The organism is Bradyrhizobium sp. AUGA SZCCT0177 (assembly GCF_018130125.1).
In the GTDB taxonomy this organism is placed as follows: domain Bacteria; phylum Pseudomonadota; class Alphaproteobacteria; order Rhizobiales; family Xanthobacteraceae; genus Bradyrhizobium.
The window spans coordinates 56138-171480 of sequence record NZ_JAFCMA010000006.1 but is presented as its reverse complement, the minus strand read 5'-3'; the positions used below and the strand labels follow the sequence as shown (position 1 = coordinate 171480).

The window sequence follows — 115343 nt, the reverse complement described above, 5'->3', positions numbered from 1 at the left end:
TTTGAATGCCGATTCCCTCGCGTTTAGCCAATGATGGCTGGTGGCTCTCTGAGCCACTCTCGGCGGCGCTGGTCTGCAATCTTTCCCTCCAGACAGGCAGCGCAACAATGGCTGAATTCTCCACGCCGGCACCCCATGCAGGCTCCATTCGGGAAAGCACTTTCCCAATCAAGCCGGCCATTGCCCTGGCCCTCGCGGCATTGGCCGACTGGCTGTTCTACGGCCAGCGAACCGGAATATCCGCTGTTATCTTCGCCATTGCACTAACCGGCGGCGCGCTGCTCGCCAATTTCACCAGGCTGAACAAAGCGAAGGTTCTAGTTGCCGGTCTCCTTGTGCTCGCCGCCCTCATCCCGGCCGTCGAGGAATTCAATGCCGCTTCACTCTTCTTCATTGTCGTGGCGCTCGGCGTTGGCCTCTCGCTAACGACAGATCGCAAACTGACCGGCGTTGGCGAACAAGCCGCCGCGCTCTGCGACCTTTATCTGGTCGGCCCGTTCAGATTGCTCCGGGACGCCATCAGCGCGTTCAATCTCCCGGCGCTGACGGCAGGTTTCACCGTGTGGTTCATTCCGGTAGTTCTCAGCGGCATCTTCGCTTTGCTGTTCGTATCGGCCAATCCGCTGCTTGAGAAATGGATCAGCCTGATGAACCCCGGCAGCGCCACCTCCTATATCAGCCTGGCACGGGTGCTGTTTTGGGCAGCCGCTTTGTCACTCGTTTGGCCCTTTATCCACGTCCGGTGGCGCCGCAAGTCCGAGGTGCCGGCCGACTTGGTCGTATCGGTAACGGAGGAGCAGGAGAAGCCAGTTCATGACGTCGACTTCTTCGGTGTGGCGACCATCCTGCGTTCGCTGATCCTGTTCAATTTGCTGTTTGCGGTTCAAACCGCCCTGGACGTGTTCTTTCTCTGGGGCAACGCGACGCTGCCGGCCGACATCAGCTACGCGGCCTATGCGCACCGGGGCGCCTATCCCCTGATCCTCACCGCGTTGCTGGCTGCCGGATTCGTACTCATCGCAATGAGACCCGGCGGCCCGGCCGAGCAATCGAAGGTGATCCGGCCGCTCGTCTATCTCTGGGTCGCGCAGAACGTCCTGCTGGTTGCGTCATCCATCCTGCGGCTCGATCTCTATGTGCAGATCTACCTGCTGACCTGGTGGCGCGTCGCAGCCTTTATCTGGATGCTGCTTGTCGCGTTCGGACTGCTGCTTATCGTTGCCCGTATCAGGCTCAATCGTTCGAACGATTGGCTGATCCGCGCGAACCTCATCACTTTGATCGCAACGCTCTATGTTTGTTCGCTGGTCAATTTTCCTGCTGTTATCGCCGACTACAATGTCGGTCATAGCCGCGAAGCCACGGGAAAGGGTGTCCCGGTCGACATCAACTATCTGTTTCATCTCGGTCCTCAGGCCTTGCCCGCCATCGACAGGGCGATTGCCCTCCGCAGCTTCGATCCAAACCTTGTTCTCCGCCGCAACTACCTTGTAGAACAGCATCTCAATGATTTGGCATCCTGGCGCGCCTGGGGTTTTCGGAGCTGGCGGCTCCAGCGTACTCTGGACGCCTCAAAGAGTTCGACCGCGAGTTGACGACGACCTTTGTCCGGAGAGACGTTTGACACACCGTATCCTCATCGTCGATGACGACCTGCATATTCGCGAAGTCATCCGGGTCGCGCTCCGGAAGGCCGGGATGACCGTCTTCGAGGCGCGGGACGGCAAGGAAGCTTTGACCCGCTTCGCCGCCGACAGGCCGGACCTCATGATTCTCGATATCGGCATGCCGGAATTCGATGGATTGGATGTCTGCCGGGAGGTCCGGAAGTCATCGGACGTTCCGATCCTGTTTCTTTCGGCACGCGACGAAGAGATCGACCGCGTGCTGGGCCTCGAGATCGGCGGTGACGATTACGTCACCAAGCCTTTCAGCCCGCGCGAGCTCGTCGCGCGGGTAAATGTCATCCTGCGCCGCACCTCCCTGCGCGGGTCGGACCCAAAGGCAAATGCGGCACTTTCCCAGGGCGGGCTGCTGGTTGATCCGGAACAGCATGTTGCGGCGTTCGCCGGTACGCCGCTTCGCCTGACCGCCATCGAATTCGGAATCCTCAGGGCTTTTCTAACCCGGCCATCGGTGGTCTTCAGCCGCGAGCAGATCATGAATGCCGCCTATCAGCTCAACATCCAGGTGTCGGACCGCACCATCGACAGCCATATTCGCAATATTCGCGCCAAGCTTGCCGCGGTGAATTGCGACAATGTCATCGAGACCATCCACGGCGTTGGCTTCAAGCTCGGCCGATGCGAGCCGCACGCATGACATCGCGGGCCGGCGAGAAATGGCGGCCGTCGGTCGGCATGATCATTTTTGCCGCGTTGGCTGCTGTGGCCGCATTGCCTCTGGTCGGACTGTTCTTCTTTCGGCTCTATGACAACCAGCTCATTCACCAGACGCAGGCCGAGCTGATTGCCCAAAGCCGGGTATTGGCCGCGGTCTATGCGCGAGACGTGGAAGCCCGCCTCAATGCCGGGGTCGTCCTCGGCGCTGAAATCCCGCCCGAAGCGCGCCCTGTTTCGGATGACAAGATGACGCCAATCCGGCCGGCACTCGACCTTGCCGCCGGCGCAGACCTGCTGAGGCGGCGGCCCGACGCACTTCCGGCCGGTGCTCCCGCATCTCAGGCCTATGTCGAGATCGGTGCCCGGCTGATGCCGATCATCCTGGAAACGCAGAAGGTCACGCTGGCGGGATTCCGGATCCTCGATCCCCGCGGCGTGGTGATCGCCGGCCGCAACGAAGTCGGCCAATCGCTGGCGCATATCGAGGAGGTGGCGACGGCGCTGCAGGGCCAGTATCGCGCCGCGTTGCGGATCAGGGTCCCCGACAAGCCCCCGCCGCCGATCTACTCGATCAGCCGCGGCGTCGGCGTTCACGTATTTTCGGCCATGCCCGTCGTCGTCAACAACCGCGTTGCCGGCGTCATCTACTTGTCGAGGACGCCGAGCAACATCTTCGACCATCTCTATCAGGAGCGCGGCAAGTTCATTCTTGCAGGCTTCGCCGTCATCTTCGCCACGGTCATCATTGGCCTGGTCTTCTCCCGCACCATCACCCGGCCGATGCGCGAACTGGTCGATCGCGCCGCCCGTATCAGCCGCGGCGACCGCGACGCCTTTCAGCCGCTGGCGCATTACGGCACCCGCGAGTTTTCCCAGCTGTCGCACAGCTTTCTCGATATGGCCGAGCAATTGTCGCGCCGATCGGATTACATCGCGACCTTCTCGTCGCATCTCACCCACGAGCTGAAGTCGCCGCTGACCTCGATCAAGGGCGCCGCAGAACTCTTGCTGGATTCACTGCAGAGCGAGACCGACAATCTCACGCGGATGGAGCAGAAGAGTTTCGTATCGAATATTCTGGGCGACACCGAGCGCCTGGAAGCGATGACGCAGCGGCTGCGCGAACTGGCGCGCGCCGAGACCACGCCGCAGAACGAGCACACCGAATTAAGCCAGGTCGTCAGTGGACTGAGGAGCCGTTTTCCCACCCGCGCGATCGACGCCACCGGCTGTCTCGAACGTTCGATCGGCATGTCCAATGAGAAGGCGCTCATCGTCCTTTCGCATCTGACCGACAACGCCATTCGTCACAACGCTGGGAATGTGCGGCTGGCAGCGGTCGATGAAGGTACCACGGTCAAGATGACCGTGAGCAACGACGGGGATCCGATATCGGAAGCCAACCGGGAGAAGATATTCGACGCGTTTTTCACCACCCGCCGCGACACCGGCGGCACCGGAATGGGACTCGCGATCGTCCAGGCCGTGATGGCGAGTCACGGCGGATCGATCCGGCTGTTGCCATCAGACAAGGACGTGGCGTTCGAACTGCAGTTTCCCGCCGCTTGATTTTGATCGCGTTTTCTTCGCCCGAGAACGCTTCAGACTCGCTCGATGATGATCGCAGGCGCCATGCCACCGGCGGCGCACATCGTCACCAGGCCACGCCTGAGGTCGCGCCGCTCCAGTTCGTCGAGAACGGTACCGATCAGGATCGAGCCGGTCGCGCCGATGGGGTGACCGAGCGCGATTGAGCCGCCATTGACGTTGACCTTGTCGCGGTCGAGCTTGAGGTCGCGAATGAATTTTTCGGCGACGACGGCGAAGGCCTCATTGATTTCGAACAGGTCGATATCATCGAGCGTGAGGCCCGCCTTGGCCAACACCTTGCGCGCCGCCGGCACCGGCGCATTCAACATCAGGGTTGGGGAGTCTCCCATGTTCGCCATCGCGACCACGCGCGCCCGCGGCTTCAGGCCATGCGCCTTGGCATAATTCGGCGAAGCCAATAAAATGGCCGCCGAGCCGTCAACGACGCCAGAGGAATTGCCGGCGTGATGCATGAAGTTGATGTCGAGATCGGGATATTTGTCGAGGATAAGATTGCGGTAGGTCGTGCCCTTGTCGTCGAGCGGATAGTCCGCGACCGCGGTAAAGGCGGGCTTCAACCCGGCAAGGCCTTCCAGCGTGGTCTGCGGACGCGGATATTCCTCGCGGTCCAGCGCAAGGCCGCCGTCCTCGCGGTGAACCGGCACGAGGCTCTTGTCGAAATGACCGCCCTTGATGGCGGCGGCCGCCCGCTTCTGGCTCTCGACGCCGAGGGCGTCGACGTCCTGACGCGAAATACCCTCCAGCGTCGCCACCGCATCGGCACAGACGCCCTGATGCGATTGCGGGTGCCGGGCGCGCAGACGAAGGTTGCCGTTGTCCATCATGAACGGCCCCTCGCCGCGGCGACCCTCCATCGACATCATCTCGGTGCCGCCGGCGATCACGAGATCCTCGGAGCCCGACATGATGGCGTTGGCCGCCATGTTGACACTGGTGATGCCGGAACCACAGAACCGGTCCAGCGTGACGCCGCTGGCGCGCACATCATAGCCGGCGTCCAGCGCCGACATCCGGCCGAGGTCGCCGCTCTGCGCTCCGCGTTGGGAACTGGTGCCCCAGATGATGTCGTCGACGTCAGCGGTATTAATCCCGGTGCGATCTGCCAGCGCACGCAACACCGTGGCGCCGAGTTGCTGCGGATGGATGCCGGCGAGCGCACCCTTGCCGGCCTTGCCAATGCCACGCGGTGTCCTGCAGGCGTCGATGATCAGCGCGTCAGCCATGGTGTTTTCCTCAGGGTTTGTTAGTTGGGCGCATTTGCCGCCGGTCAAGCCGCAAAGTCAATTCACGCCGCGCGTCTGGGGCCATGCACTTCGGGCAGAGGCGGTCCACTATAGCACTCATGCTCTCTGCTCGTCGTCCCGGCCTTGAGCCGGGACCCATACCGCGTGATGCTCATTGTTGCAGAAGGTATTTGACACTTGCGTTCTCACCGATGGGCCGCGGCGTATGGGTCCCGGCTCAAGGCCGGGACGACGGCGGTGTTTGTTGTTACACCGTCATCCAAACGCAGTTTCGCATTCTCGCGACGCATTGCGCCCGAGCTTTGCCAGAAACTTCCCGCCCTAAATACAGAGGGCGCAGGGAAGACCGGGTGCGCGCTGCACCCGCGGTCTCGTGTGCGGTTAGCACAACAAATGCTGCACACGAGCATACAGGGCAGCGGAGAACACCCGGCCTTCCCTGCGCAATGGCTTTACGGCTTATATCGTGCTCTCCCCGGAGACGAGTTCTTGGTTGACTCCGTCACCGCCGGTTCAGCTCACGCCTACCCGACAGCTTGGCACCTGCAACGGGTGCCAGGACCACACGTCCACGCCGTCGTCGAGGCGTAAACCAGCGTCCACCGCAACCCGCCCAACGTCCGTGACGACGGCCGACGCCCTTCTGAGTAGGACGGGATGGCGATATGTGTGCTCCTGATTTGCCCTTCTGTAAAAGCGAAACTTTGCCCGACGGGCTAATTTGTCGCATCTCTCACCGTCATTCCGGGGCTCGCGAAGCGAGAGCCCGGAATCCATCGAGCGACAGAGCATGCGGCCTGATGGATTCCGGGTTCGCGCTACGCGCGCCCTCAGATGCGCAATTGCGCATCGGGGAATGACGAGGCAGGAGCGTAGCGATATCCGGGATTCTTCGCAAAGTTACCCGGATATCGCTGCGCTCATCCGGGCTACGGGGCGCGCTACCGGGATCGCAGCGCCAGAATCTTCTCCGCGGCGCGCAGATGCGGCTTGTCGATCATCTTGCCGTCGATCTTGACGACGCCGGAGGCCGGATTGTCATTGAAGGCTTTGACGATCTTCTCCGACCAGGCGATCTCTTCGTCCGTCGGCAGGAAGGCGGCGTTGACGACATCGACGTGCTTGGGATGGATCACCGCCTTGGCCAGGAACCCGTCCTGACGCGCGGCGATCGATTCTTCCCGTAAGCCTTCGAGATCATTGATGTCAGTGGCAATGGTATCGATCGCGACGACGCCGGCAGCCGCGGCGCTGATCAGGCAGAGGTCGCGTGCCAGCACGAACGGTCCATGATATCGGCCGGCGGTCCGGTTGCGCGAGGCGCCGAGCGACGCCGCAAGATCCTCGGCGCCCCACATCATGCCCCACAACCGCGGGCTCATATTCTCGAAGTCGAGCAGCTTGAGCACCGCCCGCGCCGTCTCCGTCGCCACCGTCACGATCCGGGTGGTTCCGTGTTCGATGTCAGATGCAGTTTCGAACGCATCGAGATACAGGGACAGTTTATTGACGTCGGCAGCGCCGGCGCATTTCGGCAGCACGACACCGTCGGGCCGGCCCGGGATCACGGCGGCGAGATCGCCCAGCGTCATGCCGGTATCGAGCGCGTTGACGCGGATATAGATCTTCTGGCCCGGGTTCCGCGCATCGAGCATTTCGCGCACGGTCCGCCGCGCCCCGACCTTCTCGTCCGGCGCGATCGAATCCTCGAGATCGAGGATCAGCGCATCAGCCGCGGTCTTTTTGGCGTTTTCGAACTTGCGCAGGCTGTCGCCGGGAACGAACAGGAACGATCGCATCAATTCACGCCTTTGGTTTGCAATGCATCAGCCCGGTGCGGCGGCAACTCGCGACTACTTCGCCGCGCTGATTGGTCATGGTGTGCTCGAACTCGACGATCCCCTGCGTCGGCCGCGATTTGCTGGCGCGTTTGGAGATAATCTTCGTATGAGATTTCAGCGTATCGCCGTGAAACACCGGTTTAGGGAATTTGACGTCGGTCATGCCCAGATTACCGACCGTCGTGCCCAGCGTCGTATCGTAGACGCTCATGCCGATCATGATGCCGAGCGTATAGAGGCTGTTGAACAGCCGTTGGCCGAACTCGGTATTTTCGGAGAAATGCGCATCGATATGCAGCGGCTGCGGATTCATCGTCAGCAGGCTGAACATCGTATTGTCCATCTCGGTGACGGTCCGGCTGAACTCATGATGAAATTCCCGGCCGACCTCGAACTCCTCGAAATACAATCCGGCCATCAGCGCCCCTTGTAGTTTGGCGTCCGTTTCTCGACGAATGCGTTCAACCCTTCCTGACAATCTTCCGTCGTCGCCACAAGCGCAAAGCTCTCGGCCGTGTTCTCGACCGAACGACGGAAATCGGCATCGACCGCGCGCATGAAGGCATCGCGGCCGATCTTCATCACGATCGGCGACTTGGCGGCGAGCTTCCGCGCAATATCCCGGGCGCGGTCGAGCGCGGTCTCCTTCGGCACCACTTCACTCAAAAGACCCATACGGAATGCAGTCGCGGCATCAAAGGGCTCGCCCAGAAACAGCGGGCCAAACGCCTGGTGCTTTCCGACCAGCCGCGGCAGCTGCACGAAGTGGATCGCCGGGATCAATCCGACATCGATCTCCGGATAGCCGAAGGTCGAGGCATCGCCGGCGATGATCATGTCGCAGGAGATCGCAATCGTCATGCCGCCGGCCCGCACCGCGCCGTCGACCGCGGCAATGGTCGGCTTGCCCATGCGATACTGGGTATCGTTGAGCGCGAAATACAGCCGCTCGAGGAATTTCTTGGTTTCGATCCCGGGCTTGCCCCTGACGATGTCGAGATCGAGCCCGGCACAGAACACCTTGTGCAGGCTGCCGATGATGACGGCAGATACCGACGGATCGTCCTTCGCTTTCTGCAGCGCTGCCAGCAGCGCATCGATCAGCGGCATGCTCAGCGCGTTGACTGGCGGCCGGTCCAGCATGATTTCCGCGATCTTGTCCGAGACGGTGTAGCGAACGAGTTCAGCGCTCATGATGCCGCTTCCTTATTGTCTGGCCTGACGCACCGCGCCGGCTGCGATCAAATCATCGATGGTGCTGCGATCGAGTCCGGCCTCGGTCAGGACCGCAACGCTATCCTGTCCGATATCCGGCGCGGGGCAAAGTGCGTCTTCGGAAAGGCTGGCAATACCCGGCGTGCGCGGCGTGTAGACCGGGCCGACGCCGCGGGTATCCTGGCACACCGACGCGTTGGTCGCTTCGACGTGAGGATTGCGCAGCCACTCCCCGGGATTGAGGATGCGTTCGGCGATGATATCAGCCGCATGCAACCGTGACAGCCAGGCCTCGGTCGGTCGCGCCAGAAACACCTCGCGCAGCTGCGAGATCAGCGTGTCGGCCGCGTCAGCCCGGCTGGCGAAGTCCGCAAAGCGCGGATCGCTGGCGAGATCGTCACGCTCGATGGCGGCACACAGGCGCTTGTATTGCGGCTCGTTGACCAGCGTGACCATCATCCAGCCATCGCTGGTCTGATAGGAACCCGCCGGCACGTTAAGCGCCCGCGGCGCGCCGCCCTCCAGAATATGCTCGGCGACCTTGTGGCCGAGCAGCGCCGCCGTCGACTGGCAGAGATTGACGTCGATCCAGCGGCCGGTGCCGGTGGTGGCGCGCGCGAACAGCGTGGTGGCAATCGCCTGGAAGGCGTAGACACCGGTCACGACGTCGGAGACCGTGGTGCCGACCCGGTGTGGGGTCTTGTCATTGCCGACGTTGATCGACACCAGGCCGGAAAACGCTTGCGCAACGGAATCCGAGCCCGGCCGCTTTGAGTAAGGTCCGCTCTGCCCGAATGCGCTCACCGAGAGATAGATCAGGCCGGGATTGTCGCGCGAGAGTTCCTCGTAGCCAATTCCAAGCCTGGCTGCGACACCGGGACGAAAGCCTTCGATCAGGACGTCGCAGTCTTTGGCCAGTTTCCGGGCGATTGCGATCGCGTCCTTGTGCTTCAAATCGAGGCAGAGGCTGCGCTTGCCGCGGTTATAGACCGCCGACAGCGTCGTATGGTTTCCATAGGTCGTACCCAGGAAACGCGACCAATCCCCCTCCGGTGGCTCGACCTTGATGATTTCGGCACCGTAAACGCCGAGCAGCATCGCGCAATAGGGCGAGGCGATGCCCTGCCCGAAATCGAGCACCCGCAAGCCGCGATACGGCGCCTCATGCGTCGGCGATAGCGTACGCTGGATAGCCATTTATCCTCCCACAGGAGCGCAATCGGTTCTGATGAAATCAGAACCGAAGCTCTTGATTCTTTTTTTGACGCGTTTTCTTCACGCGAACCGGTATCCACTTCGCTTGAAAACGCTATGGCCGGGCCGAAAGCTACAGCGCGAGATAGCGCTGACGAATGTTTTCGTTGGCTTTCAGCTCTTCGATACCGGATGTGTAGACGATCTGGCCCTTATCGATAACCGTCGCGTGGCTCGCAAGGCCAAGGCAAAAATGCATGTTCTGCTCGGCGATCAACACCGTGGCGCCGGTGCCGCGCAGTTGTCGCAGCAATTCGCCGATCCTTTGCACGATGATCGGCGCCAGCCCCTCGCTCGGCTCGTCCAGCAGCAGCAGCGCCGGATTGCCCATCAGGGTGCGTGCGATCGCCAGCATCTGCTGTTCGCCGCCCGAGAGACGTCCCGCGATCCGGTGCCGCAAGGGCTCCAGCAGCGGAAATACATCGTAGATGCGCCGGATCGACCATTCGTCCTGGCCATCGGGGCCCTTCTTGGCGCCGATCTCCAGATTGTCTTCCACCGTATGCTCGGGGAAAATCTGGCGATCCTCCGGCACGAAGCCGAGGCCGGCGCGGGCGATGTGATGCGGCTTCAGCCCGGATACGGTCCTGCCCCGCAGGGTGACCTTGCCGCGGCGCGCCGGCGCCAGGCCCATGATCGCCTTCATCGTGGTCGACTTGCCGGCGCCGTTGCGGCCGAGCAGCGCCATGGTCTCGCCCTGCCGCACCGACAGGCCGACGCCAAACAGGATCTGACTGCTGCCGTAGAAAACGTCGAGGTCCTCGACCTGCACCACCGGCTGCGCGCTCATATCGCAGCCTCCGCGTGATGTTCGGTACCGAGATAGGCCTCGATGACGGCCTCGTTGCGGCGGACCGCATCGGGCTTGCCAGTGGCGAGAATCCGGCCGTAGCACAGCACCACGATCTCGGGCGCGATCTTGAACACGATATCCATGTCGTGCTCGATGAAGACGACCGTGATCTTCTGTTTCTCCCAGAGCTCCCTGACCTTGTCGATCATGCGCCAGCGCTCTTCGGTGCCCATGCCGGCGGTGGGCTCGTCGAGCAGCAGGACCTTGGGATCGAGCACCAGCGCCAGCGCGATATCGAGCAGCTTCTGGTCGCCATGCGACAGTGTCGCCGCCGTCCGGTTACGCTTGCTGGCAAGCCCCAGCAATTCCATCGCGTGTTCGGCGCGGTCGCGGGTTTCAGCCAGCGGAAACCGTCGATGCATAACACCGGCGCGGCGCTGATCGGCGCCGACGGCGGCCAGCATCGTTTCCTGCACCGTGAGCGAGGGAAAAATACTTGCGACCTGGAACGCGCGTCCGATGCCATGGCGCACGATCTCGGGCGGCGAGCGCCCGGCAAGATCAACGCCATTGAGCAGGATCTGGCCGGAATCCGGCTTCAGCGCCCCGGTGATCAGGTTGAAGAATGTGCTCTTGCCGGCACCATTGGGGCCGATGACAGCGGTCAACGAACCGTCAGCAAAGTCCAGCGTCACGTTGTCGGTCGCCTTGACGCCGCCGAAAGATTTCGAGAGTGCGCGAATTTCCAGCATGGCTAGCCATTCGCCTCCCGAAGTCCGCCATAGGTGCTCCACGATGTCCCGGCCAACCAGCCGCAATCGACCGGCAAATTGGCGCCCGTGATCGCGGACGCGGCATCGGAGGCGAGAAAGGCGACCACACGACCGATTTCGGAAGGATCGACCAGACGGCGCAGCGCGGCATTGGCCGTTAGCGCGGAGACATCCCGCTCGCCACGATCAATCGCGTTCTTCAGCGCCGGCGTCAGCGTATAGCCCGGAGAAACGGCATTCACCCGCACGCCGGAGGGGCCCCACTCCGCGGCGAGGCATTCGGTGATCGCAATCACGGCCGCCTTGGCCGGGGCGTAGGCATGTAACGGCATCGAGCGCATGCCGGCGATCGAGGCGATGTTGACGATGCTGCCGCGTTTGCGCGCGATCATGCGCCGGGCAAAGGCGAGACAGGCGACATAGGTGCCGCGCTGGTCGACACGAACGACGTCGTCCCAGGCCGACATCGGCAAATCGTGCGGCCGCACCGGCACCTGGATGATCCCGGCACTGTTGACGAGCACATCGACCGGCCCGCATTCGCGCTCAATCGCTTCCGCGCAGGCCTCGACGCTGGTCTCGTCCCCGACATCGACGACGTAGGCCTTGCCGCCAAATTCCGCGGCGACATCCCCTGCCTTCGCCAAATCGCGATCGACGACCATCACGAGATCGCCGCTCGCGGCCAACTCCCGCGCGCAAGCCGCGCCAATCCCGCTGGCACCGCCCGTTACCACGCTGATCCGCGCTTTCGCCGCCGGGCTCATGATGCGCGCTCCCCGGAACGCTCGCGGCGCTGCACGTACCATTCGATCACGAAATCCATCAGGCCTTTCCGCAAGCCGATGGCGAAGAACAGGATCACGATGCCGAGAACGATGCCGTGATACTCGGTCACACGGGTGACGGTATCGTTGAGGATCAGGAACAGCGCGGTGCCGACCATCGGCCCCAGGAAGGTGGTTACGCCGCCGAGCATGTTGATGAAGATGCCCTCGCCCGAAATCGTCCAATAGGCGAATTCCGGATAAGCGCCGGAGACGAACAGCGCCATGATGATGCCGCCGGTCGAGGCGAACAGCGCGGCGAGCACGAAGATCGTCAGTTTGGCGCGCCAGACGTCGATGCCGATGAAGCTCGCCCGCGTGGCGTTGTCGCGGATCATACGCAGCGTGTAGCCGAACGGCGACTGTGCGATCTGATGCATCAGGAACAATCCGATCACCAGCAGCGCGCAGCTGACAATGTACAAATGCAGATGGTTCGACAGGTCAATGCCCAAAAATGGCGGCCGGGGAATGCCGCCGCGCAATCCCTGATCGCCGCCGGTCAGCGACACCCAGGACAGGATGGTCGAATGGATCAGCATCTGGAACGCCAGTGTCACGAAGGCGAAATAGATCTCCTTCAGCCGTACGCAAATCGCACCAATGACGAGGGCGACGACAAGCGTGATCGCCAGCGTCGCGACGAAAGCCACCGGGACGGCAACACCGGTCTTCTGCATCATCAGCCCGAAGCCGTAGGCGCCAAGGCCAAAGAACATGCCGTGGCCGAACGACGTCAGGCCGGTGTAGCCGACCAGAAGGTTGAGCGACGTCGCGAACAGCCCATAGGCTGCGCAACGGATCACGAAGTCGAGCAGGAATTTACTGCTGGTGAGCATCGGCAGCAGGGCGAGCACGACAAAGACCGCAAGCGCAATCAGGGCATCCCGGTTGGGGCGCGGCTTTGCCTGGGTAACGGAATTGTCGAGCACCTTGCTCGCCTGTTCGGCCTGCAATTCGGTCACGCGACCTCCTTGCCGAACAGGCCGGTCGGGCGGGAGACCAGCACGATCACCATGAACAGGTACATCAGGCCTTCTGTAAACAGGGGAAAGCCGAGCGAACCGAACGAGCGGATCATGCCGATCAGGAGCGCGCCGATCAGTGCACCCAGGATCGAGCCCATGCCACCGATGACAGTCACGATGAAGGATTCGATCAGCACCGAAAATCCCATCCCCGGTGTCAGTGACCGCACGGGTGCCGCGAGCGCGCCGGCCAGTCCCGCCAGCATGCCGCCGAGCGCGAACACGCCGCCATAGATCAGGCCGGTGTTGATGCCGAGCGCGGACACCATGCCCGGATTATGCGCCGCGGCCCGGATCACCTTGCCGATCCGCGTGCGCGAAAGACCGAGGCCGAGAATGATCGCGGCCACCAGCGCGACGCTGATCAGCAGCAAATAATAGGGCGGCACCACGCCGCCGGCGATGAACAGCGGCGGCACCTGGAACGCCGCCGGCATGCCCATCGACTTGAATTCCGGTCCCCAGATCATCCGTACGACATCGTCAAATATCAGCACGAAGGCGTAGCAGACGAGGACCTGCATCAACACGTCGCGGCCGTAGACCCGGCTCATGAAGACGCGCTCGAAGATCAAGCCAAGCAGCGCGGTGCCGGCCGCACCGCACAGCATCGCCAGCGCAAAGCTGCCTGACAGCTGATAGGCCGTCATCGCGAAATAGGCGCCGAACATATAGAAGGCGCCGTGGCTGAAATTCACCACCTTGAGCACGCCGAAAATCAGCGTCAGCCCGACGGCGACGAGAAACAGCAACATGCCGATGATGAAGCCGCTGGTGGTTTGCGTCACCAGACAGGCGGAGCTGGCGAGACAGCCGGTGAGTGTATCGAGATCCAAGGAAAATATCCGTTACGGCGTGCCGGAAGATCGGCGCGCGAAAGAACCATGGGGCGGTGAACGGAGGCGGCCTGCGCCGCCTCCGTTTCGCAGGTAGATCAGGTGTAACCCTTGCTCTTCTTCCACTCGGCTTCGAGTTCGAGAATGGTCTTCCAGTCGCCCGGCTTGACCTCCGGCACGTAGGGCTCTTGCGGGATCGTCGTGCCCCACCCGATTGCATAGCCGATCAGGGTCTGGTCCTCGGCCCGCATCGTCACGGTGCCGTCGGCGCCGAACGGCGATTTGATCTTGAGGCCACGCAATGCCTCCGCAAGCTTCTTGCCGTCGGCGGAATTCGCCTTCTTCGAGGCCTCGGCGAGCAACATGATCGCGGTTGCGTTCTCCCACGACCAGTTGGTCGGGTACTCATTGTATTTCGCCTTGTAGGCATCGCCCCAGGCCGCGTTCTCCGCGGTCGCAGGATAGGTCTTGATGTAGCGGTTACCGGAATGAATGCCCTTGGGCAGGTTCTTCACCACGGTCAGCGCGGTGTAGTCGGCCATGTTGACGGCGAACACCTCCATCTGGGTGAACAGCGCATAGATATTGGCCTGATCGATGTAGGAGGTCAGATCACCGCCCCACAGGCAGGAATACAGCGCTTGTGGTTTGGCCTGCAGGATTTTCGTCACCACCTCGGTGTAGTCGGGCTGGAATAGCTTTGGCCAGGACTCGCTGATGATCTCGACATCAGGCGCAAAGCGCTTCAGGTACGTCACATATTCGCCCGTGGTGTCGCGGCCGTAGGCGTAGTCGGGCGAGCAGGTCGCCCATCTCTTCAGGCCCTTGGCCTTGGCGATCGCCGCCGCATAGCTGCCGCCGACGATGGAATCATGCACGCCCTGGCGCGCGGTGCGGAACGCGTTGGGAATGTGCTGCTTGGGATCGGCGGTCAGCGCCGAGGTTTCCGAATTGGTGTGAATGCAGAGCACGCCGAGATCGCGCGCGACTTCGTGCACGGCGAACGCTCCGGATGAGGCCTCGGCATCGATCAGGAGTTCGCAGCCATCGGTGTTGACCAGTTCGCGCGCCACGCGGGCGGCTTCCTGCGGCTGCCCCTTGGAATCGCGGATCACCATCTCGATCTGCCGTCCGGCGAGGCCGCCGGCGGCGTTGACCTTCTCGACTTCCAGCATCACGCCGTTGCGCGATGAGGTTCCGAGTTGCGCCACGCGGCCGGAGAGAATGGTCGGCATGCCGACCTTGATGGTCTTGGCCTGCGCCCGCGCCACCCATGGTGCCGCGAAAGTCACGGCACCGGCGCCCATCAGCGCCAGGGTTGAACGGCGGCTGATGCCCGGTTTGCGGGTTCTCGTCATTATTCCCTCCCTCTCGGGTTTGCGTTCCCAGTTTCCTGCCCAAATCCCAGCCGGGGATCGTGTTGCCCCCGTACTCACAAGATTTCAGAGCAAAGGGGGAGACGTCAAGCCAAATATGAATTACGAGTCATAATTCATCTAACGGGAGATCGGGCCGGAATCCGGCCTTTTGAGCCGAGAAATGATCAACCTTTCGAGCTTCATCGCGTTTCACGCCAGGCGGACGCCGGGCCGCTGTGCGCTGAAATACCGCGGCGAGGAGATCTACTACGCCGACTTCCACCGCCGCATCGGCCACGTGGGCGGCTGGCTGGCCTCGCGCGGCATCGGCGCCGGCGATGTCGTCGCGGTGCTGATGAAGAACAGCACCGCGTTTCTCGAACTGGTGTTTGCAACCAGCCACATCGGCGCGGTGTTTCTGCCGATCAATTATCGGCTGTCGGCCGACGAGGTCGGTTACATCGTTGGCAATTCCGGCGCGCGCATTTTAATTGCTGACGAAGAGCTGGCCGGCATCGCCGCAGGTAACGTTCCCGTGGTGCTGCTCGATGAGGCCGAGCAATCCGGCATCTCGCGGCTCGCGCCTGACATCGCCCCTGCCCCGATGCATCCAAGACAACCGCGCGACCTGATGCGGCTGATGTACACGTCGGGCACCACCGACCGCCCCAAGGGCGTGATGCTCACCTATGAGAACATCTACTGGAAGTCAGCCGACCAGACGCTGGCGCTGGGACTGAACGCGGAGACGCGGTTGCTGGTGGTCGGCCCGCTCTACCATGTCGGCGCGCTCGATCTGCCTGGTATAGCCGTGCTGTGGCATGGCGGCATGCTTTCCATCCACCGCAACTTCGAACCCGAGCAGGCGCTGGCGGCGATCGAAGCCGAAAAGCTGAACGCGGCGTGGTTCGCGCCCGTGATGACCACGGCGATCCTCACCTGCCCGACCCGCGATCGCTACGACGTCTCGAGCCTGCGATGGGCGATCGGCGGCGGCGAGAAGACACCGGAAGCGCGCATCCGCAGCTTCTCCGAATATTTTGCGAACGCCCGCTACATCGACGCCTATGGCCTGACGGAAACCTGCGGCGGCGACACCTTTATGGAGCCCGGCCTTGAGATCGAAAAGATCGGATCGACCGGCCGCGCCATCGCCCATGTCGAGATTGAGATCCGCGACGATGCGGGCAGCCGCCTGGCGCCCGGCGAAAACGGCGAAATCTGTCTGCGTGGACCGAAGGTCACCCAAGGTTACTGGAAAGATCCCGAGAAAACCGCAGCCGCTTTCTTCGGCGATTGGTTCCGCAGCGGCGACGTCGGCTATCTCGATGAAGACGGCTTCCTCTACCTCACCGACCGCAAGAAGGACATGATCATTTCAGGTGGCGAGAATATCGCGTCGTCCGAAGTCGAACGCGTGATCTATGAATTGCCGCAGGTGCGCGAATGCGCCGTCATCGGCATGCCGGACGCTCGCTGGGGCGAAAAGCCCGTCGCGATCGTGGTGCTGGGAGAAGGCGCCGCGCTGGAACTGCCTGCCCTGACCGATCATTGCCGCGCGCGGCTCGCCGGCTTCAAGGTGCCTAAGCAATTGATCATTCGCGACAGCCTGCCGCGCAATCCGTCGGGCAAGGTGCTCAAGCGCGTGCTGCGCGCCGAACTGGAGGCTTCATGACGCAGTCAACGCGAGCCAATTCCGGCAAGGTCACAAAACTCAACCGCGTCGAGCGCAACGCCTGGACCAAGCGCAAGATTTTCGATGCCGCGACCAAGATCGTCGGCAAATACGGCTATGCCGAAGCCTCCGTCGCCCGCATCACCGAGGAAGCCGGCGTCGCGCAAGGCACGTTCTACAATCATTTCGAAAACCGCCAGGAACTGCTGGATCAATTGCTGCCGAAAATCGGCATCGACATGGTGCGCTTCATCCGTGCGCGCACCGGCACGGCGCAGACCGCGCAGCAGGAAGTCGAACGCTTCAGCGCCTTCTTCGACTTCATCCGCGAGGTGCCGGAATTCCTGCGCATCCTCAACGAGGCCGAGTTCTTTGCGCCGATCGGCTACCAGAAGCATTTCGAGAACATCTCGACGGCCTATGTCCGTATCCTGAAGCGCGCGCGGCTTGCCGGCACGGTCGACAGTTACAGCGACGAGGAATTCGAGGCGATCGTCCAAATATTGATGGGCGCGCGCGGCTATCTGAGCCGGCGGTATTCCTATTCGGACGGTGCGGTCACGGCCGTGCCCGACCATGTCATCTCCGCCTACCAGAAGCTGATGACGCGCGGACTCTTCAATTCAGCCGGCAAAGGCAACGACCATGAACGCTGAGGGTATCGTTCTCGTCACCGGCGGAAGCCGCGGCATTGGCGCCGCAACCGCGACGCTTCTGGCCGAACAGGGCCAGCGTGTTGTGATCACCGACATTGCGCCGGAACCACTGGCCGGCACAAAGACGATCCTGTGGCCTGCCCCTTTCGATGTCGCCAGCGAGAGCGCCGTCGTCAGCGGCATCGCGGATATCGAGGCGGCGCACGGCCCGATCACGGGCCTCGTCAATGCGGCCGGTGTGTTCGGCAAGATGCATCCAATCGAGCGCGTGCGGATGGATCAGTGGGACCGCGAGGTCAATATCGACCTGCGCGGGACATTTCTGGTCGCGCGCAGCGTTGGCGTCAAAATGGCCGAGCGCCGGCATGGCGCCATCGTCAATGTCGCCTCGGTCGCCGGCATGACCTCCGGGCCGATCCACGCCTATACCGCCGCCAAAGCCGGCGTCATTCAGATCACGCAGACGCTTGCCGCCGAATGGGGCCGCACCGGCGTGCGCGTCAATGCCGTCTCTCCCGGGTTCACCCGCACCGCGGCGCTCGAAGCCGGCATTGCCTCCGGCGCGCTCAACAAGCGCCTGCTCGAAAACCCGACCGCGATGAACCGGCTGGTCGAGCCGATCGAGGTCGCGCAGGCGATTGCGTGGTTGCTGTCACCGATGAGCAGCGGTGTCACCGGCATCAACCTGCCGGTCGACGCCGGATACATCGCCGGCACCACCTGGGCCGCCTATGGCGGCCTGCGCGAAGCGCCTGGCACGTAACAAGGATACGAGCATGAACATCGAGATGCCCCGCAAGAAGCTCGATCTCGCATCGGCCATCGCCGAAGGCGATATCCGCGTGCTGCTGATGGTGCTGGTCCACATGACCGGCGATGAACGCTGGCTGGAGCCACCGTACAAGCCGAGGCGCGACGTTCGCCTGATCCCCGACCCCGAGGCCGGCCTGCCCCGCGAAGTGCAGGACGAAATCCGCGCTGCTGTCGTGAAGCTGTTCGCCAATGGCGAGCCCAAGCCTGTGATATCAGATCCCGGCGACGAATTGATGCTGAAGATGATGCGCGCGACGCTCGGCGAAAACGTCACGCCGGAGTATGCGCCGCTGATGCGCGAGGAAATGGGCTTTATCCCCCGCGACATCAGCTGGACCAAACCTCCGGCCGACGACAAACTGGCGCAGCAGCATGTGCTGATTGTCGGCGCCGGCGTCTGCGCAATCGCGCTTGGCGTCGCGCTGGGCCGCCTCGGCATTCCCTACACCATCGTCGAGAAGAACGCCGAACTCGGCGGTACCTGGTATGTCAATCGCTACCCCGGTTGCGGCGTCGATACGCCGAACCACTCCTACTCCTTCTCGTTCGGCGCCCGTAATCCATGGACGCGTTACTTCGCCCAGCGCCAGGAACTGCTCGACTATCTCAAGAAGGTCGCGCTCGAATACGACATTCGACAGCACCTCCGCCTCAACACCGAACTGACATCTGCGCGCTGGGATGAGAGCAAGCGGCGCTGGATTTCGACGCTCAAGACGGCAAATGGCGAAGAGATCGTTGAATCGACGACCCTTGTCAGCGCGATCGGTCAGCTCAACGACCCCTCGCCCGCGCATTTCAAGGGCGAAGAAAATTTCAAAGGGCAGACCCTGCATTCCGCATTGTGGTCGGACAACATCAAGCTCGACGGCAAGCATGTCGCTGTCATCGGCACCGGCGCCACCGCGATGCAGCTGGCGCCGGCGATCGCGGGCCAGGTGGCATCGCTGACCGTCTATCAACGGACCGCGCAATGGGCACGACCGGTCGCGGGCTATTCCGACCCGATCAGCGACGGTGCGCAATGGCTGCTCGCCCATCTGCCCTTCTATGTGCAGTGGTACCGCTTCAACATGTTCTGGCGCTACGGCGACGGCCTGCTGCCGTTCCTGCGCAAGGATCCGAACTGGCCGCATCCCGAGCGCGCCGTAAACAAGGGCAACGACCGCCACCGCGAGGAGTTGACGGATTTTATCCTGTCCGAACTCAAGGACCGTCCCGACCTGATTGAAAAATGCGTGCCGACTTATCCGCCTTACGGCAAGCGCATCCTGCTGGACAACAACTGGTTCAAGACGCTGACAAAACCGAATGTCGAACTGGTCACCGACAGCATCGACCATTTCACAGCTGACGGCATTGTCGCGTCAGACGGTAAATCGCGGCCGGCCGACATCATCGTGATCTCGACCGGCTTCAAGGTCACCGAGATGGCGGCGCGCCTCAACATCACCGGCCGTGACGGCAAGGACCTCAGGCAGGCCTGGGCCAACGATAACCCGACAGCCTATCTCGGGCTCACCGTGCCTGACTTCCCGAACTTCTTCGTCATGCTCGGCCCGAACTCCGGGCCCGCGCATGGCGGCAGCGTGATCTTTCAGTCGGAGTGCCAGAGCCGCTACATCAGTGCCTGCCTGGTCGAGATGATCGAGCGCGACATCGCCGCGATTGATGTTCGCCGGGACGCGCACGATCAATACATCGAGAAAGTCGATGCCGAGCATGAGCAGTTGATCTGGTCTCATCCGGGCATGACCACCTACTATCGCAACGGCCAGGGCCGGGTGTTCTCAGCGATGCCGTGGCGGTTCGTCGATTACTGGGCGATGACTCATGATCCGGATTTCAACCAGTATCGGCAGACCAAAGCATGAGTTCATCGCTTCAAAATGGCGCTCAAGAGCGGAACCCTCTTCCATCCGGCGGGCGTACGCACGGGAACCCAAGTGCGATTTTTCTCAGCATAAACTTGACACCTGACGATATCTGCCGCAGCATTTCAAACGCTGCACCTGTCGGCGTAGCGGAGCCTTCGGCTCCCTGCCTCGCGGGAATGGCGACCGATCATGTGATCGACCTGCAAGCAGCGGATGCGGACGTAAGTTCGTAGGGCCCACTCTTGGAGAGGAGCATGACGCCACCGGCTAAGCCAGTGACCTTGCTCAACCGCAAGGTCTCGACGCAAATTGGGTGAACAGCAGCTGCTAGCCCCGTTGCGCCGCCTAAAAATTCAAACATATGCGCAAGATCGGAGCGCAAAGGCCAAGCGCTTTTCGATTTTGAAGATGCACTGGTGTCTACCAGAAAACCCTTCGCCTATAACGAAGATGTAGGGCCCCGCGCTGCTTGAATGCACCGGGGCCCATTCGTTTGGCTCTCATTCGTTTGACTCCATGACAGCTTTCCGGCGATCGACGAGATCTCCTTAGATTGCTTCCGTCATTTGGATCGGAAACAATTACCCGATCGTGACAGGAAGCGGCGATGACAAAACCTCGCATACGAATCTATACCGACTACAAGAGCCCCTACGCGTTTGTCGCGAACAAGCGGCTGTTCGAACTCGAGGACGAATACGGCGTCGAGCTCGAATGGCTGCCCTATACGCTACGCGTCGCCGAGTTCATGGGCACGGTGGAAGAGCGTACACCGCATTTCTGGCGCAAGGTGCGTTACGCCTATATGGACGCGCGGCGCTATGCCAACGCGCAGGGCCTCACCATGAAGGGCCCGCGGCGCATCTATGATGCCTTCTATGCCAGCGCGGGCATGTTGTTCGCGCAGCGTCATGGCCTGTTTCGTTCCTACCACGACACGGTGTTCCGGCGCTTCTGGAGCCATGATCTCGAAATCGACGAACTGTCGGATATTGCCGGCGTGATTGCATCGCTTGGCGGTTCGGCCGAGGAATTCAAAGCCTATGTCCACGGTCCGGCTCGGGCCGAACATGACCGCATCATCGACGAGGCAGAGGATCTCGGCGTATTCGGCGTGCCGACCATGGTCTTCAACGGCGAATTGTTCTGGGGCGGCGACCGCATTGACCTGTTGATCGAGCGCATCAAGAACCCTGACTCGATTGCGGCCGCGCTGGGCAGCCGGCACCGGAAGTAATCGCGCACTGTTCCCGTTTTCAATCTGATTACCAGGTTTGGCTAACCTGTCTGGTGGTTGAAACGCCGGAACCGGGGCATGTTCAGAGAAAGCCTCCCGATTGCCTATGACGCGCCTGCCGACCTGAAAAAGTGGCCCTCGCTCAGGAATGAGCGGGTCACCAGCAAGACGCCGTATCTCGTTTACAACGGAACATTGGCTGATTGCATCCGGCAATTGATGGCGAAGCCCATCAAGCAGATCTCGCTCTACGACATCGTGACCGAACGTCAGCCGGCATTCGACGGCAATGTGCTGTCGCCCGGTGACGCCGCCGAAATCGCGATGCGCAAGGATTTCCCGAAGGATTGAGCTTCTCAGGAAATCAACTCGCTTCTCGTCATGGCCGGGCTTGTCCCGGCCATCCACGTCTTCCTTGCTGTCAAACTGAAAAGACGTGGATGCCCGGGACAAGCCCGGGCATGACGACTTTCGCGGTAATCAGGCTCTCAAGAAGCCATTAAATGAGACCAGCATCCGGTGCGCTCCAGCACCGGTCGTAATGCGGCGCGATCTACCGCATCCAAGGCTGCGAATTTTTCGCAAAGCTGTTGCAGGCACTTCACCTGATATTTGAACGGTGCCAGCGCATAGGGCAGACCCCAGACGTTGATCTCCAGCCGGTCGAGGCCTTTCGCAAAGGCTTCCGCGTTTGCGACCAGGAACGGCAAATAGAGTTCGCCCGTAATTCTCAAGAGCTCCTCAGCCATTCCGCCGAGTGCCTGCGCGCGCGGATACCATTCGCCCTCGACGCCCGAAGCGTCGTCCAGGCGCCGTACCCAGTGATCCGTGAACGGCGCCTTCTCACGCATGATCCGCATCGGCGTAGGGTCCGTTGCCATCTCGCTGAGCTGGCCGAACCAGGCACAGTCGGCGAGCGACGGCCGGCTGCCGAACAGATAGCTGGTCATGCCGACATGCGGCTCGAACGCCGCAAGCATTCGCAAGTAACTTTCCTCGAGCAGCGGCTTGTTCTCCGCGGTCGCACCGAGAATAACCATCCGTGAAATCTGCCGCTGGCGGAATTGCTCGATCTCCGCATGGCTGCCGGTCGCAGCCTCCGACACCGACCACTCTTCGCCGGCCCAGCGTGAGACATAGGCCTGATCCTCCGGATCCCACCATCGATACAGAAACAACGGCTTGACCGCCCATTCGTCGGCGAGATCTTCCAGCAGGTCGCACACGAATGCGACCGCCTTGTCGTCGGGGATGACGGATCGCGCCTGATGACGCCGCTCCAGGTCGTAAGCCAATGTCGTGCTGTCACCACGAAACGTGCCGTCGGGATATTGCAGCACCGGGATCAGGTTCGGCCGCAGATGTTCGGTCGCCTTCCGGAGCGCCTTGGTCATGATGACCCAGTCGAAAGGAATCCTGCGATAGCGCATCAGTGCGCGCAGCTTGATGGCGTAAGGCGACGCGGTCGATCCGATCAGCCGATAGCGGCCTTCAGTCATGGTACTCCCTCGATCGTCCCAAATCTGAAACGCCGGCCACGCTTGCCCTGATACTGGCATCGAAGCGGGTTTGCGCCAACCGGTGCATTCGGATTTCGCCCGTCAGCCCTGCAATAATCCGGCATGGCTTGCCTTGCGGCGCAGCGAATTCTGCAGCTATCCTCCATACCAAATGATCGGGCCCCGCTTGGCCCAATGAATCCCGCCTAGTGGAGAAACGCCATGAATCCCCCAGTCAGTTCGCCTGCCATCAAGGTCGTGAGATCAGTTCGCGAGCAGGTCAGTGCGGAGGAATGGCAGGCACGAGTGGATCTGGCGGCCTGCTACCGCCTCACGGCGCTGTATGGCATGACCGAAATGATCGCCAATCATATCTCCTGCCGGGTGCCGGGAACGACAGATCAGTTCCTGATCAATCCTTACGGGATGCTCTACGAAGAGATCGACGCATCGTGCCTGATCAAGGTCGACGTCGACGGCAACACGCTGCTCAACGCGACCGACTACAACGTCAATCTCGCCGGCTTCGTCATTCACAGCGCCATTCACATGGCCAAGCACGACATGGATTGCGTCGCGCATACGCACACGCCGGCCGGCATGGCGGTCTCGGCGATGGAATGCGGGCTGCTTCCGCTGGCCCAGACCTCGATGCGGTTCCTGCATGTCGCTTACCACGATTTTGAAGGCATCGCCGACGACGTCGACGAGCGTGCGCGGCTGGTCAGGGACCTTGGCGACCACGAAGCCATGATCCTGCGCAACCACGGGCTGCTCGTCGTCGGTAGAACCGTGCCATCGGCGTTCAACGTGCTGTGGCGCCTGGAACGCGCCTGCCAGGTGCAGATCATGGCACTGTCCTGCAACACCAAATTGATTTATCCGTCGCAAAGCATTCTCGAAGCGACCTACGACAAGATGCGGCCGCGGGTTGACCGGCCGGCCCGAAATGGCGACCTCGCCTGGCCCGCTTATCTACGTAAACTCGATCGCATCGATCCGTCCTATCGGAATTGAGGTTCCGTCCTGCCCGTTGACGCACTTCGCACGAAGTTTGGGCGGCGCTTGCCTGTAATTTGATCGTACATACCGTCGCTAAATCGCGGATGCTGGTCGTCGATGAGGCGATAGGTGCGTCCCGATGAAGACGTTCATTCGAGTGGTTGAACTGTGGGTACCGGACCGGACCCGCACGCGTCTGGAATTCGGCGGTAGTCTTTGCAGCGAGGAGTATTCGGAGTTCAAGGCGGTCAGCGAAAATGCGCTGTTTGCCTACGATGAAGGGTTGCCCGGCAAGGCCTGGGCCTCCGGCCATCCGGTCATTCTCACCAAATTTGCCAACTCCTACTTCAAGCGCACCGACGAGGCGATCGAAGCCGGGTTGACCTGTGGCGTGGCGCTGCCGGTGTTCGCCGGCGAATTCCTGATGGCTGTCATGGTGCTGTTCTGCGGTGACGACGAGAAGCACGTCGGCGCCATCGAACTCTGGCACAATGATGCCGGCGTCAGCCACGAAATGGGGCTTGTCGACGGCTATTACGGCACGGCCGACATGTTCGAGTTCAACTCGCGGCACACCAAGTTTCCGCGGGGCTTTGGCCTGCCCGGGCGGACCTGGAAAGCCGGCATGCCGCTGATCATCAAGGACCTGCACAATTCCAAGCGCTTCCTGCGCTGGGAAGAAGCTTCCGAAATCGGCATCAATTGCGGTGTCGGCATTCCCTACACGACGTCACCTGAAAAAACCTGGGTGATGACGTTCCTGTCGGCGCAGGCGACCCCGATCGCCAAGCGTTTTGAAATCTGGGTACCGAATCCATCACGATCGGCACTGGTCTTTCATTCCGGCGATTGCAGCAAGAATATCGAGCTTGAATCGATTTACGCGTCAAAGAGCATCGGCAAGGGCGAAGGCAGCATCGGTGGGGCCTGGGCGACGGGCATGCCCGCGATTAACGAGCATCTGAAGGTCGATGAGTCAGTGGCATCACAGGCAGCGCGTGCGGCCGGGATGAATCAGATCGTCGTGCTGCCGGTGATCGAGAGCGCCCAGCTCAAGGCCGTGCTCGCCTGGTATCTCTGAACGATCGGATCAACGCGCCACAGGCCGGCGCAAAACCCCAAAGAAGTCCCGCACCTCGCGCACAAACAGCTCAGGCTGCTCGAAGGCCGCGAAGTGACCGCCCTTCGGCAATTCGCGCCACTGCCGGATGTCGGTGTAGCTTCCTTCCATCCACCGCCGCACCGGTGTGACGATCTCCTTGGGAAACACGGCAACCCCGCTCGGGATCGTGACCTTGTGGGGCGTCCGGCGCTTCGGCCCAAAACTCTCCCAATAGAGACGCGCCGATGAGGCGGCGGTCGCGGTCACCCAATACAGCATGACATTGTCGAGCAGTTCGTCGCGGCCGAGAATATTCTCGGGGTGCCCGTCGCAATCGGTCCAGGCCCAGAATTTCTCGAGAATCCACGCCGCCTGGCCGCTCGGCGAATCCGTCAGCCCATAGCCCAGGGTTTGCGGCCGGGTCGATTGCTGCTTGGAATAGCCGGAATCCCAGTCGGCATAGTATTTGATGCCCTGCAGCGCCCGCGCTTCCTCCGGCGTCGGCTGCCCGTCCACGTTGGGACGCGCCGACATCGCCAGCGTGATGTGAATGCCGGCGCAGTGTTCGCCATCCTGCGCGCCCAGCGCGGTCGTCACCGCCGAGCCCCAGTCACCGCCTTGCGCGCCATAGCGCGCATAGCCAAGACGGTTCATCAGCACCGCCCAGGCGGCGGCAATTCGATCGACGCCCCAACCTGTCGTGGTGGGTTTGGCCGAAAAGCCGAAGCCGGGCAACGACGGACAAACAACGTGAAAGGCATCGGCGGCGCTGCCGCCATAAGCGGTCGGGTTGGTGAGCGGCTCGATCACCTTGTGGAATTCGACGACTGAACCCGGCCAGCCATGGGTGATGATCAGCGGCATGGCCTGCGGATGCGGCGAGCGGACATGCAGGAAGTGAATATCGAGGCCGTCGATTTCGGTCGTAAATTGCGTAAAGCGATTGAGGCGTGCCTCGCGGGCGCGCCAGTCATATTCGTCGGCCCAGTACCGGCAAATATCCTTGATCCATTTCAATGGCGCACCCTGGCTCCAGTCGTCGACCAGTTCGGCCTCCGGCCAGCGCGTATTCCGCAACCGCGACTTCAGATCGTCGAGCACATCGTCGCCGACCGAGATGCGATAGGGTTTGATTTCAGCGCTCATGGAGAATTCTCACAATGCCTGATGGCAAGCTGCAATTGCATCCCGCCCATTTTATGTGCGTGACATTACGCAGACGCGTCAGCTTGATGCAAATTGACGGGCTGGTCGAGACGTTCCGGAGTCCTGTTGCTGGATCCTCCCTTGACCTCGCCGCAGTTGTGCGGCGCCTGACGCGTCAAGGCGCCAGGCGCTGCTTGAAAAACCCCAAAATCTCGTCGCGGGCTGCGATGGTCGGCTGGCCGGCTTCGTCGATCAGGTGGGCGGTCACGACACTATGCGGCGTCGTGACGTAGCGCTCGAAGAACTCGGGAATATCGGTGTTCGCCGCGTTGTCGGGAAGCACCCGGCCGATGAAGCGGTCGCCAAGCGCCTCCTGATAGGCCGCAAAGCGCTGCGCCATGCAAAACTTGTCGCCCTCGAAGCGATAGGCCAGCACGGTCAGACCTTCCCGATCGAGCCGTTCGCGCACGGCCTTGACTTCGTCCGGCGCGATTTCGATGCCGGCCGGATCGTTCAGCGGCAATGACGGCTGCGAGAGAACCGGCGCCAGCATCGACGGCTCCAGCATCATCGTCAGCGCAAAATTTCCGGTAAAACACATCCCGATGGCGCCGACGCCGGGACCGCCGCACTCCCCGTGCGCAAATCTCGCCAGCGACCGCAGCCACTGCGTCACCGGGCTTGATTGATTGGCGGCCAATGCCCGGAACTCGGCGCTGACGCAGGCGCGTTGAAAGACGGCGGTGCCCTCTTCCACATTGGGAACAGCGCCATCGCGGCCGAACAGCGAAGGCATGTAGACCGTGAACCCGGCGTCGCGCACCCAGCGGGCGAAACGCGCGACATAGGGGCTGATGCCGGGCATCTCGGTCATCACGATGACCGCAGGTCCACTGCCTGCGACATGCACCGCCTTGCTGACGCCGTCGAGCGCAATCTCGCGGCGCGTGAAATCCTCGAGCGGGTCATCGTGCTTCATGGATCGTTTTGGCATCTGGCGTCACTCCCCGCGCGCGCAACGATCGGCGCCTCCGGAATTAGCGACGCCGCATCAGCCTTCGTGCCGATCATTGCGATTCCGCGCCGGATCGCCTAGTGTCAAAAATGACATTGATCGGGGATTTTTGGACATGACCAGGGTGACGGTCATTGAAATCGAGGGCTGCCTGGCTTCCGGCGCCGCCATCACCCATGACGTGATGGCGACTGCCAACCAGATCAGCAAGACGGCCAAACGTACCTTACCGTTCGACGTCACGACGGTGCGCTTGGGCCCGCGCCGAAAACGAGAAAGGCTGCGTGGCGCCGACCTCGTCATTGTCCCGGGTCTTGGCCTCGGAGTTGCGTCAGCGGACGAACTCGACGCGAAACTGAAGAGCCCGGCCTGCCGCCGTGCGTGCGACATGCTCGCTCAATCGTTCGAAGCAGGCGCCGCGCTCGCCGCGGCGTGCGCAAGTACTTTCCTGCTCGCGGAAACCGGATTGCTGGACGGCCGGCGGGCGACCACGACATGGTGGCTCGGCCCGCTGTTCCGCGAGCGCTATCCGATGGTCGAACTGGCGAGCGACCGGATTGTCGTGCCTGATTGGCCAATTGCGACCGGCGGCGCGGCGATGGCGCAGATGGACTTGATGCTGGCGATTGTGGGCAAGTTTGCCGGACCGAAGCTGGCCAACGCCTGCGCCAATTATCTGCTGCTGGATGAACGGCGCTCCCAGGTGCCGTTCATGGCGATCAATTATCTGGCGAGCCAGGACCCGAAAATCGCAAAGGCGGAAAAATGGGTGCGGGAAAATATCGCGCGCGATTTTGCGATGGAGGAACTCGCCGAGGCCGTCGCGCTCGCGCCGCGCACATTTGCCCGGCGCATCGCGGCGACCTGCGGCGTCTCGCCTATTCAGTTCGTTCAACGCATCCGGCTTGAGACCGCCAGATACCTGCTTGAGACCACGCGCCTGTCGGTCGATCAAATTTCCCGGCAAGTGGGTTACGCGGAGCCCTCTACCCTTCGCCGCCTGATCCGGCGCGATACCAAGCATTCCCCCGCGCATTTCCGTCCTGCGGCCTGAATCATCGCCCGCGGAGATTCCTTGCGATCGTCTTGCCGATAAGTTCGGCACCGGCATCGATTTCGGTTTCATTCCAGGCGGCGAATCCAAGAAACAGCCCGTGCTCGGCGGCCTTGCCGGTAAAGTGACGGGAAAGCGGCCGTGCCGTGACTCCAATCCTCGCCAGATCGGCCACGAGACGGCAGTCATCCGATCCCGGTTCCAGCCGGGCGAGAAGTTGCATGCCGCCGGCCGGCGGTGTGATCGCGAGCTTGCTTCCGGCCGCTGAACCCAGCGCATGTGTCAGCCGGTCACGGCGGCCGCGATAGATGCGGGTCATCCGGCGAATATGGGCTGCGAAATCGCCGTCGCCGATAAACTCCGCCAGCGCGAGCTGCATCGCACCCATCACCATTTGGCCGGTATGCCGCTGCATCCTCTCGAATGTCTCAACGAGGCCGTCGGGCACGATCGCGTAGCCCACGCGGATATCCGGCAACATCGGTTTCGAGAAGGTCCCGACATAGAAGACGTTGCTGGCCGTATCGATGCCCTGCAACGCGACCACCGGCCGGCCGTCGAAATGAAACTCGCTGTCGTAGTCATCCTCGATGATCGCCGCGCCCGCTTCCGCGGCGAATGCCAACAGTTCCTGCCGGCGCTTGATCGGCATCAGCCTGCCCGTCGGGTATTGATGCGAGGGTGTGCAGAAAATCAGCCGCGGACGATCAGTCCGCCCCGCCAGGCGCAACCCGCTCCGATCCAGCGTCATTCCCTTGACCCGTGCACCGGTCGCCTCAAGCGCCACGCGCGCGCCGCCATATCCCGGGCTTTCGATCCACGCCAGATCGCCCTCATTGAGCAGGACCCGCGATATCAATTCGATGGCCGCCTGGGCCGACGATGTAATGATCAGCCTTCGCGCGTCGGCCTTGACGCCGCGATGCTCCACGAGATGGCTGAGCAACGCCGATCGAAGAGCCGGATGGTTGGCCCTTATTCCCGCCGCATGCCTGCTGCGGGCCGCACGACGCAGACAGCGCGCCCACACCTCGTGTGGAAACTCGCGGGCATCGGCGAGCCCCGGAGCAAATGGCCGCGGACTCCCTCCTTCGTTCGTGAAGTGCCAGTCCGACCGGCTGACCTGCCTCGCCCAACGGGAGACCCGCATGAAGCCGGAACGCTCATGATCCGGAGATTGATCACCGGAGACCAGCTGCATTTTCTCGACCGCCGCGACCACCGGCCGGCGTCCGCGTGCGACGACGATGTAACCTTCCACCGCCAGCTGATCGATGACAGTTGAGACCGTGTTTCGCGAGACCCCGAAATCTTCCGCCAGCCCCCGGCTGGACGGCAGCCGGTATCCCCGCGGCAAGGCGCCCGACAGGATTGCGGTGCGCAGGCGGTCGTAGATCTGGCGCGCCAGGCGACCGCCATCCTGCGGGACGAACCTCAGATCGATCGTTCCGGAGAGGAGATTGGACAAAACTGGCTCCATGATTTTTATGAAAATGGACCTATCAATCATGCCAGTCAAGGTTATGGTTTGTGCAGCCCAGCCAACAGGGATCATCATGCAGACCCATCTGTCGCGCCGCGGCGCATTCCTGCTGTTCGCGGTGATCGTGATCGCCTGGGGCCTGAACTGGACGATTACCAAGATCCTCGTGCAGAGCGCTTCGCCGCTGTGGATCACGGCGATTCGTTGCGCCATCGCCACCGTGGCCCTCGCCATGCTTCTGTTCGCGCGGGGCGAGATGATCGTGCCACGTCGCGGCGATCTGCCTGTGATCTTCGTCAACTCGATATTTCACATGGTGGCATTTTCAGCGCTGGTCGCATTCGGGCTGCAATTCGCCGCGGTCGGCCGTTCAATCGTCCTTGGCTACACGACCCCGCTTTGGGTGATGCCTGCCGCCTGGCTGTTCCTCGGCGAGAAAATGACGCCATCGCGTTCACTGGGAATGGCCGTTGGCCTCGCCGGCCTCGCCCTCATGTTCAATCCCCTCGCCTACAATTGGGCCGACGCCAACACCCTGGCCGGCAGCGGCTGCATCCTGCTGGCTGCCCTGTGCTGGGCGGTCAGCATCGTATACGTGCGCGCGCACCGCTGGATTTCCACGCCCTTCCAGCTGGGGTTCTGGCAAACACTGCTCGCCACATTGGTGGTCTCCGTGCTGGCGTTTTTAAAGGACGGTGTTCCGCATCTGGAATGGAATGCGCAGCTGGTTGGACTGTTTCTCTTCAGCGGAGTTATCGGAACGGCATTGGCCTATTGGGCTATGGCGACGGTCAATCGCAGCTTGCCCGCCGTCGTCACATCGCTCGGGCTGCTCGCGACACCCGTCGTCGGGGTCGCAAGTTCAGCGATCATTCTTGGTGAAGTGGTCACGGCCGACCTGGTGGTCGCGATGCTTCTGATCCTGGGAGGCATCGCAATCGGAACGATCCCCCGCAGGGAAAAGGCTCCGGCGCAAAAGCACGCACCCCTAGTCGTGGAGTCGTAGATCCCGCCATTCGGGCGGCAAGGCCGCGCGAACACATTCGGCCGGCGCAACTACACTGACGGGGCGAGCCGCCTGAGCGATTGCACTGGACCCATTCCGGGGCAAACGTTCGGCGGCAGTTGCGATGACAAGCAACGCCAGAATGGCGGCAACACCGCCCAGCACTGGATTGAGCCACGCCAGCAGATCATTCAACCGAACGAGCCAATATGGAGCCATGTTCGTCAGCCCGACAATCGTGAAACGACGATGTCATCGTCGTCCCTCGCCTCCGCGAATGCAATCTGGGAAGTCCGAACCGTGCCTTCGGCGAGTTCGAAGGCTGTTGGCAATACGGTGCAGGACAACGCATGGTTGACATTCATGCTGATCCTGTAATTCTCCATCAGCGACCAATAAGATCTTGCGAAAGCAAGACTGATGCAAGGGATGAGGAATCGCAGGATGGGGCCATTCAGTCGTCGCGCTATTCTTGTCGCCTTCAGCGCCTTCCTGTTCGGCGGCACCGCCACGGCGCAGGATTATCCATCCCGCCCCGTCAAGATCGTCGTACCGTTTCCAGCCGGCGGCTCCAACGACATCATCGCCCGCATCGTGGCGCAAAAACTTGGCGAGAGGACCGGCCAGACATTCCTGATCGAAAATCGCGCCGGCGCCGGCGGAAATATCGGCGCGGATGCGGTCGCGACTTCGGAGCCGGACGGTCACACGCTGCTGCTGACGGCGCCGCCGCCGCTTACGATCAACGCAGCGCTCTACAAGAACCTGCCTTACGATCCGGCAAAGGCGTTCGCTCCGGTGGCGCTGGTCGCCGCGGTGCCGATCGTGCTTGCGGTGCATCCGTCGGTCGAAGCCAGCAACGTCAGGGAACTCATCGCGCTCGCCAAGGCAAAACCGGGCACCATCAACTTCGGATCGTCGGGCAACGGCTCAACCAATCATCTCGCGGGCGAATTGCTGAAGACCATGACCGGCATCAATATCGTTCACCTGCCCTACAGGGGCGCGGCACCCGCCATGAACGATCTCATCGCGGGGCACATCCCCATGATGTTCGACAATATCCCCGCGGTGCTGCCGCAGGTTCAGGCCAAGACCATCAAGGCGATTGCGGTGGCGGGCGCCAAACGCGCGAACGCCCTTTCCGATGTGCCGACGGTCGCAGAATCCGGCGTGCCCGGTTTCGAAGCCTCCGCCTGGTTCGCCCTGGTGGCGCCGGCGAAAACGCCAGCGCCGGTGCTTGCAAAGCTGGAGAGCGAGGTTGACGCGATCCTGAAAATGCCTGACGTGCAGAAGCGGTTCACCGAACTCGGCGCCGAGCCCGGCAACATTTCCGGTACCGCTTTCGCACAATTCCTCAGCGAGGAAACCGCGAAATGGACGAAGATCATCCAGTCGTCCGGCGCGACGGTGAACTAGGGCGTGAACCCATAGATTTCGGTGATGTCCGCTTTACTGCTAAAGCGACGTGGTGGCTGCAAGCGCGAGATGAACCTCGCCGGGATCTCCAGGCAGGGAGAGCATCAAGGGAAGTTAACGTCGGGTCGGCGACGTCCGATCGTCCCCCGACAACGGACATCGAAGCAATCGGCAGAGGACACCTACTTCCTGGTGGCTTTTAAGAGTTCTTCCGCCCTCCTGACACCGCTCTTTGCCTTGAGTGTCAGAGCTGTTGGTTGTGGGCTCCATTCGGAAACCAGTTTTTCTGCCTTCTCAAGTTCTGGTTTGGACAACATAGCAGCCATCTCATTCACATTTTTTTGGGGCGCCAGTTTTGAGAGTTTAAAATAGGCATACGATAACGACAAATCTCTTGGCGCTCCTTTTCCCGCAGAATACGAAATGGATAAACTATAGAGAGACTGGGGATGTCCCTGGTCGCCTGCCATCTTCCACCACTTCAGCGCCTCTTCTGAATTTCCTTGTCTGTCATACAGAATAGCAACATCGTGCTGGGCAAGCGCATAACCGGCTTTGGCAGAAACAAGTTTGTATTTTAATGCTTCATTTGTGTCAGACGTTACAACGCCCGCGCCTTGCCCGTCATAATAACAACCAAGCTTATAGGCTCCCAGCGGGTCATTAGACCCAGCGGATTTTTGAAACCACTCAAATGCCTGCCTCCGATCTTTTTGGGTGCCGATGCCATTATTGTGCATCATGCCAACATGGTATTGCGCCTCTGCATCTCCTTTATTGGCCAATGCGACCATCGCATTAAAGGAGTCCGCTTCATTTGCATTGGCAGGCATTGAAAGAACTAAGAGGCATGAAAAAGCTAGGGCCATAAATTTCATGTAATTTTCCCTTTGGTGGGATTCAAACTGACTGTCCGGTTCTAACTCGCAAGCGCAATCTGGAAGCCGGGTCAAACTTGCTCATGGGACCACGCCAAGTGTCTTCAGCTGAGCGTTGGCGGCCTCCCACTCGTTGAAACTGCGCGGGCAATCGCTTGCCGCCAGACGGAACAGGCGAGTTGCCTCATCTTTCAACCCCTTCGTCAATGAGAGCTCACCACTGTAAAAATTCGCCTCGCAGACTTGGCCCTTCTTCCTGGTGACGTCAGGATCGGCGGCGGCGGCAAGGACAGCAGCAGGCGTCATCTGGCCCAAGAAAAGTCTGATGACAGGCGCCGGCCAGACCTTCATGTCGATCCGGGAGCTGGTTTGCGCCAGACGGCTCGGGAGATTGTTTCGCTGACTGGCGATCTCGACCCACAGGGCCAGATAGGCATTGTCCGGCGCATGCGCACTTGCCTGGTCAAGATCGGCCAGCGCCTTTTCGACCGAACCAGCAAAGAGATATGAGCGCCCGCGAGCAAAGTAAGCCAACGGGGATTTCGGATTGAGCCGGGTCGCCTCATCGTAGTCGGTGATCGCGCGGTCGAACTCGCCCTTGGCGTGATAAGTAACACCTCGGCCGACGAAAGCCTTGACTGACTTTGGATCGAGCCGGATCGCCGCGTCGTAGTCGGCAACGGCGCGGTCATGGTCGCCCCTGGCGCGATAAGCGGTACCTCGACTGTTGAAGACGGTGGCATCTTCGGGATCGATCCGGATCGCCTCACTGAAGTCGGCGATGGCACGGTCGAGGTCGCCCTGTTCGAGATAAACGTTGCCTCGCTTGTCGAAGGCCATGTCGGATTTGGGATCGAGTCGGATCGCCTCATTGAAGTCAGAGATGGCGCGGTCGTTGTCACCCTTGGCGCCGAAGGCGATACCTCGACCGAGAAAGGCCTTGGCGTGTTTGGGTTCGAGCCGGATCGCCTCATTGTAGTCGACGATGGCGCGGTCGTTATCGCCCTTGTCGTGGTAGGTGCTACCCCGATTTTGGAAGGCCCTGGCGAGTTTGGGGTCGAGCCGGATCGTCTCATTGAAGTCCGCGATGGCGCGGTCGTTGTCGCCCTTGGCGTTGTAGGCGTTACCTCGATTGTTGAAGGCCATGGTGAATTTTGGGTCGAGCCGGATCGCCTCATTCAAGTCGGCGATGGCGCGGTCGTTGTCGCCCTGTTCGTTGTGTGCGGCACCTCGATTGTTGAAGGCCATGGCCAATTTAGGATCGAGCCGGATCGCCTCATTCAAGTCGGCGATGGCGCGGTGGTTGTCGCCCCTGGCGCGATAAGCGACAGCTCGATTGTTGTAGTAAGCCGCCAGATCGCGCCCTTTCGATTTCCCCGACTTGATGCCCCGGGTACAGTCAGCGATCGCAGCCTCGGGGTCCTGCGCAGAATCACACTGGTCAGCGGCGGCTGAATAACCCAGGAATGCGGCTGAATAACCCAGGAATATCGTGGCGGCAAAAAGTGCGCTCCAGAATCTCCAATCCGTCGGACTCATGCAATTTCCCTGGGCGAACTTTGATATCCTGGGATTTGTATCGGAATTTGGCGTTCTGGTTCACATTCGACCAGACAAAGTCACTTACTATTGGGTCTATCGCGTCGATTCTGGCATGTCGGCGGCATATCCGGTTTGCCGCTAATCCCGGAAGTCAGCCGTCATCAAACCCGCTGTAGTCCTGCGCGCTAATGAAACCACGCCCTGTAGATACCCGAAACTGGGTCGCCTAAACGCCGAGATAGGCACGCTGGACGTAGTCACTTTTGGCGAGTTCCGCACCGGGCCCACTGAGCGCGATCCGGCCGTTCTCCAGCACGTATGCGTAGTGGCAGAGCCGGAGCGCAAGGTTCGCATTCTGCTCGACCAGCACGATCGACAGTCCCTGCTCCCGGTTGATTGTCTCGATCAAGCGGCCGATCTCCTGCACCATGATTGGCGCAAGCCCGAGCGACGGCTCGTCCAGCAACAGCACCTTCGGCGCCGCCATCAACGCGCGCGCAATCGCCAGCATCTGCTGCTCGCCGCCGGACAGCAGGCCTGCCATCTGGTCGCGGCGCTGCCTGAGTTTTGGAAAGAAGCCGAACATCCGTTCCACGGAAGCATGCAGGCTGCTGCCTTGCGGCTGCAAATACCCGCCCACGAGCAGATTGTCGTGGACGGTCATCCGCGGGAACACGCGGCGTCCCTCCGGCGACAACGCAATGCCTTGCGAGACGATATCCGGCGGTGACATCTTGTCGATCCGCACACCACCAAAACTGATCTCGCCCTGGCTCGGCGATCGCAATCCCATGATCGCCCGCAACGTGCTGGTCTTGCCGGCGCCGTTGCTGCCGACCAATGAGACGATCTGCGCCGGCGCGACATCGAGGCTGATGCCAGAGATGGCAACCCGATGGCCGTATTCGACGTGAATGTCACGTACCTGAAGCGCCTTGCTCATGCTGCTTCCTCGGCGCCGAGATAGGCCTGTATCACGCTGCGATTGGCGCGGATTTCCGAAGGTATACCCTCGGCAATCTTTTCGCCGTGGTCCAGCACGACAAGCCGGTCGCACAGCCCCATCACCAGCCGCATGTGGTGCTCGACGAGCAGCACCGAGATGTTCTCCGTCTTGTGCAGGTCCTTGATCAACCGGCCGAACTCGGCGGCTTCTTCCGGGTTCAATCCAGCCACCGGTTCATCGAGCATCAGCAGCTTGGGACGCGCGGCAAGCGCGATGGCAACACCGAGCCGACGCTGACCACCATATGACAGTTCTCCAGCGCGGCGCTGGCGGAACTGAAGCAAAGACAGGCGTTCGAGCAAAAGCTCGCACCGGCTTCGGGTCGCCGACAGCGCCGCACGTGCGGCGCGGGTGTTGAAAATCGAACCCAGCATCGAGACCGGCGTGGTCGCAAACGCGCCACGCATGACATTCTCGATGACCGTGGCATCCGGGAAAATCGTCGTGGCCTGGAACGTCCGCACCAATCCCTCGCTGACGATCGCGCTCGGCTTCTTGCCGACAATGCTGCGCTGCTCGAAGCGAATGGCGCCCGCCGACGGCGACATGACCCCGCTGACGACATTAAAGCAGGTCGTCTTTCCGGCGCCGTTGGGGCCGATCAACCCGACGATCTCACCTGACTTGATCGAGAACGAAACGTCCTTCAGCGCATTCAGGCCGCCGAACCGCCGGCTGATCGCATCCACTTCCAGCAATGCAGCGCTCATTTCGGCGTCTCCGTCTCCGAGCCCTTGCTGAAGAAGGATCGTCCGATCGAGACGAGACCGTTCGGGATGAACAGCAATACGCAAAGCAGTATCACGCCGTAGATAATGTGCTGCGCACCGACGAAGCCGCGCAACAGCTCCGGCAGAGGCGTCAGGAACAAAGCGCCAAGGACGCCGCCGATCATCGTGTGACGCCCGCCGACGACGAGCATGGTGATGTACGCGATCGAGTCGTTGAACGTGAAACTGTCCGGCGACAGAAAGCGGATGTAGTGGACCATCGCCGCACCGGCGGCCCCTGCGATGCCGCTGCCCAGCGCAAAGGCGACGATCTGGTAACGGCTCACATCGATGCCGCTCGATTCGGCGAGGCGCACATTCTCCGCGATGGAACGAAACGCCCGTCCGTATTGCGAGCGCATCAGGGCCCAGACGAACGTCACGACGATAATGAAGGCGGCGAGTGCGAAATAGTAGAAGCGCAGGCGCGTCGAGAGCGGAAGGCCGAAAATCGATATGGCGGGAATCCCGAGCAGCCCGTTGGCGCCGTGGGTGACACTCTCCCAGTTCAGCACGATCAGCGTGAAAACCTGTCCCGCCAGAAACGTGACCAGCACGAAATAGACGCCGCGCAGCCGAAGCAATACCTTGCCGAGCAGCACCGCCGCCAGCCCCGTCACAAGCCCGGCCAGAACAATGCCGAGGATCGGCGGAAGCTTGAAGCTCAGCGCGGCCAGAGCCGAGACGTAGGCGCCCGCGGCCACGAACGCCGCGTGTCCGAGCGATATCTGCCCGACCGACGCAATCAAGCCCAGGCTGACCGCGAAGATCGAATTGAGCAGCATCAGGTTCGCCAGATGGATGTAGAACTGGTTTGTCGTGAGCTGCGGCAGGACGAGAGCCGCCGCGAGCACCACGACCAGCGCGATACCTGGCAGCAAACGGCGACGTGGCGCGAGGCGTGGCCCATCGCGGCCGATGGCGGCGGTGGATGATCCCTCCAAGTCAGGCCTCCCTTTGTCCCAAAAGGCCGGCGGGCCGAACCAGCAAGATCAGAATGACCAGCAGAAGCTGCAGAATGTCCGAAACCAGCGACCCGAAGATCGTGGCGGTGAAGCTCTCGATCATGCCGAGCAGAAGGCCGCCGACCACCGCGCCCGGGACCGAGCCAAGACCGCCGAGAATGACGACCACGAAGGCCTTGAGCATCGGCGTGAGGCCGACAAAGGGCGAGACCGAGAACACCGGCCCCATCAGCGCCCCGGCCAGCGCCGCGAGCGCGACGCTCATGCCGAAGGCCAGCGGATAGATGTAGTTGACGCGGATGCCCTGGATCAGCGCGGTCTCGGTATCCTGGGCGACCGCCCGCATCGCCCGCCCCAGCCGCGTTCGCTGCATGAAAAGCCAGAACGCGGTAAAGATCAGCGCGGCTGCTGCGATGACGACAAGCCGCGACCAGGGAAAACTGAAGGGACCGATCGCCAGCGTGCCCGTCACGATATCGGGCATCGCGCGCGGCTGGGGTCCCCACAGCAGGACGGCGCCGTTCTGAATGATCACCGAGATCGCAAGCGTCGCGATCATCCCCGACATCTCATCCGAACGAAACGGCTGGATCAACGTGCGTTCGACCAGCATGCCGAGAATGCCGATCGTCAGCGCCGCGATCAAAAGGCAGACGACGAACGGGATCTCCCAATAGACGTAGGTGAAGAATCCCGTAAAGGCGCCGAGCATATAGAATTCGCCATGCGCGAAATTCACCACGCGCATGATCCCGAACACCAGCGTGAAACCGACCGCCATCAGCATGTACATAGCGCCGATGACGAGACCGTTCAGCACAGCCTGCGCAAGAAGTATCGAATAGTCCAAACCCATTCTCCCGCGTCAGGCGGCGTCCATTTTCCCGGAGATGCCTGCGACGTTCATTCACAGACCTTGGGCGTGCACTTGGCCACGACCTGCGCCGCGCCGCCCTTGAGCAGCGCCACGTAGAATGGCGCGTCGAGCTGCTGGTTCGATTTCCACTGCGCTTCGCCGATCCAGTTCACCTTGCCGAGCACGGTTTCGAAATCCTTCAGGCCAAGCAACGCTTCGCGTACCTTGTCGCTATCCGTCACCGTTCCCGACTTCTGCATCGCAGCGAACGCCATCTGCACGTTGGCGTAGAAGAACGGGCTGAAGGCGTTCAGCGGCGTCTTGTACTTTGTCTCGAAGCGCTTGGTGTATTCCTGGATCGCCGGGGAATCCGTATTGATCGGCTGATGGACGTAGACGTTCTCGGTGGCATCCTTGCCGGCAACCTTCAGGATATCAGCGGTGGCGTCGCCGCCGGTCCGGATGATCGGCCCCTTGAAGCCAAGTTCACGAAGCTGCTTGACCAGCAATCCCGCGGTCTGCGGCGCGTTGCCGTTGAGTTCAAAGGCATCGATGCCCTTCGCCAGCACGCGTGTCAGCAGCGGCACGAAATCGACGCGCTCGCGCTCGAAGAACTCCTTGGCAACGAATTTGGCACCGACCGCCTCATAGGCGGCTTCGTTGGCGGCTCCGACCTGCTGACCGGACTCGTCGTTCGGGAACAAGCCGCCGATCTTCCTGGCGCCCAACTTCTGCACCACCCACTTGATTTGCGGATCGGAGAACACGTCCGACGGGATCACCGGACGGAAGCTGTACTTGTATTCGGCCGACAGCGCCTTCGGGGTGAAGGCCATGGTCATGGTGATGACCTTGTTTTCCGTGCTGACGGGAAGAAGCGCCAGCGCCGGCGCCGATCCGAGCGGACCGACCACGAACTTGATGCTGTCGTCGAACACCATGCGGTTGAACGCGGTCAGCGCGTCCGCCGCCTTGTAGTGGTCGTCATAGGCGACGATCTCGACCTTGTACTTCTTGCCGCCGACCTCCAGTCCGCCCTTGCTGTTGACGTCTTCAGCGGCGAGTTCGGCCGCGCCCTGCATCGCCATCCCCCACGCGGTTCCGGCGCCGGAAAGCGTTGCCAGAACGCCGAGCTTCAACGTCTGCGCCGAAGCCGAGTATGAGGAAACAGCGCAAGCCGTCGAAAGAAGCGCGACCTTCAAAAATCCACGCATGGCTACCTCCCTGGTGTCGGGGAGCAGCTTGCTGCCAACCCCTCTCGATTTTTCTGTTGCTTTCGTCCGCGGCCCTGTCGGGCGACGGGATGGCGGAACCTATCTTAGGGAATTGACTAAAGTCAACTGTTGACAGTTTGAGGCCCATGCAGGAAACATTCCTGACCGCCCCCGTTCGGGCGACGACGCAAGCAGGCATGACGGATATGATCAGGAACGAAACAGACCAGGCGGGAGCCAAATGACATATCTCGTCGCCAACGACCTGCCGACGCTGGCCGCCGGCGAGCGCTTCCGGAAACTATTGCAGCGTCCCGGCATCCTGCAGATTCCCGGAGCCCATTGCGGCCTCGCCGCGTTGCAGGCCAAGGCCGCGCAGTTTGAAGCACTGTATCTGTCGGGAGCGGCGATGTCCGCGTCGATGGGGCTTCCGGACCTCGGCATCCTCACGATCGACGACGTCTGCTTCTTCGTCCGGCAGGTTTCCCGCGCGTCGCAACTTCCCGTGCTGGTTGATGGCGATACCGGCTTTGGCGAAGCACTGAACGTGATGAACATGGTGCGGGCGTTCGAAGACGCGGGCGCTGCGGCCGTCCAGATCGAGGATCAAATCCTGCCGAAGAAGTGCGGCCATCTCAACGACAAGAAGCTGATCGCGCCGGAGGATATGGCGGCCAAAATCGCGGCCGCCGCCAAGGCGCGGCGGCATCTCTACATCGTGGCCCGCACCGATGCGGCCGCGGATGAAGGGCTCGACAGCGCCATCAACCGCGCCCGGCTGTATGTCGAAGCCGGCGCTGACGCGATCTTCCCTGAGGCGCTGCATGACCCGGAAGCGTTCCGCAAATTTTCCGAAACCATCAAGGTGCCGCTGCTGGCCAATATGACCGAGTTTGGACGAACGCCGTTCATGACGGCGTCCGAGTTCGAGGCGCTCGGCTACAAGATGGTGATCTGGCCGGTCAGCGCGCTTCGCGTGGCCGCAAAGGCGCAGGCCGAACTTTATGACGGCATCCGCAAAGATGGCGGCACCCACCGCCTGATCGATCGCATGCAAACGCGGGCCGAACTATACGCGACCATCGGTTATCACGAATATGAGGCCCTCGATTCATCGATCATCACGTCGATCACGCCCGAAGGAATGCCGCAGAAGCAAACCGGTCGATGAAAGCGGCGGCTGGAGGCTATCTGCGCGACTGAACCGCGGCCTTGCTTTTGCCTGTCCACGCCGTACCTGCCTTCGGCTTCCGGACGGGCGGCGCGACTTCTTGCCGGGCGGCCGCTTCCCTCATCTGCTCCTCGACATACTGGCGGGCGTTGCTGATATGCAGCCGCATCTTGCGTTCGGCTTCCACGGAATCCCGCCGCATTAGCGCAGCGACGATGTCCTTGTGCTCACGCAGAGCCTGTTTGGCGCGCCCCGGTTTTGTACTCGATTTGTAGCGGTAGACCCGAAGCAGATAATAGAGGTCCTCGCACAGCATCTGGACCAGCCGTGCATTGCGGCTGCCCTTGACGATGCGAAAGTGGAAATCGAAGTCCTTCGACTCCTGATAATAGCCGGTGCCTTCCTGGACGCTTTTCTGCTGCTGGTGCTGGTCCAGCAGCTCGGAAAGCGCCTCCAGCTCATCATCCGTCATATGCTGGGCCGCGAGCCCGCATGCCATCCCTTCCAGCGCTTCGCGAACCTGCAGCACTTCATACAGATCGCTCGGCGACAGGCTTGCGACGCGGACGCCGATGTTGGGTGTCCGCTGCAGCAGCTTTCGGCCTTCGAGCCGGCGGATGGCTTCGCGCAATGGACCCCGGCTGACGCCGAGCGAGGCGGCAAGCGCCTGCTCGCTGATCTTGCTGCCCGGCTGCAGGTCTCCGCTCATGATCGCCGCCTCGATCCGCTCGGCGAGCGCATCCACCAGCGACTGGGCAGAGACCTTATTGCTCAAGATGCCGTTCATGAAAGCCTTTCGATACCGCTCCCGTGGGAGCCCGCACAGACGCCTGCCGGCTCGCTCTCAGCCAAGCCCTTGTACTTACTAGAGCCTTTTCCGTTCCGATGGAATCGGAACGGGGCTCTAATTCTTGTTTTGACGCGTTTTCTTGACGCGAACCGGTGTCCACTTCGCTGGAAAACGCTCTAGTATGTCCCTTCGTGAAGGACAATCAATCGTGGAAACCTGCGTTCCCGCAACTGTATACAACTAAGCGATGGCCGTTCGATAAACCACATTGCCTTCGAACAGGCGGCGGGCGCTGCGGTAGACCGCGCCATAGTCCGCCTTCACCGCGCCGGAGCCGGCAGGCGAAACGCCGGCGTCGACCAGCGTGACGCCCGACGGATGCGCGATACGAATGGGTCCGTTCGCCTTGCACAGTTCGGCCGGAATGCTGCTGGGAATGCGCGACGCCACCGCAAGGCAAATCGCTCCGGTAATCGGCGTGGCGCGATGCGGCAGCCCTACCGAGATCATCCGCACCCAGATGTCGGCATCCGCCGGCGCGAGTTCACGCCCCGACAGCGTTCGTCCGGCCCGCGGGCCCGTTACCATCGCGACCTTGGGAATACCGGTCATCCGCCGCGCCTGATCGAGATCCGGCGCAATCCCCATTTTGACCGATGCCGCGCAGCGGATCGCTTCCATGCGCTGCAGAAAGACAGAATCATTGTCGAGCACGTCAGGCAGTTCATCGCCGGATTTTCCGACCGCGCTTGCCGCAACAAAGACGCAGGGGTTGGCGGCATCGACGCAGGAGGCCTTCACGCTTTCCCCGCCGCCGATGTCGAGATCGTCAACCGCGTTTCCGGTCGGCAGCAGCTTGCCGGTCCGCGCGCCGCCGGGCTCGAGGAACTCCAGCCGGATCGGCGCCGCCTTCCCGGCGATGCCATCGATCTCGATATCGCCGGTGGCGGCCAGCGAACCATCCTCGACCGGAAAGCGCGCAACGATGATCTTCGAGGTATTGGTGTTGTGAATGCGGACCGTGGCTTCGCCATTGGCTGGCGCCGTCACCAGCCCTTCGTCGAGCGCGAACGGCCCGACCGCCGAGGACATGTTGCCGCAATTGGCGCCATAGTCGACAAAAGTGTCGCGCACACCGATCTGCGCGAAGGTGTAGTCGACATCCGCATCCGGCCGGCTCGGCGGGCCGATGATGCAAATCTTCGACAGCGACGAGATTCCACCGCCCATGCCGTCGAGTTGCCGGCCATTGGGGTCGGGCGAGCCCATGACCTCCAGAAAGATAGGGTCCCAAGCCTTCGGGTCGGCCGGCAGATCGTCCCTTCGGAACATCACCGCCTTGGAAGTGCCGCCCCGCATGAACACCGCACGAAGTCGAGCATTTGCCATGGCCGATCCCTGTCCTTATTTCAGCGGCTCGGCATCCAGGCGGATGATGTCTGCCGGACCGCCCGGCTGCGCCGGATAGCGTTGTAGCACGAGCGGGTCATGGCCGGGCACGATGTGCGCCAGCGACGACGCCTGCCGGCGCATCGCGTCATAACCTTCGAGCGTCTCGCTGACGTCGACCACGACCGGGAAAGGCCGGTACTGTTCGAAATTCGCATAATAGTGCGACGCGTCCGAGGCGAGTACGACCCATCCGCGCCGGGTTCGGACGCGCACAAACTGCAGACCGCGCGAATGACCGCCGACCAGATGCACCGTGACACCATCGGCAATCTCGCTCGCGCCATTATGAAACTTCACGCGGCCCTGGAACAGTTTGCCCACCATCGCGGTGACGTCGTCAGCCTCAAACGGATGCCGCAAACTGGAATGGCACATGCACCGGCCGGTGCAGTATTCCATTTCGCGCTCCTGGATGTGATAGCGCGCGTTCGGAAATATCTCGTGATTGCCGGCGTGGTCGTAATGCATATGAGTCAGTACGACGTCCTTGACACCGGCAAGATCGACGCCCGCAACCTTCAGGCCTTCCGCAACCGGGCGCGTTATCTTGCGCGCGCGGCGCTTGGCCATGTCAGCATCGAAGCCGGTATCGACGATGATGGTCTGGCCGTCGCCCTTCAGCACCCAGACGAAGAAATCCATCGGCATCGGCCCGTCATGCGCATCGCCACCGAGGAAATTTTCCGAAATGCGCCGTTCGGCATTATGGGCGTAACGAACCGCGAGAATCTCGTATTCCGACATGCGCTCCCCTTAGCTTGCTGGAGTGTCCTGCGCCTTGCGCCATTCCAGCAGCCGGCGGATGCCCTCCTCGATGGAAACCTCGGGCTTCCAGCCCAGCATCTTCTCGGCTTTGGCGATGCTGAAATCGAGCTGCTTGGTCACGCTCGATCGCACGCTCGAAGTAGCCGATTTGTAGACCGGCTTGAGGTCGCTGCCGGTGAACTTCAGCAACAGCGCCACCACCTGATTGAGATCGGTCGCAACACCCGATGCGACTGTAAAGCTCTCAGCCGTGATATCGCACGCCATCGCCATCACGTTGGCGCGGGCGACGTCGGCAACGTGAACATAGTCATGCACCTCGCTGCCGTCGTCCGGAATCACCGGCGGCTCACCGCGCATGATGCGGTCGTAATTCTCCATGATGTAGAGCGCATTGACGCCGCGATAGTGCTGTCGTTCGCCGTAAACCGTTGCGTATCGCAGCGCGATTCCCTGGATGCCGTGCTTGGCGCTGTACAGACGGCAGAGATTTTCGCCGATCAGCTTGGTGCACGCGTACAGCGCTGTGGCGGGCTGGAATGTGCCGAGCTGCGCCGGGGCGGACTCGTCGATCAGGCCCGGCGCCGGATCGCCGTAGACCGCGATCGACGACGAAAACACCACCTTCCTGACGTTGCGGTAGCGGCACGCCTCGAAGATGTTGACCTGTCCCTCGACATTGACGGCAAGCCCAAGGCTCGGATTCTGGCTGAGCGGCAACGTCAGGAAACCGGCGATCGCGAACACGCCGTCGCAGTCTTCGAAGGCGTCATAGAGTTCGTTGATGCGCAGGATATCGCCGCGCACGAGCTTTACTCTGGGGTCTCCCAATAGCGACCGGACGGTATCGGGACTACCGAGCGCGTAGTTGTCGAGCAGCACGACTTCCCGCGCACCCTGGCTCAGCAATTGTTCCGCGACATGCGATCCGATCAGGCTGGCGCCGCCGGTCACGACAAATTTTCCTTGGGCGATCTTCATGGATGCTCACACATCGCGGCAAACTGCACAGGCTGTCTCAAGTCTCGCTCCCATTGATCATCTGTTGGACCGATGCAGGCCGGTGGCCGCGAGCATCGCGGCGGTGCCCGACCGAATTGCACGGACGCTACCGCCCTCGCCCCAAACTGTCTACAGTTTTCATCATGCGGCACCGGTGCACGCCGTTGCACCGCCTGCGGGGCTGCGCCGTCGCCTTGGCACCGGCACCTCTGTATAGAGTCGAGCGATGAGTCTGCTTCAGCGACAGCTCGGCACGACCTCGCAACAAAAGAATCGGGAGAACGACATGTCTGAGAAGGTCGCGGTCATCGGAATGGGGCAGATGGGATCGGGGATGGCAGGACGACTGAGGGAGTCCAACCTCGACGTCGTCGGCTATGACGTCAACGCCGATCAGCGCGCGCGCCTCACGAAGGACGGCTTTCGGATGGCATCGAGCATCGCGGAAGCGCTCGAGGGCCGCAACATCGTGCTGACCAGCCTGCCCGATCCGAAAGCCGTGACGGAAGCTTGGCTCGGCGCCGACGGCATCGTCGCCCATGCGGCCAAGGGCACCCTTTGCATCGAGCTGAGCACCATCGATCCGCAGACGATGCGGCAGGCCGCCGAGGCAGCGGTCGCCAAGGGAATCGCAGTGGTCGATTGTCCGGTCAGCGGCAGCCCCAACGAGGCGCGCGCCGGCAAGCTGATCCTGATTGCCGGTGGCGAGCGGGCCGACGTGACCCGGGCCGAGCCGATCCTCAAGCTGCTTGGCAACGAATGGAAATACACCGGCCCGGTCGGAACCGCGAAGGTCGTCAAGATCGTCAACAACATGATGTCGATGGGCAATGTCTTGGTCGCGGCGGAAGCCTTTGCGCTCGGCGTCGCCGCAGGCGTCGAGCCGGACAAGCTTTATGACGTGCTGTCGGTCAGCGGCGGCCGCTCGCATCACTTCACCAAGCGCTTTCCGAACGCGATCAAGGGAGATTTCTCGCCGGGATTCAAGATGGAGCTGGGCGAGAAGGACCTCGCGCTTGCGGTCGAACTCGGGCGAATGACGCGGATGCCGACGCCGTCGGCCTCTGCGACGCGCGAACTCTATGCCGTCGCACTGGCCGAGGGCTTTCGCGGCCAGGATATCGTGGCGCTGCTGAAGATGTATCAGAACTGGGCCAAGCCGGCCTGATAGTCAGGTCGTTGGAAGCCTCGCTCAAGGCACCCAGGTCGTCTCCTGAGCCTCATGAGCACCTCGCGGCGCGAAGACGACCTTCTTCGCCGGCGCCTTGTGCAATTCGCTGACTTCGAGCAGGCGCGTGACCTGTGCGATCTCGGTGACTTTTTCGAGGGTTTCAAGCCGCTCGAACAGCGGCGCGATCTGCTCACGGGGAAGGCTGCGCGCCGCGCAATCGTTGAACTTGTCCCATAGTTCGCTGCTGCTCATCGGATTGTCACCGCCACGACCGACGAGATTGTCGACGCGCCGCGAGAGGCGGGTACCGTCCTCGAGCGTCACAATGACTTCCGCGCCCCACTGGTCCTCGGCATCGTCGGCCATATCGGGGTGCGGGCTTGCGGTCGTGAGATCCAGCAGCCGTGTGATCTCCGGATCGAGATGCGCGTCGCCCTCAAAATCCTTCAGCCGAAGCACGCCATAGCGAAGCGCGCGCGCGACGACATACTGGACGCTGAACTTGGCTTGCAGCGACGTCTGCGGATGCGGATTGTTGGTATGGCGCAGGCGCCGGCCATGCGGCAGCACTTCGATGCGGCTGACGTCCGCGGCTTTGACCTTGTCCTCGCGCCGCAACTGGAGCGCCATGGCAATCGCGGGATGCGTGCTGCCGCAACAAGGGAATTGCTTGAGCGCGATCGATTTCGCCTCGATCTCCCACGGCGCGCCCCAGTTCTGAAAGAGCTTATCGGGGTCGAACGTGCCGGGCCCGTTGAAGACGTTGAGGAAGCCTTGTTGATGCTCGAACACGTCGGTGGCGGCGTCAAACCCTCCCTCGGCCAGCAGGGCCGCAAGCAGGCCGTTGCGGCAGCACTGACCAATGTGGAGCGGCTTGGTCATGGTGCCGAAATTGGCCTTGAGGCCACCTGCGAGCGAGGCCGCAATGCACAGCGCCATCGTCGTCCTGGCATGATCGAGCTTCATGAGATGGCAGGCGGCCGCCGCGGTGCCAAAAATGCCGAGCGTCGCCGTCGGATGCCAGCCCTTGTCGTAGTGATGAAAATTGACTGCCCGCGCCAGCCTGATCTCGACCTCGACGCCGATCACGTAGGCGGCAACGAGGTCTTCGCCGGTCCCGCCGCGCTCCTCTGCCAGCGCAAACAGCGTCGACACCAGCAGCACCGAATGGTGGCCGCCCATGATGCCGCTGAAATCGTCGAAATCGAGCGCGTGCGATGCGGTGCCGTTGATCAGCGCAGCATCGAGTGCGCTGGTGCGCCGCGCCGAGCCGAATATCAGCGCGGGTCCGGGCGCCGTCGCGACGCCCGGGGTCTTGAGCAGGATCTGCGTGCAGGGTTCCGGATAGCCGGCCAGGGTCACGCCGATCGCATCGAGGATGCAGGCTCTTGCCGACGCGACCGCTCCCTTTGTGAGCTGACGCTTCTCAAAGGCCAACACCCGCTCGGCCAGATGCTGGAGCAGCGTGGTTCCGGACGAAGCGTGCTCCGCCGAACCTGCCTTCGACGATGCAACAGACGCGTCACTCATGTCGGTTCTCCCGTGCAGACTTCAGTCCGCCGCTGCCGCGCTGCGCCCTGCAATCCGCCCGAACGTCGCGCCCGATACCAGACCGGTGCCCGCCGGATAATTGTCGTAGAACAGGCCGCCGACCATTTCGCCGCAGCAGAACAGGCCCTTGATCGGCCGCCAATCGGTGCCGATCACCTGCGCCGTCTCATTCACCTTCAGTCCGCCGAAGGTGAAGGTGATGCCGCCGGTGGCGCTGTAGGCGTAGAACGGCGGTTTTGCGATTCGAAGCGCCCAGTTGGTTTTCTCCAGCGCCAGCCCCTTGCTGGAAAGACCATCCTTCTTGGTCGGATCGAAGCCATCGTCCATCTCGCAAGCGCAGGCATTGTATTCGTCGAGCGTCTTCAGCGCCTGATCCCTGTCGTCGAAGTCGAGTTTTTCAATGAGATCTTCCAGAGTGTTGGCTGTGATCGGCTTGCTGGTCTGGTAGCGCGGCTCCAGCAGGTGAACGACCCTGGAGTCAAATATCTGCCAGGCCTTGGCGCCGGGTTCGGCCAGGATCGCGCGCCCGAACTTGGCATAGGTAAAGAGCGCACCGTCTTCGCCTTCATCGACGAAGCGCCGTCCCTTGCGGTTCAGCATGACGCCATAGACATAGCTCAGCCGGTTGCTGCGATCTGTGAGTTCGCGTGGTGCAAACTCGCCCCAATCCGCGCTGATCGGCGTGGCGTGGCAGCCGCTCCACTGTCCCCACGGCATGGCACCGATGTTCATCGCCATCCGCAAACCGTCGCCCTGGTTGTGCGGCGTGCCCCGCACCTTCGCCGCACCGACCAGCGGACCGATATGCTGGGTGCGCATCTGTACGTTGGCTTCGAATCCACCGCAGCCGAGGATCACCGACCTGGCATTCAGGACCGAGACGCCGTCGTCATCACGCACCTTGACGCCGTTGATCCTGCCATCGTCGCCCACCAGCAGCTCGGTCGCCGCGGTTCCATAGCGAATTTCGATGCCGAGCCGCTCGGCGGTCGAGAACCAGCTCCGCGACAGGCCGACGCCTTCGTGTTCGGCGCGCACGACCAGGCCGCGCGCCCACACCATGACGTTGTCCTTCTTGACTGCGGAAAGCGTGATCGCCGGCTCCATCTTGATGCCGCCGACCTTCTTCATCCACTTCACGGTGTCGAACGAGTTATGGACGAGCAGCTTCGACAACACCGGATCGGTTCGTCCGCTGGTGACGCGCATCAGGTCGCCATGAAAATCCTCCTTCGAGTACGGCGATACGCCGTCATAGAAGTTCTCGTATTCATCCTCGACGTCGGGGAGCAGTTCGCCGATTTCCCGGGGATCGTCGAAGGCAAAGCGCAGCACGCCGCCGCTCCAATGCGTGTTGCCGCCGCGCATTTCCCGCGGCGCCTTCTCGATCACAACGACGCGCTCGGCACCATTCTCCTTGGCGGACACCGCGGCAGCCAGAGCGGCGTTGCCCGCACCAACGACGATGACGTCATACTTGTTCATTACTCAACTCCTGTGGGATTGACCTGGTGTGGATCGCAGCAAGGCGGCGATTGCGGCGCGTGCCTTTGCCGCGTCTTGTTCGGAATTATTTTTTGTCGGGCGTTTCTTTCCGGCTATCGATCCGATGTTGCGATCCGGCGCGGGCGGCCTCGGCCATCGCGCTGAGGCGCAGTTCGTAGCCGCGGCGGACGTGACGGCGGGCCAGCTCTTCGGCGGCAGCCTCGTCGCGCCGCGCGATGGCATTCGCGATCGCCTGGTGCTCTCCCAGCGCTTCCGCGATACGGCCGGGTGCCGCGAAGGTGGTGCGGCCCAGCAGCACGACAGAGTCATGCAGGTCCTGCAGACTCTTGATCAGGAACCGATTGTGAGCGGCGCGGTAGATCTGCTCGTGGAAGAGAGTGTTTTCCCGAGCGTGGACTTTCGGGTCATCAGGCAATTGACGATGCGAATCCAGCATCGCCTGCAGCATGTGGATTTCGGTCGCGTCGGCAAAGCGTGCAGCCAGTGCCGCGGCCGTACCTTCAAGCCGCTCGCGCACATCGTAGAGTTCGGCCACCGCGCGCAGGTCGTGTTGCGCGACCGACAGCCCGCCGCCCGGCGCATGGACCAGCATGCCGTCGGATTGCAGGCGGCGCATCGCCTCGCGAATGGGTGTGCGGCTGACCTTGAGCCATGCGCACAACTCCAGTTCGAGAACACGTTGGCCGGCTTCGAGTTGGCCTTCCTGGATCGCATTGCGGATGGCCCGATAGGCATGCTCGGCGAGCCCGCCGGCGGCCCGCGATGACGCGGGGCCCGGAAAGATCACAAGCGTGTCGTCCTCAGCAGTGTTGGAAATCGCGGCCTCCCAGAAAGCCAGATCGGGGCTTTCCGCTACGTATAACTGTGTATACAAAGATATGCAAAGAGAATCTTAGGGATGAAATGCCAACGGTTCAGCCAGGGGCTCGCCCCGCGGAGCGCAGTATTTTGGGCGTTGGCCCGCACGGGCCGCCAAGTCCGCACCCCGCCGGGCGGGCCGACATAACGGTGTCGCTGACGCGCCATTCCCCGGGCCTGTTGCCGGCATGGCCGGCGGATGAACCTGTCTCGCTGGATCGGTGCCGATATTGTTGCGGCTCGGCGGTCTTGCCGTTGCGACGGCTCGCGCCGGACAGCGCGGTCCCCGCCCCGATGGCGGCGCAAGCCAAATCGAATCTCCCATGCGGCCCGGCGACGGTGACCGGTCAGGGATTCAACACCGGCGTTGCCAACGCTGCGCGCGTCAACGGCATGGCGATGCACGTGCTGGATTCGGGATGATGCGGAATCCGCCGAACCACGCCCGCTCCCGGCGGCTGCGGGTTCTGCTCGCTGGCGGCAAAGCGCGGACTTCTCACGCAATAGCAGCGCAGCGCCTTAAGCCGTGTCGGCGCTTTGTGACGTCCGTCACGGTGAAGCTAACGCGCAAACCTATTCTGGCAATCACAGAATAACGGGGACAGGCATGAACGCCACTCACTCACAGGCGTACCTGAATGGAATTGAGAAGATTGGTTGTCGTGTCGATGAATTGCAGCGCCTGCTGCGTTTTGCCGAAGGCCAGCGGGAAGCGCGAACAGCGGTCCGACAATTGAACCAATCGTCTCCGCTCCTCGGCAAGGATCGTATTCGTCTTTTCGATCGCGAATTTGACGACGCCCTTCACCGGGCTGTTTTCGCCGAAGTCGGTGATCTCCTTTTCGATCGTGATGAGATATTCGTAACTCGAAAGCTCCTCGGAGATCTGAAGCAGTTCCCGGATTGTCGACGTAATGCAATCGGCGTCGCCAGTGGAAATATCGGGTCGCTTGGCGGTCTGAACGAGATCACCCATCAAGTTCTGGAATAGCGGCTTTATGGCTTCGACCTTTTTGAAATCGCTTTCGCTGAGGACGCCGCTGCTGGACACGTTCGTCGCCAGCACGAGCATCGTGACGCCGAGGGCAAGCGGCCGCACCCATCCGCGACGCAGGCGGGTTATGGACCGACCATTGGGCGCGCAAGCGGGTTTCTTGCCGCCCCCCACCACTCTGCCCATCATTTTCCAGACGGCGGTTACGCCCATTGGATCAGCCTCGGACCTGGTGGCCAAGCATAGTTCGCGATTGCGTGCGCTGCTAGGGCGGACCGAACCTGGCCTGCGTCATTTTTGCACGACGAACGCGCGTTCCGGCGTGAGTGGGCAGGCCCGTTTGGTTGTTCTGCATCGGCTTTTGTGTATTATCTGCCCCGAGAGGAATAGAGCTGTGCGTGATGAGAAAAATCAGCGACTGCTCGCGGCTGGGGAGGCCGTCCCCGGTTTGGTTACGGACCCGGGAAAATGACCGATCTCTCGCAGCGGACATTTCGCGCCGTCGCGCTGCAGCGCGCCGCTTCGCCCGAACAGCTTGATCATCTCGTCCGCATTACCAGACCGTTTGACTGGATGCTGGTATTTGCCATTTGCATCGCCCTTATCGCAGCCGTCACATGGGGCATTGTGGGCCGCGTCCCTACCCGTGCTGAAGGCCAGGGCATTCTGATCAGCGGTGGCGGCCGCGTCGTCGAGGCGTCTTCTGCCGCCTCCGGCCGGCTGGCAACCATCAGCGTCATGGTCGGTGACCGCGTCACCCAGGGGCAACCGATCGCGGAGATCGTTCAGACCGACATCCAGCAACGCCACCAGGCTGCCGTCGAAGTTTTCCGCGAGAAGGAACGCCAGCACGCTGACCTGATCGACAAAACCAAGCGCGAACTCGCGTCGAAGGCACAGAACTTTGCGAAGCTCGAAGCCGCGTTCAACCAGGTCATCAAGGCGACCACGCAGCGCATCGACTATCTGACGAACGACGTCAAAACCCTCGAGGATTTGATGGCGAAGGGATTGACGACGCGGCGCACACTTGAGGAGCGTCGCCGGGATCTCAACGACGCCCAGCAGCGAAAAGAAGACACGTTCAATGAAATCCTGAAGATCCGGACGACTCAGACCGATTTGGAAACCCAGCGCGAACGCGAGAGCCAGACATCCGAGTTTGCCCTCAATGACGCCCGCCGGCAGATGGAATCCGCGGCGGGGCTGCTGACCCAGAACACCCAGATCATTAGCCCGGTCGATGGTCGCGTGCTCGAAATCAAGGTCTCGGCGGGCGCCGTGCTTGCGGTCGGTGCACCTGTCGTCGCGATCGAAAGCGAAGGCCAGAAGCTGGAAGCCCTGATCTATATTCCCGCCGAGCGCGGCAAGAACGTCAAGCTCGGGATGCCGGTGCGCATCGAGCCCTCCACGGTGAAGCGCGAGGAATTCGGGACCATGGTCGGCACCGTCGTGACGATATCGGACTTCCCGATGACGCCGCAGGGCATGGCAGCCGTCCTCCACAACGACAATCTGGTTACCCGGTTTTCAAAGGAAGGAGCCGCCTACGCCGCAACGGTCAGCCTGGAGCAGGACCCCGAAACCGTCAGCGGATACCGCTGGGCGGTTGGACAGGGGCCGCCGATCCGCCTCTCCAGCGGAACGCTGACGCGCGCGGAAATCACCACACGGCGGCAACGCCCGCTCGACCTGGTGGTGCCCCTCATCAGGCGGTTGACCGGAATTGATGGATAGCGCCCCGCCGCAGCAACCGCTTCCGCCGCAGTTCCGGCCGCCTTCCCTCTGGCACCGGTTCCGAAGGCTGTTTTGGCGCAGGAACGTCAAGAAGACGCCGACCATCCTTCAGATGGAGGCCGTCGAGTGCGGCGCGGCGGCGCTGGCGATGGTGCTCGCGCACCACGGCGCGTGGATTCCACTGGAGCAGCTTCGCGTTTCGTGCGGTGTCTCGCGCGACGGCAGCAAGGCAAGCAACATCGTCCGGGCGGCGCGCACCTTTGGCTTCGATGCCAAGGGTTTTCGCAAGGAGCCGACGACGCTGCACGAACTGCCGATGCCCTGCATCATCCATTGGAATTTCAATCATTTCGTGGTGCTCGAAGGGATCGACGGCAACGACGTTTACATCAATGATCCTGCGACCGGACGGCGGCGCACCGACATGGCCGAGCTCGATCTCGCCTTCACCGGCGTTGCGCTCACCATGGAGCCGACGGCTGAATTCCAGCGGTCGGGCAGCAAGCCGCAAGGCTTGCGATTGCTGCTGCGCGAATTGCGCTTCTCGAAGACCCCTGTCGGCCTGCTGGTGCTCGTCAGCCTCGCACTGGTGGTGCCCGCCATCGTCGCTGCCGGCTTCTCGAAGATATTCATCGACAACATCCTGATCCAGCGCACCAGCAGCTGGTTCATTCCGCTCTTGATAGGCATGGCCCTGACCGCGATCATCCGCGCGCTGCTGACGCTGGTGCGCCAATCGCTGCTGCTGCGCCTGCAGACCAAGCTTTCGGTCGTCATGGTGAGCCGCTTTCTCTGGCATGTCATGGCGCTGCCGGTCGAGTTCTTCACCCAGCGCCACGCCGGCGATATCTCCAACCGCGTGGGCGCGAACGAGCAGATCGGCCGCCTGCTCTCGAGCGGCGTCGCATCGAATGCGCTCAATCTGACGTCGATCGTCTTCTTCGCCGCGGCGATGGCCATCTACGACCTCCCGCTGGCCATCATTGGCGTGAGCATGACGCTGGCGAATGTGCTGGCGTTGAAGTTCATCGGAGGACGTCGCGAAGACCTCAGCCGCAGCCTCGCGCTGGAGCAAGGCAAGCTCGTCGGCTCCACCGTCAGCGCGGTGCGCAGCATCGAAACCCTCAAGGCCAGCGGCCTGGAGGACGAGGCGTTCGGCCAATGGGCCGGCATCCAGGCCAAGGCCTTGAACGCCGAGCAGGAACTCGGCGCCTCGTCGATCTATCTCGATATGCTGCCGACGCTGTTCACGGGACTGACCGTGGCCGCGATTCTCGGCGTTGGCGGCCTGCGCGTCATCGAGGGATCGCTGACCCTCGGAGGCCTCGTCGCCTTCCAGTCGCTGATGGCAAGCTTCTCCGAACCGGTGACCGAACTCGTCAATTATTTCGGCAACGTGCAGACCATCAAGGGCGGGCTGGAGCGCCTCGAAGACGTCTACAATTATCCGCTCGGAAAGTCGGACAAGCCAACGATCGCGCCCGAGCACTTTCCGCCAAAACTGACAGGCCGGGTCGAGCTCAGCAATATCAAATTCGGCTACTCGATCCTGGAGCCGCCGCTGCTGGACAACATCTCGATCGACATCCATCCGGGTTCGCGGGTAGCCCTTGTCGGCGCTTCCGGCAGTGGAAAATCGACCCTCGGAAAGCTGATTTGCGGTCTCTACAAACCTTGGGCCGGCGAGGTTCGCGTCGACGGATGGAATTTGCCGGAGATTCCGCCGCAGGTATTTGCGAACTCGATCACCTATGTCGACCAGGACATCTTCCTGTTCGAGGGGACGGCACGCGAAAACCTCACGCTGTGGGACTCGACCATCACCGAGGCCGACCTTTCGCAGGCATTGAAGGATGCCGTCATCCACGAAGACATCGCGACGCGAACGGGAAACTACGACTGCTATATCAACGAGGGCGGCACCAATTTCAGCGGCGGCCAGCGTCAGCGGATCGAGATCGCCCGGGCGCTGGTTTCCAACCCCTCCATCCTGGTACTCGATGAGGCCACCGGCGCGCTCGATCCGATCACCGAAAAGATCATCGATGACAATCTGCGGCGACGCGGCTGCACCTGTATCATCATCGCGCACCGCCTCAGCACCATCCGTGACTGCGACGAGATCATCGTGCTGCAGCAGGGCAAGATCGTCGAGCGGGGCACCCACGAACAACTGATGGGCCTTCAGGGCACGTACGCAAGACTAGTGGCGCAGGAATGAGTGAATCTCTCCTCCAGCAGGCCCAGGCGATGGCCAATCAGGAAGGGGCTGCCCATGCGGCGGGCCACATCGCCTTCGACGGACGGCATCCAAAGCTGCTTGATCACCGCGGCTACGCGCTCCAGATCACCGCGGGGCATGTCGATGTCTTCGCGGTCCGGCTTGTCGAAGGCAATACCGACGGCGCCCGGCACCATTTGTTTCGGGCCGAGAGTGGAGAGATCATTCTCGATCTGCAGGAAGGCTTCAACCGGTCGGGTCCGCAAATTCAAGTGCTCGCGGTCGGAAGCCCCGGCACCGAAGCCCTGCTTGTGCCGCGCATGGACGTTCAATCCCCGGACCCGGTCACCACCTGGATCAGGCGGCTTGCGCGGCTGATCGCCGGACCCAACCCGAGCTGGGACATGCTCGAAGTCGCGAGCGATGGCGCGGCCGAAATCCCGGCGGGCGAACGGCGCCGTGGTCCGGCGCGCAGCATTGTCTGGGTCTCCCTGCAAGCCGGGACGGCAAAGCCGATGGGGCTTGAACCATCGATTGCAGCTGGAGGCCCGCCGCTGCCGCTGACGTCAGGCATGTGGATCGAGGCAGGTCAATCGGGCTGCAGCGCGCTCGGCAGTGAGGCGATGCCGGACGCCGACCAATTGTGGCGCGCCGTCGATCAATTCCATCTCAGCGTGGCCAGCTGCATCAGGGAATATCTGGCCCGCGACGTCGAGCGCGAGAAACGGCGTCTCGTGCTTCGCACCGAATTGATCACAACACAGACCGCGGAATCCTTTGAACGCCTTTCCGACGTCGTCGTGCAGCGCTCCACCCACACCGAGATGGCGACCGACTCGGCGGATCCCCTGTTCAACGCCTGCCGGATCGTCGTGGAAGCGATCAAGATGCCGTTCTCCGTCCCGCCCCGCTCCGTCCTTGCCCAAGCCGGGTTTAATGGCGCCGTCGAGATTGCGCGCGCGGCACGCTTGCGCGTGCGGCGAACGCTGTTGCGGGGCGAGTGGTGGACCGAGGACGCCGGGCCCCTGGTCGCATGGCACGGCGAGGCGCGAAATCCGGTCGCGCTCATTCGCCGCGGAAACCGCCGCTATGTGATGCTCGACACAACAACGGGAACGCGGCGGCCGGTCGACCGGTCGGTCGCCATGGAATTGGCGCCGGAGGCCGTATCGTTTTATCCGGCGCTTCCGGCCCGCCCGCTTCGGTTCCGGGATCTGCTGACCTTCTCGTTCCGGCATTCCACCGGCAGCTTCCTTCGCATCGCGATTTCGATCGTCGCGATCGGGTTGTTGTCGCTGGTGACGCCGCTGATCACCAACGTCCTGATCAATTCGGTGATCCCCCGCAGCGAACTCGATCAGCTCACGTTCTGTGCGCTCGCCCTCGCCGTCACGGCCATCGCCATCGCCAGTATCCAGACGATGGAGGGGCTCGCGATGCTGAGAGTGGAAGGCCTGATGGATTGGCGGTTGCAGGCCGCGGTGATCGACCGGGTACTCAGGCTGCCGACATCGCTGTTTCGTGAATACACCGTCGGCGATTTCGTCGACCGCTCGATGGGCATCGACGCGGCGCGCCGGGTCTTCACCGGGCGTGCGCTGCGCAGCATGCTGATGGGCGTGTTCGCCTGGTTCAGCATTGGCCTGATGCTCTACTATGATGTCAAGCTGGGGTTGATCGCGCTATTGCTGACGCTGATCCGGGCGCTGCTGATCATCGCCACCAGCGCGCTGCGCCTCTATTACGAAAACAAGTATTTTACCCAGCAGGGCAAGATCGACGGCTTCGTGCTGCAGCTGATCGCCGGTATCGGAAAGCTGCGCGTCGCCGACGCGACCGCGCGTGCGCTCGCCGTATGGTCAAAGCAATTCGCCGGGCAAAAGCGCAATTTCATTTCGTCGCAGAAGGCCTCCAATGCCCTTGGCGTTTTCGAGACGGCGTATCCGCTGATCGCCACCCTCATCATCTTCGCGGCGGCGACGTATCTGAAGAGCAAGCTGCTGCTGGATGTCGGCGGCTTCCTGGCGTTTTTTTCCGCGTTCGGGCAGTCGATGGCCTCAATCGGCGCCTGGGCATCCGGCATCAGCGAATCGCTGATCGCCATCCCCCGCATCACCCGCCTTCGGCCCCTGATTTCGGGGGCAGCCGAACTGTCGGACGAACGCAAATCCCCGGGCGAGCTGTCCGGAACGATCGAGCTGTCGCGCGTGACCTTCCGCTATACGCAAGGTGGTCCGCCGGTGCTCGAGAATGTCTCGCTCCGAATCGCGCAAGGCGAATACGTCGCCATCGTCGGTCCGTCAGGCAGCGGCAAGTCCTCGCTGTTCCGGCTGCTGCTGGGGTTCGAGAAGCCGGAGTCCGGCACGGTATTCCTCGACGGAAAGGCCATCGACACGCTGGACATCAGCGCGGTGCGCCGTCAGCTCGGCGTCGTGCTGCAAAACGGCAAGCTGGCAACCGGCAGCCTCTACGACAATATTTGCGGCGGCGTCCAGCTGCCGCTCGACCAGGCCTGGGAGGCGGCGCGGCTCGCCGGTCTGGAGGACGACATCAAGGCGATGCCGATGGGCATGAACACCGTGGTCGCCGAAGGCGTCAATACGCTGTCCGGCGGCCAACGGCAGCGCATCATGATCGCCCGTGCGGTCGCGCGCCGGCCGCGTGTTCTGCTGTTTGACGAGGCGACAAGCGCGCTCGACAACCAGTCGCAGGCGATCGTCAGCAACTCGCTCGGCAACCTCAATGTGACGCGGATCGTCATTGCGCACCGGCTCTCCACGGTCCGCCAGGCGGATCGCATTATCGTGCTGGTCGATGGCAAGGTGGTGCAGACCGGAAGCTATGACGAGCTCAGCAACACGCCGGGAATGTTTGCTTCATTCGCCAAGCGCCAGTTGCTTTAGTGATATGAATCACCCGGCGCGACGTCGTTTCGCAGCGTGACGCCTGTCACTGCGCGAGGCCGCGAGCGGATCCTAATCTCCTGACCATAGACGAAGCGGATCATCCCTTCGCTACAAAACAGGAGACGACCATGAACCACGACCTTCTCAACGACGAAGCGCTTTCCATCGTTAGCGGCGGCAAACCTGCCGGCGGGCACGGCAGCGGCACCGGTGGCGGCACCGGCGGCGGCGGCGGCAACGGCACCGGTGGGGGCGACGGCCTCGGCTGGCTCCGTAACCTCATCCGCAACATCTTCCCCTTCTAAACGCTGAAGGCGTTGACAGCACGGAAGAGACCGCCTCCACGGGCGGTCTCTTTTGTTTTGGACGGTCGTTGCAGTGCCGCATCGCGTTTTGCTGCGCAGCAACGAACATCCTCTACCCGCCTGTCCGGCCACGGCCAGCCGTCGACAGTTACGAAATACCGCAATAAGCAACGCCCAACCTGATATCGCTCGCCGTCGAGCTCTGCTGGCGATAGCATCACAGCCTCGCAGTGGAAGGCGCCGATGAGTAAGCCAGGTCCGGTATTTGCGTGGGGAAGGCTGTCGGAGGACCTCGCGTTGTTCAAGGCGCTCTCGCCGGAGCAGCGATTCAAGACCTTTGATGCCATGGTCCGGCAAGACCTCGTCCGCGGCGAAATGCTGGTGGCGCAGGGGGACCCTGCCGACTCACTCTACATTGTGTTGCACGGCGCCCTCGCGGTACGCCGAACCGGCGACTCCCTCCCGATCGCCGAACTGCGCGCCGGAGAACTGGTCGGTGAAATCGGGTTCTTCGCCAACCTTGCCCGTACCGCCAATGTGATCGCCATCCGCGACACCAGCGTGCTCGTGCTGACGCGCGCCGCCTACCAAAGCCTCGCGGAGAACACGCCGGCGATTGCCGAGGCGCTGCTTGCAGCGCTCGCGCTTCGGTTTGCGAAGCGAACGGAACAGATTCCAACAACGCGCACTTCGCCGATGGCCCGCACGGTGGCGCTGATCGATGGTGGCTTTGAGCCGATTCCAGCCGACTTTTATCGACGCATGCGCGAGACCCTCGCCGGGACCAACGCCCAGATCGTCGATCCAGCCCGCGTCAGCTCGATGTTTCCCGGCCGGGCACTGGATGCCCCCGAAGTCACCGACTGGCTCAACAAGCTCGAACAGGTTTCGCCGCTCGTGATCTATCTCGGCAGCGGTGAGGTGCCGGCCTGGACGCGGAAGGCGATCCGGCAGGCGGACATGGTGGTGCTGGCATGTCGCGGAGATGCGCCTGCGGAAGGCCTGACCGAAATCGAAACCTTCGCCTGCCAGGTGCATCCGGTGTCGGCCCGGCGGATCGTGCGTATCCATGACCGGCGCAGCGGCGAAGTCAGCGGCACCACGGCGTGGCTCGCGCGCCTGCCCTGCTTCATGCACCACCACGTCGCGCTCGAGGATCAGCTCGACATCGACAGCCTGATCCGTTTTCTGTCCGGGCGTGCGATTGGATTCGTGGCCGCTGGGGGCGGAAGCTTCGGATTCGCCCATGCCGGCATCTACAAGGCATTTCGCGAACGCGGCGTGACGTTCGACATCTTTGTCGGCACCAGCGTCGGCTCCGCCATGGCCGCCGGCTTCGCCAAGAACTTCGAGGCTGACCGTCTCGAACGCGGCGCCCACGAGATTTTCGTGAAGAGCCGCAGCTTCCGCCGCCCGACCTGGCCGCGATACGCGCTGCTTGATCACAAGGCCTTCGATCGCGCGCTCGCCGAACAATACGGAGCGCAATGCAGGATCGAGGATTGCTGGCGGCCTTTCGCGGCGGTCGCAAGCAACCTTTCGACGCACTGCCTCGAACTGATCCAGTCAGGGTTGCTCTGGCAGGCGGTGCGCGCATCGAGCGCCATACCCGGGCTGTTGCCGCCCTTCTACACCAAGGACGGCGCGATGCTGGTCGACGGATGCCTGATCGATAACGTCCCACTGGATCCGATGCATCAACTCAAGAGCGGCCCCAATCTGGTCGTGCATTTCGGCGAACCCGAGGTCGAGACGTTTGACGTCGACTACGCGGCGTTGCCCGGCCGGCTGGAACTGGCTGCCGCGATGCTGGTGCCGTTCCGCAAGAAGCTGCTTCCGGCGGCGCCCAACGCGGTCAACGTGCTGTGGCGGAGCCTCGTCGCCCATCAGCGCTATGATACAATCCCGGCCGCACCGCTCGATCACGTCATGCGGCCACCGATTCCGGCCGGAGTCGGAGTAACCGAATTCGAACGCCACACCGAGATTTTCGACTCAGCCTATCTCTGGGCGCGGGAGCGCATCACAGCGCTCGAAGCGGAGGGCAATTCCGCTATTGCCGCCATTCTCGGAAGCGGTGCGCCGACCAGGCTGTGAGCGCCGCATCTGTCTACGTCGACAGCACGGCCCGCAACTCCGCGGCCAACAGGCGCGGAACGGGGTCGCCTGGACACTCCGCGGCCAAGCCCTCAAACAATTGCGCCGCGCCAGCCTTATCGCCTTCGATCAACCGATACGCCGCAATGTATCGTTCGCGCCAATCCGCCGAGGCCTCCGGCGGCCAGGGTTCAAAAACCTCGACGGGCACATCAAGGCCGCGCAATGACGCGACGCCGAGCGGCCTGAACAGGGTTGTCGTGCAGCGCGCGGCCGCGAATGGGCCGACACAGATGGTCGATCCATAGCGCTTGTTGAGCGCCTCCAGGCGCGCCGCCGAGTTGATGGAATCGCCGTGGGCAGTGTAGTCGAGCTTTGACCTGATCCCGATATCGCCGACAATGGCTTCACCGGTTTCGATACCGATACGCGTGCGGCCAAAGCCGATGTGGGACGGTTCGTTCCGTGACTGGAATCCCTTCGCCCATATCCGGATCTCCTCGGCGCAGTCGAGCGCGCGTTGCGGGTGGTCCCTGAGATCGAGCGGCGCGTTGAAGAACGCGTGCACGGAGTCGCCGACGATCTTGTCGACCATCCCGCCATGCTTCATTACAATGGCCGCCATCCCTTCAATATATTCGTCGAGCACCGCGACAAGCTGTTCGGGTCCTGCGCGATGCGTCATCGCGGTAAAGTCCTCGATGTCGGTCCACAGCGCGGTGATCTCGCGCTTCTCGCCGCTCAACTTCAGGAGGCCCGGATTCTCGGCGATCCGCTTCACAACCGCCGGCGCCAGATGTTGCTCGAAGCGGCTCCGGATGCGAGCTTCGCGACGGGCCACCAGCGCGTAAGAGCTCACGGAGGATGTCATGAAGACGAACAGGCCTCCTATGGACGGCATCATGGGATCGATCAGCCGATCCCCGACCAGAGACGCGAGGATCGCCCCCGACCAGAGAGCCGCCAAAGCGGTCAGGCCGACAAAAGCACCCAACACCGGCGACAAAGCCGACGCGGCGACCACGGCTATCAATCCCATGATCAGGGTCAAAGCAAAGCCTAGAGGGACCGCTTGTGGCGCCCGGCGCGCGTAAATCTGCTGGATGGCATCGGCCTGAATCTCGACCGATGGGACAAGCGGATCAGTTGCCGTTTCGCGCAATCCGCCAAGCTCCGGCGCCGACCCGCCGATCAATACAATAGCGCCGGCAAGCCGCGCGCGTTGCACAGCGTTGTTGTTGACGACGTCAGCCGCGGAGATCGTGCGCGCCTCCCGTTTGCGGATATCGGCGCCGGCCAATCGCAACAGGCCGTCGGCGGGCAGCGGCACTTCGAGATCGCCGACGATGATCCGCTGCGGGTTGGCATCGACGGAATAGGCCGGCGAGCGCTCAAACAGCCGGATCGCTTCCAGCGCCAGGCCCGGTCGCGTCGCTTCGCCGGCGCCGACGAGGAGCGGCACGCGCCTGATCCTGCCATCTGCGTCTCCGGGCAACGAAAGCGCGCCAAGCCCTTTCGCCGCGTCGACCAGCGGCGACACCGGCCCAAGGCCACCGCTCATGCGCCAGAGGCCATCCAGCACGACCGGGTGGCGTGCGAGAACCGGCACCCCTGGGACGGAGTCGGCCTTGTCGGCATCGAGAACAAATCCGAGCGCCACCGGAACGCTCTTCATCGCCGCGGCGAGATGCTTGTCACCGTCGAGAAGACCGCCAGCGAGCGCGCTGATATCTTGATTGCCGGTGAGAGAGCCGAGCTGTCGCGCCAGCGCGGCTGGAGAGCGGGTATCCACCTGCGTAAAGAGGACATCGATTCCAACGACGGCCGGCTTGCCACTGGCCACCGCTTCGATGAGGCGCGCCATCGTCTCGCGCGGCCACGGCCACGGCCCCAAATCGTCGAGCGTGCGCCGGTCGATATCGACAACGACGACCGGAACAGCGCTTGCTGTCTCTTGCGGCTTCGATCGGCGGATCTGCCGGTCGGCTGCAAGCACCACATCGAATGCCCTTTCACGAGATACGTTCCGCCATTCCCTCGGCATCAACAATAGGGCGGCGAGGAACAGCACGAGGGCTAGAAGTCCGGCAATCAGGCCTGAATGAGTCTTGCCCAGCTGGCTAAGCATGAGACCCGTCAACTTCGGCGAGCTTGAGCGGATCGCAGAAGATTCGGTCTAGCGTGCGGCCAATGGCGCCGACTTCCTCCAGCTTGCCCAGCGCCTCGTTGATCTTGGGACGACTGGCGCCGAGCAGCAGGGCGAGTTCGCCCTGTGACATGCCGAGATCAAGCGGCAGCCGCTTTCCCGGCACCGGCTTGCGGTCGCCAATCGCGACCAGGAAGAAGCGCGCCAGCCGAACATGCATCGGATGAAGCGCGATCGACTCAAGTTGTCCGCTGGTGTCCCGCAGCCGGCTGCAGAGAAACGATATCAGCCGCTCGGACAGCACCGGCCGCGCGGTCCAAAGCTTGCGAAAATCCTCCTTGTCGAGCCGGTAGGTCGTCACCGCCGTGAGGGCGGTAGCATCGGCGCTCCTTGTGCCGCCATCAAGCGCCGCAATTTCACCGAGCAATTCGCCCGCTGTCGCATGCCGAAAGCTAAGTTCGCGACCATCCTCGGTGGCGATCGCCAGTCGCACACGTCCTTCCGCGACGAGGTAAAGGCCTGTCGCGCGCTCGCCGCGCGTAAACAGCGCCTGTCCCTTTTTGAATTTGGCTTCGCGAAAGGACGGAATGCAGGCCTCGAGATCCTCGACAGCCAGGCCCTTGAAGAGTTCGGTTTTCGACAGAAGAGAAACGAGAGTATCTTTGCTGGACATTTGTCGCCTGAATGAAAGGCCTCGGTTTGCAATGATTTGACGTCAGACCGGAAAATCTCACCGCGTCTTCAGGATCTCCATCGTGAAGTTTTCCTGCATGCCGTGCGAATTGATCAGAGAAGCTAACTAACGCTGTCCAAAGCGCCGCGAATCCGCTCCGTGCCCCACTTGGTGGCCGCGGAGGGTTTCGAACCCGGAGTGGCCAGGTTTGTCCCCTCTCCTGCCTGTAGCACGACCTCGCTCCCACCTCCGGAAACAGTGACCGTGCCGTGGTCGACAAACACGCCAAAAACGCCATTGCTCGGCCCGGCAAAGAATTTCGTGCCGCGGACGGCAATGAGTCCGTAAGAACTCCTGATCTTCATTGGGACGGGCCGGCTCCCACTCGGCCGGTCAAAAAGCATCGGACCAGACTGCAGCGAGATTTCGCCTCCGGTCGTCGAAAGAAACTGATCAATGACCAGTTGCGCCTTTTCGCCGAGCTTGATCGTCGTGTCCTCGCCCATCAACATCGTCAGCCGGGAGGATGGACCCGTCCCGACGCGATCACCGACAAAAAGCGAGGATGCTTTCTGCAAAGGCCGCTGCTGGCTGCTCGCATCGACAAACGCTTCGCCCTTCACCTCTTCGACGCGGCCGGCAGGATCGGCGGCGCGCACTGGCGAACTGAGGGCTGCTGACGCAAGCAGCGTGCCGACGAAGCCCAAGACCTCTCGTCGATCGAACGGATGCCCGAAGTATCGCCGCGATCCCTGAAGCATGAAACGCATCGTACAATCCGCTCTATTGCGGGATTGATGCTAGCGGAGCAGCCAAGTCCAGGCAACCGGAAGCCACAATGGCAGGCTTCCAGTGTGATCTCACTACCGAACTGCCGATCAGCTCAGGAGCAATCGTAAACCAAATGGATGACACGCGGCCGCGACCGATGTTCTCGAGCCCGCATCGAGCGCGTTTGGATGCTGCCACGACAAATCGCTGCGACAAATTGCAGCGCCGGCTTCCTCAAGTCTGAATCTCTGTCACCCGCATGCGGGAGAGAGACGCCGAACAGCCCCCAAGGCTCTCGAGGGCTTAACAATTGCCAGCCCCGCCAGGTCACTTCACTCCCATATAGTTCCTTATTTCCAATAAGTTATCGGGCACGCAAACACTCGAATGCTCGCTGTCTTGCGCTGTTCCCCAGGGAACAGCGGGGTAAAGCGCCGTCCCCTATTCTGTACCGCCGACGTGAGGGCAGCGATAACCGCTGCCGGTCGGACGGAGATGGAGAAGTCATGATCACCCGGCCCAACAACACCCACAACCAACTCGGCGACAACGAACCCAATGCCGTCGTCGGCGGTCACCGCAAGTTTCACTATAAAACGATGAACGGCCACACCTATGCCATCGGCTACGTCAAGGGCCGCACCCTGATGGTGAGGGTCGACTGATTAGCCAGCCGAGGATACGGCCGTCATCATCACCGTAGTCTTGCAGGTTGATGGTTCGCTTGATGCAGACGAAAGAGAATGGGACAGCAATTCGCTGTCCCATCCTTTGCGCTGTTTGATGGACACGCTCAGCGACGTCTTCCGCGAGGCCTCAGCGATCTCGACGATGCCGCCTCGGCAGCATTGAGTCCTTCCGAGCGATGTCGCGAACCGTCATGCGCGTTCGAGCAAGGCGGCAAGGCGCGGATCGCTGTACTTGCTGGCGACTCCAGCGCGGCGCAGGTCCTCTGCATACATCTCCAGCATTGCACGGATGACGGCAGGGTGCTTTGGCGCCACGTTGGTCGTTTGCTTCGGATCGGAGCGCAGATCATAGAGTTCGACCGGCTCGCTCGGAGTTGCGTAGAGCAGCGACCAGTCTTTCGTGGTGATGGTGACAGGTTGCCATTCGACTACCGTCCGCATCAGGTCGTCGACCACTTCGACCGTCTCGCCGGGATTGGCGAGCGGCAGAGCCGTCAGCACGTGATCGCGCCCTTCGAAGGGCTGCCCCCGGACGGCGGGGAGCAGCGAGAGTCCCTGCATCTCCGCCTGGCGCGGCAGGCCGGCCATGTCGCAGATCGTGGGAGCGAGGTCGAGCGCGCAGGTCAGCTTGTTAGTTCGTCCGGGCTTTGCGCCCGGCACATGGATCAACAGCGGCACCCTGGCGATCTCTTCATAGAGCGGCGAACGCATCCACGTCGCTTCGCCGGGCGCCCTGCGGACCATCTTGCCCATCAGCCCGTGCTCTCCCAGCAGGAAGCCGTGGTCCGAGACGAAGATGATGGCGGTGGAGTCCTCGATGCCGAGATAGACGAGTTGGTCGAGCAGATGCCCGATCCAGCGATCGACCAGTTCGAGCTCGCCGCTATAGAGCGCGCGCGCCACCGCGATGTCGCGATCCGTCATGCCGTGCTTCTTGCAGTCGCCATAGGGCGGGTGCACGCGTTCGCCGGCATAGTCGGGAAGATAGTGTCTGACGTAATAGGCCGGCGGGTCCCACGGTTCATGCGGATCCCAGGTGTCGACCAGCGCAAAGAATTTATCCTGGTAGATTTCCTCCAGACACTTGGCTGCCTGCACCATGGTGATCGGTGCCGGGCAATCCATCTCGCCGGTACGGGGATCGGGCTTCACCTTGCCGGTGATCGGCCATTGCGGAAGCTTGCCTTCGCCCTGGCGCTTGGTCTTGTTGGGCGCGGTGTAGGAGCTGTAATGCGGCGTCCCCAGGAGCTGGGATTTCATGTCGTAGAAGAAGTTGAAGCCGCGATCATATGAATAGCCGTTGACCTGGTAGAACGGCGTGTCCACCACGCCGAGCGTCGTGTAACCCGCTTCGGTCAATGAGGTTGCAATCGAGCGATCCGCGCGCGGCAGCGCACCCCAGCCGACGCCGGCAAAGGCAGGCTTGCCGGTGAGATAGTCGTAGCGCGCAGGCACTGTCGGAAAGCTCGACGCATAATAGCGATCGAAGACCATCGATCGCGCAGCGAGCCGATCGAGATTGGGAGTTCGGACGTGGCCCCCGTTGTAGCCGAGCATGTCCCAGCGGACAGTGTCGGATACGATCATCAAAATGCGCTCCACCACGGCAAACCTCCCTTTTTCTGCGTTCCTTTTATAGTAATATATCACATATCACTTGGAAGGCGTCAACGGTAGTATGTCACACGTTACATTTACACATCCGGGGGGTTCGGGTAGTAAAAGCCATGGATCTTCGACAAATCGGTGCATCGAGCCTGGTGTCCGGACCCAGCCTGCGGGAGCAAGCGAGGCAGGTGATCCGCGGGCTGATCATCACGGGACAGATGCAGCCCGATCAGCTCTATTCCGTCCCGCGTCTTGCGATCGATCTCGGCGTCTCGGCGACACCCGTTCGCGAAGCTCTGCTCGATCTCGCGCGCGAAGGCCTGCTCGAGCCCGTACGAAATCGCGGCTTCCGCGTGGTCTCGCTGTCACCGGGGGAACTCAACGATATCTTCGCGATCCGCCTGCTGCTGGAAGTGCCTGTTGTCGCCGAGATCGCGCGGGCTCGCCTCACGCCCGCGCAGACCGAGCAACTGCGCCATCTTGCCGAAGCCACGAAACGCGCCGCCGATGATGGCAATCTCATTGAGTTCCTGGAGACCGATCGCCAATTCCACATTGGGCTCATCGCCACACTCGGCAACAAGCCCCTCGCCGACCTGGTCGAGACGCTACGTGATCGCGTTCGGCTTCACGGCTTCAAGAATGGATCGACCCGGGAGCATATCGCGCAGTCGGCCAGTGAGCATTTCCAGTTGATCGACGCGCTGTCGAAGCAGGATGAGGCCGGCGCTGTTGCGGTGATGCGCCGCCACCTCGAACGTTCGCGCCATGTCTGGGGCGAAAGCGATCGCAAGCCGCACACCTGAAGATCAGACCTGAATCGAGGTCAGCTTCTTCAGGCACCGCAGCGCGAATGACGATCGGCTGTGGCGGATGCCTGGAATGCGATAAAGCTTTTCACGCAGGAAGCGTTCGTAGCCGGCCGTACTCTCGACGGCGACCTTGACCAGATAGTCATAATCTCCGGTGGTGAGATAGGCCTCGATCACTTCGGGCAAGCCAGCGAGCAGTTCTCCGAACCGCTCCAGCACCTCTTCATCGTGACGGTCGAGCGTGATTTCGATGATCACTGTTTCCGGCAGACCAAGCTTCTCCTGATTGAGGAGCGCAACATAGCCGTCGATGTAACCCTGCTTCTCCAGTCGCTTGAGTCTGTTCCAGCATGGCGTCGTGGATAGCCCGACCTTGTCGGCCAGCTCCGCCGTCGTGAGCCGTGCATCGGCTTGCATCGCCCGCAGGATGCGCCGGTCGGTCTCGTCAAGGCGCAGTGAGTCCTTCCGCCGCGTCGCCTTCATAACCGAGAACTCTATTCTGGGTATTGGTTTGTTTCCGAGGATAATTATATCGCTAACTTGCCAAATTGCCAGACGAAAGGAAGCATCTTCTCAGGAAACACGGATACAACTTCTCCAAATTTGTATGGGGATGCCGTGTTCATTCTGGAGCTGCACGCAAGCGATCTACATGCCGCGCTCGGCCGCCTCCTCGACCAGGTGCGCGTCGCCGATCTGCGGTTGGCGGCCGTCGATGCCCGCGAGGAAGCCGGCGAATACAAAATCCAGGCTTCCATCGACGTCCGTGACCGCCAGGCCGTCGAAAGGCTTGCCCGCCGCGTCGGCGCGATCATCGGCGTTGCCGCGATCGAGGTGAGGGGCGGACGTCAGCACGCGATACTAGCGGCCGCCCCATGATCTCACCCGATCAGGCGCGCAATGGTCGCCGCAACAGCTTCCGACAGGTCCGCTAACCGCCCCTCGCGAGACGGCTATTCCCAGGACCAGGCGGAGAAGTCATTTTCGAATTGCGGGACTTCCTTCCACACACCCTTCAGCTTCTTGCTCGCAATGGTGATCCATTGCGGCTGGAACAGGAAGCCGGCAACCGCATCGGTCGCCAGCATGCGCTGCGCGTCGCCGAGCAACTTGGCGCGTTCGGCCTCGGCCGGTGTTGCCTTGATCTGCTGGTAGAGCGCGTTGAAGGCCTCGTTGTTATAGCCGAGATAATAGTCCGGCTCGGTTATCTTCACGAGATCGAACGGCTCGACATGCGAGACGATGGTGAGATCGAAATTGTGCGGGCCGTTGCCGGCAAAGACCTGTGACAGCCACTGCGCCCATTCGACGTTCTCGATCTTGGCGATGATGCCGACTTTGGCGAGCTGGGCCGCGAGGATTTCTCCGCCGTTCCGCGCATAAGGTGGCGGCGGCAGCTTGAGGCTCAGCTCCAGCGGCGCTTTGACGCCCGCTTCTGCCAGCAGCTTCTTGGCCTTTTCCGGGTCGTATGGATTGATGCCTGTCGTATCGACATAGCCGAGCGATCCCGGCGTATAAAAGCTGCCGATCGGCGAACCAAATCCATCGACAGCGCCATCGATCATCGCCTTGCGATCGATGGCGGCGAGAATGGCGCGACGAACCCGCACATCGTCGAGCGGCTTCCTCCGTTCGTTAATGCCGACGATGGTCTTGGCCCTGGAGCCGCCAATCAGGACATTGAAGCGCGGATCGGCCTTGAACTGCGCCACACTGCGCGCCACCGCGCCGCGCGGAAACACGTCGATGTCACCCGACAGCAGCGCCGCGACCTGCGCGGCGGGATCGCCGATGAAGCGGATGGTCACCTTGGAAAGCTTGATCGCGGCGGCGTTGCGATAATCCGGCCATTTGCTCAGGGTGATCGACGATCCCTTGGCCCAGGCACCGAGCGTATAGGGTCCGGTGCCGACCGGCTGCGTCGCATTGGTCGGTGCACTCTTCGGCTCGACGATCGAGCCGCCCGCCTGACCGATCAGGAACGGCAGGTTCGGTTCGGAATATTTGAGCACGACCACGATCGTCTCCGCGTCAGGCGCGGTGACCGACTCAAACGCCTGGTACAGGCTCTTGTCCTTGTTGGTGCTGGTCGGCGCCGCGTTGCGATCGTAGGAAAACTTCACCGCAGAGGAATCGAACGGCTCGCCGTTGTGGAATTTGACGCCCTTGCGGAGCTTGAACGTATAGGTTTTCAGGTCGGCCGACGCCTGCCAACTCTCGGCGAGCAAGGGCGATACCGAACCGTCCTCGTTGATCTTGGTCAACGTCTCATAGAGGTTATAGAGCGTGACCTCGGCAATGGCCGCAGCGGCTGCGTTGGTGGGATCGAGTCCCGGCGGCTCCAGCGTCATGCCCATGACGACGCTGTCCTTCTTGCCCTGCGCCAGGCTCGGCAGCGGCGCGGCGGCGAACGCGGCCACAACTGCAAAAATGGCTAACTTCCTGAACATCCCTTGCTCCCCTGAAATATCGCGCGACCAGACTAAGCCAGTCCCGCATAAAAGGCTAACCCTCCTCCGACGCTACCGGAGGCAATGCCATCACCGTCTCGGCGCGATGGCACGCGGCTGATTGCGCCGGGCCCACCTTGCGCAGCGCAGGCGCGACCTCGCGACAGTGCTGGTCGGCCAGCGCACAGCGTGACGCGTAGGGACATCCCGTCGCGCCCAGCGAATGCGAGGCGATCACCTGCGCACCGCGACGCCGGCGCACACCGCCAGCCCGGGCACGCGGCACCGCCTCGAGCAACGCCCGCGTATAGGGATGGGCGCAATGCGCGAACAGATCCTCAGGGCTCCCCTGCTCGACGATCCGCCCGAGATACATCACCGCGATCTCGTCGCAGAGATAATCCACCACCGCCAGATCGTGGCTGATCAGGACGTAGCTCAACCCGAACTGATCCTGCAGGTCTTGCAGGAGATTGAGCACCTGCGCCTGCACGGAGACGTCGAGTGCGCTGACCGGCTCATCGGCGACGATCAGTTTTGGCTGGGTGATCAGCGCACGCGCGATCGCGATGCGCTGGCGCTGGCCACCGGAGAATTCATGCGGGAACTTGTCCATGTCGGCCTCGCGCAGTCCGACCTGCCGCAGCACGTCGGCAACGCGCTGACGCAACGTGGCGCGATCCATCCGTCCGAGCGCGGTCAAGGGCTCCGCGACGATGCGCGCAATGGTCTGTCGGGGGTCCAGCGAGCCGTAGGGATCCTGAAACACCATCTGAAAATCACGCCGGGCGCGGCGTAACTCGTCAGCCGGCAGCCGGTTCAGGTCGCGGCCCATGAGCGACACCGAACCTGACGACGGCCGCTCCAGCGCCATCACCAGCCTCGCGAAGGTCGACTTGCCCGATCCGGACTCGCCGACCACACCGAGGCTTCGGCCCGCCGTCACCTTTGCGGTGACGCCGTTGAGCGCATGCACCTGCCCGGCCGGCTTGAACACGCTTTCGCGCGGCAAGGTGTAGCGCTGCGCCAGATCCTTCACATCGAGCAGCGGCAGTTCGGCGGGCGGCGGCGTCTGCTCAGGCATGGTCATGCGCCCAAAACTCCAACCGCTTCGGCCATCGAAACATCCGTCCTGAGACAGCGCACGCCGTGGCCGGCGCCGACGTCCACCGCGGCCGGCGGCGCTACGCGGCAACGGTCCTCGACGATCGCGCAGCGGTCGGCGAAAGTGCAACCGGAGGGCAGATCGGCAAGCTCGGGCACGGTGCCGGCGATGGTCTTCAGGCGCGTGCCCTTGCGCGCACCAAGGCGCGGGCGAGCGCGAAACAGACCCTGCGTATAGGGATGTCCCATGCGCGTGAACACCGCATCCGTCGCGCCGCTTTCGACGACGGTGCCGCCATACATCACCATCATGCGCTGGACATTCTCGGCGATGACGCCGAGATCGTGCGAGATCAGAATCATCGACATGCCGCGCTCGGCAACGATATCCGCGATCAGGTCGAGGATCTGTCCCTGGATGGTGACGTCGAGTGCCGTGGTCGGCTCATCGGCGATCAGCACGTCGGGCTGGCAGGCCAGCGCCATGGCAATGGTAACGCGCTGCCGCTGCCCTCCGGAGAACTGGTGCGGATAGGCATCGACGCGTTTGGCCGCATCGGGAAGCCCGACACGATCGAGCAAGGCGATGGCCTGCCTGCGCGCCTCTCCTGCCGAACAATTGGTGTGGCGGCGCAATGGTTCGGCGACCTGGCGGCCGATCGTGTGCATCGGATTGAGCGCGGTCATCGGCTCCTGGAAGATCATGCTGATGCGATTACCGCGCAGCTTGCAGTAATTCGCATCCGGCAGACCCACCAGTTCCATGCCGTCGAGGCGGATGCTGCCGCTGATGACGGCGCTGTCGGGCAGCAGGCCCATCAGCGCCAGCGCGGTGACGGATTTGCCGCATCCGGATTCGCCGACGAGGCCCAGGGTCTCGCCGCGCCTCAGCGAGAAACTGACGCCGCGAACGGCCTGCGCGGGGCCGCGGCTGGTGTTGAGCCGCACGCCGAGGTCGCTGACTTCGATCAAAGGCGCGTTGCCGGACCCGCTCATGTTCAACGCTCCCGCGCCAGCCGGGGATCAAGCAGATCGCGCAATCCGTCTCCGAACAGATTGAGGCCAAGCACAGCGATGGCGATCGCAGCGCCCGGATAGACCGCGAGCATCGGCGACTGGAACAGCAGCGTCTGCGCATCGTTTAGCATGCGGCCCCAGGACGGCTGCGGCGGCTGCGTGCCGAGCCCGAGATAGGACAACGCCGCTTCGGCCAGGATTGCGAGAGCGAACTGGATCGTCGACTGCACGATCAGGATCGGCAGGACGTTGGGCAGCACGTGCTCGATCGTGATGCGGAAGCCGCCCTTGCCGCAGGCGCGCGCGGCCAGCACGAATTCCCGCGCCCAGATCGCATTGGCCGATCCACGGGTCAACCGGACGAGAGTCGGAATCTGGAAGATGCCGATGGCAACGATCGAGGTCACCATGCCCGGGCCGAAGACCGCCGCCAGCATGATGGCCGAGAGCACCGCGGGAAACGCAAAAGTGAAGTCGCTCATCCGCATGATGATCTCTTCGGTCCAGCCCTTGCGCGCGGCGGCGATCAGTCCAAGACACACCCCGAAAGTGAGGCCGATGCCGACGGCGATGATGCCGACCATGATGGTGGAACGGGCGCCTACCAGCAGCAGCGAGACGATATCGCGGCCGAGCACGTCGGTGCCGAGCCAATGCGCGGCCGACGGTGGTCGCAGCTTGGAGGCCACGTCGATTTCATAGGCGGACCACGGCGTCCAAACCAGCGACAGCAAAGCGGCACAGAGCACCACCAGGCTCAGCGTGCCGCCCGTGACAAAGCTGCGGTGGCGCAGCGCGCGGCGCCAGAAGCCGCTCGCAAGCCGCGGTCGCGCGGTGGCGGCCCCAACCTCGACTGAGGCGCTTAGCGGGGTGCTCATAGGCTGTGTACCTTGATGCGCGGATCGATGAAGGCATAGAGCACATCGACCACGAAGTTGACGATGACGACCACAGCCGCCAGCAGCATCACGCAGTTGCGCACCACGATCAGGTCGCGATTGGCGATCGACTGGAAGATCAGCCGGCCGAGACCCGGCAGATAGAACACGTTCTCGATCACGATCGTCCCCGCCAGCAGGTTGGCGAACTGAAGGCCCATGATCGTCATCACCGGGATCATCGCATTGCGCAGCACGTGCTGCCACAGGACGTCGCGCTTGCTCAAACCCTTGGCGCGTGCGGTGCGCACGAAATCCTCACGCAGCACCTCAAGCACCGCGGAACGCGTGACCCTTGCGAGGATCGCCGCCTGCACCACCGATAGCGAGATCGCAGGCAGCAGCAGCGACTTGATCCCGGCAACGATGCTTTCGTCCCAGCCGGCAAATCCGCCGGCCGAAAGCCATTGCAGCTTCACCGAGAACAGCAGGATCAGCAGGATGGCGAACCAGAAATTGGGAAGCGCGATGCCGAACTGCGTCAGCGACATCACGCCCACATCACCTAGCTTGTTGTGATTTGCCGCCGTATAGATTCCCGCAGCCAGGGCCAGCACGACCGTCACTGACATGGACATGACCGCCAACGGAATTGTCAGCGTGAGGCGCTCCGCAATCAGGCCGGCGACAGGGGTGCCATAGGCATAGCTGTTGCCTAGATCGCCTGTCAGCATCCCCTTGATCCAATGGACGTAGCGATAGTACAGCGGCTGATCCAGCCCGAGCTTGACCGTCAGCGCCCGGACGGCGTCAGGCGAGGCATCCGCGCCCATCAGCATCTGTGCGGCGTTGCCGGGCAAGGCATCCAGAACGAGAAAGATGATGAGCGACGCGCCGACCAGCGTCGCCATCAGCGTCAGAAAGCGGCGGAAAAGGAAGACGCTCAAGTCTCGATTCCCTTGTTGGCGGCCAGTCCCTTGTCAGCGATCAGGTGTGATGGCGGCCGCATGTTCGCTTAGCCGTCCAAGCCCGGCCACCGGCCGAGCAGATTTTGCGAGCCCTCTAACAACGCGCTGACGCGCAGCAGTTCGATGTCTCCACGGAATTTGCCGACGAGTTGAATGCCGATCGGCAGGCCGTCCGCGTCAAAGCCACAGGGCAGGCTGACCGCCGGATGGCCGGTCATGTTGAACGGCATCGTCCAGGGAAACCAGCTTGGCCGGACGTCGCTCAACACCCGCCCGTCGATTTCTATCGTGCCGAACAGGTCCTGATCGATCGGAAGCGCGGTGCGGGTGATGGTTGGCATCGCGAGAATATCGGCCCTCTGCAACAAACTCTGAATCCGCCGGAACAGAGCCGTACGGTCAAACATCGCCTGCTGATAGTCAACACCGCTTACCTTCGTGGCCAGCGCCAGTTGCTTCATGAAGGTCTCGCTCAGCACATCGCCATGATCGGCCGCGAGCTTCTCGAATCGTGCGCGCCAGGCGGTGTGATTGATGGCCCGCCAGATCGGCTCCACCTCAAATCCGTCGGCGGACATTTCCTCGACCTCGGCCCCAAGGGCTTCCAGCCTGACAAGCGCGGTCTTGAATGCAGCAGCGACATCGGCCGCAACCGGCCGGCCTGAAGGCGCAAGGCAGAATGCGATCCTGCGCCCGCGCAGATCGCCGTTTGGAGCCGATCCCTCCACAAAATTCCATTGCGGGAATCCCATCGACCACGGATCGGAAGCATCCTCTCCCGACATTGCCTGCATCATCAAGGCGGTGTCCGCGACGGTGCGCGTCATCGGGGTAACATAGGTCTGGTTGCCGAACGCGTCCTGCACCTGGCTGTGGGGAATAACGCCGTTGCTTTGCTTCAGCCCGACAACGCCGTTGCAGGCCGCCGGAATCCGCGTCGAGCCGCCGCCATCCGTCGCGATCGCCAGAGGCGCGATGCCGCCGGCGACGGCAACCGCCGCTCCCCCACTTGAGCCACCGCTCGAGCGCGCGCCGCTCCAGGCATTGCGCGTGCGGCCGAACAACGGCGAATCCGTGAGGCACTTGGTGCCGAACTCCGGCGTCGTGGTCTTGCCTATGAGAATGGCACCCTCTGCCCGCATTCGCGCCACGGCGACCGCATCATGATCAGGAACGTTGTCCTTGTAGGGGACCGCTCCGAAAGTCGTTCGCACCCCCCTGGTATTAACCAGATCTTTCACGGTGAACGGAATGCCGTGAAGAAGACCCAGCGGCTCCCCGGCCATGACCGCATGCTCGGCCTTGCTTGCCTCGGCCATCGCCTCATCGCCGCAGAGCGTGATGAAGCAGTTCAACTCGGGCTGCATTCGCTCGGCGCGCGCAAGCACGGCACGCATGATCTCAACCGGTGAGGCGTCTTTGCGGGCAATCCGCGCGCGGAGTTCGCTGGCGGGCAGCAGGCACAGTTCGTCGCTCATCACGCTAAAGCCCCAGGATCGATTTGACGCAAAGATGACATTCGCATTGACTTCAGGTCCAATACCATCGCACAACCGAGCCATACGATTTCGGTATGGCATGAGATTTCGGTATGCCAATAATGGACCTCCGCCGTCTCCGCTACTTCGTTGCCGTTGCAGAAGAACGCAGCGTGGGTCGGGCGGCCGTCCGCCTTCGTATGGCGCAGCCGCCATTGTCGGTTCAGATTCGCAAACTGGAATCGGAAGTAGGAGCTTCGCTGTTTCGTCGGGACACCCGGGGAATGGAGCTGACGGCGTCCGGTCGCGCCTTGCTGTCGCGCGCGCGCGAAGCGCTGGCCTTGACGGCTGAAGGTTTCGAGGCAGCCCGCGCGGTGGCGGCTGGACGCCGGGGAAGATTGTCAGTCGGATACATGTTCGCGCTCGCCCACGCCGTGTTGCCCAAGCTCGTTCCGGAACTCCGAAGGTCACTTCCGAAGGTCGACCTCGAGTTCATAGAACTGAGCGCGTCGACGCGGGAGGCGCGGTTGCTGGACCACAGCGTGACTGTCGCACTGTGCATGCCTGCAATTCGCCACAGCGAGATTGAAGCCTCCACGATCGGAACGCAGCGATTGATGCTGGCCATGCCGGCCGGTTCGCCGCTGGCGCGCTCCGCCGCAGTGCCGGTAAAAAGACTGCAAGGGCGTCCGCTTATCAGCTTGCCCTGGCCCACCGAAGATCCGGCGACCTCCGTTGTGACGTCGCTGCTGAGGCGGCATCAGGTCGGTATGCCGGTTGCGAACCGGGTCGAAACGGTCCACTCGGCTCTCAGCATGGTCCTCGCCGGAGAAGGCCTGGCGATCCTTCCTGCCTGCGCCGAACTCGGATGTCCAACGGGCGTCGTGTTCAGGCACTTCCTGGATGCCGACGACGCCATCGATGTCGCGGTTTGCTGGCGCCGGGATTCTCTCAATCCGTTAGTCCGGAATTTCCTGAAGTGCGCCGAAAAGGTGATCCGTCAGGCTTGAGCCGACTGATATTATCGCGCGTTCGCGCTCTTGCCAGCCGGCTTGGCGACGAGGACTTTTATCGGAAGATTCTCCGGGACAATATGGCCGCGCTCTACAATTTCGAACAGGCTTAGGCCTACGCCTGGACAGCGACGTCACTGCCAGATACCCGAAGCACCTGCTATAGCGCCGCGCCCAAGGCGATCCAAACCGCGACAGCGATGCACCAGACAATAGCCGTGTATGGCAGAGCAATACGCATTTTGCCTCCGCTCGAAAACGCACGAAACCAAGACGGGTGAACAATATTTGAATAACGTTCGTTCGTGTCGCCCTGATTGAGGCTTTCGATAGCCGCGCGCCGGACGGCACACAGCCCGCGTTGATCATGAGCTGCACGAATCGCACCTAGACTGTCGCCAGACGACGCGCCAAGTCTACCACCCAATGGGGGTACCCCTTAAAAACCCCTTCTCCGCCAAGGAAGTGTTCCGGTCGCGCCGCATCCAGCCGAATATCGTCATGTGTTAGCAGCACTGAGTCGATTGCAGCCTGGACTATCCAATGAAGTCCAATCCATCGATGGGCGTTCGCGTTCGAATGAGCGCTCTTGGTGCGTCACGCTGCGCGCGCCTCGCCAACAAGACGGGCACGATTGTTGGAGGGAGCGTCTACGTTAACAGCGTCAGCGTCTTGTTCGATGGAAATAAATCGCCGACCACAATTCATCGCGAATACGTTGAAGTCGTGCCGCCAGCCCCGGACACAGGACGAGACAGCCTGGCAAAGCGGCACTGAAAGCATTTCGCCGCGGCACACCATCGACCAGCGGGTGCCCGCGCCGAATGGCCAAACTATTCGGCCGGCCTCCGGACCTGCGAGTTTTGCAGCACGATTTGGCCCGCGCGCGCCATCGTGGAGCTTGCCACATTGACTACCGCAAGGGCGCGTTGCCCATGAGCCTTGGAGAATTCAAGCGCGGCGAGCGTATCGGCGGTCTCGCCCGATTGCGATAGAGCGCGCCACCAATACCGATGAGGCTGTCGTCTAATGCGAAAATGGCCAGCCGTGCGGACGACGCGTTCAATTCGGCATCGACGTCGCCGATGACTTGGTACTTCTAGACTAGAGTTACCTTTATTGATTAAGACAGGCACGGGTGTCCCTCGGCCTGTCCCACCTTCCATCAATCGGAAGAGATGGGCTGCGCCGGCTTGTCCTCAGGGGTACCCGCGCGATCGCTCTGCGAAATTGCGAGCGCCGCAAGCACCGTCCGGTTACTGATTTCGAGCTTCTGAAAAATGTGATGAAGATGCACCTTGATGGTGCCGTCGGTAATACTCAGCCGTCGACCAATTTCCTTGTTCGACAATCCTTCGGACACCAGGCGCATGATCTGGCGCTCACGGTCCGTCAACGTTGTCAGCGCATTCTCAGCGACCGCGCTTGGCTCCCGAGCCATCGTTTGCTCTGGCGAAAGCAGCGGCAACAGCCGCTGACCTGTCGCAACCTCGCGCAAGGCCTGCATCAGAGCTTCGGACTCCGTATCCTTCGAAATGACGCTGTAGCCGTCCGCCGCAGCTGCCATCACCAGTTCGCAGTCCTCATCAGATGCGATGAAAAAGACCAGTCGCGTGGAAAGATTCTCGGAATTGATGATGGAGAGAATTTCCGACTCGGTCACGCCGGGAATTGAAACGCCGAGAATTGCGATGTCCGGACCGAACTTCCGCAGCGCCTCGACGCAACTCGCACCATCACTGCAACTCGCAACAATGTTGAAGTCGCCGTCGGCGCCAAGCAGGCGGCTCAACCCCTGCAGAACGATTGGATGCCGGTCTGCGATCACTACGCTGGTACAACGCATCGAGCGGTTCCTCAGCCTGTCCCCCCAATAACTTAAACCCCACTCGCCCCCGCTTGTTTCATTGCTAACCTAAACGAGTTCGAGACAAATTTCCAACAATGCACCGCATCTGATGCCGCAACGCAAAACGAGGTTAACCCGCGTCCTGTCAGCCTGTCTGCGTCTCAAAAGACGTACCCCTTCCGTAGAAATACGGATTGGTTTCGAGTGACGTGTTACTTCGCTTTCGCCTTTCATCATTTGAAGTCTCGCGCCAGTGCATCCGCACTTGGCGACACCGTCAGCAGCTAAAACAATCTCACAACGCTTGATTAGCGTCGCGCTATCAACTCGCTCAGAGAATGCGGAAGAAGGGGGCGTTAGCCATTATGAACGACATCCATCTGCCCGAGCGAGCACTATAACCAAAGGTATATAGGGATACGGAGAATTCGAATCTAACATTCATAAAGGCTTTACCAACGCGGATCCCTCGAAACCTGCCAAGCCGATATCCCTGCGAACGAAGGATAACAAGCATCACAGATTCGGGGCCCTTGAAATCCGCCAACGAAAAACCCTGTGAACGAAGGAGTAAGACGACCGGAGAAGAAGACCGACTGAACAAGCCAATCATTTACATTTAGTTCAAAACAATTGCGTTTGGCGGGAGAGTAAAATGCGGAGGCAAAAATCTTTTACAACGGTTCTCGTTGGCAGAAGCATCTTAGTTAGGGAAGGAATTGCCAGAATCCTACGCGCAGCAAATTGTCGCACATCCGCCTCGGTATCGTGCGCTGATGATTTGCCGCTTGGCAAACTCCAACCACACCAATTGCTGTTTCTCATTGTCCACACCGGTGACGATTTCGGCGTCGCCCTGGAACAGATCGAACTCTTGCGAGAGAGGTATCCGGGCGGCCGCTTTGCAATCGTGGCCGATCACTATCGGCTGGATGAACTGGTTTCGGCATTTCGGGCCGGCGCCAACGGCTTTTTCGTCGACGTAATGAGGTGTGATGTATTCATCAAATCCGTCGAGTTGGTGATGATGGGTGAAACATTTTTTCCGCCGGCATTCCTGTCATTGTTTCTCGATTCCAAAGGCAGCCACCTGCCTGAGGCTGCGCCGAGCGTCGAAAGCGGCGAGGCAATCCTCGTTACGACCGAGGACACGATCGCGCCGCAGCTTTCCCCTCGGGAGAAGTCGATTCTGCGCGGCCTGATCGAAGGCGAGTCCAACAAATCCATAGCGCGAAAAATCGACATCGCCGAGGCGACCGTGAAGGTCCACGTCAAGGCAATCCTGCGCAAGATCCGGGTCCAGAACCGGACACAAGCGGCGATTTGGGGGATGAACAATCGCGCAAGCAGCTTTCAGCCCTCAATCGCAAATGTGAGCGAGCGACATCCGACCCCCATCGCGGCAATCTCCGAAATCAAGCAAATCGGGGGGCCGGCGCCAGTTGAAGTGCTTAACCACGAGACAAATCATGCCGAGGTAGCGCGTTACGACGGCCTGATCCGCAAGGACATCAACCCAAGGACTCTTGGTGCAGCGCGGGTAGGTAAATAGCCGGCAATCGCGGCGGGATTTGAAAGTCAGTGCCGCCGCGGTTTGCATGCGTTGCGCGCGCAAAAACGAAGCGTGCCGCCACGACGTCTTCGCGTTGCGCGATGTCCGGCTGCCGACATCGAGCCAGAATGGCACGCGAAGGTCGCAGCGAAATCGAGCGGGCGCTGACGGGCAGGCGGCCGAAGCTGGTGGCCGATCTCGATCTGCACGGAATCCTGCACTGTCACACGGACGCATCGGCACCGAGACGCTGGAGAAGGCGATCCGGCTCGAAACCGCGCGCGACCACCTGGAGCCGTCGATGCCGACCTAGGTCGGGTAGCGCCCCTCTTCTTGGCCAGGCGAAGGACGGCGACGCCGGTCGGATCCTTCACAAGTCGACGACCGGAAATGCCGCCCTTTGCACGCGCTTGACCTCGACCCACCCGTCGCTGCGTTCAGACCGCCACGGTGCGCCTGCCTCTTCTTGAGATGAGGCCTTCGAAGCCGGGCTTGGCCGGCCCCATCCGGCAGGTCTCGCGAGAAGCGGACGGCATCCGCCGCTACCCGAAGACCGTACCGATGAACGCGGCGGCCTGGCTGGGGCTCAGGGTCGCGCGCACCGCCTGGCGATGGTGAGCTGGTATGTGATCGCGTGCGCCTGCTTCTCGGTGATCTCGGCCGTGGCCGGATCGTCGATGATGCGCTGGGACCATGCTGGCTGGAGCTGGGATCGTTCCATCAGACGATCCCTGAAGTTATCGCAACGGCACAATCGGCATTGGTGTGCGGTACAGCGTCACAGGCGCGTGATTGCGCTGGTCCTAGTGCGTGAGGGCGCCTCGTCGCCGCTTGGATCGGTCCGGCGGATTTTCGAATTTGAACTGCGTGACCTGTCGCCAAAGCTGCACCTCGTGGCCGTTCCCTAACTGCTTGGCGCGCTCTTTCGCTGCGTCGTCGTCGGTACAGTCAAAGTTGACCACGCCCACCAACCGGCCGTGTTCGTCCGAAACGTAGACACGATAATGCGGCATCGTTTGTCCCTACCGTCACCGTTTTATCTGCAAGTTACGCTGCGAGGCATGGAGATTTCGGGTCTTAACGGGCTACCTCTGATGGGCGGCGTGCTTGCTGCCGCAACTCGTCCTCAAGCCCGCTCATGCGGTCGGGCCATTCCGTGCTTTCTCATCCCCCCTGGAGCGGACGCGCGGGCGGTGACGGTCGGCATGCATGGACCGCTCCTGGACCTTAAGCTCGATATCACGATAGCCGTTGGGGTTCTGCAATTGCCAACGCCAATGGTCCGCGCACATTTGCTCCAACGATCGCGCCGATTTCCAACCCAACTCCTCCTTCGCAAACGTGGGGTCGGCATAACAGATGGCGACATCCCCTGCCCGGCGCGCCCCGATTTCATACCGAATAGACCTGCCGCTCACCGCCTCAAATGTTCGAATGACTTCCAGAACGCTGCTGCCGCTGCCCGTTCCAAGGTTGATCGTGAGCACCCCGGGCCGTTTCAGGTGGCGCAAGACACTGAGGTGACCGGATGCAAGATCGACGACATGGATGAAGTCGCGGATACCGGTTCCATCCGGCGTGTCATAGTCGTTTCCCCAAACGAGCAGCTTTTCTCGTTTTCCAATCGCCACTTGCGCCACAAACGGCAACAGGTTGCTCGGAACGCCCAGCGGGTCTTCTCCGATGAGTCCGCTTTCGTGCGCGCCAACCGGATTGAAGTACCGTAGGATACCGATCCGCCACTCGTCGTCGGAGCTGTAAAGATCCCTCAGCATTTCCTCGATAAAGAACTTCGTGCGGCCGTACGGATTTGTCGGTCCGAGCGGATGCTTCTCGTCGAGCGGCAGATAGCCGGGTACGCCGTAAACGGTTGCAGACGAACTGAAGACGAGCGACTTCACGTTCGCCCGCTTCATGGCCGACACGAGCCGCATCGTTCCCAGGACGTTGTTCTCGTAATACGTCATGGGCCGAACGTTGGAATCGCCCACGGCCTTCAGCCCCGCAAGGTGAATAACCGCAGTCACCCCGCAGGAACGAAGTATTTCGTAGATGGCCTCTTCATTCCGGATGTCGGCGTGCCGGAAGACGAGCGACCGCCCGCAGATGGATTGCACCCGCTGGAGAGAGGCCTTGTTGCTGTTGGAGAGATTGTCGACCACGACGACGTCGAGCCCGGCCTCCATCAAGGCGGTACAGACATGAGACCCTATGTAGCCCGCGCCGCCTGTCAACAAGATCATTTCGGCCACTTTCCGTACTCGTCAACCGGCTTGCGTGCAATGCCTGCCTGGGCGCCGGCTACGCTCTCCAGACCCGCACTCGTGATAACTGTTTCTGCGAGAAGGCTTCGGCAGCCGCGCCAAGGCGTGTCGTGGCGTAGACGAACGCCGTTGCGGCAACCCTCGTCACCTCCTCCCGACGCGCAGCGAATCGTTCCCAGTCGCGTCGATCCGGCCCATCCCTGACGGGATACTTGAACTGCTTAGGCTTCGGGGAGAAGCGTCAGGCCGGTCATGGTATCGCAAGGTGACCTCGACTGCGTCACCCGGCTCCAACTCGGTATCCTCGCTTGCGATGATCCGTTCCTGGCCCTTGTCGCCTTTTCTAATGATCGCAATCTCCGTTTTGTTACCGCCTCCGCGTGCGAGCTGTGATCGAACCATCGTAGTGTACAGAAGCTTCTCTCCGACGCTCTGCAACTTCTCGCGAATTTGGTTAAGCTTTACGCTGGTGTCCTGCAGCTCACGGAGCAGATCGAGCCTGCGCTGATCGTCAAGCTTTGCCAGCTTTCTGGTGAGCTCGTCCTGTTGCTTCTTGGCCTGCAGCAGTTGCGCGGTGGTCTGCAGCTTCCGGGTTGACGACAGCAACACCGCGCGACGGGCATCCGTAACGCGAGGGCTGGTCAAGGAACCCCTGGCGAAGAGATCGGACGCTTTCTGCAGTTCTTCGAGGTCTGAGTGAAGCCCCTCTTCCTCCTTCTTCTGCTGCTCCGAGAGCACGCGGATCTCGTCGTCTCCCCGTCGGACGCCGCTTTGAAGGAAAGTCTTTTCCTGCTGAAAGTCACTCTGCTTCGTTTTCAAATATTCCGTTTCTGCATTGACTATTTCCGAGATCGCCGATCGGGCTATGGGCACGTCCGTCAGAATGCCTGGATTGAGCTGCGTCGCCTCTCCGAGCTCATTCTTGATGCGCCACATACGCGCCTGTTCTTTGGCGAGTTCTGTCCAAAGCGATCCGTACTCGCTCCTCAGATCCGCCGACTCGAGATACGGATTATTCATTCTGATACGCATGATGTCGTAGCCGCCTGCCACAGCGACGAGTTGGCGCGCGGTGATGGACGGACGATAAGGGTACTCGCCCGGCTTCGACACGTCCCCATTTACATATATCGGTCTGTATTCCGCCACCATCGTTGTGACTTGATCTGCGTCTATCACGATGACGGCCTCGCGCAGTCGAAACACCTTGCTCGCCATTGCTGCACCAATCTTGGCGCGGAGCTGCGGCAAGGGCAGGCCGACGACTGGAAGCATTCCGACCAGTGGCAACGAAATGTTCCCGTCCATTTGAACGGCAGCACGATGCCGTAGCTCCGGCACGCCCGCCACCGAGACCTCCAGCACGTCTCCAATGTTTACCCGATATTCGGCCTTTGCTTGAGGGACGAACATCGTCAGGCCGACGGCCACCAAGCCCCATTTGATGCTGCGGCCGAAGTTGCCGCCAAAGACATCGATATGGAAAACACTGCGCAGTCCAGAATTCGGCATGGTAGCAATTCCCTGCATGGACGTGGTCGATGGGTGAAGTTGTTCAAATTTCTCGATGGAAGGCAGCGCGCGCCTGCATCGCTATCGTCCGAGCGACCGGCCAGAGAAGCGATCCGCAAGACGCACCGTTCCTGTTCCCCTCATTGGGGCCGGGCCGCTCAATGCCTCCTTCGCTGTTCGATTGATCTGTTGATCAGTGCTGAGCGTTGCGAGCGGATTGCTTCCGACAATTCTAATCCTGCGTTGCCGCAGCTCAATCGACCATCGTGGTTACCCCTCACTACCCATTTATTGCCAGTTCGAACCGGCGACTCCGATGGTACTGATTTGGCCACCGAGTGACTGGGTGGCAGAGTACAAATGAGTTATGCCTCCTTTACCAATTTGCCGGCCTCTACCGAGTTGCCGGCACGTTCGGTCGACGCCGGCAGGGCAGTCCCGGCACGCGTCGGCAGGAACCGATTGGCTGTCCTGTTGGTATTGGCCGCGGCTACCGAATTCTTGCTCGTAACCGTCGCGGCCTATTCCGCAGCCGTCCTCTACCATCGGGTAGTCCTCCTGAGCCCGCCGGACGCCGCCAAGTACATTCAGGAATCCCTTCTGATTTCCGCGCTGCAGTTGCTCGTTTCCATGGGGCTCCGGCAATACTCGCGAATCCAGACGCAGACCCGGCACGTCTTCCTGTGGAGCGGGGCCAGCGCCGTCTTCTTCGTGTTCGCCATCTTCATTTCGACATTGTTCCTTCTGAAAGTCTCAGAAGGCTACTCGCGCGCGACCATCATTGCCCAAGCTGTGAGTGTCCTCCTCACGGTACTTGGCACGCGGGCAGTGTGGTTCTCACTACTGCGCCGCGCCATAGCAACGGGGCTGATCGATGCCAGGCGCATCATCCTTATTGGCGACCAGGGGCACTGCCTGAAGTTTTCCGTTCGGGCGATGGAAACCGGAATTCGTACCATTCACTCGTTCGATTTTCCGCCCGTACGCACCAACGCCTCGAAACCGGCGCCTTCCGGCGCGGTGCGAGCGCTACCTGATGCGCGCCAACTTGTCGCAAACTGCCGGCCGCTCCGAGCAGATGACATTGTCATTTTGCCTACGGAAGCGGATGTTCCGTCTGCTCTCGCGCTCGCCAGCGCCCTGTCAGACCTCCCAGTTGACGTTCACGTCCTCCCTGTTGGATCCATCGATCTGATGGCCGTGTCGCGGATCACTCCGTTCGGCGACATGGTGACGATGCGGATCTTCCAGTGTCCCCTCGCTCCTTTCAACCGGGCAATAAAGCGAGCATTCGACGTCGTCGCGGCAATCGCCGGGCTAATTATCATTAGCCCCCTCTTCGTCATCGTTGCGGTCGCTATCAAGCTCGATTCCCCCGGGCCGGTGTTCTTTCGCCAGACCCGGCATGGCTACAACAACGAGCCCATTCGCGTGCTGAAGTTCCGATCAATGACCGTGATGGAGGAAGGCGACAATTTCAAACCTGTCACCAGACACGATCCGCGCGTGACTCGTCTGGGACGCCTCATGCGCCATACCAATGTCGACGAGCTTCCACAGTTGTTCAACGTCCTGATCGGCGACATGTCGCTCGTCGGGCCCCGCCCACACGCAACCGCGCAGAACGAAGTGTTCGCTGAGCTGATCTCGTCATTTTCCCGTCGCCACAACGTCAAGCCTGGCATTACCGGCTGGGCTCAGGTCAACGGGTACCGTGGCGAGACCGATACCCTCGAGAAGATGCAACGCCGCGTGGAGCATGATCTGTACTACATCGACAACTGGTCACCTCTTCTCGATCTCAAAATCCTGGTCATGACCTTCTTTTCCAGAAAGGTGTATTGGAACGCTTTCTAGCGCGACCCCGACTGCGGTAGCGAACCGGCATTTGTCTATTCGTTAAACCGCAGGGGAGCATCGGAGTTGGGCAAATCCGTTGCGTCCCATATTCGTTTGATGTGCGGAGCCTCAGTAGTGCAACTAGTAGGACTGGTACAAGACAATGCTGCAGAGTTTTAGAACCGATAGCTCCGTAACTCAGGACACTGCGCCGCCTGAATTTCGTTCTCCGGTCGAGTCCCTGACATATGTAGTGGCCTTCATACGACGGCACCTCTCGATCCTGTTGCTGGCGGCCCTTGTAACGATTGGCACTGCTGTACTCTACCTCGTCGCTGCAGTACCGACGTATACTGCCACCGCGAAACTCGTCGTAGATGCGAAAGCGGCTCCAGGAGACACTGCGTCCGCGTCAACGATGGTGGAAGGCCAGATCGCAATCATAAACTCTGAGGGTCTGGCGCGTGCCGTGATACGGAAGCTCCGTCTAGCAGACGATCCGGAGTTTTCCGGGGGAGTCTTGCGCCGCATGATCGGGTCGGCATCCCGGCTACTCGGCAAAACAGAAACTGAGTCCGGCGCAATGCGGCGCGCCATGGAATCGTTCGATCGCAAGCTTTCGGCCAAGCGCGTCGGCACCACGTACATTGTCGAAATTGCGTTCGACTCCATCGACCCTGATCGCGCGGCGCAGATCTTGAACACCATTGCGGAGACGCATATTGCGGCTCAAATGGACGCAAAGATCAAATCGTCGTTGCGAAGTGCGAAATGGGTCAAGGATCAGATAAACGAATTGAGCAGCCAGGCATCAGCCGCCCAGAACGCTCTGGTGAACTATCGTAAGAACAGGACCAACATCGCGGATTCCGCGGCGCCTGTCGATCCAGGAACACCCCCATCGCAATCGACGGCGAAAATGGAAGGTGACCTCCCCGAGCTTGAAGCCGCCGCGGAATCCACCGCAACGGCTCATGATAATTTTCTTCGTGTGCTGCGGCACATGGAGGCCCAGCAGCAATCCTCGCCGACGTTGCAAGTGTATCTGCTCATCGAAGCGACCCGTCCCATGGCCGCCAGTTCGCCGAAAGTGGGGATCGTGCTTGGAATATCGATCGTTGGTGGGTTGCTTCTCGGCGCCGCTATCGGAATGCTGCGCGATCTGTCAGATCGAGGCATCCGCACCAGCGGTGGCGGCCCCCTGCCTGTGGTGGTTCTTCAACAGGGTGACGCGGCTCTCGCCAAACAGAACTATACACCCGCGGCCTTATCAACGGTTCGACGCCAGAACCCGAAGGAGGAGCCCGGTGCGTTATCAGAGCACGCCGGCGGGATTGGGCGCAGCCTAGACGCGTAATCGAGCGAAGGAGGGGCACGACGTCACGGCCGGGCTTGCGGCACAGCGGTGACTGCTAGGGTCCAAGGCGACGACGCCTCAGCCTGCCTCCCCTCGGCACGAACCGGAAGGGGTAATCCAAAAGGGTCGGGGCTCGATGCGACAGCACGAATATACTCGATAGGCCATCCTCGATATAACGAACTCACTCATTATTTTCATCGTTTGGTTCTTCGCAGATGTTCACAGCGGCAGATCTCCTTGACTCCTACCCGTTTCCGCGGGCGGAGCCGCACCCAAGGACTGACGTGGTGGAGCAAGCCCTCGGCGCAGCACGAAGCTGGACAAAACAATAAACGTACATGGCAATTTTGCTTTGTGCAGTTCAATGAAGTGAATGCGAGGGCCTTGGATGTTCGGATCCCTCTTCTCGAAGTCTGCATTGGCCTTCGTTTATCGTTGCTCCGGCGCAGTGGTCACGTTCGCCTTTGGCGTCTGCTTCGCCAGGATGATGAGCATAGAGGAGTATGGCGTTCTCGTGTCGCTGATGACCTTCGGGTTGATCGCCTCGACGATTGGCCTCGTCGGTCAGCAACTTCGTGTGCTGCGGGAAATACCAAGTCTCGCAGCTGAAAAGAACTATCCGGCGATCGAATCGCTCGTCGGAAAACGGGTTCATGTGGCTTGTTTGGGCACTATTGCGGCCACGGGAATCGGTCTGCTCATATTCGTTGTCGCTCACGGCCGGGGGGTCGTATTCGGACGCTGGGAGCATTCCACGAGCTTGCTTCTGATACTGCCATTGGCATTGATCGAAATGCAAAGCTCGGTCGGTCACGCGCTCGGCTCCGTCAACCTTGCACTCATTCCGAGGGACGTTCTGTGGCGACTGCTCATCATATTGTTCGGCGGAGCTCTCTTCGCAGCGTATGGCCATCCGCTGAAGGCGGCAGATGTTTTCGTGATCGCTACTGGCGTCCTGGTCGTTCTGATCGCCATTCAGCAGGTTCACCTGCGACATCTCGCCGGGGGCCATAGGCTGTTCACCAAGGTCGTGAGGCGATCGAAGGAAAGCATTGGCGACGCCCTTTCCACTTCCGCACCGTTCTGGGTGACCAACACTGCCACCGCCCTGTTCTGTACAATCGACATCGTCATCGTCTCGGTCATTGTCGGTCCAGAATCCGGCGGATATTATTTCGCTGCCAACCGGATCGCGCTCCTTCTCGATTTCTTCCTGGCAACCTTCTGCATTCCCGCCGTACCTCTCATCGTGCGCCTATTCGACGAAGGTCGCCGCACGGAGATCACACGCATCATGTCAGGTGGGACACTGGCTGCCTTTATCGGCGTCCTTGGATGCGTCGTGGCGTTGGCACTGGTCGGCGACCTCGTGTTGATGGCCTTTGGACAGCATTTCGTTCGCGCCCACGGCGTCCTGATGGTCCTGGCGGTCGGTATGCTGGCGTCGACATATTTCGGCGTCGGCAGTATCGCGCTTAACATGACCGGGCACGAGCGGGCCGCGATGAAGATCATGGTCATCACTTCCGTATTGGGGATCGCGGCGATGGTCAGCGCAACCTGGATGTTCGGTATCTGGGGAACAGCCGTCGTCGTCGTCGGCGTATGGATCGCGAACAGAGCCTGGCTGGCGGCCTACATCTACGCGGCGGAAGGGATCGATCTCACCGCCACCACGATGCTATGCACTATCGCGAGGCGGGCAACACGGATGGTCGCATGACGATTGCTCCCGCACCAGAAATCAGTACCGCGCTGAGGTTATTCGGGAGGTCGCGGTATCATTCTCGACCAACAGCCATCGCTGGTGAAAGTAAGGACAAGCGCATGTATCGGCGGGGTACGCGGGATAACAGTAATTGAATGTGTTCGCGGCTAGGCTGCCGGCAATCCCGCCTCAACTGTCACGCCGAGCCACTTTAACCCCCTCCCGACGTGTTTCGCGGGCAAGTGGCTAGTTCGACATCTCCAGACCACAACGGTTGCTAGGTCTGACCCAGCAGCATATGGACCGCTGACTGGACGCCGTTCATTCGAGCCTCGAACGCGGCTCTCGTATCAAATTGTCCCCCGACACCGATGCGAGGAAGTCCAAAATGATTCGGCTTGCTATCGGATACGTGCCCATGCCGCGTCGTCACTGCGGTCGAAAAGCCTACTTCCTTTGCCAGATGTTCTTCGCGGGGACCACATGCTCCCGCGGTCCCGTAAGGATAAGCGAAGTGCCGAACGGGACGCTGAAGTAATTTCTCCAGGTAGTTGCGGTTAGCCACCATTTCGGCTCGTGCTGAAAGGGCATCCAGGCACGCCAGTGCCGGATGCGAATCCGTGTGCCCGCCAATCGAAGCGAGAGGGTGCTGCGCCAGGCTCTGAAGCTCGCGTTCATCCAGGAAATAGGCATCGTTCAGCGCCGATAGTGATAGACCTGCCCTGCTGAATGTTGGGGCGAGCATTGCGGCCCGGCGGTAATCTTCGTGAACCCACTCGCCTACCTTCCTCAAGGCCGATGCCTTCTTATCCAAATCGGGACAGCAGAACCGGATGCCCATCGCGTCGATCGTAACCGTGTCTCCCGAGCGAAACAATTCGCGTAAACCCAGCCACCATGGCTGCAGCGTCCGCGTCGGGGCGCCGGTTGGAACGTACACCATGAATGGCGCGTTGTTCCGCTCGAGGATGGGAACCGCAGTGGAGACGTTGTCTCGGTAGCCGTCGTCAAAGGTAAGCACCGCATAGCGGCGCGGTCGAGGATCCGTGGCCAATCGCTCGAGACATGTTTCGAGAGCGACGATCTCCCATCCTTCCTGGCGTAGCCACTTGAGCAAATATTCAAAAAGCTCAACTGAAGTGCCGGTCATCAATTCCGAGCGGCAATCTCGCTGAATCTCATGGAACATCAGGATGGCCGCCCTACCCGCAAAAATCCTGCGGAGGGCTGGCGTCAATCCAGACCAACTAGCCGCTTGAAATATACTTCTCTTGAGAAGCTGTTTCATTCCGAGCCCCCCTCAGGCTCGTCATTCGCACAGGAATTGACCGCACAACTCTGAGGTCCGTTTGTGTCCACACGCGGCCTGCCAATGCCCATCTTCAAAATGCCCGTCGTGAGCGCGATAAACGCATATGCATGCGAAGGCAGAAAACGAAAGAAGAGGAACTCCTACATTTATCGACGAACTGCTTCGCCCACGCAACCGTGGACCGCTAATCACTTGTAGGTACCCCAGAATTCGACGTCTCCATCAGGCGGCTTTCAGCTAGCATCTCGCAGTCTGACACCAAACGCACCGGGCCGCGAGCGATGCCGAGTTTTGTGATGTGAGTGTCGATGAAATGGCCCCTATGAAAGTACTGATCGCTAACAAGTATCTCTTCAACAACGGTGGCGCGGAGACCGTGTTGTTTCAGGAACGAGAGTTCCTGACGAAGACCGGGACGGATGTTATCGACTTCGCGATGCAGCACGAGCGAAATATCCAATCGCCGTACACCACGCATTTTGTGTCCAGACAGGAATATCGGAGCGGTGGTTACCTTGCCAAGATAAAGGGCGCGCTTTCGTTGATCCACTCCCGCGAGGCCGTCAGCAAACTCGCATCGCTGATCGATGAAACGCGACCAGACCTGATGCACTGTCACAACATCTATCATCAGCTGACACCGTCGATCATCGGCGTCGCCAAGTCGCGGGGAATTCCGGTTGTACTGACGCTGCACGATACGAAGCCGGTCTGTCCGGTGCACAGCCGCGCGCGGGACGGCCAATTGTGTTCGTCATGTCTTGGCGGCGATTTCCACCATGTGCTGACTCATCGCTGTTCCGACGGCTCGATAGCGCAGAGCGCCGCGCTTTACCTGGAAGCGGTGACGCAACGCTGGCTGGGAAGCTACGAGAAGGTGGATCGCTTTATCGCTCCGAGCCGGTTCATGCGGGATTCGGTGTTAGGTCGGTTCTCAGCGGACCGGGTGGCGCTGCTCTACAACGGCGTGGATGTCACGAACATTTCGCCGAGCGGCCGGGACAAAGGCTTCGTGCTTTACTGCGGCCGGCTTGCAGCGGGCAAGGGCGCGGAAACCCTGCTGCGCGCCCATGAGGCTGCGGGATGTCGATGGCCACTCGTCATTGCTGGCACGGGGCCGCTAACCGATGATTTGAAGTCTCAGTTTTCCCGGAATGTACAGTTTGTCGGCCAGCTTTCCGGGGAGGCGTTGACCACGACAATCGCTGACGCATCTGTGGTGGTTGTGCCTTCGGAGTGGTGCGAGAACTGCCCAATGTCCGTGCTGGAGGCGATGGCGCATGGCAAGGCGGTCATTGCGACCCGCATTGGCGGCATTCCGGAGCTCGTGGACGATCGCGTGACGGGATTTCTGTTTGAACCCGGAGACGCAGACGAGCTTTGCATCCACCTCGAGTGCCTTATGGGTGACGCCGATCGTCGCGCGCACATGGGAGCTGCCGGAAGGATCCGTGCGGAACGGGACTTTTCTCTCGAGAAGCATAACGCCGAGCTGATGGCCGTCTACCAGTCACTGGTGCACGGGAGAAGCTTTGTCGACCGCTCGATACCCGCTCAAGGAGTTCACGAGCTACTAACGACTAGTAGGAGGGCGTAGTGAGTGCGGAACATCCGGTGCTGCGGGTGATGATGCTTGGCTTACGTGGATTCCCCAATGTGCAGGGAGGAGTGGAAACTCACGCAGAACAATTGTGCCCCCGCCTCAAGGAATTGGGTTGCGATGTCGAAGTGATCGTTCGTTCCTCGTACATGCCGCCAGACCGAGGTGATGAGTGGCACGGGGTACGCTACATGCGGGTGTGGTGTCCGAGGATTTCGGGTCTCGAGACGCTCGTTCATTCGTTTCTCGGAGTGCTGGTGGCAGCATGGCAGCGGCCGGACGTATTGCACATTCAGGCCATCGGGCCGGCTTTGATGGTACCGCTCGCGCGGTTGCTGGGACTGCACGTTGTGGTGACGCACCACGGCCCGGATTACGAACGTGAGAAGTGGGGTGCATTGGCCAGACTGGCTCTGCAAGCCGGCGAGGCCTGGGGCATGCGGTTTTCCAATGGCCGCATCGTGATCTCCCGGACTATTCGGAAGCTGGTACGGGAGAAGTACGGCTTGAGTTCGGTCCTTATTCCAAACGGCATCGCCTTGCCGGAAGCGCCGAGCAGCACTTCGGCACTGCAGAAATTCGGGCTCGCGCCGGGACGGTACGTGTTGATGGTGGGCCGGCTGGTGCCGGAGAAACGGCACATGGACCTGATTCAGGCCTTTGCCGATGCCGCGCTCGACGGATGGAAGCTCGTGCTGGTCGGGACTGCCGAGCATGCCGACGCCTATACGGCAATGGTGGCGGCACGCGCTGAGGCGACCAATGGGGTGGTGATGACCGGCTTCCAGTGCGGCCTCGCCCTGCAGGAGCTATACGCCCATGCAGGTCTTTTTGTCTTGCCATCTTCGCACGAAGGTCTGCCGATCGCATTGATGGAAGCCTTGAGCTTCGGCCTGCCCGTTGTCGCGAGCGATATTCCTGCTCATTTGGAGATCAGATTGGATGACGCGCACTACTTTCATTTGGGAGACGTATCAGCGCTCGCCGAACGTCTGGCGTCGTTTGCACACAACCCGTGGCCGTCCGAACGCCGCGAGCAAACGCGCAGCTGGCTGGCCGAACGGGAAGACTGGAGTTCCGTCGCCGAACGAACCTTCGGGTGCTATCGCAGAGCGATCGAGCCACGCAGAGGGGGCCCGCATGTGCGGTCTCGGACGGTACCGCCCCGCACGGCCTAGCGGGTTGCGCGCGCGACGTGGCGGCAACGCCGTCACGCCCATCCTGTTTTTGTGGTCGCCCGCACCAGCGCCATGCCATCCCAACAGTTGGGCTGTATTGCGACTCCGATCGCACTCAAGATGAATGCACTCCTAACATATCTTCTCGTCTTCACCTTCTTGAGATCACTCTCCAATGGGGTCGATCGTCTGTACGGCACGAACCTTTCAATGGCTCTTTCACTCTCCGCTATTGCGATTGGTCTTGTAGCCGCATGGCACATACGACATGTCAGGATACACAGGAGAATTCTCACGCTGCTGATATGCTTGTCCGTCTTTGTTGCCGCCTCCGGACTGTCATTTGCAGTCAACGCCGTTGGAGCACATTACACCATGGATACCTATGCTGCCTGGTATGAGATCTTCAGGTATGCATATCTGATGATGTTTACGATATTGTTTGCTTCGGTTTATCGCTATCCAACTTTTTGTCTGAACGTTCATCGTGTTTATCTATTGCTGCTGTTTTTAATTTCAGCTGTTGGACTGAGTCAGTACCTAACCGGCAATACAGTGCTCGTCATAGAATATGACAAGTTTGAACGGGTGGCGGGTCTTTCTTCGCACCCTGTAACTTACAGCATGGAGATGGTGCTGACGTTTTGCGTTTGCGAGTTATCGCGCCGAAAGATTCGCCTTGCTTTTAACCACTTCCACATTGTGGTTTACGCGCTGTTTCTTATCGCCTTGGTCCTTTCTGCTTCAAGAACCGGGGTCGCGCTACTGGGGGTGATCGCCGCCATATTCCTTTTTGTTCAGAGACCTGCCCTCCTCCCGGCGTTCGCTGCAGCATTCGCTGTGCTCTTATGGATGTCTCCATTTGGAGAACTGTTTTCGGACCTGAGATCAGTTCCAGATTATGTTTTGAGAGGCGAATATGCGGTGTGGGATCCGAGCACGGCGCCGACCTCATTCCATTGGCGCATTCACCACTGGTACTATCTATCTACGCTTGCATTGGAACGACCGTTGTTCGGGTATGGTGCAGGTCAAGTGATTTTAAACAGCCCGTTTTCCCTTTTGGCGCATAGTCAGTTCGTGGAAATATTCTTCGAGTCGGGCGTGGTCGGCCTGATCACCTATGCCGTGTTTTGGTTCAGTCTTCCGCTGGCCGCAATGTCGGACCGGCGGCGGCTCGTTTCCTCATATGGAAAATGGTCAGCAGAAGTTGGACTCCTGCATTTATGGCTTGCGATGTTTGCCGGCGTGACGCTGGTTGCGTCGTTCGATGTGAGCTTCGACAGGGAAACGGTGGCATTTTCGCACTTGTTCGTCAGCATGTTTGTAGTGCTGGCTCAACCTAGAACCGTCACCAAACTTGACCTAGGGTCGCGTTACTCGCACGTCTCGATGACCGCCAGTTCGCAGATTGAAGCATCGGGGAGCCGAGAGGTATCCGAACCGCAACCTGACCGCGGCTGGTATCACCTGCCTCTTCCCATGAAAACGCTTCTTGCCATTCCGCTCACGGCTCTCATGTTACTCGCCGCCTTCGTCTCATTGGCGAGCGCCGCGACGATAGCGCCTCCAGCCCAGTACGAGCGATGCAGCGACAGCGTCAACTACTCGTTGGAGGGCGACTCTGCATCGCACACGACGCGGCGCCTGTGTCATCACAAGCCAGTGCAGGTGCAACTACACAAGCCTCCGGCGCTCCAACCCATCTGCACGTCTTTGTCTATCGATTGTGTCGTTTCGCAAAATTCCGGGTATGACACCAGAATATATCCATACGGAGTGAAGACCTATTTCTCGTGGTATGCAGGTGGTCCCGCTGCCACCGGGAACACTGTTTCTCCTTCCGACTTCGCTTCACTGACGGGTTGGGGACAGATATATCCGCAAGTCGGCGCTCCGATCGTTGCTGCCAACGTCTATTTGAAGGACTATCGCGTCTATGTGCACTTGACGAGTGGCGGTTGGCAACTCGTACAAGATCAAGCCACGAATTCGATCGGTGGCCAGCATTACGTGGCAGACTACTCCAACAACCCCTCTTCGGAAATGGGTCTCCTCGTTCAGTCTGACGGAAGCGTAAGAATGAACTCGCCAGCATTCGGCTATAATAATCATTTCTGGATCGAGCCGAGAGGATCGTATGCTCCCGGAACAGTCAACGGGGTGTTCTCGATGGCACAGCTGCGCACCGATAACGCAAGTGCAAATCTGATCGCGAACTTTGGAGGTGACTGGTGGAGAAACACCTCAGCTCCGTACCTCTACCGAAATGGAGTGTTTGTAAATAATCCTGGCATCGGCATGGGGACCTGGGTCAAGCTGACGACGACGTACCAATACTTCTTCTTCACGACCATGACCAAATCGCAACTGCAAGCCGAACCGCCTCCGCCCTTGAGGTAGCTGATCAGTGCCCCGGTACTCGACAGGTCCGCTCGGCACTTGCCGCGCTCGCCATAGCGATCGCATGGGCGGCGGGAAGATCGGAGTACAGCGATTCAGGGAGCGACCATCGATCTCCTGATCGGACCTCGCCTGGCCGCGGCCCAGGAAAGGCCTGCACAGGATCCCAGCCGAACTCCTTCACTCGTTCGTGCTGGGCATTCTGGTGAACGTCCGTGGTTCGGGCCGGCTTGCGCCGCTGATCCCCGTTCCCTGACTAGCTAGTGAGGACCATCAGCGAGGCCCCGCCGAGCAAGCGCACAGACAGGTCCTCTCCCGCAACAGTCCGGACAATGCGCCGCCCGGCGTTAGCGAGGAGGGTTTTCGTGGTTCGCCATTCGGGATGGATATGGAGGAAATCTTCTGTCCGAGTGTACTGCCTGTCAATGATCTCAAAGCCGGTGTCGCGCAGCGTCGCCAGAGCTGTTGCCTGATCAAAGTAATGCAGGTGACCAACCTCCTTGCGTCGCTGAAGGGGCTGATCGCGCAGAAGGCCGAGGATACTAATGTCGAGGGGAATATGAAACACATAGTACTTGGAACGTCCTCTGAGCTTTCGCAGAAAGCCCATATAGTCGTCGATGTGTTCGAAGACATCGATGCACAGGAGACAATCGCAGCTTTCGTTGGTTTGCAGGAAGTCGCCACGGTGGAAGCTTAGGTTGTCTCTTGCTCGCTGTTTGGCGACGTTTATGGCATAGGGAGCGATATCGTAGCCAACGGCGGTTGAGTCACGGAAGATATCCTGCTGAAGAAGGGCGTTCAGAACGCCTCCCGTCCCGCAGCCTACGTCGACGATTTTCTGGCAAGTGACGTTGTTGTCGCGCACGATCTTGGCGATCTTCGCGGCCTTGCCACCGGCATCTTCGTCGTGCCAACCCGGATGGGCCTCGGCATAACCTTCTCCGGTATAGAGATCGCTTAGCATAAGCTCTGCCCTTCTGACATTGGCCATTGTTCCCTCCTTTGATTGAACTGCGACTTGGACGACAGATCGATATCCAAAGTTGCAAGTAGGTGGCTGTGTGCTTTGCGGCACCGGTGGATCGCCATTTGGTCGGGCTTCAGGTTCGTCAACACTCTCTTGCCTGGTCTGAGACTGTGGCGAGCAGCTCGCGTGGACGGCTCCGCAGCACAGGGGGCGGGAGGGACGAGGCCAACTGCTCTCTCAAATCGCTTGCGCCCACGACATCTCCAACGGCAAATTGTGTCCTGGATCCCAAGGGTATCGCAATAATCCTTATGAGCTACCCCTGGAATGCGGGCGCCGCGGGGGTGTCCCATCGAGGGCCCCCGCAATCTCGCCGCGAAAACAATGGTGAAAGAGAACAGCTGCCAAGGGAGCGAGCAGCCACGATAGACCTCGTGCGATGCAGCCGCGATGCTTCCCAGGTTCATTTGAGCCTCCGGCGCGATCAACTTCATGTTCGCGAAGGCAGTTAGCGGATGGTTTTGAGGAGATTTGGCGACGGAGGATAGAGGTCTATTTTTGCCAAATAACGCTAAAGGTCATGGGCAGATAAAACCTGTTCTTAAGTAGAGTGTAGTTCGAAATGTGTGCATCGGCAAAAAGCGAACGGATATCCTTCTCAGAAAGAAGATGCATGTAGTCACCGGTGGCCCATTCTTTTCCTATGCATACCAGGAAGGTATCAAACGTTTTTTTGTGAAGGAGAAGATGAAGAAGGGGAGTACGCGTATGAATTTCGATGGGAAAGTGCCGATTGGGTGTGGTCAGGTAGCCACGCTTACTGACCCGTACCAGTTCGGTGAGAAACCGTAGCTGATCGGCTCGGGTGGAGCCGACATGTTCAATGACGGCGTTGGAGTAGGCTATATCAAATGAGTTGTCGTCGAAGGGAAGAGCACGGCCATCACCTTCGAGACTTTTTGTTTTTGGATAGCGCTCACGAAAACGCGAGAAATCACCCATTCCTACCGCAGTAATGTTTTCGGGATAGGAGTAAAATTTCTCCAAGTAATTGTCGACGGGCGAGTATTCTTGGGTATTCACCCCGACGTCTACCAACGTTTCATGAGGCTGAGGGGCGACGAACCGAAGAAACTGATCAAATTTCTTCTTGCGACTCCTCGCCGAGATAGAGTTGGCAATCTTTTCTATCACTGAAAACATAGACGGCTCTCGGTTCGCTTTCGCCCACGACATCTCAATCGGAAAATTGTGTCCTGGATCCCAGGGGTATCGCAATAACCCTTACGAGCTACCCAGGAATGCGGGCGCCACGGGGGGCGCCCGCGTCGAGAGCTCCCGCGAGATCGCCACCTGTCGCGATCAACGTCACCAACAATTCCGCGCTTCGTACAGACGGCATTTCCGAAGAGCGCTTGGCGGATGGTTATGAGCTGGAGTTTTGGCGACAGGTCGCGCAGTCGGATTTTCGCGGCACCGACCTCAGCGTGAACGAAGCGCCTTCACACCACGCGTCAAATTGATACTTACGTCCGTTCCTCTCGGCCGGCTCCGTCGCTTTCGATCCCCGCAATGCTAGCAATCTGCCGGAAAAATCGCGCGCATGCCTTGAACCAGCCCGATATGCCCACGTATTGGGCCGACATACGTGGGTATAAATCATATTTTGAAAGTTTTTTCGCCATTTTTGCTTATTAACCAACCAGCAGTCAGCAGTCGGGGGGGCAAAAATCCCACTGCTTTGAAATATCCTCGCGGTTCGAGGCTGAAATGCTTTGAAATCTGTTCGTGGCGCCAAGCTGCGAGCAGGCGGTATGTCGCGCGCCCACCATGCGCGGCAGTGGAATTCCTGACTTCAACTTTCGCCAGCAATGGAGAATCATAGTGACTGCGTTGACCGATACCATCTATCAAAATACGCGCGGCAATAGCGAAGCATACCCGGAGGGCGTCCCCACATCCTATAATTGGTATAGTGGCAAGGTTGGAGGAGAGAGCTCCGCTCCCGCCGGTTTCTCGGCTATCACGGGATGGGGACAAATTTATCCCGAGGCCGGGGCGTCCACCGCTGCCAATGCGAGCGCCCACGTTCAGATCGCGGATTTCGAGACATGGGTGCATCTCACAACCGGTGGCTGGGTCAAGGTGCAGGATCAGGCGACGGACTCCATCGGAGGAGCCCAGTATCTCGTTGACTTTTCCGGAGGTTCAAACATTCCCTGGACCCAGACAAGATTACCGGACGGCAGCGTAAGCGTGAATGCACCGGCAGCTGGATACAACGACCATTTTTGGCCGGGCGGACAACGCGGAACTTATACGCCCGGAACGGTCGATGGTGTTTACGTTCAAGCGCTCATGAAGACCGACAATCCGAACGCGAATCTCGTGGCCAACATCGGCGCTGACTGGTGGAGAGATACCACAGCTCCGTACGTCTACCAGAATGGAGTGTTCGTAAACAATCCCGGAGTCGGGATGAACAATTGGGTCGAACTGACAACTGAGTGGAAGCCTCTTTATTTCACTTCGCTCAGTCCGACGCGTTTGCAGACTGATCCACCGCCCCCTCTGGTCACCTCGGCGCCGATTCCGACGCTGCCGACTCAGCCCACGTCGCCAGTCACCCCGCCAAACATCGCTCCGACAGTGCTGCAGGCGTCCGCTTTACCGGGGACGGGAATCGAGCATGTCGGCGATACCATCACATTGACGCTCCGTTTCAGCGAGACCGTGAACGTCACTGGTACGCCTACGCTGTCGCTCAATGATGGCGCCAAGGCCGCCTATTTCGGCGGGTCGGGCACGAATACGCTCACCTTCAAGACGACCGTCGCGACGACCCACACCGATACCTCGGCGCTTGCCATCACCGGCGTCAATATTCCGACCGGCTCGAGCATCAAGGATGCTGGTGGCTTGGCGGCGAACCTTTTGGGCGCGGTGAAGACATTCACCGGTCTCCAGGTCGATGTCGATCCGATTTCACCGACATCGCCGACTTCACCGACGAACCCGACATCACCGACGTCTCCATCCTCGGTCGCGCCGGTGCTCACCGTCGCGGATCCCACGCTCACGGTGGCCGGCAGGGGCGGCACGGTCGGCCTGGGGGTGAAGGTGTCAACGACCGATCCCAACGACAAGGTGACCGTGAACATCAGGGGATTGGCGTCGTACGAGACGATCACCGACGGCCTCGGTCACACGTTCAGTGGAAGAAACATCACCTTGACGAAGGAGCAGGTTGACAGCGGACTGACGCTGCACAACTACTACCGAGGCTCGCGCGATCCGGTCGACACAATCACGCTGACCGCAACCGCCAAGGACCCGGTCACCGGCGCCGTTACGACATCCTCGACGAAGTGGATGACCCTGTCGGATGCTCCGTCTGCGACCACCACGACTCCGACCACGCCGACCACCACGACGCCGCAAACCCCCACGGTAATGGCGCCTGCGACTGCTACCACGAGCCCGGTCACCAGCACGCTGACGGCCTCCGCACCACAGTCGATCACCGTGACGGCTGGCCCACCTGCGACCACCACGGCCACGGCGCCTGCGACCAGCACTGCCGTGGCGTCCCAGGCAAACCAGAGCTTTGCGCTGCTGAACCAGTATATGGCCGCCAGCCCAGGCCGGGTCGATTCCGGTCAGATTGTGTCGGCCATATCGAATGGCACGACCTGGGGTCAGGAATCGTTCCTCACCAGACCACCAGCTTCATGATCCGCTTCCGCACCCGGGCGCTCGCCGCCCGGGTGCGGCAACATCGAAATTTGGGAATGCATGAGAAGGAACATCGGAAGCGGTCGGTAGCCGCGAAGGGTTGAGTAGAAAACATGGCGATCCAGAATGGAAATGCCCACGCCGCAGATCTAGGGCTCCGAGCCCTGGCTCTGTTCCTGCGGATTCATGGCGTCAACGCTACGCCAGAGCAGCTCCGCGATCGATGCGGAAGCGACGCAATCGGCATCCGCGCAATGCTGCGCTGTGCGCGCGAATTTGGCGTCAATCTCGGTGCGCGGACGACGCATTGGAAGCGACTTGCGGGCATCCAGCTGCCAGGAATCGCAGCGCTGCATGACGGCGGATTTCTGCTTCTCGGAAAGATCGATGACAGGGGTGCGCTTGTGCTGCATCCGACCTGGTCAAATCCCAGGGTGATGACGCGCGCGGAATTCGAGGAAATCTGGGACGGCCGCTTGATCCTGCCCGGACCTCAGAACGTCGCTAATCGGGTGCTTCATGCACTCGCCGGCGTCAGCACCCGCGGAGTTGAGCTGGCGCGCCATGCCGGCGACGCCCTGGTGCGTGCCGTCGGGCCTTTGATGCCTACGCGCGATACCTTGATGCGCACGCGCGATACCTTGATGAAAGCCCGCGATACCTTGATGCGTGGACGTTTCGCCGCTCGAGGCGATATCGCTTCCCCGCCGGTGAACACCGAAGTCGCGGCGGCGAGTCCCGAATCCGACAATGCCGATGACTCCGCGCTCGTTGCGCTGACGATATTGCTGCGTAGCCATGGTATCGCGGCCGACCCGGGTCAAATCCGCCATCGGATAGGCGCGGCGCGCGTAGGTGTCACCGAAATCCTGCGCTGTGCCAAGGAATTTGGGCTCAAGGCACGGGTACAGAAAACGAGCTGGAAGCGGCTTGCGGTTACCCCGCTGCCGGGGATCGCCGTGCTGCGCGACGGCGGATTTCTGGTCCTCGGCAAAGTGGTCGACGACAATCTCCTCGTTCAGCGCCCGTTGTCCCCCCGACCCGAAACAATGTCGCAGGCCGAACTGGAGGCCATCTGGGACGGCGACATCATCCTGATGGCCCGGCGCGCGACCCTGACAGATCTCTCCCGGCGTTTCGATATCGGCTGGTTTGTCGGTGCAGTCCACAAGTATCGCAGCCTGCTCAGCGAGGTGCTGGTCGCCTCCTTCTTCATTCAGGTCTTTGCCGTCGTTTCACCGCTGTTCTTCCAGGTGGTCATCGACAAGGTGCTCGTGCATCGAAGCATGAGCACGCTGGACGTTCTGATCATCGGCCTGGTCGCCCTCACCGTTTTCGAGGCCATTCTCGAAACGCTGCGCGTCTATCTGTTCGCGCACACGACAAACCGTATCGACGTCGAACTCGGCGCCCGGCTGTTTCGTCACCTGATGGCGCTGCCGATCGCCTATTTCCAGGTCCGCCGTGTCGGCGATTCGGTGGCACGCGTCCGCGAGCTCGAGAATATCCGCCAGTTCCTGACGAGCTCGGCCCTTACGCTGGTCATCGATCTCCTGTTCACGGTCGTTTTCCTTGCGGTAATGTTCTATTACTCGACGACGTTGACGCTGATCGTCCTCGCGTCCTTCCCGTTCTACATCGGGATCTCCGCAGGAGTTGCCCCGCTGTTTCGCCGGCGCCTCGATGAGAAGTTCAATCGCGGATCCGAGAATCAGGCCTTCCTGGTCGAGAGCGTCACCGGCGTCGAAACCCTGAAAGCCATGGCCGTCGAGCCGCAGATGCAACGCCGCTGGGAGGAGCAACTTGCCGGCTATGTGGCTGCAAGCTTCCGCGTGCTCAGCCTGAACAACACGGCGAGCCAGGCAGTGCAGATGATCAACAAGCTGGTCATCGCCGCAATCCTCTACTTCGGCGCCAGGCTCGTGATCGGCGGGGAACTGACAGTCGGGGAGCTCGTCGCGTTCAACATGCTGGCCGCGCGCGTCAGCACGCCGGTGCTGCGGCTCGCACAGATCTGGCAGGATTTCCATCAGGCCCGGCTGTCGATCGATCGTCTCGGCGACATCCTCAACACCCAACCCGAGCCGAGCTTCAATCCTGGCCGCGCCGCGCTGCCGGCGATCCGCGGCAAGGTCACGTTCGAGCACGCGACCTTCCGCTACCGCATCGACGGCCCCGAGGTGCTGCACAACGTTTCCTTCAGCGTCGAGCCCGGCCAGGTCGTCGGCATCGTGGGCTCCTCAGGGTCGGGCAAGAGCACCATCACCAAGCTGATCCAGCGCCTCTATGTGCCGGAGAGCGGACGCGTGCTGGTCGACGGCGTCGATCTCGCGATGGTCGATCTGAGCTGGCTGCGACGACAAATAGGCGTCGTGCTGCAGGAGAACGTGCTCTTCAACCGCTCGGTTCGCGAGAACATCGCACTCGCCGATCCGGCCATGCCGATGGAGCGAGTCATCGAGGCGGCATCGCTCGCCGGCGCTCACGACTTCATCCTTGAGCTACCCGAAGGTTACGACACCGTCGTGGGCGAACGCGGCAGCAGCCTGTCAGGCGGGCAACGCCAGCGTATCGCGATCGCGCGCGCACTTATCACCGATCCGCGCATCCTCATCTTCGACGAGGCGACAAGCGCCCTGGACTACGAAAGCGAGCGCGCTATCCAGCAGAACATGAAACAAATTTCTGCCGGACGGACCGTCTTCGTCATCGCGCACCGGCTCTCTACCGTGCGCAATGCGAACCGGATCATTACGATCGAGCATGGTCGGATCGTTGAGGACGGCAGCCATGATGAGCTGATCCGCACGAACGGTCGTTACGCAAACCTTCACTATTTGCAGGCTGGTATCCATGACGTCCGCTAACCGAAACGTCGTTGCATTTCCGAGAGCCGAAGTTCGTCGGCGCGAGAGCGAAATCGCGTTCCTGCCGGCAGCTCTCGAAATCACCGAATCGCCCCCGTCGCCGATCGGTCGTGCGATCGGGGCGAGTATCATCGCTCTCTTCTGCCTCACGCTGGCTTGGGCGTCGCTCGGCAGCGTCGATATCGTCGCCAGCGCGACGGGCAAGATCGTGCCGGGTGGGCGCACAAAGCTGATCCAGCCGTTCGAAACGGGCGTCGTCCGCGCCATCCAGGTTCGCGACGGGCAGCGTGTCAAGGCCGGCGACGTCCTGATCGAGCTCGACCCGACGATGACGGAAGCCGACCAGGAACGCCAAAAGAGCGATCTCCTTGCGGCCGAACTCGAGGTCGCGCGGCTGCGCGCGGCACTGGCGGCGGATCCGCTCGCCGCCTTCCGGCCGCCGCAGAGCGCAAGCGCCGCCGAGGTCGAAATGCATCGCCAGTTCCTGATCAGCCAGCGCGCCGAACAGAACGCCAAGCTCGCGGAGATCGAGCGCCAGCTGGGTCAGAAGGAAGCGGAACGGGCGACCACGTCGGCGAGCGCGGCGAAGCTGCAGGCGACGATACCGGTGCTGCAGGAACGCGTCGACATCCGCAAAGGCCTCGTCGAGAAGGCATTGGCCTCGAAGGTCATCTACCTCTCGGAGTACCAGGAGCTGGTCGGCCTTCAGCAGGACCTCCTCTTGCAGCAAAGTCGACTGCTCGAAGCCGACGCAGCCACCGCGTTGCTGAAGGAAACGAAGGAAAGGACCGCAGCGGAGTATCGGCGCACGACCTATGACGCACTTGCGAAGGCCGAGCAGAAGGCTGCGAACGCCGCGCAGGAGGTGGTCAAGGCGGACCGGCGCACGAAACTACAGCGCTTGACCGCACCGGTCGACGGCATCGTGCAGCAGCTTGCGGTTCATACGGTGGGAGGCGTGGTGACGCCAGCGCAGGCGCTGGCCGTGGTAGTTCCGAGCGACAGCCAGCTCGAGATCGAGGCCATGCTCTCCAATCGCGACATTGGCTTCGTTCATCCGGGACTGAAGGCCGAGATCAAGGTCGACACCTTCAACTTCACGCGTTATGGGCTCCTTCATGGCGACGTGCTCAGCGTGTCGTCAGATGCCATCACGCGCGACAGGCCGCAGAGCGGTTCGAGTGACCGGGGATCGGGTACCGCACAGAGCAGCAGTGAGCCGAAAGGTCAAGAACTGGAATATGCCGCGCGCATCTCACTCGACCGTCCGGAGATGCAGGTGGAGGACAAGCTCGTCAAGCTCGGCCCCGGAATGGCGGTGACGGTCGAAATCAAGACCGGCACGCGCAGGATCATCAGCTACCTTCTGTCGCCACTGGCGCGATACAAGCAGGAGTCGATGCGAGAGCGGTAGACGAAGCGGAACACCATCGGTGAGCCTTACGGGTAATTGGCGGCGGACAATTGCCCGTAAGGCGCTGCCCGCTTTCGAACGAAGCACCTGCCGGGAGATGCCGGCCGTGGAGACGATTGCGCGGATGTCGCCAGTCGATTGGCGTATGCGCTAGCGACGCAGCGCTTCCAGCCGCGCTTTCGCCTCCTGGATTCCCGCGGCGTCGGCCCTGGCATAGAGACCTTGCGCCTTGCTCGCATCGCCGCGCGTGCCCTGAGTTTTCCATTTCGCAAGGATCAATGGGTCGTAGGTTTCTGCCAGCGCGAAGCTCGCCTGGGCGCTGCCCATCTCGACGGCACGCTCAAGTACAAGCCGCGCCGCGCCTATATCGCCCTGCCGGAGCAGTGCGCTCGCGCGCGCAACCAACCCTGTCGCCACCGCGGCTTGCTCGGAATCGAGCTGAGCATCGCCACGCGAGGGCGCCGCTGGTGCCCACTCGGCACGCGCCTCTGCAAGATCCTGCTGCAACCACGCGGGCCGCTCGCGCTGGTCCTGTGCCGATTTGCGAGGCAACGGCGCGCCGTTTGCAGCCGCCTCTCTGAGTTCCGCCGCTTCGCCTCCAGCTTTGCGGGCTTGCGCCTTGTACGCATAGATCGCGCTCCGCGTCATCGAGAGGCCTTCAAGCAAATCGGCCGTTTCGTGCTCTTTTTGGGTCGATCGCCTCAACTCCGCGGCACTGGCTACCGTCGCCTGCTTCCGCCGTGTAGCTTCCTCGTCGGCCTTTGCCGCCAGCGCGGTCTGGATCTCGACATCACGCCGCGCCGCTGCAAGCTCCTGCTCCAGTCGCGCGGATCGCTCGCGCTCCTGTTGGAGGGACTTCTGCAGCTCCGCCGCGCCGCTCTCCCCCGCCGCTTTCAGCCGGGAAGTTTCCTCACCCGCCTTCGTCGCCAGCGCGGTCTGGGTCTCGACATCACGCCGCGCCGCTGCAAGCTCCTGCTCCAGCCGCGCGGATCGCTCACGCTCCTGTTGCCGGGACTTCTGCAGCTCCGCCGCGCCGCTCTCCCCCGCCGCTTTCAGCCGGGAAGTTTCCTCCCCCGCTTTCGTCGCCAGCGCGGTCTGGGTCTCGACATCACGCCGCGCCGCTGCAAGCTCCTGCTCCAGCCGCGCGGATCGCTCACGCTCCTGTTGCCGGGACTTCTGCAGCTCCGCCGCGCCGCTCTCCCTTTCCTGTTTCAGCCGGAACGCTTCCTCACCCGCTTTCACCGCCAGCGCAGCCTGGGTCTCGACGTCACGTCGGGCAACCGCCAGATCCTGCTCCAGACGCGCGAACCGCTCGCGCTCGTCCGGAGCGGCTTTGCCAGGCGACGGCGCGCCGTTTGCAGCTGCTTGCCTGAGTTCTGCCGCTTCGTCTCCAGCTTTGCGGGCCTGAGCTTCGTATGCATAGATCGCGCTCCGCGTCAGGGAGAGGTCTTGTGCCAGCGCGTCGGCCCTTGCGCGCGACTGCCTCAGTTCGGCAGCCCCGGCTTCCGCCGCCTGCTTCCGCCGCAAAACCTCCTCGCTTGCCTTTGCCGCCAGCGCGGCCTGGGTCTCGACATCACCCCGCGCTGCCGCAAGATCCTGCTCCAGCCGGGCGGACCGCTCGCGCTCCTGGTGCAGGGATCTCTGCAGCTCTGCGCCGCTCTCTCCCGCCGCTTTCAACAGGGCAGTTTCCTCACCCGCTTTCTTCGCCAGCGCGGTCAGGGTCTCGACATCATTCCGCACCGTCGCCAGATCCTGTTCCAGCCGCGCGGACCGCTCGCGCTCCTGGTGCAGGGACTTCTGCAGTTCCGCAGCGATGCTCTCCCCCGCCTGTTTCGACCGGGAAGCTTCCTCGCCTGCCCTTGCAGCCAATGCGGTCTGGGTCCCGACATCGCGTCGCGCCGCCGCGAGGTCCTGCTCCAGCCGGTCTGCCAGCTCACGCGCCTGTTGCAGGGAGTTCTGCAACTCCGCCGCACCGCTCGGCGCAGCCTGCCTCATGCGCGCGGTTTCTTCGACCGCTTTAGCCGCTAGCGCGCTCTGGGTTTCGACGTCCCTTCGCGCTGCGGCAAGACCCTGCTCCAGCCTCTCGGCCCGATCGCGCTCTTGCTCGAGACGTTGCAGCAACTCGATATCGCGCCTTGCATTGCTGAGTTCGCGCGACAGGGTCTCCGCCCAGTGAAGTTCCTGTTCCGGAGACTGCCTTGTGTCGCCGATCGTCGCTTGGACAACCTGCACCGATTTGCCGTAGCCGCCCCGGCTCGGCAGCAGGGTTACCAAATTGCCATCACCCTCCGTTCCAACGGAATCGAGATTGCGGGCAGCCGTCGCGTGCTGCGCATCGGCCAAGGGTCGCACTCGATCGGGGGACGCCTGCGTTTCCGACGCCCATGTCATTGCGAGCATGGCGGCGGCCATCCACAGGGGCACGGATCGTCCGGGCACAGGCAGTTGCCTCATTGTCCTTTGCAATGTCTTCTGCCCAAACGGCGGCGTGTCCGAATCGTTGCGCGACGCGCTTTCGATATCGGAGACGGTATTTAATCCGTTACTGGGAATAACCGTGCGGCCCATCTGCAATCACCCGTCGCTTGGCGATGCGACCCGTTCAGGTCGCGCTATTATACGCCCCGCCGCTACGCAAATCCTATGATTCGCATGGGGGACCCCCACCCCTTTCGGGTTAGGGTTTTACATAGGACCAGCCCTTCTCCTGCAGCTCCATCACGCGCACGACGCCTGACTTCACCACCTCCGCCTGACGAACAATCGGGATGTCCTTGTTCTCGGCCTTGTGCATTCTTTCCTGAGTGTTGCCGCAGGCCTTGAACGATACCTCCGGCGTGCTCAGCGCCATCTCCTCGATGCGGGCCTTTACCGGCGACGTGTCATCGCGCAGCATATGCAGGCCGGGCCCGAACGTGACCACCTCGATTTTCACCTTCTCGCCGGCATCCTTGTAGTATTGCGCAACGTTCGTGGCGTTGTTGAGCGCGAGATTCATGGCGGCGGGGTCGTTCGTGTTCACCTGCAAAATCAAACGGTGCGCTTTGGAGTCGGCAAGCCGAGCGTTGGCGGCGAGAGGGGATCGTGCGGCAAGAGGGGATCGTGCCCTTTTTTGTTTGGTTGCTTTGTTATGTGTGGTGGCCTTTGCTGCAATGCGCTGATGGGGCGTAGCGGGCTCCGTCGTTGTCGGCACCCAGTACCGTCCGCCTTGTTCCGCCGCAGCGAATGGCGCGGCGAACAATACCGTTGCGGCTGCCATGGTGATTACCCGCGCAATATATTGAAACATGCTCATTATGCCTCTCCTATCAATAAACGTCATTGGACTGCTCATCCGTTAGGTTTCGTGGCTGGATGTGGCCACCTGCACACAGTGGCCATCTTCGTACGCACCGCCTCCAGCCCGCCTAGCGAGAACACTGCATCCAGAGCAGTCCCCATCCGGGATGTAAGGTGAACACTGAGGCTTCCGCTGTCTGGAAGAGATTGCAGCAAGCGAACAACGTCGCCCCCGAACGCCACTCCGATTCCGGACGTCGGCGCTGTTGCCGCGATCTGCAGCCCCTGACCATCGTTGACGCGATAGGAAATCGCATAATCGGTGCCGCGACCGGAAACGCCGGGCCCGGCGACCACCAGTTCGCTCCGCCCGCCGCGGCAACGAATCGAAAGCTGCACTCCGGATTCGCCTGCACCATCCCGCGACGATGTTGTGGCGGTAGCGACCGGTGAATAGTCGACGGGTGAGATCGTCACGCTGATGATCCAGTTGTTTCCCTGGTTCGCCTGACGAATCGCGGTGGTCCGCGGCGCCTTCTCGGGGCACTCCAGGCCTGCTGCGCGTTCCGCCGGGGAACAATCGTGAAGCTGCGGTGTCGGATGATCTTGTGCCCCTTGCGCCAAGGCAATGCCGCTTGCGAGTGTGATTCCAGCCACGAACCAGACGGCCGCGCGTCTCATTGCGATGGATGCGTAGCGCGCGGCTCGCGATCGAGCCACGCCTGCGCTGCAGGAAAGCGCGCAAGACCAGGAACGGTAGCCGCGAGATTGATCGATTTCCACTTCTGGTCGAAGCCCGGCTGCTGCAACTTTTCAATCCGTGAGAATAGATAATCCACAAAGCGCGCGAGGCGTTCAAAGCGGTTCGATTTGGCTGGAAAATTGAAGGCGACCAGAGCGGTCGGCACCGCAATAGTCGTTACGCGTTCGCCCTGCTTGATCAGATTGGGGTATTCCGCGGCATCGAGCGCGGCGGGAAGATAATAGTCCTCGAACTTGCGGTCATAGGGGACGGGTAGGAACTTGAACCCTGCCTCCCAGCGGCCGCGCACGAAAGCATCCACGGGCTTCGAGGTAATGAAGACGACCGCGGCCATCTCACCCTTGCGCATCTGCTCGAGCGCGATCTGATGCGGGATGAAGGTCTTTTCCACATCGAGGCCAAGACGACTGAAGATCAGCGGCCCCGAATAGGCTGCCGCGGTGCCCTGGGTATTGAAGTTCACCTTCTTGCCGACGAGATCGTTCAGGCTCTGAATCTCGGGACGAACGAAGATATGAAGTTCGGACGGAAACAAGTTCAGCACATAGGCCAGCCGTTGCTGAATATCGGGCACCTGGCTCTTGTATTCCTCAAGCACGTCGGAATTGATGATGGCAGCATCGATGCCGCGCAAATAAAGCAGTGAATTCACGTTTTCCGTGGCCCCGCGCGTCACGATCGGAAGAACGTGCAGCTTGTCACCATCATCCACGACGCGGGCTACTTCAGCCGCCAGGCGGATGGGTGCACCCTCAAGAAGACCTCCGGCGAGGCCAACCGTCCAGGCGTTCATCGTCACTTGCGGCTTTTGCAGCGGTGCCTCACGTCGCAATTGACGAGTGGCAGGTTGCGTCTGTGCATCCACGTCGGACGGTTGAATGATCGTGAGCAGCGGGGCCAGCGCCGCCAGCACAAGCAGCTTGCGCAACGCAGCCTTTGCGTTCCGCGCCCCATCGGCAATCACCTGTCCCATGGTGATATCCTTTTCTAATCCGTCTTACGCAGCTTTATGCACTTCGCTGCGCATCCTATTCCCTGCACGGAGAAACCACACCTACCCTTCCGGGCTATGCTCTGCGCGGAGCCCTCATCATGTGAACAGATGGAACGGCACGAATTGGTTTGGTATCGGCTCTCGCGCCCCATTCCCTCTCACGATCCCTGTTTTCAATGCGCAGCTGATATCCGTAGGTAACCCTTCAGAGGTACACCTAGCGGGGGACAATCAGAATCATTAGGCGCTCGCGGCCCGAGGACCGCAGATAAACAGCCTACCGGCGCTCCGATGCATCAGCGCGCGCAGCAGCGAGGGATCGATCGAGTGTTTGGCGTACATCAGATCGAACTTCGATCACTACGGGGCCCTTGGCCGACATTGCTTCCGGGACGACCTCGGCTGCCTGCGCCGCGTTCGTGATCGTATAGCCCTGCGCGCCGAATGCTTGGGCAAGGGCCGCAAAATCGGGATTGAACAGGTCCGTACCGCAAGGACGTTGCGGAAATGCCTTCTCCTGATACGAACGGATGGTGCCGTACGATTGGTTGTTGGAGATCACAATCTTGATATTGAGCCGGCGGGCGACAGCTGTTGCCAGCTCGTTTCCGGTCATCAGGAAACCGCCGTCTCCGCAAAACGCGATCACCTGATTGTTCGGATAACGAAGGCTCGCGCTCAATGCAGAAGGAACACCACTGCCCATCGCGCCGCAGGCGGAGCCAAGCAGCCGGGCCGACGGCTGGAAGCGGAATATGCGGTGTACCCAGGCGGCGAAGTTGCCGGAGTCGGTCGTCACGATACCGTCTGCCGGGAAGCGCTTGGCGATGGCCGCAACAGCATGCCCGAAGACATCGGCGCTGGGGATACCCGGCTCGGGCCATGCGTGCACCGCCTCTCGGGTTTTCGCCACGGCTTCGATCCATCCACCGCGCTCGCGCGACACGACCGGCAAGTCGAGCCAGGATCTCAAGAACGGATGCGCCGACGCGACGACTGGAAGATCCGTATGGAAGTGGGTTCCGATCGCATTCGGATCGGAATAGACGTGAACCAGTGGCTGAGACGGCGGCGATTGTCGCGGAAACCGAAAGCCCATGGACGACAGGTCGCCGAGCCGTGTTCCGATCGCAACGATCAGATCCGCTCGCTCAAAGAGCTCAACATGCGCAGGCGACGTGAAGAAGCCAAGCTGTCCGATCCAGAGCCGGTGATCGTTCGGAAACTGATCCTGCATCTTGTTGGTGGCCGCGACCGGAACGTTCCAGCGCTCGCTCAGCGCGATCAAGTCCTTACGAAATTCCGCGGTACGACACTCTCCTCCGACCAGCAGGATCGGTCGCTCCGCCTTGCCAAGCATGACGGTCGCCTGCTCCACGGCGGCCCGGCTGGGCTCGGCTCGCGCGATGCCGTGAACCCTGGCGGAGAGCAGACCCGCCTCCATCTCGAGAACGTCTTCAGGAAGCTCGATCACCACCGGCCCGGGCGTGCCGCCAAGCGCCACGGAAAATGCCCGCGCCATCATCTCGGGCACCTGGGCCGCCGAATCGATTCTGGTGGACCACTTGATAAGGCCACTGAACGCCCGCCCCGTGTCGATCTCCTGCACTGCGTCACGATTCAGCTCAGACGTACCGACCTGACCAACCAGCAATACGAGGGGTATGGCCTCCTGGGAAGCTACATGCAGACCAAGCGCCGCGTTGGATGCGCCCGGCCCGCGGCTCACCATCACCACGCCGGCCCGGCCGGTGAGCTTGGCGTCGGCAACTGCGGCAAGACTCGCGCTTCCCTCGTGGCGGCAAGTCACGAGATCGATCTCGTCGCGTTCGTACAGAGCGTCAAGGAGCGCAAGAAAGCTTTCGCCGGGTACGCTAAATGCCCGGTCGACGCCGTGCGCGATCAGGGAATCCACGAGTAGATCAGCAACTCGAAAAGCCATGCGACACGATCTCGGTTGGAAGGTCATCATCATCACGCCGCAAGCCTTACCGCGTGCGCAAATTCCCAATACAGCTTCCGCGCACGCGCATAGAACGGCCCGGGCGTGAGCGACCGGTCGTCGATCCGAATTACGGGCGCAACCTTGGCGAAATTGCCGGACGAAAAGATTTCGTCCGCGGCAAGGAAATCGGCATAGCGCAGCGTGGCCTCCACCACGGTGACGCCCGAACCGCGCAGGAGTTCGATCACCCGCTGCCGGGTGATGCCGTTCAGGAAGGTGCCGTTCGCCGCCGGCGTGTAGACCACACCGTCTTTCGCCATGAACACGTTGGCATTGCCGAACTCCGCGACGTTACCCAGCATGTCCAGCATCAGGCAGTTCTGGAAGCCGCGCGAGGCGGCCTCGATCAGCGCACGCGAACAGTTCGGGTAGAGACAGGCGGCCTTGGCATCGACCGGCGCGCATTCGGCGGTCGGTCTGCGGAACGGCGACAGCGTGATCGCGTTGCCGACCGGCTTCGGTAGTGGCGCTTCGTAGATGCAAAGGCACCAGTCCATCGTCTCCGGATCGAACAGCACTCCGCCGCCCACGCCATTCTGCGGCCAATACATCGGGCGAACGTAGAGTTCGGCATTGGGCGGGAAGTGCGCGATGCCTTCGCGCGCCAGACCCAGCCACGTGTCGAGATCGACGATCGGCTTGAGCCCGAAGTTGAGCGCGGATTGATTGACGCGGGCGCAATGGCGGTCGAGATCGGGCGCAACGCCTTCGAAGGCGCGCGCGCCATCGAACACGGTCGAGCCGAGCCAAAGCCCATGGGTACGTGGCCCCATGATCGGCACATTGCCCTCGTGCCACTGGCCCTGGTAGAATGTCCATGTCTGCGAATGGCTGACGGACTTGCTGGTGGGAATCATGACGGCTCTCCATTGGGCAACAAAGTTACGGTCCATAGATGACCAGCTCGGTATCCGACAGATCGGCAATCCGGGGACACTGCGGACCCTTGAAGTATTTGCGGCCGCGCTGTCCCCTGTAGAAGCCGACCAGATCCTTCATGCGGCCGTTGGCGTCGAGGGCGAGCAAGATCCGGCCGCGCCGGAGCAGGAAGCGGCCGATGGCGCCGGCGCAGGCGACAAAGTCGGCCACGTCGGGGCAATAGATCAGCCGCATCGCTGGCAGGGGGATCCCGCGTTTGCGCATCGGCTGCAGGACGAAGGGGTAGCCGCGGCCGTCGCCCGCGCGGCACACCAGGCTTAGGCAGCCATAGGCCGCGTGCCGCGTAAGCAGCGCGACGTCGGCATCGGACAAGCCGTCGACCGCTTGCGCGCCCTGCTGAACGATTTCGACGCGCATACCCTTCGCCGGACGCGACAGCACCGGAAAAGAAAAGAACAAGCCGCCGCAATAGGCGCGGAATCCCTGGGCCTCAATGGTCCGCCAGGTCCAGAGCGCCGGGCTGATGTTAACGTAGGTGACGCGCTTGTGGCGCTGCGCGACGCTGGTCAGCATCGGGGCGTAGTTGCGGAAGGCAGGTTCCACATACCAGCTGGAGAGATTGCAGCGGATCGAGGTCCCGCCGTCATCGTTCCGCTCCGTGTAGATCAACAGCAGAACGCCGACCGGCATCCCTTCATGGTCGAGCATGTACCCGAAGCGGGGGAAACCATCGGGTACCTCGCGCACGGAAGCGCGCCGGAGCCCGTCCATCCAGTAGTCGCGCGAACGGCGGGCAAAGCCACGCGTCAGAAGGTCGGCGATCGCAGCAAGATCCGCTGGTCCTATCTCGCGGCACCGGATCACGGTCCGAACTCCATCATACAATCCGCTCCCGCTTCTTCGCCGGCAGGTCGGCGAGCGAGAGCCCGGCTAGCGGATCGCGGCCGTTGCACCGGTTCTCCATGTTGCCCGGACGCACCCATGATCTACGCCGCGGCAGGCCTGGGCCTCGTTCGATAGCTTCCGTTGAAGGCAAACGGCTTTGAGCGTCCAGCTCGCTGCGAGGCCATGTACAGCAGCCAGTTGCGGTAAATGCGCCTGGCCGGCGGATGCCAGGCGTTTCTCAGATCCTTCGCCACTTGGTCGACCGGGAAATCGGCGAAAAGCTCCGGACTTCCTTCGGAAAGGGCTTTCCGCCGGAAGGCCGTCAGAATCTCTTCCGCCTCCGAGGCGAAATAGCCTCTCGGTATCGTCGGACAGACCTCGCTCTCTCTCCGGAGGAAACGACCCATGTCCCTTCTGAATTCAGCCAACAGGCTATGGGTGTCGTACTCCGGATGGCCCTGAAAATTGACGAAGAGGCTCTTCCCCTGTTGCTTGACGAAGCAGTCGACGCCGGCCTCTGCCGACTTGGTGAGAACGGAATACCCGCAGCTCTCGACAGCCCCCTCCTGCACCTCGTTCCACCGGGCGTGCGGTGTTCTGAAGGTCGCCGGAACGTTGCGCATCAAGGGATGATCTCTCGTCTTCGTTTGAGCGAAGACGCCGATGCATTTGGCAGGCAGCTTGTGGCGCTCCACACCATCCAGGTGCAGGACGGCCCCATGGACGGCCAGACAGGAAAACACCGAAGAAACGGTGCTCTCCCTGGCCCAGTCGATGATTTGGACGAAGGTGGACCAGTATGGTTCTTCCGGCAGGCTGGCGGCTTTCGGTTCGGCGCCGGTCACGATCACTCCGTCCAGGCTCCTGTTCAGCAGATCGTCGGTGCCACGGTAGTAGCGACGCACGTAGTCGCGCCCCCAGTCCGAACGGGGCGTCGTCTCCATCGTGTAGAAATGCAGCCTAACCAAGAGCTCTCCGGCCGCCGCGCCGAGCAGGTCGAACAGCTGGCGCTCGGTGGACATCAAGGCGGCATCCGACATGTTGTTGATCAGCCCGATATCGAGACACTCCTTCCGGTTTCCCGGGGACTCGGCGCCGCTTCCGTTGCGCGCTCTTGAGAAGAGGTGGTGTTCGTACGAGTCTATATTTACTAGGACGGGCATCGGAATGCCTTCATGGTTGACCTCAATTCAATCTGCGGCACGGAGCGCCTGATCGAGGTCGGCGATGATGTCGTCGGCGTGCTCGATACCAACGCTCAGTCTGATCATCTCGGGCCGCACGCCGGCCCGTTCCTGCTCCTCGGGCGACATTTGCCGGTGGGTGGTCGATGCCGGGTGGCAGGCAAGCGATTTCGCGTCCCCGATATTGACCAGCCGCTTGAACAGTTTCAGCGCGTCGTAGAACCGCTTGCTGGCCTCGAACCCTCCAGCCACGCCGAAGGTCAGCAGCGAACACGCGCGGCCGCCCAGATATTTCTGCGTCAGCGCGTGATAGGGGTTATCTTCAAAGCCCGCGTAGTTGACCCATCCGACGCGGCGGTCGTCGCGCAGAAACCGCGCGACCTTCTCGGCATTCTCGACGTGCCGCTCGATCCGCACCGCGACGCTCTCGATGCCCTGGAGCAGCAGGAAGGCGTTAAAGGGCGCCAGGATGGAGCCGGTGGTCCGCTGGGAAACGGCGCGGCAGCGGGCGATGTAGGCGGCGGCCCCGTAGCGCTCGGTGAAGACCAGCCCGTGGTAAGATTTCTCCGGCTCGTTCAGCATCGGAAAGCGCCGGGCATGCTTCGCCCATGGGAACCTGCCGCTATCGACGATGATACCGCCGAGCGTGGTGCCGTGCCCGCCCATGAACTTCGTCAGCGACTCCACCACGATGTCCGCTCCGTATTCGATCGGCCTGAGCAGGATCGGGGTAGGAACCGTGTTGTCGACGATCAGCGGCACGCCGTGCCTGTGGGCGACCTCGGCTATCGCTTCGATGTCGCAAACATTTCCGGCCGGATTTCCCACGCTCTCGCAGAACACCGCACGCGTATCGTCGTCGATCAGTTTCTCCATGCTCGCCGGACTGTCGTCTTCCGAGAACCGGACCGTGATGCCCTGCCTCGGCAGGATGTGTGCGAACAGCGTATGCGTGGTGCCGTAGAGCTGCGGGACCGAGACGATGTTGCTGCCCATCTCCGCGATGTTGACCACCGAATAGTTCACCGCGGCCTGGCCACACGCCACGCTCATCGCCTCGACGCCTCCTTCCAGGGCGGCAACGCGCTTCTCCAGCACCGCGTTGGTCGGATTGCCGATCCGCGTGTAGCGAAAGCCGTCCACTTCGAGGTTGAAGAGCGCGGCGCCATGGTCGGCACTGTCGAAGGCGTACGAGGCGGTCTGATAGATCGGGACGGCGACGGCTTTGGTGGTCGGATCGTTGTCGAAGCCGCCGTGTACGGCGAGGGTCTCTCTTTTCATGGAGGTCGGCCCTTCGGCTATTCGGTCGCGGGCTACCTCGGGAGTTCGTTGGTGCATTTCAGTTCCTCGAATGCCGTCGTCGGCTACCGGTCGTTCCGCGGGAAGTCGAGCAGATCCCGCACCGCAGACGGCCACCTTGCGACGGACTTGCCGTGGGTATGGAACATGGCGACGGCGAGACGATCCATTCCGAAGGCCACGCAACCAGTATGGGCGGGCTCACCGGTCGCGTCCCTAATGCCCCAGGTGGTGCCGAAGTGATCGCGGTGATAGTTGAAGCTCATACATGCAGTCGGTTTTTCCTCGGAGCGCAAAGGCACCAGCAACTCGAATTTCAGCGACTGCTGCTTTTGGCTCACCGCCATCATCTGGCCGACCCGGCCGAAGAACGGATCGCTGGCATAGTCGACCCTGAAGGTCAGCCCGAGATCGCGGGCGATCTCCTGAGCGCGCACCATCCAACGCTCGCGGAACGCCGAGACGTGGTCGGGGCTGCCGATGCAGACGTATTCGCGCATCCTGAAGGACTGCAGCCGGTCGAGATGGCGCGAGGGCTCGCGACGGAAGCAATCGGCGGCCACGTCGAAACATAAGCCGCCCGCCGGCAAGGGACCCCGGCTCGCCGCGATCGGATAGACCGGATAGCAGGCGGCCGGCGACAGCACGAGGTCGGCCGGTGAAAGTGACATGGTCCAGTCGCCGCCAGCATCGAAACGGCTGACCGCCGCGTCGATCTCACTGTCCGTGCCGTGCAGGCCGCAGACACAGCCGAGCAGGTTCGGAAAGCTCTTCAGATAACCCGACTTCTCAAGCTGCGCGCGGCTCATGACGGGAGGAAAGCGCATCACCTCGGTGTCCGGTTCGCGGTGCCGCGTGATCAGCGCCGCGAGCCGCTCCACGACGTCTTCATAGAGCGCGGTGCGGGCATAGACACCCGGAGAGCCCATCTTGTGGAACAGCACGTCGGCAAGATGGTCCAGCGGATCAGCCTCAGCCTGAGTGGGTTCCGCCGGTGCAGCAAACATGGCTACGTTCATACC

At 61.4% G+C, this 115343-nt stretch carries 93 protein-coding genes and 1 pseudogene; 36 read left to right on the top strand and 58 right to left on the bottom strand.

Annotation, left to right across the window (positions count from 1 at the left end):
* Positions 1-5: 5 nt before the first annotated feature.
* From JQ597_RS09370 to JQ597_RS09360, 3 genes are read left to right on the top strand one after another with little or no spacing between them, the layout of a single operon-like run.
* Entirely contained in the window at positions 6-1595 is a 1590-nt protein-coding gene (locus JQ597_RS09370; RefSeq protein WP_249147650.1) for a DUF4153 domain-containing protein, read from the top strand.
* Positions 1596-1620: 25 nt separating this feature from the next.
* Positions 1621-2322: a response regulator transcription factor gene (locus JQ597_RS09365; RefSeq protein ID WP_212263903.1), complete on the top strand. Its 702-nt coding sequence runs from the start codon at positions 1621-1623 to the stop codon at positions 2320-2322.
* The gene (locus tag JQ597_RS09360; protein ID WP_212263902.1) at positions 2319-3911 is read left to right on the top strand and encodes an ATP-binding protein; all 1593 of its coding nucleotides are present in this window, start codon (positions 2319-2321) and stop codon (positions 3909-3911) included. Before JQ597_RS09365 ends, JQ597_RS09360 begins: the two co-directional genes overlap by 4 nt.
* Positions 3912-3943: 32 nt before the next feature.
* Here the strand turns inward: JQ597_RS09360 and JQ597_RS09355 are convergent, their stop codons facing one another.
* The 11 genes from JQ597_RS09355 to JQ597_RS09305 all read right to left on the bottom strand — a co-directional run bounded on the left by JQ597_RS09355 (position 3944) and on the right by JQ597_RS09305 (position 15122).
* Positions 3944-5176, bottom strand: coding sequence for an acetyl-CoA C-acetyltransferase (locus JQ597_RS09355; protein ID WP_212263901.1), 1233 nt, complete (start codon positions 5174-5176; stop codon positions 3944-3946).
* A 962-nt stretch (positions 5177-6138) separates the two neighbouring features.
* Entirely contained in the window at positions 6139-6996 is an 858-nt protein-coding gene (locus JQ597_RS09350) for an HpcH/HpaI aldolase/citrate lyase family protein (RefSeq protein ID WP_212263900.1), read from the bottom strand.
* 4 nt (positions 6997-7000) lie between these two features.
* Positions 7001-7456: a MaoC family dehydratase gene (locus tag JQ597_RS09345; protein WP_211998688.1), complete on the bottom strand. Its 456-nt coding sequence runs from the start codon at positions 7454-7456 to the stop codon at positions 7001-7003.
* Positions 7456-8232, bottom strand: coding sequence for an enoyl-CoA hydratase/isomerase family protein (locus JQ597_RS09340; protein ID WP_212263899.1), 777 nt, complete (start codon positions 8230-8232; stop codon positions 7456-7458). Before JQ597_RS09340 ends, JQ597_RS09345 begins: the two co-directional genes overlap by 1 nt.
* A gap of 12 nt (positions 8233-8244) precedes the next feature.
* Positions 8245-9450, bottom strand: coding sequence for a CaiB/BaiF CoA transferase family protein (locus tag JQ597_RS09335; protein ID WP_212263898.1), 1206 nt, complete (start codon positions 9448-9450; stop codon positions 8245-8247).
* A gap of 130 nt (positions 9451-9580) precedes the next feature.
* Entirely contained in the window at positions 9581-10297 is a 717-nt protein-coding gene (locus JQ597_RS09330) for an ABC transporter ATP-binding protein (RefSeq protein WP_211998685.1), read from the bottom strand.
* Entirely contained in the window at positions 10294-11052 is a 759-nt protein-coding gene (locus tag JQ597_RS09325; protein WP_192738686.1) for an ABC transporter ATP-binding protein, read from the bottom strand. Before JQ597_RS09325 ends, JQ597_RS09330 begins: the two co-directional genes overlap by 4 nt.
* A gap of 2 nt (positions 11053-11054) precedes the next feature.
* Positions 11055-11840 carry an SDR family NAD(P)-dependent oxidoreductase gene (locus JQ597_RS09320; RefSeq protein ID WP_212263897.1) on the bottom strand — a complete coding sequence of 262 codons (786 nt, stop codon included), beginning with the start codon at positions 11838-11840 and terminating at the stop codon, positions 11055-11057.
* A complete protein-coding gene (locus tag JQ597_RS09315) occupies positions 11837-12865 on the bottom strand; it encodes a branched-chain amino acid ABC transporter permease (protein WP_502754352.1) in 1029 nt (342 codons plus the stop codon). The genes JQ597_RS09320 and JQ597_RS09315 overlap by 4 nt, the downstream gene beginning before the upstream one ends.
* Positions 12862-13764: a branched-chain amino acid ABC transporter permease gene (locus JQ597_RS09310; RefSeq protein WP_212263896.1), complete on the bottom strand. Its 903-nt coding sequence runs from the start codon at positions 13762-13764 to the stop codon at positions 12862-12864. Before JQ597_RS09310 ends, JQ597_RS09315 begins: the two co-directional genes overlap by 4 nt.
* A gap of 98 nt (positions 13765-13862) precedes the next feature.
* Positions 13863-15122, bottom strand: a complete 1260-nt coding sequence (locus tag JQ597_RS09305) for an ABC transporter substrate-binding protein (protein ID WP_212263895.1) — start codon at positions 15120-15122, stop codon at positions 13863-13865.
* Positions 15123-15303: 181 nt separating this feature from the next.
* Here JQ597_RS09305 and JQ597_RS09300 point away from each other — a divergent pair, with 181 nt between their 5' ends.
* From JQ597_RS09300 to JQ597_RS09275, 6 genes are all read left to right on the top strand, one after another.
* Positions 15304-16797 carry an AMP-binding protein gene (locus tag JQ597_RS09300; protein WP_212263894.1) on the top strand — a complete coding sequence of 498 codons (1494 nt, stop codon included), beginning with the start codon at positions 15304-15306 and terminating at the stop codon, positions 16795-16797.
* Positions 16794-17453 (top strand): TetR/AcrR family transcriptional regulator, encoded by a 660-nt coding sequence (locus JQ597_RS09295; RefSeq protein ID WP_212263893.1) that lies wholly within the window; start codon positions 16794-16796, stop codon positions 17451-17453. Before JQ597_RS09300 ends, JQ597_RS09295 begins: the two co-directional genes overlap by 4 nt.
* The gene (locus JQ597_RS09290) at positions 17443-18216 is read left to right on the top strand and encodes an SDR family NAD(P)-dependent oxidoreductase (protein WP_212263892.1); all 774 of its coding nucleotides are present in this window, start codon (positions 17443-17445) and stop codon (positions 18214-18216) included. The genes JQ597_RS09295 and JQ597_RS09290 overlap by 11 nt, the downstream gene beginning before the upstream one ends.
* Before the next feature lie 13 nt (positions 18217-18229).
* The gene (locus JQ597_RS09285; protein ID WP_212263891.1) at positions 18230-20140 is read left to right on the top strand and encodes a flavin-containing monooxygenase; all 1911 of its coding nucleotides are present in this window, start codon (positions 18230-18232) and stop codon (positions 20138-20140) included.
* A gap of 610 nt (positions 20141-20750) precedes the next feature.
* The gene (locus JQ597_RS09280) at positions 20751-21380 is read left to right on the top strand and encodes a 2-hydroxychromene-2-carboxylate isomerase (RefSeq protein WP_212263890.1); all 630 of its coding nucleotides are present in this window, start codon (positions 20751-20753) and stop codon (positions 21378-21380) included.
* A 78-nt stretch (positions 21381-21458) separates the two neighbouring features.
* Positions 21459-21731 carry a hypothetical protein gene (locus tag JQ597_RS09275; protein WP_192738695.1) on the top strand — a complete coding sequence of 91 codons (273 nt, stop codon included), beginning with the start codon at positions 21459-21461 and terminating at the stop codon, positions 21729-21731.
* A gap of 137 nt (positions 21732-21868) precedes the next feature.
* Here the strand turns inward: JQ597_RS09275 and JQ597_RS09270 are convergent, their stop codons facing one another.
* Positions 21869-22879 carry a glutathione S-transferase N-terminal domain-containing protein gene (locus tag JQ597_RS09270; protein ID WP_212263889.1) on the bottom strand — a complete coding sequence of 337 codons (1011 nt, stop codon included), beginning with the start codon at positions 22877-22879 and terminating at the stop codon, positions 21869-21871.
* 222 nt (positions 22880-23101) lie between these two features.
* On the opposite strand from JQ597_RS09270, the gene JQ597_RS09265 reads away from it, so the two are divergent.
* Positions 23102-23896 (top strand): class II aldolase/adducin family protein, encoded by a 795-nt coding sequence (locus tag JQ597_RS09265; RefSeq protein WP_212263888.1) that lies wholly within the window; start codon positions 23102-23104, stop codon positions 23894-23896.
* Between the two features lie 124 nt (positions 23897-24020).
* Positions 24021-24962, top strand: a complete 942-nt coding sequence (locus JQ597_RS09260; protein ID WP_212263887.1) for a GAF domain-containing protein — start codon at positions 24021-24023, stop codon at positions 24960-24962.
* A 9-nt stretch (positions 24963-24971) separates the two neighbouring features.
* Here the strand turns inward: JQ597_RS09260 and JQ597_RS09255 are convergent, their stop codons facing one another.
* Both JQ597_RS09255 and JQ597_RS09250 read right to left on the bottom strand, forming a co-directional pair.
* A complete protein-coding gene (locus JQ597_RS09255) occupies positions 24972-26129 on the bottom strand; it encodes an epoxide hydrolase family protein (RefSeq protein WP_212263886.1) in 1158 nt (385 codons plus the stop codon).
* Positions 26130-26304: 175 nt separating this feature from the next.
* Positions 26305-27123 carry a dienelactone hydrolase family protein gene (locus JQ597_RS09250; protein WP_212263885.1) on the bottom strand — a complete coding sequence of 273 codons (819 nt, stop codon included), beginning with the start codon at positions 27121-27123 and terminating at the stop codon, positions 26305-26307.
* A 136-nt stretch (positions 27124-27259) separates the two neighbouring features.
* On the opposite strand from JQ597_RS09250, the gene JQ597_RS09245 reads away from it, so the two are divergent.
* Positions 27260-28198 (top strand): GlxA family transcriptional regulator, encoded by a 939-nt coding sequence (locus tag JQ597_RS09245; protein ID WP_212263884.1) that lies wholly within the window; start codon positions 27260-27262, stop codon positions 28196-28198.
* A gap of 1 nt (position 28199) precedes the next feature.
* On the opposite strand, the gene pdxR is transcribed toward JQ597_RS09245, so the two are convergent.
* Complete coding sequence (gene pdxR, locus JQ597_RS09240; RefSeq protein WP_249147648.1) at positions 28200-29666, bottom strand: MocR-like pyridoxine biosynthesis transcription factor PdxR; 1467 nt, start codon at positions 29664-29666, stop codon at positions 28200-28202.
* Here pdxR and JQ597_RS09235 point away from each other — a divergent pair.
* Positions 29659-30687, top strand: coding sequence for a DMT family transporter (locus tag JQ597_RS09235; protein WP_249147646.1), 1029 nt, complete (start codon positions 29659-29661; stop codon positions 30685-30687). The two genes, pdxR and JQ597_RS09235, sit on opposite strands and share 8 nt — an antisense overlap.
* 444 nt (positions 30688-31131) lie before the next feature.
* Positions 31132-32106, top strand: coding sequence for a Bug family tripartite tricarboxylate transporter substrate binding protein (locus JQ597_RS09230; protein WP_212263882.1), 975 nt, complete (start codon positions 31132-31134; stop codon positions 32104-32106).
* A gap of 182 nt (positions 32107-32288) precedes the next feature.
* Here the strand turns inward: JQ597_RS09230 and JQ597_RS09225 are convergent, their stop codons facing one another.
* The 7 genes from JQ597_RS09225 to JQ597_RS09195 form a co-directional block, all read right to left on the bottom strand.
* Positions 32289-32984, bottom strand: a complete 696-nt coding sequence (locus JQ597_RS09225; RefSeq protein WP_212263881.1) for a tetratricopeptide repeat protein — start codon at positions 32982-32984, stop codon at positions 32289-32291.
* 81 nt (positions 32985-33065) lie between these two features.
* Positions 33066-34523: a tetratricopeptide repeat protein gene (locus tag JQ597_RS09220; RefSeq protein ID WP_212263880.1), complete on the bottom strand. Its 1458-nt coding sequence runs from the start codon at positions 34521-34523 to the stop codon at positions 33066-33068.
* 229 nt (positions 34524-34752) lie between these two features.
* The gene (locus JQ597_RS09215) at positions 34753-35469 is read right to left on the bottom strand and encodes an ABC transporter ATP-binding protein (protein WP_212263879.1); all 717 of its coding nucleotides are present in this window, start codon (positions 35467-35469) and stop codon (positions 34753-34755) included.
* Positions 35466-36242 carry an ABC transporter ATP-binding protein gene (locus tag JQ597_RS09210; protein WP_212263878.1) on the bottom strand — a complete coding sequence of 259 codons (777 nt, stop codon included), beginning with the start codon at positions 36240-36242 and terminating at the stop codon, positions 35466-35468. Before JQ597_RS09210 ends, JQ597_RS09215 begins: the two co-directional genes overlap by 4 nt.
* Complete coding sequence (locus JQ597_RS09205) at positions 36239-37246, bottom strand: branched-chain amino acid ABC transporter permease (protein ID WP_212263877.1); 1008 nt, start codon at positions 37244-37246, stop codon at positions 36239-36241. The genes JQ597_RS09210 and JQ597_RS09205 overlap by 4 nt, the downstream gene beginning before the upstream one ends.
* Position 37247: 1 nt before the next feature.
* Complete coding sequence (locus JQ597_RS09200) at positions 37248-38117, bottom strand: branched-chain amino acid ABC transporter permease (protein ID WP_212263876.1); 870 nt, start codon at positions 38115-38117, stop codon at positions 37248-37250.
* A gap of 53 nt (positions 38118-38170) precedes the next feature.
* The gene (locus JQ597_RS09195) at positions 38171-39337 is read right to left on the bottom strand and encodes an ABC transporter substrate-binding protein (RefSeq protein ID WP_212263875.1); all 1167 of its coding nucleotides are present in this window, start codon (positions 39335-39337) and stop codon (positions 38171-38173) included.
* A 241-nt stretch (positions 39338-39578) separates the two neighbouring features.
* On the opposite strand from JQ597_RS09195, the gene prpB reads away from it, so the two are divergent.
* Positions 39579-40508: a methylisocitrate lyase gene (prpB, locus tag JQ597_RS09190; RefSeq protein WP_212263874.1), complete on the top strand. Its 930-nt coding sequence runs from the start codon at positions 39579-39581 to the stop codon at positions 40506-40508.
* A gap of 16 nt (positions 40509-40524) precedes the next feature.
* On the opposite strand, the gene JQ597_RS09185 is transcribed toward prpB, so the two are convergent.
* From JQ597_RS09185 to JQ597_RS09170, 4 genes are all read right to left on the bottom strand, one after another.
* Positions 40525-41295 carry a GntR family transcriptional regulator gene (locus JQ597_RS09185; RefSeq protein ID WP_212263873.1) on the bottom strand — a complete coding sequence of 257 codons (771 nt, stop codon included), beginning with the start codon at positions 41293-41295 and terminating at the stop codon, positions 40525-40527.
* Between the two features lie 243 nt (positions 41296-41538).
* On the bottom strand, positions 41539-42687 hold the full coding sequence (locus tag JQ597_RS09180; RefSeq protein WP_212263872.1) for a 2-methylaconitate cis-trans isomerase PrpF family protein: 1149 nt from the start codon (positions 42685-42687) through the stop codon (positions 41539-41541).
* 15 nt (positions 42688-42702) lie between these two features.
* On the bottom strand, positions 42703-43494 hold the full coding sequence (locus JQ597_RS09175; RefSeq protein WP_212263871.1) for an N-acyl homoserine lactonase family protein: 792 nt from the start codon (positions 43492-43494) through the stop codon (positions 42703-42705).
* A 9-nt stretch (positions 43495-43503) separates the two neighbouring features.
* The gene (locus JQ597_RS09170) at positions 43504-44496 is read right to left on the bottom strand and encodes an NAD-dependent epimerase/dehydratase family protein (protein ID WP_212263870.1); all 993 of its coding nucleotides are present in this window, start codon (positions 44494-44496) and stop codon (positions 43504-43506) included.
* 247 nt (positions 44497-44743) lie between these two features.
* Between JQ597_RS09170 and JQ597_RS09165 the strand changes: the two genes are divergently transcribed.
* Positions 44744-45685 (top strand): NAD(P)-dependent oxidoreductase, encoded by a 942-nt coding sequence (locus JQ597_RS09165; RefSeq protein ID WP_283813405.1) that lies wholly within the window; start codon positions 44744-44746, stop codon positions 45683-45685.
* A 24-nt stretch (positions 45686-45709) separates the two neighbouring features.
* On the opposite strand, the gene JQ597_RS09160 is transcribed toward JQ597_RS09165, so the two are convergent.
* The 4 genes from JQ597_RS09160 to JQ597_RS09145 form a co-directional block, all read right to left on the bottom strand.
* Positions 45710-47218, bottom strand: a complete 1509-nt coding sequence (locus JQ597_RS09160) for an MmgE/PrpD family protein (protein ID WP_212263868.1) — start codon at positions 47216-47218, stop codon at positions 45710-45712.
* Positions 47219-47239: 21 nt separating this feature from the next.
* On the bottom strand, positions 47240-48724 hold the full coding sequence (tcuA, locus tag JQ597_RS09155) for an FAD-dependent tricarballylate dehydrogenase TcuA (protein WP_212263867.1): 1485 nt from the start codon (positions 48722-48724) through the stop codon (positions 47240-47242).
* Positions 48725-48809: 85 nt separating this feature from the next.
* The gene (locus JQ597_RS09150; RefSeq protein ID WP_212263866.1) at positions 48810-49532 is read right to left on the bottom strand and encodes a GntR family transcriptional regulator; all 723 of its coding nucleotides are present in this window, start codon (positions 49530-49532) and stop codon (positions 48810-48812) included.
* A 693-nt stretch (positions 49533-50225) separates the two neighbouring features.
* Entirely contained in the window at positions 50226-50810 is a 585-nt protein-coding gene (locus JQ597_RS09145; RefSeq protein ID WP_249147644.1) for a hypothetical protein, read from the bottom strand.
* 255 nt (positions 50811-51065) lie between these two features.
* Here JQ597_RS09145 and JQ597_RS09140 point away from each other — a divergent pair, with 255 nt between their 5' ends.
* The 5 genes from JQ597_RS09140 to JQ597_RS09120 all read left to right on the top strand — a co-directional run bounded on the left by JQ597_RS09140 (position 51066) and on the right by JQ597_RS09120 (position 59863).
* On the top strand, positions 51066-52334 hold the full coding sequence (locus tag JQ597_RS09140) for an NHLP bacteriocin system secretion protein (RefSeq protein WP_212263865.1): 1269 nt from the start codon (positions 51066-51068) through the stop codon (positions 52332-52334).
* Positions 52327-54555 (top strand): NHLP family bacteriocin export ABC transporter peptidase/permease/ATPase subunit, encoded by a 2229-nt coding sequence (locus JQ597_RS09135; protein WP_212263864.1) that lies wholly within the window; start codon positions 52327-52329, stop codon positions 54553-54555. Before JQ597_RS09140 ends, JQ597_RS09135 begins: the two co-directional genes overlap by 8 nt.
* Complete coding sequence (locus JQ597_RS09130) at positions 54552-57458, top strand: NHLP bacteriocin export ABC transporter permease/ATPase subunit (RefSeq protein WP_249147642.1); 2907 nt, start codon at positions 54552-54554, stop codon at positions 57456-57458. Before JQ597_RS09135 ends, JQ597_RS09130 begins: the two co-directional genes overlap by 4 nt.
* A 131-nt stretch (positions 57459-57589) precedes the next feature.
* Entirely contained in the window at positions 57590-57766 is a 177-nt protein-coding gene (locus JQ597_RS09125; protein WP_211998660.1) for a hypothetical protein, read from the top strand.
* Positions 57767-58009: 243 nt separating this feature from the next.
* Positions 58010-59863 carry a patatin-like phospholipase family protein gene (locus tag JQ597_RS09120; protein ID WP_212263863.1) on the top strand — a complete coding sequence of 618 codons (1854 nt, stop codon included), beginning with the start codon at positions 58010-58012 and terminating at the stop codon, positions 59861-59863.
* Between the two features lie 13 nt (positions 59864-59876).
* On the opposite strand, the gene JQ597_RS09115 is transcribed toward JQ597_RS09120, so the two are convergent.
* The 3 genes from JQ597_RS09115 to JQ597_RS09105 form a co-directional block, all read right to left on the bottom strand.
* The gene (locus tag JQ597_RS09115) at positions 59877-61991 is read right to left on the bottom strand and encodes a CHASE2 domain-containing protein (protein ID WP_212263862.1); all 2115 of its coding nucleotides are present in this window, start codon (positions 61989-61991) and stop codon (positions 59877-59879) included.
* Complete coding sequence (locus tag JQ597_RS09110; protein WP_212263861.1) at positions 61984-62682, bottom strand: Crp/Fnr family transcriptional regulator; 699 nt, start codon at positions 62680-62682, stop codon at positions 61984-61986. Before JQ597_RS09110 ends, JQ597_RS09115 begins: the two co-directional genes overlap by 8 nt.
* Before the next feature lie 122 nt (positions 62683-62804).
* Positions 62805-63452, bottom strand: coding sequence for a FecR family protein (locus JQ597_RS09105; protein ID WP_212263860.1), 648 nt, complete (start codon positions 63450-63452; stop codon positions 62805-62807).
* A gap of 507 nt (positions 63453-63959) precedes the next feature.
* Between JQ597_RS09105 and JQ597_RS09100 the strand changes: the two genes are divergently transcribed.
* Entirely contained in the window at positions 63960-64118 is a 159-nt protein-coding gene (locus JQ597_RS09100) for a hypothetical protein (RefSeq protein ID WP_212263859.1), read from the top strand.
* A gap of 213 nt (positions 64119-64331) precedes the next feature.
* Here JQ597_RS09100 and JQ597_RS09095 read toward each other — a convergent pair whose 3' ends face one another.
* Positions 64332-65729 (bottom strand): sulfatase family protein, encoded by a 1398-nt coding sequence (locus JQ597_RS09095; RefSeq protein ID WP_212263858.1) that lies wholly within the window; start codon positions 65727-65729, stop codon positions 64332-64334.
* Between the two features lie 140 nt (positions 65730-65869).
* On the opposite strand from JQ597_RS09095, the gene JQ597_RS09090 reads away from it, so the two are divergent.
* On the top strand, positions 65870-66556 hold the full coding sequence (locus JQ597_RS09090; RefSeq protein WP_212263857.1) for a GntR family transcriptional regulator: 687 nt from the start codon (positions 65870-65872) through the stop codon (positions 66554-66556).
* A gap of 3 nt (positions 66557-66559) precedes the next feature.
* On the opposite strand, the gene JQ597_RS09085 is transcribed toward JQ597_RS09090, so the two are convergent.
* On the bottom strand, positions 66560-67045 hold the full coding sequence (locus JQ597_RS09085; protein WP_212034820.1) for an Lrp/AsnC family transcriptional regulator: 486 nt from the start codon (positions 67043-67045) through the stop codon (positions 66560-66562).
* Between the two features lie 135 nt (positions 67046-67180).
* Between JQ597_RS09085 and JQ597_RS09080 the strand changes: the two genes are divergently transcribed.
* The gene (locus tag JQ597_RS09080; RefSeq protein ID WP_211998651.1) at positions 67181-67441 is read left to right on the top strand and encodes a hypothetical protein; all 261 of its coding nucleotides are present in this window, start codon (positions 67181-67183) and stop codon (positions 67439-67441) included.
* 74 nt (positions 67442-67515) lie between these two features.
* On the opposite strand, the gene JQ597_RS09075 is transcribed toward JQ597_RS09080, so the two are convergent.
* From JQ597_RS09075 to JQ597_RS09050, 6 genes are all read right to left on the bottom strand, one after another.
* Positions 67516-69012, bottom strand: a complete 1497-nt coding sequence (locus JQ597_RS09075; protein ID WP_212263856.1) for an ABC transporter substrate-binding protein — start codon at positions 69010-69012, stop codon at positions 67516-67518.
* Positions 69013-69067: 55 nt separating this feature from the next.
* Positions 69068-70096, bottom strand: coding sequence for an ABC transporter ATP-binding protein (locus JQ597_RS09070; RefSeq protein ID WP_409363313.1), 1029 nt, complete (start codon positions 70094-70096; stop codon positions 69068-69070).
* 2 nt (positions 70097-70098) lie between these two features.
* The gene (locus JQ597_RS09065) at positions 70099-71112 is read right to left on the bottom strand and encodes an ABC transporter ATP-binding protein (RefSeq protein ID WP_212263854.1); all 1014 of its coding nucleotides are present in this window, start codon (positions 71110-71112) and stop codon (positions 70099-70101) included.
* A gap of 2 nt (positions 71113-71114) precedes the next feature.
* Positions 71115-72011: an ABC transporter permease gene (locus JQ597_RS09060; RefSeq protein WP_212263853.1), complete on the bottom strand. Its 897-nt coding sequence runs from the start codon at positions 72009-72011 to the stop codon at positions 71115-71117.
* Positions 72008-72958: an ABC transporter permease gene (locus JQ597_RS09055; protein ID WP_212263852.1), complete on the bottom strand. Its 951-nt coding sequence runs from the start codon at positions 72956-72958 to the stop codon at positions 72008-72010. The genes JQ597_RS09060 and JQ597_RS09055 overlap by 4 nt, the downstream gene beginning before the upstream one ends.
* 68 nt (positions 72959-73026) lie before the next feature.
* Complete coding sequence (locus JQ597_RS09050; RefSeq protein WP_212263851.1) at positions 73027-74457, bottom strand: amidase; 1431 nt, start codon at positions 74455-74457, stop codon at positions 73027-73029.
* Positions 74458-74579: 122 nt separating this feature from the next.
* Between JQ597_RS09050 and JQ597_RS09045 the strand changes: the two genes are divergently transcribed.
* Entirely contained in the window at positions 74580-75467 is an 888-nt protein-coding gene (locus tag JQ597_RS09045; protein ID WP_212263850.1) for a LysR family transcriptional regulator, read from the top strand.
* Positions 75468-76635: 1168 nt separating this feature from the next.
* Here JQ597_RS09045 and JQ597_RS09040 read toward each other — a convergent pair.
* Positions 76636-77316, bottom strand: a complete 681-nt coding sequence (locus JQ597_RS09040; protein WP_212263849.1) for a LuxR C-terminal-related transcriptional regulator — start codon at positions 77314-77316, stop codon at positions 76636-76638.
* A 658-nt stretch (positions 77317-77974) separates the two neighbouring features.
* Between JQ597_RS09040 and JQ597_RS09035 the strand changes: the two genes are divergently transcribed.
* Complete coding sequence (locus JQ597_RS09035; RefSeq protein WP_212263848.1) at positions 77975-78871, top strand: response regulator transcription factor; 897 nt, start codon at positions 77975-77977, stop codon at positions 78869-78871.
* 586 nt (positions 78872-79457) lie between these two features.
* Here the strand turns inward: JQ597_RS09035 and JQ597_RS38065 are convergent.
* The 4 genes from JQ597_RS38065 to JQ597_RS09020 form a co-directional block, all read right to left on the bottom strand.
* Complete coding sequence (locus tag JQ597_RS38065; protein ID WP_283813404.1) at positions 79458-79592, bottom strand: hypothetical protein; 135 nt, start codon at positions 79590-79592, stop codon at positions 79458-79460.
* 82 nt (positions 79593-79674) lie between these two features.
* Positions 79675-79884 (bottom strand): hypothetical protein, encoded by a 210-nt coding sequence (locus tag JQ597_RS09030; protein WP_212263847.1) that lies wholly within the window; start codon positions 79882-79884, stop codon positions 79675-79677.
* Between the two features lie 123 nt (positions 79885-80007).
* Positions 80008-81114 carry a UDP-glucose 4-epimerase GalE gene (galE, locus tag JQ597_RS09025; protein WP_212263999.1) on the bottom strand — a complete coding sequence of 369 codons (1107 nt, stop codon included), beginning with the start codon at positions 81112-81114 and terminating at the stop codon, positions 80008-80010.
* 165 nt (positions 81115-81279) lie between these two features.
* Positions 81280-82647 carry a polysaccharide biosynthesis/export family protein gene (locus JQ597_RS09020; protein ID WP_212263846.1) on the bottom strand — a complete coding sequence of 456 codons (1368 nt, stop codon included), beginning with the start codon at positions 82645-82647 and terminating at the stop codon, positions 81280-81282.
* Between the two features lie 360 nt (positions 82648-83007).
* On the opposite strand from JQ597_RS09020, the gene JQ597_RS09015 reads away from it, so the two are divergent.
* The 4 genes and pseudogenes from JQ597_RS09015 to JQ597_RS09005 all read left to right on the top strand — a co-directional run bounded on the left by JQ597_RS09015 (position 83008) and on the right by JQ597_RS09005 (position 87569).
* A complete protein-coding gene (locus JQ597_RS09015) occupies positions 83008-84504 on the top strand; it encodes an undecaprenyl-phosphate glucose phosphotransferase (protein ID WP_212263845.1) in 1497 nt (498 codons plus the stop codon).
* Between the two features lie 145 nt (positions 84505-84649).
* Positions 84650-84958, top strand: a pseudogene (locus JQ597_RS38465) (Wzz/FepE/Etk N-terminal domain-containing protein); the annotation flags it as partial.
* A 57-nt stretch (positions 84959-85015) separates the two neighbouring features.
* A complete protein-coding gene (locus JQ597_RS09010) occupies positions 85016-85843 on the top strand; it encodes a hypothetical protein (protein WP_249147639.1) in 828 nt (275 codons plus the stop codon).
* A 421-nt stretch (positions 85844-86264) separates the two neighbouring features.
* Positions 86265-87569, top strand: a complete 1305-nt coding sequence (locus JQ597_RS09005; protein ID WP_249147637.1) for a lipopolysaccharide biosynthesis protein — start codon at positions 86265-86267, stop codon at positions 87567-87569.
* 262 nt (positions 87570-87831) lie between these two features.
* On the opposite strand, the gene JQ597_RS09000 is transcribed toward JQ597_RS09005, so the two are convergent.
* Positions 87832-88842 (bottom strand): polysaccharide deacetylase family protein, encoded by a 1011-nt coding sequence (locus JQ597_RS09000; protein WP_212263842.1) that lies wholly within the window; start codon positions 88840-88842, stop codon positions 87832-87834.
* A 346-nt stretch (positions 88843-89188) separates the two neighbouring features.
* On the opposite strand from JQ597_RS09000, the gene JQ597_RS08995 reads away from it, so the two are divergent.
* From JQ597_RS08995 to JQ597_RS08985, 3 genes are all read left to right on the top strand, one after another.
* Positions 89189-90463 carry a glycosyltransferase family 4 protein gene (locus tag JQ597_RS08995; protein WP_212263841.1) on the top strand — a complete coding sequence of 425 codons (1275 nt, stop codon included), beginning with the start codon at positions 89189-89191 and terminating at the stop codon, positions 90461-90463.
* Positions 90463-91644 (top strand): glycosyltransferase family 4 protein, encoded by a 1182-nt coding sequence (locus JQ597_RS08990; RefSeq protein WP_349628804.1) that lies wholly within the window; start codon positions 90463-90465, stop codon positions 91642-91644. Before JQ597_RS08995 ends, JQ597_RS08990 begins: the two co-directional genes overlap by 1 nt.
* 210 nt (positions 91645-91854) lie before the next feature.
* Positions 91855-94047: an O-antigen ligase family protein gene (locus tag JQ597_RS08985; protein ID WP_249147635.1), complete on the top strand. Its 2193-nt coding sequence runs from the start codon at positions 91855-91857 to the stop codon at positions 94045-94047.
* 256 nt (positions 94048-94303) lie between these two features.
* On the opposite strand, the gene JQ597_RS08980 is transcribed toward JQ597_RS08985, so the two are convergent.
* The gene (locus JQ597_RS08980) at positions 94304-95041 is read right to left on the bottom strand and encodes a class I SAM-dependent methyltransferase (protein ID WP_212263840.1); all 738 of its coding nucleotides are present in this window, start codon (positions 95039-95041) and stop codon (positions 94304-94306) included.
* 528 nt (positions 95042-95569) lie between these two features.
* Positions 95570-96220 (bottom strand): class I SAM-dependent methyltransferase, encoded by a 651-nt coding sequence (locus JQ597_RS08975; RefSeq protein WP_212263839.1) that lies wholly within the window; start codon positions 96218-96220, stop codon positions 95570-95572.
* Positions 96221-96901: 681 nt separating this feature from the next.
* Between JQ597_RS08975 and JQ597_RS08970 the strand changes: the two genes are divergently transcribed.
* The 3 genes from JQ597_RS08970 to JQ597_RS08960 all read left to right on the top strand — a co-directional run bounded on the left by JQ597_RS08970 (position 96902) and on the right by JQ597_RS08960 (position 103033).
* On the top strand, positions 96902-98752 hold the full coding sequence (locus tag JQ597_RS08970; protein ID WP_212263838.1) for a hypothetical protein: 1851 nt from the start codon (positions 96902-96904) through the stop codon (positions 98750-98752).
* Between the two features lie 113 nt (positions 98753-98865).
* Positions 98866-101619 carry a type I secretion system permease/ATPase gene (locus JQ597_RS08965; protein WP_212263837.1) on the top strand — a complete coding sequence of 918 codons (2754 nt, stop codon included), beginning with the start codon at positions 98866-98868 and terminating at the stop codon, positions 101617-101619.
* On the top strand, positions 101606-103033 hold the full coding sequence (locus JQ597_RS08960; protein ID WP_212263836.1) for an HlyD family type I secretion periplasmic adaptor subunit: 1428 nt from the start codon (positions 101606-101608) through the stop codon (positions 103031-103033). The genes JQ597_RS08965 and JQ597_RS08960 overlap by 14 nt, the downstream gene beginning before the upstream one ends.
* Positions 103034-103183: 150 nt before the next feature.
* Here the strand turns inward: JQ597_RS08960 and JQ597_RS08955 are convergent, their stop codons facing one another.
* The 9 genes from JQ597_RS08955 to JQ597_RS08915 all read right to left on the bottom strand — a co-directional run bounded on the left by JQ597_RS08955 (position 103184) and on the right by JQ597_RS08915 (position 115340).
* Positions 103184-105601 (bottom strand): hypothetical protein, encoded by a 2418-nt coding sequence (locus JQ597_RS08955; protein WP_212263835.1) that lies wholly within the window; start codon positions 105599-105601, stop codon positions 103184-103186.
* Positions 105602-105710: 109 nt separating this feature from the next.
* On the bottom strand, positions 105711-106328 hold the full coding sequence (locus tag JQ597_RS08950) for a DsrE family protein (RefSeq protein WP_212263834.1): 618 nt from the start codon (positions 106326-106328) through the stop codon (positions 105711-105713).
* A gap of 661 nt (positions 106329-106989) precedes the next feature.
* Positions 106990-108048 (bottom strand): TAXI family TRAP transporter solute-binding subunit, encoded by a 1059-nt coding sequence (locus JQ597_RS08945; RefSeq protein WP_212263833.1) that lies wholly within the window; start codon positions 108046-108048, stop codon positions 106990-106992.
* A 298-nt stretch (positions 108049-108346) separates the two neighbouring features.
* The gene (locus tag JQ597_RS08940) at positions 108347-110011 is read right to left on the bottom strand and encodes a thiamine pyrophosphate-dependent enzyme (protein ID WP_212263832.1); all 1665 of its coding nucleotides are present in this window, start codon (positions 110009-110011) and stop codon (positions 108347-108349) included.
* A 32-nt stretch (positions 110012-110043) separates the two neighbouring features.
* Entirely contained in the window at positions 110044-110931 is an 888-nt protein-coding gene (locus JQ597_RS08935) for a branched-chain amino acid aminotransferase (RefSeq protein WP_212263831.1), read from the bottom strand.
* Between the two features lie 25 nt (positions 110932-110956).
* Positions 110957-111838 carry an acyl-CoA acyltransferase gene (locus JQ597_RS08930; protein WP_212263830.1) on the bottom strand — a complete coding sequence of 294 codons (882 nt, stop codon included), beginning with the start codon at positions 111836-111838 and terminating at the stop codon, positions 110957-110959.
* Between the two features lie 101 nt (positions 111839-111939).
* On the bottom strand, positions 111940-113001 hold the full coding sequence (metA, locus tag JQ597_RS08925; RefSeq protein ID WP_212263829.1) for a homoserine O-succinyltransferase MetA: 1062 nt from the start codon (positions 112999-113001) through the stop codon (positions 111940-111942).
* Positions 113002-113028: 27 nt separating this feature from the next.
* The gene (locus JQ597_RS08920) at positions 113029-114303 is read right to left on the bottom strand and encodes an O-acetylhomoserine aminocarboxypropyltransferase/cysteine synthase family protein (protein WP_212263828.1); all 1275 of its coding nucleotides are present in this window, start codon (positions 114301-114303) and stop codon (positions 113029-113031) included.
* Positions 114304-114386: 83 nt separating this feature from the next.
* Complete coding sequence (locus JQ597_RS08915; RefSeq protein WP_212263827.1) at positions 114387-115340, bottom strand: amino acid--[acyl-carrier-protein] ligase; 954 nt, start codon at positions 115338-115340, stop codon at positions 114387-114389.
* Positions 115341-115343: the final 3 nt, after the last annotated feature.

Excerpts from the sequence above, each read along its gene's own strand:
- JQ597_RS09045 (WP_212263850.1), top strand. The coding sequence starts at position 74,580 with ATGGACCTCCGCCGTCTCCGCTACTTCGTTGCCGTTGCAGAAGAACGC.
- JQ597_RS08920 (WP_212263828.1), bottom strand. The coding sequence starts at position 114,303 with ATGAAAAGAGAGACCCTCGCCGTACACGGCGGCTTCGACAACGATCCG.
- JQ597_RS09285 (WP_212263891.1), top strand. The coding sequence starts at position 18,230 with ATGAACATCGAGATGCCCCGCAAGAAGCTCGATCTCGCATCGGCCATC.
- JQ597_RS09340 (WP_212263899.1), bottom strand. The coding sequence starts at position 8,232 with ATGAGCGCTGAACTCGTTCGCTACACCGTCTCGGACAAGATCGCGGAA.
- JQ597_RS09090 (WP_212263857.1), top strand. The coding sequence starts at position 65,870 with ATGGATCTTCGACAAATCGGTGCATCGAGCCTGGTGTCCGGACCCAGC.
- JQ597_RS09220 (WP_212263880.1), bottom strand. The coding sequence starts at position 34,523 with ATGAGTCCGACGGATTGGAGATTCTGGAGCGCACTTTTTGCCGCCACG.
- JQ597_RS08965 (WP_212263837.1), top strand. The coding sequence starts at position 98,866 with ATGGCGATCCAGAATGGAAATGCCCACGCCGCAGATCTAGGGCTCCGA.
- JQ597_RS09290 (WP_212263892.1), top strand. The coding sequence starts at position 17,443 with ATGAACGCTGAGGGTATCGTTCTCGTCACCGGCGGAAGCCGCGGCATT.
- JQ597_RS08935 (WP_212263831.1), bottom strand. The coding sequence starts at position 110,931 with ATGATTCCCACCAGCAAGTCCGTCAGCCATTCGCAGACATGGACATTC.
- JQ597_RS09135 (WP_212263864.1), top strand. The coding sequence starts at position 52,327 with ATGGATAGCGCCCCGCCGCAGCAACCGCTTCCGCCGCAGTTCCGGCCG.
- JQ597_RS09355 (WP_212263901.1), bottom strand. The coding sequence starts at position 5,176 with ATGGCTGACGCGCTGATCATCGACGCCTGCAGGACACCGCGTGGCATT.
- JQ597_RS09030 (WP_212263847.1), bottom strand. The coding sequence starts at position 79,884 with ATGCCGCATTATCGTGTCTACGTTTCGGACGAACACGGCCGGTTGGTG.
- JQ597_RS09330 (WP_211998685.1), bottom strand. The coding sequence starts at position 10,297 with ATGAGCGCGCAGCCGGTGGTGCAGGTCGAGGACCTCGACGTTTTCTAC.
- JQ597_RS08985 (WP_249147635.1), top strand. The coding sequence starts at position 91,855 with ATGGCTCTTTCACTCTCCGCTATTGCGATTGGTCTTGTAGCCGCATGG.
- JQ597_RS09010 (WP_249147639.1), top strand. The coding sequence starts at position 85,016 with ATGATCGGGTCGGCATCCCGGCTACTCGGCAAAACAGAAACTGAGTCC.
- JQ597_RS09170 (WP_212263870.1), bottom strand. The coding sequence starts at position 44,496 with ATGAAGATCGCCCAAGGAAAATTTGTCGTGACCGGCGGCGCCAGCCTG.
- JQ597_RS09060 (WP_212263853.1), bottom strand. The coding sequence starts at position 72,011 with ATGAGCACCCCGCTAAGCGCCTCAGTCGAGGTTGGGGCCGCCACCGCG.
- JQ597_RS09250 (WP_212263885.1), bottom strand. The coding sequence starts at position 27,123 with ATGCCAAAACGATCCATGAAGCACGATGACCCGCTCGAGGATTTCACG.
- JQ597_RS09270 (WP_212263889.1), bottom strand. The coding sequence starts at position 22,879 with ATGACTGAAGGCCGCTATCGGCTGATCGGATCGACCGCGTCGCCTTAC.
- prpB (WP_212263874.1), top strand. The coding sequence starts at position 39,579 with ATGACATATCTCGTCGCCAACGACCTGCCGACGCTGGCCGCCGGCGAG.
- JQ597_RS09305 (WP_212263895.1), bottom strand. The coding sequence starts at position 15,122 with ATGACGAGAACCCGCAAACCGGGCATCAGCCGCCGTTCAACCCTGGCG.
- JQ597_RS09245 (WP_212263884.1), top strand. The coding sequence starts at position 27,260 with ATGACCAGGGTGACGGTCATTGAAATCGAGGGCTGCCTGGCTTCCGGC.
- JQ597_RS09120 (WP_212263863.1), top strand. The coding sequence starts at position 58,010 with ATGAGTAAGCCAGGTCCGGTATTTGCGTGGGGAAGGCTGTCGGAGGAC.
- JQ597_RS08940 (WP_212263832.1), bottom strand. The coding sequence starts at position 110,011 with ATGGCTTTTCGAGTTGCTGATCTACTCGTGGATTCCCTGATCGCGCAC.
- JQ597_RS09225 (WP_212263881.1), bottom strand. The coding sequence starts at position 32,984 with ATGAAATTTATGGCCCTAGCTTTTTCATGCCTCTTAGTTCTTTCAATG.
- JQ597_RS09275 (WP_192738695.1), top strand. The coding sequence starts at position 21,459 with ATGTTCAGAGAAAGCCTCCCGATTGCCTATGACGCGCCTGCCGACCTG.
- JQ597_RS09180 (WP_212263872.1), bottom strand. The coding sequence starts at position 42,687 with ATGGCAAATGCTCGACTTCGTGCGGTGTTCATGCGGGGCGGCACTTCC.
- JQ597_RS09255 (WP_212263886.1), bottom strand. The coding sequence starts at position 26,129 with ATGAGCGCTGAAATCAAACCCTATCGCATCTCGGTCGGCGACGATGTG.
- JQ597_RS08980 (WP_212263840.1), bottom strand. The coding sequence starts at position 95,041 with ATGGCCAATGTCAGAAGGGCAGAGCTTATGCTAAGCGATCTCTATACC.
- JQ597_RS09100 (WP_212263859.1), top strand. The coding sequence starts at position 63,960 with ATGATCACCCGGCCCAACAACACCCACAACCAACTCGGCGACAACGAA.
- JQ597_RS09035 (WP_212263848.1), top strand. The coding sequence starts at position 77,975 with ATGCGGAGGCAAAAATCTTTTACAACGGTTCTCGTTGGCAGAAGCATC.
- JQ597_RS09215 (WP_212263879.1), bottom strand. The coding sequence starts at position 35,469 with ATGAGCAAGGCGCTTCAGGTACGTGACATTCACGTCGAATACGGCCAT.
- JQ597_RS09320 (WP_212263897.1), bottom strand. The coding sequence starts at position 11,840 with ATGAGCCCGGCGGCGAAAGCGCGGATCAGCGTGGTAACGGGCGGTGCC.
- JQ597_RS09145 (WP_249147644.1), bottom strand. The coding sequence starts at position 50,810 with ATGGGCGTAACCGCCGTCTGGAAAATGATGGGCAGAGTGGTGGGGGGC.
- JQ597_RS09360 (WP_212263902.1), top strand. The coding sequence starts at position 2,319 with ATGACATCGCGGGCCGGCGAGAAATGGCGGCCGTCGGTCGGCATGATC.
- JQ597_RS09195 (WP_212263875.1), bottom strand. The coding sequence starts at position 39,337 with ATGCGTGGATTTTTGAAGGTCGCGCTTCTTTCGACGGCTTGCGCTGTT.
- JQ597_RS09260 (WP_212263887.1), top strand. The coding sequence starts at position 24,021 with ATGAAGACGTTCATTCGAGTGGTTGAACTGTGGGTACCGGACCGGACC.
- JQ597_RS09065 (WP_212263854.1), bottom strand. The coding sequence starts at position 71,112 with ATGAGCGGGTCCGGCAACGCGCCTTTGATCGAAGTCAGCGACCTCGGC.
- JQ597_RS09020 (WP_212263846.1), bottom strand. The coding sequence starts at position 82,647 with ATGCCGAATTCTGGACTGCGCAGTGTTTTCCATATCGATGTCTTTGGC.
- JQ597_RS08955 (WP_212263835.1), bottom strand. The coding sequence starts at position 105,601 with ATGGGCCGCACGGTTATTCCCAGTAACGGATTAAATACCGTCTCCGAT.
- JQ597_RS09115 (WP_212263862.1), bottom strand. The coding sequence starts at position 61,991 with ATGCTTAGCCAGCTGGGCAAGACTCATTCAGGCCTGATTGCCGGACTT.
- JQ597_RS09175 (WP_212263871.1), bottom strand. The coding sequence starts at position 43,494 with ATGTCGGAATACGAGATTCTCGCGGTTCGTTACGCCCATAATGCCGAA.
- JQ597_RS09000 (WP_212263842.1), bottom strand. The coding sequence starts at position 88,842 with ATGAAACAGCTTCTCAAGAGAAGTATATTTCAAGCGGCTAGTTGGTCT.
- tcuA (WP_212263867.1), bottom strand. The coding sequence starts at position 48,724 with ATGAACAAGTATGACGTCATCGTCGTTGGTGCGGGCAACGCCGCTCTG.
- JQ597_RS09105 (WP_212263860.1), bottom strand. The coding sequence starts at position 63,452 with ATGCGTTTCATGCTTCAGGGATCGCGGCGATACTTCGGGCATCCGTTC.
- JQ597_RS08915 (WP_212263827.1), bottom strand. The coding sequence starts at position 115,340 with ATGAACGTAGCCATGTTTGCTGCACCGGCGGAACCCACTCAGGCTGAG.
- JQ597_RS09335 (WP_212263898.1), bottom strand. The coding sequence starts at position 9,450 with ATGGCTATCCAGCGTACGCTATCGCCGACGCATGAGGCGCCGTATCGC.
- JQ597_RS09125 (WP_211998660.1), top strand. The coding sequence starts at position 57,590 with ATGAACCACGACCTTCTCAACGACGAAGCGCTTTCCATCGTTAGCGGC.
- JQ597_RS09370 (WP_249147650.1), top strand. The coding sequence starts at position 6 with ATGCCGATTCCCTCGCGTTTAGCCAATGATGGCTGGTGGCTCTCTGAG.
- JQ597_RS09350 (WP_212263900.1), bottom strand. The coding sequence starts at position 6,996 with ATGCGATCGTTCCTGTTCGTTCCCGGCGACAGCCTGCGCAAGTTCGAA.
- JQ597_RS09015 (WP_212263845.1), top strand. The coding sequence starts at position 83,008 with ATGAGTTATGCCTCCTTTACCAATTTGCCGGCCTCTACCGAGTTGCCG.
- JQ597_RS09210 (WP_212263878.1), bottom strand. The coding sequence starts at position 36,242 with ATGAGCGCTGCATTGCTGGAAGTGGATGCGATCAGCCGGCGGTTCGGC.
- JQ597_RS09230 (WP_212263882.1), top strand. The coding sequence starts at position 31,132 with ATGGGGCCATTCAGTCGTCGCGCTATTCTTGTCGCCTTCAGCGCCTTC.
- JQ597_RS09140 (WP_212263865.1), top strand. The coding sequence starts at position 51,066 with ATGACCGATCTCTCGCAGCGGACATTTCGCGCCGTCGCGCTGCAGCGC.
- JQ597_RS09165 (WP_283813405.1), top strand. The coding sequence starts at position 44,744 with ATGAGTCTGCTTCAGCGACAGCTCGGCACGACCTCGCAACAAAAGAAT.
- JQ597_RS09110 (WP_212263861.1), bottom strand. The coding sequence starts at position 62,682 with ATGTCCAGCAAAGATACTCTCGTTTCTCTTCTGTCGAAAACCGAACTC.
- JQ597_RS08950 (WP_212263834.1), bottom strand. The coding sequence starts at position 106,328 with ATGAGCATGTTTCAATATATTGCGCGGGTAATCACCATGGCAGCCGCA.
- JQ597_RS09265 (WP_212263888.1), top strand. The coding sequence starts at position 23,102 with ATGAATCCCCCAGTCAGTTCGCCTGCCATCAAGGTCGTGAGATCAGTT.
- JQ597_RS08995 (WP_212263841.1), top strand. The coding sequence starts at position 89,189 with ATGAAAGTACTGATCGCTAACAAGTATCTCTTCAACAACGGTGGCGCG.
- JQ597_RS09050 (WP_212263851.1), bottom strand. The coding sequence starts at position 74,457 with ATGAGCGACGAACTGTGCCTGCTGCCCGCCAGCGAACTCCGCGCGCGG.
- JQ597_RS09325 (WP_192738686.1), bottom strand. The coding sequence starts at position 11,052 with ATGCTGGAAATTCGCGCACTCTCGAAATCTTTCGGCGGCGTCAAGGCG.
- galE (WP_212263999.1), bottom strand. The coding sequence starts at position 81,114 with ATGATCTTGTTGACAGGCGGCGCGGGCTACATAGGGTCTCATGTCTGT.
- JQ597_RS09300 (WP_212263894.1), top strand. The coding sequence starts at position 15,304 with ATGATCAACCTTTCGAGCTTCATCGCGTTTCACGCCAGGCGGACGCCG.
- JQ597_RS09280 (WP_212263890.1), top strand. The coding sequence starts at position 20,751 with ATGACAAAACCTCGCATACGAATCTATACCGACTACAAGAGCCCCTAC.
- metA (WP_212263829.1), bottom strand. The coding sequence starts at position 113,001 with ATGCCCGTCCTAGTAAATATAGACTCGTACGAACACCACCTCTTCTCA.
- JQ597_RS09075 (WP_212263856.1), bottom strand. The coding sequence starts at position 69,012 with ATGTTCAGGAAGTTAGCCATTTTTGCAGTTGTGGCCGCGTTCGCCGCC.
- JQ597_RS09095 (WP_212263858.1), bottom strand. The coding sequence starts at position 65,729 with ATGATCGTATCCGACACTGTCCGCTGGGACATGCTCGGCTACAACGGG.
- JQ597_RS08945 (WP_212263833.1), bottom strand. The coding sequence starts at position 108,048 with ATGGGACAGGTGATTGCCGATGGGGCGCGGAACGCAAAGGCTGCGTTG.
- JQ597_RS09345 (WP_211998688.1), bottom strand. The coding sequence starts at position 7,456 with ATGGCCGGATTGTATTTCGAGGAGTTCGAGGTCGGCCGGGAATTTCAT.
- JQ597_RS09070 (WP_409363313.1), bottom strand. The coding sequence starts at position 70,096 with ATGCCTGAGCAGACGCCGCCGCCCGCCGAACTGCCGCTGCTCGATGTG.
- JQ597_RS09185 (WP_212263873.1), bottom strand. The coding sequence starts at position 41,295 with ATGAACGGCATCTTGAGCAATAAGGTCTCTGCCCAGTCGCTGGTGGAT.
- JQ597_RS09040 (WP_212263849.1), bottom strand. The coding sequence starts at position 77,316 with ATGCGTTGTACCAGCGTAGTGATCGCAGACCGGCATCCAATCGTTCTG.
- JQ597_RS09295 (WP_212263893.1), top strand. The coding sequence starts at position 16,794 with ATGACGCAGTCAACGCGAGCCAATTCCGGCAAGGTCACAAAACTCAAC.
- JQ597_RS09130 (WP_249147642.1), top strand. The coding sequence starts at position 54,552 with ATGAGTGAATCTCTCCTCCAGCAGGCCCAGGCGATGGCCAATCAGGAA.
- JQ597_RS09085 (WP_212034820.1), bottom strand. The coding sequence starts at position 67,045 with ATGAAGGCGACGCGGCGGAAGGACTCACTGCGCCTTGACGAGACCGAC.
- JQ597_RS09160 (WP_212263868.1), bottom strand. The coding sequence starts at position 47,218 with ATGAGTGACGCGTCTGTTGCATCGTCGAAGGCAGGTTCGGCGGAGCAC.
- JQ597_RS38065 (WP_283813404.1), bottom strand. The coding sequence starts at position 79,592 with ATGGAACGATCCCAGCTCCAGCCAGCATGGTCCCAGCGCATCATCGAC.
- JQ597_RS08975 (WP_212263839.1), bottom strand. The coding sequence starts at position 96,220 with ATGTTTTCAGTGATAGAAAAGATTGCCAACTCTATCTCGGCGAGGAGT.
- JQ597_RS08960 (WP_212263836.1), top strand. The coding sequence starts at position 101,606 with ATGACGTCCGCTAACCGAAACGTCGTTGCATTTCCGAGAGCCGAAGTT.